The sequence below is a fragment of the Acinetobacter sp. ANC 3832 genome (genome assembly GCF_002135415.1).
Classification (GTDB): Bacteria; Pseudomonadota; Gammaproteobacteria; order Pseudomonadales; family Moraxellaceae; genus Acinetobacter.
This window is the reverse complement of sequence record NZ_NEGJ01000003.1, coordinates 346,030-446,567: the sequence shown is the minus strand read 5'-3', so window position 1 is coordinate 446,567 and position 100,538 is coordinate 346,030. Positions and strand designations below refer to the sequence as shown.

General features: G+C 36.5%; 110 protein-coding genes and 2 tRNA genes (1 of these 112 running past the window's edge). 77 read left to right on the top strand and 35 right to left on the bottom strand.

The features are described 5' to 3' along the window. Positions 1 to 2 precede the first annotated feature (2 nt). From B9T35_RS18385 to B9T35_RS06545, 8 genes are all read left to right on the top strand, one after another. Positions 3 to 263, top strand: a complete 261-nt coding sequence (locus tag B9T35_RS18385; RefSeq protein ID WP_086190310.1) for a hypothetical protein — start codon at positions 3 to 5, stop codon at positions 261 to 263. Next, entirely contained in the window at positions 260 to 562 is a 303-nt protein-coding gene (locus B9T35_RS06575; RefSeq protein WP_086190309.1) for a hypothetical protein, read from the top strand. Before B9T35_RS18385 ends, B9T35_RS06575 begins: the two co-directional genes overlap by 4 nt. Beyond that, positions 559 to 1,512, top strand: coding sequence for a helix-turn-helix domain-containing protein (locus B9T35_RS06570; RefSeq protein WP_086190308.1), 954 nt, complete (start codon positions 559 to 561; stop codon positions 1,510 to 1,512). The genes B9T35_RS06575 and B9T35_RS06570 overlap by 4 nt, the downstream gene beginning before the upstream one ends. Continuing rightward, positions 1,509 to 1,754, top strand: coding sequence for a hypothetical protein (locus B9T35_RS06565; protein ID WP_086190307.1), 246 nt, complete (start codon positions 1,509 to 1,511; stop codon positions 1,752 to 1,754). The genes B9T35_RS06570 and B9T35_RS06565 overlap by 4 nt, the downstream gene beginning before the upstream one ends. Continuing rightward, on the top strand, positions 1,751 to 2,620 hold the full coding sequence (locus tag B9T35_RS06560; RefSeq protein WP_086190306.1) for a phosphoadenosine phosphosulfate reductase family protein: 870 nt from the start codon (positions 1,751 to 1,753) through the stop codon (positions 2,618 to 2,620). The genes B9T35_RS06565 and B9T35_RS06560 overlap by 4 nt, the downstream gene beginning before the upstream one ends. Further along, positions 2,617 to 3,021, top strand: coding sequence for a DUF559 domain-containing protein (locus tag B9T35_RS06555; RefSeq protein ID WP_086190305.1), 405 nt, complete (start codon positions 2,617 to 2,619; stop codon positions 3,019 to 3,021). Before B9T35_RS06560 ends, B9T35_RS06555 begins: the two co-directional genes overlap by 4 nt. Before the next feature lie 2 nt (positions 3,022 to 3,023). Beyond that, positions 3,024 to 3,521: a hypothetical protein gene (locus tag B9T35_RS06550; protein ID WP_086190304.1), complete on the top strand. Its 498-nt coding sequence runs from the start codon at positions 3,024 to 3,026 to the stop codon at positions 3,519 to 3,521. A 140-nt stretch (positions 3,522 to 3,661) separates the two neighbouring features. Next, on the top strand, positions 3,662 to 5,068 hold the full coding sequence (locus B9T35_RS06545; RefSeq protein WP_086190303.1) for a hypothetical protein: 1,407 nt from the start codon (positions 3,662 to 3,664) through the stop codon (positions 5,066 to 5,068). A 6-nt stretch (positions 5,069 to 5,074) separates the two neighbouring features. Here B9T35_RS06545 and xseB read toward each other — a convergent pair whose 3' ends face one another. Both xseB and xseA read right to left on the bottom strand, forming a co-directional pair. After that, positions 5,075 to 5,269, bottom strand: coding sequence for an exodeoxyribonuclease VII small subunit (gene xseB / locus B9T35_RS06540; protein ID WP_086190302.1), 195 nt, complete (start codon positions 5,267 to 5,269; stop codon positions 5,075 to 5,077). Beyond that, the gene (gene xseA / locus B9T35_RS06535; RefSeq protein ID WP_086190301.1) at positions 5,262 to 6,524 is read right to left on the bottom strand and encodes an exodeoxyribonuclease VII large subunit; all 1,263 of its coding nucleotides are present in this window, start codon (positions 6,522 to 6,524) and stop codon (positions 5,262 to 5,264) included. Before xseA ends, xseB begins: the two co-directional genes overlap by 8 nt. A gap of 568 nt (positions 6,525 to 7,092) precedes the next feature. Between xseA and B9T35_RS06530 the strand changes: the two genes are divergently transcribed. The 31 genes from B9T35_RS06530 to B9T35_RS06380 all read left to right on the top strand — a co-directional run bounded on the left by B9T35_RS06530 (position 7,093) and on the right by B9T35_RS06380 (position 33,875). Continuing rightward, positions 7,093 to 7,449, top strand: a complete 357-nt coding sequence (locus B9T35_RS06530) for a hypothetical protein (RefSeq protein ID WP_086190300.1) — start codon at positions 7,093 to 7,095, stop codon at positions 7,447 to 7,449. A 164-nt stretch (positions 7,450 to 7,613) separates the two neighbouring features. Next, positions 7,614 to 7,970, top strand: a complete 357-nt coding sequence (locus tag B9T35_RS06525; protein WP_086190299.1) for a hypothetical protein — start codon at positions 7,614 to 7,616, stop codon at positions 7,968 to 7,970. 179 nt (positions 7,971 to 8,149) lie between these two features. After that, positions 8,150 to 8,467: a DUF1889 family protein gene (locus B9T35_RS06520; protein WP_086190298.1), complete on the top strand. Its 318-nt coding sequence runs from the start codon at positions 8,150 to 8,152 to the stop codon at positions 8,465 to 8,467. A 43-nt stretch (positions 8,468 to 8,510) separates the two neighbouring features. Next, entirely contained in the window at positions 8,511 to 8,939 is a 429-nt protein-coding gene (locus B9T35_RS06515) for a hypothetical protein (protein WP_086190297.1), read from the top strand. Further along, a complete protein-coding gene (locus B9T35_RS06510) occupies positions 8,908 to 9,549 on the top strand; it encodes a putative metallopeptidase (protein ID WP_086190296.1) in 642 nt (213 codons plus the stop codon). The genes B9T35_RS06515 and B9T35_RS06510 overlap by 32 nt, the downstream gene beginning before the upstream one ends. A gap of 45 nt (positions 9,550 to 9,594) precedes the next feature. Then, positions 9,595 to 10,071 (top strand): DUF2280 domain-containing protein, encoded by a 477-nt coding sequence (locus tag B9T35_RS06505; RefSeq protein WP_086190295.1) that lies wholly within the window; start codon positions 9,595 to 9,597, stop codon positions 10,069 to 10,071. Then, positions 10,049 to 11,575 (top strand): phage terminase large subunit, encoded by a 1,527-nt coding sequence (terL, locus tag B9T35_RS06500; protein ID WP_086190294.1) that lies wholly within the window; start codon positions 10,049 to 10,051, stop codon positions 11,573 to 11,575. Before B9T35_RS06505 ends, terL begins: the two co-directional genes overlap by 23 nt. 8 nt (positions 11,576 to 11,583) lie before the next feature. Then, complete coding sequence (locus tag B9T35_RS06495; RefSeq protein ID WP_086190293.1) at positions 11,584 to 12,924, top strand: DUF1073 domain-containing protein; 1,341 nt, start codon at positions 11,584 to 11,586, stop codon at positions 12,922 to 12,924. Next, positions 12,869 to 13,678 carry a minor capsid protein gene (locus B9T35_RS06490; RefSeq protein WP_086190292.1) on the top strand — a complete coding sequence of 270 codons (810 nt, stop codon included), beginning with the start codon at positions 12,869 to 12,871 and terminating at the stop codon, positions 13,676 to 13,678. Before B9T35_RS06495 ends, B9T35_RS06490 begins: the two co-directional genes overlap by 56 nt. 64 nt (positions 13,679 to 13,742) lie before the next feature. Further along, positions 13,743 to 14,105 (top strand): hypothetical protein, encoded by a 363-nt coding sequence (locus tag B9T35_RS06485; RefSeq protein WP_086190291.1) that lies wholly within the window; start codon positions 13,743 to 13,745, stop codon positions 14,103 to 14,105. A gap of 202 nt (positions 14,106 to 14,307) precedes the next feature. Continuing rightward, the gene (locus B9T35_RS06480; protein WP_086190290.1) at positions 14,308 to 15,498 is read left to right on the top strand and encodes a DUF2213 domain-containing protein; all 1,191 of its coding nucleotides are present in this window, start codon (positions 14,308 to 14,310) and stop codon (positions 15,496 to 15,498) included. A 17-nt stretch (positions 15,499 to 15,515) separates the two neighbouring features. Continuing rightward, complete coding sequence (locus B9T35_RS06475) at positions 15,516 to 15,986, top strand: hypothetical protein (RefSeq protein WP_086190289.1); 471 nt, start codon at positions 15,516 to 15,518, stop codon at positions 15,984 to 15,986. Positions 15,987 to 15,989: 3 nt separating this feature from the next. Beyond that, on the top strand, positions 15,990 to 16,970 hold the full coding sequence (locus tag B9T35_RS06470) for a major capsid family protein (RefSeq protein WP_086190288.1): 981 nt from the start codon (positions 15,990 to 15,992) through the stop codon (positions 16,968 to 16,970). Positions 16,971 to 16,982: 12 nt separating this feature from the next. Then, positions 16,983 to 17,312, top strand: a complete 330-nt coding sequence (locus B9T35_RS06465) for a hypothetical protein (protein WP_086190287.1) — start codon at positions 16,983 to 16,985, stop codon at positions 17,310 to 17,312. 7 nt (positions 17,313 to 17,319) lie between these two features. Continuing rightward, entirely contained in the window at positions 17,320 to 17,703 is a 384-nt protein-coding gene (locus B9T35_RS06460; protein WP_086190286.1) for a DUF4054 domain-containing protein, read from the top strand. Between the two features lie 9 nt (positions 17,704 to 17,712). Further along, positions 17,713 to 17,904, top strand: coding sequence for a hypothetical protein (locus B9T35_RS06455; RefSeq protein ID WP_086190285.1), 192 nt, complete (start codon positions 17,713 to 17,715; stop codon positions 17,902 to 17,904). Positions 17,905 to 17,911: 7 nt separating this feature from the next. Further along, on the top strand, positions 17,912 to 18,388 hold the full coding sequence (locus B9T35_RS06450; protein WP_086190284.1) for a hypothetical protein: 477 nt from the start codon (positions 17,912 to 17,914) through the stop codon (positions 18,386 to 18,388). Continuing rightward, positions 18,381 to 18,821 carry a hypothetical protein gene (locus B9T35_RS06445; RefSeq protein WP_086190283.1) on the top strand — a complete coding sequence of 147 codons (441 nt, stop codon included), beginning with the start codon at positions 18,381 to 18,383 and terminating at the stop codon, positions 18,819 to 18,821. The genes B9T35_RS06450 and B9T35_RS06445 overlap by 8 nt, the downstream gene beginning before the upstream one ends. Positions 18,822 to 18,886: 65 nt before the next feature. Further along, positions 18,887 to 19,654, top strand: a complete 768-nt coding sequence (locus B9T35_RS06440) for a hypothetical protein (protein ID WP_086190282.1) — start codon at positions 18,887 to 18,889, stop codon at positions 19,652 to 19,654. A 6-nt stretch (positions 19,655 to 19,660) separates the two neighbouring features. Beyond that, positions 19,661 to 19,972: a hypothetical protein gene (locus B9T35_RS06435; RefSeq protein ID WP_086190281.1), complete on the top strand. Its 312-nt coding sequence runs from the start codon at positions 19,661 to 19,663 to the stop codon at positions 19,970 to 19,972. Positions 19,973 to 19,998: 26 nt separating this feature from the next. Next, complete coding sequence (locus tag B9T35_RS06430; protein WP_171264227.1) at positions 19,999 to 20,223, top strand: hypothetical protein; 225 nt, start codon at positions 19,999 to 20,001, stop codon at positions 20,221 to 20,223. Positions 20,224 to 20,285: 62 nt separating this feature from the next. Continuing rightward, positions 20,286 to 20,903: a hypothetical protein gene (locus B9T35_RS06425; protein ID WP_086190280.1), complete on the top strand. Its 618-nt coding sequence runs from the start codon at positions 20,286 to 20,288 to the stop codon at positions 20,901 to 20,903. Positions 20,904 to 20,960: 57 nt separating this feature from the next. Further along, complete coding sequence (locus B9T35_RS06420; protein ID WP_086190279.1) at positions 20,961 to 24,947, top strand: phage tail protein; 3,987 nt, start codon at positions 20,961 to 20,963, stop codon at positions 24,945 to 24,947. Positions 24,948 to 24,956: 9 nt separating this feature from the next. After that, the gene (locus B9T35_RS06415; RefSeq protein WP_086190278.1) at positions 24,957 to 25,748 is read left to right on the top strand and encodes a DUF2460 domain-containing protein; all 792 of its coding nucleotides are present in this window, start codon (positions 24,957 to 24,959) and stop codon (positions 25,746 to 25,748) included. Then, positions 25,745 to 26,602 (top strand): DUF2163 domain-containing protein, encoded by an 858-nt coding sequence (locus B9T35_RS06410; RefSeq protein WP_086190277.1) that lies wholly within the window; start codon positions 25,745 to 25,747, stop codon positions 26,600 to 26,602. The genes B9T35_RS06415 and B9T35_RS06410 overlap by 4 nt, the downstream gene beginning before the upstream one ends. A gap of 54 nt (positions 26,603 to 26,656) precedes the next feature. After that, positions 26,657 to 29,695 (top strand): CotH kinase family protein, encoded by a 3,039-nt coding sequence (locus B9T35_RS06405; RefSeq protein ID WP_086190276.1) that lies wholly within the window; start codon positions 26,657 to 26,659, stop codon positions 29,693 to 29,695. A gap of 150 nt (positions 29,696 to 29,845) precedes the next feature. Then, on the top strand, positions 29,846 to 30,289 hold the full coding sequence (locus B9T35_RS06400; RefSeq protein ID WP_416202420.1) for an NlpC/P60 family protein: 444 nt from the start codon (positions 29,846 to 29,848) through the stop codon (positions 30,287 to 30,289). Between the two features lies 1 nt (position 30,290). Next, positions 30,291 to 32,780, top strand: coding sequence for a phage tail protein (locus B9T35_RS06395; RefSeq protein WP_086190275.1), 2,490 nt, complete (start codon positions 30,291 to 30,293; stop codon positions 32,778 to 32,780). A 60-nt stretch (positions 32,781 to 32,840) separates the two neighbouring features. Then, positions 32,841 to 33,119 carry a holin gene (locus B9T35_RS06390; protein ID WP_086190274.1) on the top strand — a complete coding sequence of 93 codons (279 nt, stop codon included), beginning with the start codon at positions 32,841 to 32,843 and terminating at the stop codon, positions 33,117 to 33,119. Next, positions 33,100 to 33,309: a hypothetical protein gene (locus B9T35_RS06385; protein WP_086190273.1), complete on the top strand. Its 210-nt coding sequence runs from the start codon at positions 33,100 to 33,102 to the stop codon at positions 33,307 to 33,309. The genes B9T35_RS06390 and B9T35_RS06385 overlap by 20 nt, the downstream gene beginning before the upstream one ends. Further along, positions 33,309 to 33,875, top strand: a complete 567-nt coding sequence (locus tag B9T35_RS06380) for a lysozyme (protein WP_086190272.1) — start codon at positions 33,309 to 33,311, stop codon at positions 33,873 to 33,875. The genes B9T35_RS06385 and B9T35_RS06380 overlap by 1 nt, the downstream gene beginning before the upstream one ends. Before the next feature lie 85 nt (positions 33,876 to 33,960). Here the strand turns inward: B9T35_RS06380 and B9T35_RS06375 are convergent, their stop codons facing one another. From B9T35_RS06375 to B9T35_RS06365, 3 genes are all read right to left on the bottom strand, one after another. Continuing rightward, positions 33,961 to 34,317 carry a YciI family protein gene (locus tag B9T35_RS06375; RefSeq protein ID WP_086190271.1) on the bottom strand — a complete coding sequence of 119 codons (357 nt, stop codon included), beginning with the start codon at positions 34,315 to 34,317 and terminating at the stop codon, positions 33,961 to 33,963. A gap of 115 nt (positions 34,318 to 34,432) precedes the next feature. Further along, positions 34,433 to 35,065 carry a nitroreductase family protein gene (locus B9T35_RS06370; RefSeq protein ID WP_086190270.1) on the bottom strand — a complete coding sequence of 211 codons (633 nt, stop codon included), beginning with the start codon at positions 35,063 to 35,065 and terminating at the stop codon, positions 34,433 to 34,435. Positions 35,066 to 35,082: 17 nt separating this feature from the next. After that, on the bottom strand, positions 35,083 to 35,940 hold the full coding sequence (locus tag B9T35_RS06365; RefSeq protein ID WP_086190269.1) for an SDR family oxidoreductase: 858 nt from the start codon (positions 35,938 to 35,940) through the stop codon (positions 35,083 to 35,085). A 95-nt stretch (positions 35,941 to 36,035) separates the two neighbouring features. On the opposite strand from B9T35_RS06365, the gene B9T35_RS06360 reads away from it, so the two are divergent. From B9T35_RS06360 to B9T35_RS06345, 4 genes are all read left to right on the top strand, one after another. Beyond that, a complete protein-coding gene (locus B9T35_RS06360; protein WP_213033355.1) occupies positions 36,036 to 36,419 on the top strand; it encodes a winged helix-turn-helix transcriptional regulator in 384 nt (127 codons plus the stop codon). A gap of 93 nt (positions 36,420 to 36,512) precedes the next feature. Then, positions 36,513 to 36,917: a nuclear transport factor 2 family protein gene (locus B9T35_RS06355; protein ID WP_086190267.1), complete on the top strand. Its 405-nt coding sequence runs from the start codon at positions 36,513 to 36,515 to the stop codon at positions 36,915 to 36,917. Positions 36,918 to 38,664: 1,747 nt separating this feature from the next. Next, positions 38,665 to 38,741: transfer RNA gene (locus tag B9T35_RS06350), tRNA-Met, on the top strand. 243 nt (positions 38,742 to 38,984) lie between these two features. Further along, complete coding sequence (locus B9T35_RS06345) at positions 38,985 to 39,272, top strand: hypothetical protein (RefSeq protein ID WP_086190266.1); 288 nt, start codon at positions 38,985 to 38,987, stop codon at positions 39,270 to 39,272. 102 nt (positions 39,273 to 39,374) lie between these two features. Here B9T35_RS06345 and ruvB read toward each other — a convergent pair whose 3' ends face one another. The 3 genes from ruvB to B9T35_RS06330 form a co-directional block, all read right to left on the bottom strand. Next, complete coding sequence (ruvB, locus tag B9T35_RS06340) at positions 39,375 to 40,379, bottom strand: Holliday junction branch migration DNA helicase RuvB (RefSeq protein WP_086190265.1); 1,005 nt, start codon at positions 40,377 to 40,379, stop codon at positions 39,375 to 39,377. A gap of 307 nt (positions 40,380 to 40,686) precedes the next feature. Then, positions 40,687 to 41,283 carry a Holliday junction branch migration protein RuvA gene (gene ruvA, locus B9T35_RS06335; protein WP_086190264.1) on the bottom strand — a complete coding sequence of 199 codons (597 nt, stop codon included), beginning with the start codon at positions 41,281 to 41,283 and terminating at the stop codon, positions 40,687 to 40,689. A 344-nt stretch (positions 41,284 to 41,627) separates the two neighbouring features. After that, complete coding sequence (locus tag B9T35_RS06330; RefSeq protein ID WP_086190263.1) at positions 41,628 to 42,968, bottom strand: deoxyguanosinetriphosphate triphosphohydrolase; 1,341 nt, start codon at positions 42,966 to 42,968, stop codon at positions 41,628 to 41,630. 212 nt (positions 42,969 to 43,180) lie between these two features. Here B9T35_RS06330 and B9T35_RS06325 point away from each other — a divergent pair, with 212 nt between their 5' ends. From B9T35_RS06325 to B9T35_RS18760, 4 genes are all read left to right on the top strand, one after another. Further along, positions 43,181 to 43,708, top strand: a complete 528-nt coding sequence (locus B9T35_RS06325) for a hypothetical protein (protein WP_086190262.1) — start codon at positions 43,181 to 43,183, stop codon at positions 43,706 to 43,708. A gap of 21 nt (positions 43,709 to 43,729) precedes the next feature. Further along, positions 43,730 to 43,924 (top strand): hypothetical protein, encoded by a 195-nt coding sequence (locus tag B9T35_RS06320; RefSeq protein WP_139842010.1) that lies wholly within the window; start codon positions 43,730 to 43,732, stop codon positions 43,922 to 43,924. A gap of 187 nt (positions 43,925 to 44,111) precedes the next feature. Next, a complete protein-coding gene (gene purL, locus B9T35_RS06315; RefSeq protein WP_086190260.1) occupies positions 44,112 to 47,945 on the top strand; it encodes a phosphoribosylformylglycinamidine synthase in 3,834 nt (1,277 codons plus the stop codon). A 246-nt stretch (positions 47,946 to 48,191) separates the two neighbouring features. Further along, positions 48,192 to 48,320, top strand: coding sequence for a KGW motif small protein (locus B9T35_RS18760; protein ID WP_265733435.1), 129 nt, complete (start codon positions 48,192 to 48,194; stop codon positions 48,318 to 48,320). 122 nt (positions 48,321 to 48,442) lie between these two features. Here the strand turns inward: B9T35_RS18760 and B9T35_RS06310 are convergent, their stop codons facing one another. Further along, positions 48,443 to 49,075, bottom strand: a complete 633-nt coding sequence (locus B9T35_RS06310) for a hypothetical protein (protein ID WP_086190259.1) — start codon at positions 49,073 to 49,075, stop codon at positions 48,443 to 48,445. Positions 49,076 to 49,132: 57 nt separating this feature from the next. Here B9T35_RS06310 and B9T35_RS06305 point away from each other — a divergent pair, with 57 nt between their 5' ends. Beyond that, positions 49,133 to 49,450 carry an NGG1p interacting factor NIF3 gene (locus B9T35_RS06305; RefSeq protein WP_086190258.1) on the top strand — a complete coding sequence of 106 codons (318 nt, stop codon included), beginning with the start codon at positions 49,133 to 49,135 and terminating at the stop codon, positions 49,448 to 49,450. Here B9T35_RS06305 and B9T35_RS06300 read toward each other — a convergent pair. Both B9T35_RS06300 and B9T35_RS06295 read right to left on the bottom strand, forming a co-directional pair. Beyond that, positions 49,447 to 50,223, bottom strand: coding sequence for a nitroreductase family protein (locus tag B9T35_RS06300; protein ID WP_086190257.1), 777 nt, complete (start codon positions 50,221 to 50,223; stop codon positions 49,447 to 49,449). The genes B9T35_RS06305 and B9T35_RS06300 overlap by 4 nt on opposite strands. A 113-nt stretch (positions 50,224 to 50,336) precedes the next feature. Next, entirely contained in the window at positions 50,337 to 51,137 is an 801-nt protein-coding gene (locus B9T35_RS06295; RefSeq protein WP_086190256.1) for an enoyl-CoA hydratase, read from the bottom strand. Between the two features lie 104 nt (positions 51,138 to 51,241). On the opposite strand from B9T35_RS06295, the gene B9T35_RS06290 reads away from it, so the two are divergent. Further along, positions 51,242 to 51,832 carry a nicotinate-nicotinamide nucleotide adenylyltransferase gene (locus B9T35_RS06290; protein WP_086190255.1) on the top strand — a complete coding sequence of 197 codons (591 nt, stop codon included), beginning with the start codon at positions 51,242 to 51,244 and terminating at the stop codon, positions 51,830 to 51,832. 127 nt (positions 51,833 to 51,959) lie between these two features. On the opposite strand, the gene B9T35_RS06285 is transcribed toward B9T35_RS06290, so the two are convergent. Next, positions 51,960 to 52,850, bottom strand: a complete 891-nt coding sequence (locus B9T35_RS06285; RefSeq protein WP_086190254.1) for a LysR family transcriptional regulator ArgP — start codon at positions 52,848 to 52,850, stop codon at positions 51,960 to 51,962. Positions 52,851 to 53,045: 195 nt separating this feature from the next. Between B9T35_RS06285 and B9T35_RS06280 the strand changes: the two genes are divergently transcribed. Continuing rightward, entirely contained in the window at positions 53,046 to 53,648 is a 603-nt protein-coding gene (locus tag B9T35_RS06280; RefSeq protein ID WP_086190328.1) for a LysE/ArgO family amino acid transporter, read from the top strand. Between the two features lie 94 nt (positions 53,649 to 53,742). Here the strand turns inward: B9T35_RS06280 and B9T35_RS06275 are convergent, their stop codons facing one another. The 6 genes from B9T35_RS06275 to dapD form a co-directional block, all read right to left on the bottom strand. After that, positions 53,743 to 54,204 (bottom strand): peroxiredoxin, encoded by a 462-nt coding sequence (locus B9T35_RS06275; RefSeq protein WP_086190253.1) that lies wholly within the window; start codon positions 54,202 to 54,204, stop codon positions 53,743 to 53,745. Positions 54,205 to 54,218: 14 nt separating this feature from the next. Continuing rightward, positions 54,219 to 54,911, bottom strand: coding sequence for a diphthine--ammonia ligase (locus tag B9T35_RS06270; RefSeq protein WP_086190252.1), 693 nt, complete (start codon positions 54,909 to 54,911; stop codon positions 54,219 to 54,221). A 62-nt stretch (positions 54,912 to 54,973) separates the two neighbouring features. Further along, positions 54,974 to 55,384: a hypothetical protein gene (locus tag B9T35_RS06265; protein ID WP_086190251.1), complete on the bottom strand. Its 411-nt coding sequence runs from the start codon at positions 55,382 to 55,384 to the stop codon at positions 54,974 to 54,976. Between the two features lie 15 nt (positions 55,385 to 55,399). Next, positions 55,400 to 56,068: a 7-cyano-7-deazaguanine synthase QueC gene (queC, locus tag B9T35_RS06260; RefSeq protein ID WP_086190250.1), complete on the bottom strand. Its 669-nt coding sequence runs from the start codon at positions 56,066 to 56,068 to the stop codon at positions 55,400 to 55,402. A gap of 32 nt (positions 56,069 to 56,100) precedes the next feature. After that, on the bottom strand, positions 56,101 to 56,811 hold the full coding sequence (gene queE, locus B9T35_RS06255; RefSeq protein ID WP_086190249.1) for a 7-carboxy-7-deazaguanine synthase QueE: 711 nt from the start codon (positions 56,809 to 56,811) through the stop codon (positions 56,101 to 56,103). 77 nt (positions 56,812 to 56,888) lie between these two features. Then, positions 56,889 to 57,710, bottom strand: a complete 822-nt coding sequence (dapD, locus tag B9T35_RS06250) for a 2,3,4,5-tetrahydropyridine-2,6-dicarboxylate N-succinyltransferase (RefSeq protein ID WP_086190248.1) — start codon at positions 57,708 to 57,710, stop codon at positions 56,889 to 56,891. Between the two features lie 303 nt (positions 57,711 to 58,013). On the opposite strand from dapD, the gene carO reads away from it, so the two are divergent. Beyond that, a complete protein-coding gene (gene carO, locus B9T35_RS06245; RefSeq protein WP_086190247.1) occupies positions 58,014 to 58,754 on the top strand; it encodes an ornithine uptake porin CarO in 741 nt (246 codons plus the stop codon). Between the two features lie 105 nt (positions 58,755 to 58,859). On the opposite strand, the gene B9T35_RS06240 is transcribed toward carO, so the two are convergent. The 6 genes from B9T35_RS06240 to B9T35_RS06215 all read right to left on the bottom strand — a co-directional run bounded on the left by B9T35_RS06240 (position 58,860) and on the right by B9T35_RS06215 (position 64,364). Next, entirely contained in the window at positions 58,860 to 59,789 is a 930-nt protein-coding gene (locus tag B9T35_RS06240) for a CysB family HTH-type transcriptional regulator (protein WP_086190246.1), read from the bottom strand. 51 nt (positions 59,790 to 59,840) lie between these two features. Next, positions 59,841 to 60,902, bottom strand: coding sequence for a sulfate/molybdate ABC transporter ATP-binding protein (locus B9T35_RS06235; RefSeq protein ID WP_086190245.1), 1,062 nt, complete (start codon positions 60,900 to 60,902; stop codon positions 59,841 to 59,843). 11 nt (positions 60,903 to 60,913) lie between these two features. Beyond that, positions 60,914 to 61,804, bottom strand: coding sequence for a sulfate ABC transporter permease subunit CysW (gene cysW, locus B9T35_RS06230; RefSeq protein WP_086190244.1), 891 nt, complete (start codon positions 61,802 to 61,804; stop codon positions 60,914 to 60,916). Beyond that, the gene (cysT, locus tag B9T35_RS06225; RefSeq protein ID WP_086190243.1) at positions 61,801 to 62,634 is read right to left on the bottom strand and encodes a sulfate ABC transporter permease subunit CysT; all 834 of its coding nucleotides are present in this window, start codon (positions 62,632 to 62,634) and stop codon (positions 61,801 to 61,803) included. The genes cysW and cysT overlap by 4 nt, the downstream gene beginning before the upstream one ends. An 87-nt stretch (positions 62,635 to 62,721) precedes the next feature. Next, complete coding sequence (locus B9T35_RS06220; RefSeq protein ID WP_086190242.1) at positions 62,722 to 63,327, bottom strand: RBBP9/YdeN family alpha/beta hydrolase; 606 nt, start codon at positions 63,325 to 63,327, stop codon at positions 62,722 to 62,724. Between the two features lie 29 nt (positions 63,328 to 63,356). Next, positions 63,357 to 64,364 carry a sulfate ABC transporter substrate-binding protein gene (locus B9T35_RS06215; protein WP_086190241.1) on the bottom strand — a complete coding sequence of 336 codons (1,008 nt, stop codon included), beginning with the start codon at positions 64,362 to 64,364 and terminating at the stop codon, positions 63,357 to 63,359. A 166-nt stretch (positions 64,365 to 64,530) separates the two neighbouring features. Between B9T35_RS06215 and pabC the strand changes: the two genes are divergently transcribed. The 4 genes from pabC (at position 64,531) to B9T35_RS06195 (ending at position 67,546) form a co-directional block, all read left to right on the top strand. After that, positions 64,531 to 65,343 (top strand): aminodeoxychorismate lyase, encoded by an 813-nt coding sequence (gene pabC / locus B9T35_RS06210; RefSeq protein WP_086190240.1) that lies wholly within the window; start codon positions 64,531 to 64,533, stop codon positions 65,341 to 65,343. 58 nt (positions 65,344 to 65,401) lie between these two features. Beyond that, the gene (gene mltG / locus B9T35_RS06205; RefSeq protein ID WP_416202425.1) at positions 65,402 to 66,400 is read left to right on the top strand and encodes an endolytic transglycosylase MltG; all 999 of its coding nucleotides are present in this window, start codon (positions 65,402 to 65,404) and stop codon (positions 66,398 to 66,400) included. 9 nt (positions 66,401 to 66,409) lie between these two features. Beyond that, entirely contained in the window at positions 66,410 to 67,015 is a 606-nt protein-coding gene (gene tmk / locus B9T35_RS06200) for a dTMP kinase (protein ID WP_086190238.1), read from the top strand. A gap of 99 nt (positions 67,016 to 67,114) precedes the next feature. Further along, the gene (locus B9T35_RS06195) at positions 67,115 to 67,546 is read left to right on the top strand and encodes a PaaI family thioesterase (RefSeq protein WP_086190237.1); all 432 of its coding nucleotides are present in this window, start codon (positions 67,115 to 67,117) and stop codon (positions 67,544 to 67,546) included. An 87-nt stretch (positions 67,547 to 67,633) separates the two neighbouring features. On the opposite strand, the gene nadB is transcribed toward B9T35_RS06195, so the two are convergent. After that, positions 67,634 to 69,271 carry an L-aspartate oxidase gene (gene nadB, locus B9T35_RS06190; RefSeq protein WP_086190236.1) on the bottom strand — a complete coding sequence of 546 codons (1,638 nt, stop codon included), beginning with the start codon at positions 69,269 to 69,271 and terminating at the stop codon, positions 67,634 to 67,636. Positions 69,272 to 69,495: 224 nt separating this feature from the next. Between nadB and B9T35_RS06185 the strand changes: the two genes are divergently transcribed. Together B9T35_RS06185 and B9T35_RS06180 are read left to right on the top strand one after the other, a co-directional pair. After that, on the top strand, positions 69,496 to 70,887 hold the full coding sequence (locus B9T35_RS06185) for a Do family serine endopeptidase (RefSeq protein WP_086190235.1): 1,392 nt from the start codon (positions 69,496 to 69,498) through the stop codon (positions 70,885 to 70,887). 171 nt (positions 70,888 to 71,058) lie between these two features. After that, complete coding sequence (locus B9T35_RS06180; protein ID WP_086190327.1) at positions 71,059 to 71,472, top strand: acyl-CoA thioesterase; 414 nt, start codon at positions 71,059 to 71,061, stop codon at positions 71,470 to 71,472. A 216-nt stretch (positions 71,473 to 71,688) separates the two neighbouring features. On the opposite strand, the gene B9T35_RS06175 is transcribed toward B9T35_RS06180, so the two are convergent. Then, entirely contained in the window at positions 71,689 to 71,904 is a 216-nt protein-coding gene (locus B9T35_RS06175; protein ID WP_086190234.1) for a DUF1090 family protein, read from the bottom strand. 610 nt (positions 71,905 to 72,514) lie between these two features. Between B9T35_RS06175 and lepA the strand changes: the two genes are divergently transcribed. Genes lepA through B9T35_RS06130 form a run of 9 tightly spaced genes read left to right on the top strand, consistent with a single transcriptional unit; the run spans position 72,515 to position 79,674 of the window. Next, on the top strand, positions 72,515 to 74,332 hold the full coding sequence (gene lepA / locus B9T35_RS06170; protein ID WP_086190233.1) for a translation elongation factor 4: 1,818 nt from the start codon (positions 72,515 to 72,517) through the stop codon (positions 74,330 to 74,332). 22 nt (positions 74,333 to 74,354) lie between these two features. Next, a complete protein-coding gene (lepB, locus tag B9T35_RS06165; protein WP_086190232.1) occupies positions 74,355 to 75,209 on the top strand; it encodes a signal peptidase I in 855 nt (284 codons plus the stop codon). A gap of 33 nt (positions 75,210 to 75,242) precedes the next feature. Next, positions 75,243 to 75,617 (top strand): DUF4845 domain-containing protein, encoded by a 375-nt coding sequence (locus B9T35_RS06160; RefSeq protein ID WP_086190231.1) that lies wholly within the window; start codon positions 75,243 to 75,245, stop codon positions 75,615 to 75,617. Beyond that, on the top strand, positions 75,589 to 76,281 hold the full coding sequence (gene rnc / locus B9T35_RS06155) for a ribonuclease III (RefSeq protein ID WP_086190230.1): 693 nt from the start codon (positions 75,589 to 75,591) through the stop codon (positions 76,279 to 76,281). Before B9T35_RS06160 ends, rnc begins: the two co-directional genes overlap by 29 nt. Positions 76,282 to 76,286: 5 nt before the next feature. Further along, on the top strand, positions 76,287 to 77,315 hold the full coding sequence (gene era / locus B9T35_RS06150) for a GTPase Era (protein ID WP_086190229.1): 1,029 nt from the start codon (positions 76,287 to 76,289) through the stop codon (positions 77,313 to 77,315). A gap of 30 nt (positions 77,316 to 77,345) precedes the next feature. Continuing rightward, positions 77,346 to 77,540, top strand: coding sequence for an NF038104 family lipoprotein (locus B9T35_RS06145; RefSeq protein ID WP_086190228.1), 195 nt, complete (start codon positions 77,346 to 77,348; stop codon positions 77,538 to 77,540). Between the two features lie 11 nt (positions 77,541 to 77,551). Beyond that, positions 77,552 to 78,280, top strand: a complete 729-nt coding sequence (recO, locus tag B9T35_RS06140) for a DNA repair protein RecO (RefSeq protein ID WP_086190227.1) — start codon at positions 77,552 to 77,554, stop codon at positions 78,278 to 78,280. Between the two features lie 9 nt (positions 78,281 to 78,289). Continuing rightward, complete coding sequence (gene pdxJ / locus B9T35_RS06135) at positions 78,290 to 79,015, top strand: pyridoxine 5'-phosphate synthase (protein WP_086190226.1); 726 nt, start codon at positions 78,290 to 78,292, stop codon at positions 79,013 to 79,015. A 14-nt stretch (positions 79,016 to 79,029) separates the two neighbouring features. Next, a complete protein-coding gene (locus tag B9T35_RS06130; RefSeq protein WP_086190225.1) occupies positions 79,030 to 79,674 on the top strand; it encodes a tRNA-(ms[2]io[6]A)-hydroxylase in 645 nt (214 codons plus the stop codon). Positions 79,675 to 79,882: 208 nt separating this feature from the next. Here B9T35_RS06130 and B9T35_RS06125 read toward each other — a convergent pair. Beyond that, a tRNA-Asn gene (locus tag B9T35_RS06125) sits at positions 79,883 to 79,958 on the bottom strand. A 249-nt stretch (positions 79,959 to 80,207) separates the two neighbouring features. Here B9T35_RS06125 and B9T35_RS06120 point away from each other — a divergent pair. Next, positions 80,208 to 80,675: a hypothetical protein gene (locus B9T35_RS06120; protein ID WP_086190224.1), complete on the top strand. Its 468-nt coding sequence runs from the start codon at positions 80,208 to 80,210 to the stop codon at positions 80,673 to 80,675. A 146-nt stretch (positions 80,676 to 80,821) separates the two neighbouring features. On the opposite strand, the gene B9T35_RS06115 is transcribed toward B9T35_RS06120, so the two are convergent. The 3 genes from B9T35_RS06115 to B9T35_RS06105 form a co-directional block, all read right to left on the bottom strand. Next, complete coding sequence (locus B9T35_RS06115; RefSeq protein WP_086190223.1) at positions 80,822 to 81,352, bottom strand: hypothetical protein; 531 nt, start codon at positions 81,350 to 81,352, stop codon at positions 80,822 to 80,824. Between the two features lie 180 nt (positions 81,353 to 81,532). Beyond that, complete coding sequence (locus tag B9T35_RS06110) at positions 81,533 to 81,970, bottom strand: PaaI family thioesterase (protein WP_086190222.1); 438 nt, start codon at positions 81,968 to 81,970, stop codon at positions 81,533 to 81,535. A gap of 91 nt (positions 81,971 to 82,061) precedes the next feature. Beyond that, positions 82,062 to 82,307 (bottom strand): hypothetical protein, encoded by a 246-nt coding sequence (locus B9T35_RS06105; protein WP_086190221.1) that lies wholly within the window; start codon positions 82,305 to 82,307, stop codon positions 82,062 to 82,064. A 461-nt stretch (positions 82,308 to 82,768) separates the two neighbouring features. Here B9T35_RS06105 and B9T35_RS06100 point away from each other — a divergent pair, with 461 nt between their 5' ends. Next, positions 82,769 to 83,602 (top strand): DMT family transporter, encoded by an 834-nt coding sequence (locus tag B9T35_RS06100; protein WP_086190220.1) that lies wholly within the window; start codon positions 82,769 to 82,771, stop codon positions 83,600 to 83,602. A gap of 70 nt (positions 83,603 to 83,672) precedes the next feature. On the opposite strand, the gene B9T35_RS06095 is transcribed toward B9T35_RS06100, so the two are convergent. Further along, positions 83,673 to 84,899: a pyridoxal phosphate-dependent aminotransferase gene (locus B9T35_RS06095; RefSeq protein ID WP_086190219.1), complete on the bottom strand. Its 1,227-nt coding sequence runs from the start codon at positions 84,897 to 84,899 to the stop codon at positions 83,673 to 83,675. Between the two features lie 219 nt (positions 84,900 to 85,118). Here B9T35_RS06095 and B9T35_RS06090 point away from each other — a divergent pair, with 219 nt between their 5' ends. Further along, positions 85,119 to 85,301 carry a hypothetical protein gene (locus B9T35_RS06090; protein WP_086190218.1) on the top strand — a complete coding sequence of 61 codons (183 nt, stop codon included), beginning with the start codon at positions 85,119 to 85,121 and terminating at the stop codon, positions 85,299 to 85,301. Positions 85,302 to 85,580: 279 nt separating this feature from the next. Here B9T35_RS06090 and B9T35_RS06085 read toward each other — a convergent pair whose 3' ends face one another. From B9T35_RS06085 to B9T35_RS06075, 3 genes are all read right to left on the bottom strand, one after another. Then, on the bottom strand, positions 85,581 to 87,026 hold the full coding sequence (locus tag B9T35_RS06085) for a GGDEF domain-containing protein (RefSeq protein ID WP_086190217.1): 1,446 nt from the start codon (positions 87,024 to 87,026) through the stop codon (positions 85,581 to 85,583). A 358-nt stretch (positions 87,027 to 87,384) separates the two neighbouring features. Then, positions 87,385 to 88,797 carry a GGDEF domain-containing protein gene (locus B9T35_RS06080; RefSeq protein ID WP_086190216.1) on the bottom strand — a complete coding sequence of 471 codons (1,413 nt, stop codon included), beginning with the start codon at positions 88,795 to 88,797 and terminating at the stop codon, positions 87,385 to 87,387. Between the two features lie 249 nt (positions 88,798 to 89,046). Next, positions 89,047 to 89,826, bottom strand: a complete 780-nt coding sequence (locus tag B9T35_RS06075; protein WP_086190215.1) for a hypothetical protein — start codon at positions 89,824 to 89,826, stop codon at positions 89,047 to 89,049. A gap of 171 nt (positions 89,827 to 89,997) precedes the next feature. Here B9T35_RS06075 and uvrB point away from each other — a divergent pair, with 171 nt between their 5' ends. The 3 genes from uvrB to rarD all read left to right on the top strand — a co-directional run bounded on the left by uvrB (position 89,998) and on the right by rarD (position 93,972). Next, positions 89,998 to 92,019, top strand: coding sequence for an excinuclease ABC subunit UvrB (gene uvrB, locus B9T35_RS06070; protein ID WP_086190214.1), 2,022 nt, complete (start codon positions 89,998 to 90,000; stop codon positions 92,017 to 92,019). Between the two features lie 114 nt (positions 92,020 to 92,133). Then, complete coding sequence (locus B9T35_RS06065) at positions 92,134 to 92,727, top strand: lipocalin family protein (protein WP_416202424.1); 594 nt, start codon at positions 92,134 to 92,136, stop codon at positions 92,725 to 92,727. A gap of 318 nt (positions 92,728 to 93,045) precedes the next feature. Beyond that, positions 93,046 to 93,972, top strand: a complete 927-nt coding sequence (rarD, locus tag B9T35_RS06060) for an EamA family transporter RarD (RefSeq protein ID WP_416202419.1) — start codon at positions 93,046 to 93,048, stop codon at positions 93,970 to 93,972. A gap of 185 nt (positions 93,973 to 94,157) precedes the next feature. Here rarD and B9T35_RS06055 read toward each other — a convergent pair whose 3' ends face one another. Continuing rightward, complete coding sequence (locus B9T35_RS06055) at positions 94,158 to 94,910, bottom strand: glucose 1-dehydrogenase (RefSeq protein WP_086190211.1); 753 nt, start codon at positions 94,908 to 94,910, stop codon at positions 94,158 to 94,160. A gap of 280 nt (positions 94,911 to 95,190) precedes the next feature. Between B9T35_RS06055 and B9T35_RS06050 the strand changes: the two genes are divergently transcribed. From B9T35_RS06050 to B9T35_RS06030, 5 genes are all read left to right on the top strand, one after another. Beyond that, positions 95,191 to 96,921, top strand: coding sequence for a hypothetical protein (locus B9T35_RS06050; RefSeq protein WP_086190210.1), 1,731 nt, complete (start codon positions 95,191 to 95,193; stop codon positions 96,919 to 96,921). Positions 96,922 to 97,328: 407 nt separating this feature from the next. Then, positions 97,329 to 98,786 carry a glyceraldehyde-3-phosphate dehydrogenase gene (locus B9T35_RS06045; RefSeq protein WP_086190209.1) on the top strand — a complete coding sequence of 486 codons (1,458 nt, stop codon included), beginning with the start codon at positions 97,329 to 97,331 and terminating at the stop codon, positions 98,784 to 98,786. A gap of 305 nt (positions 98,787 to 99,091) precedes the next feature. Further along, entirely contained in the window at positions 99,092 to 99,280 is a 189-nt protein-coding gene (locus B9T35_RS06040; protein WP_086190208.1) for a hypothetical protein, read from the top strand. 326 nt (positions 99,281 to 99,606) lie between these two features. Continuing rightward, positions 99,607 to 100,338 (top strand): MFS transporter, encoded by a 732-nt coding sequence (locus B9T35_RS06035; protein ID WP_086190207.1) that lies wholly within the window; start codon positions 99,607 to 99,609, stop codon positions 100,336 to 100,338. Between the two features lie 11 nt (positions 100,339 to 100,349). Then, on the top strand, positions 100,350 to 100,538 hold the start of the coding sequence (locus B9T35_RS06030; protein ID WP_086190206.1) for a hypothetical protein. Its footprint extends 492 nt past the window's final position; the window shows 189 of its 681 coding nt (coding positions 1-189); its start codon is at positions 100,350 to 100,352; the stop codon falls past the right edge of the window.

The window sequence follows — 100,538 nt, the reverse complement described above, 5'->3', positions numbered from 1 at the left end:
ATATGAAATCAAATTTAGCACAAGCAGCCACACCTTACAACGACAGTAACTTTATAGCTGAGGATGTTGTGGTTTTAAAAAAACTAGATCTGTTATGTGTAAAGGAACTCATCACCCTTAAAAGCTTCGATGGCCAATATTGGGAAACAGATCACCACATTGGACGTGTCTCTGAAAAAGTGATTCGTTCAGCAACACCATCAGAACTATTTCACAAACGACGTTTGGATGAAATTGAACTTTCAATCGCGGAGGTTTCATGAATAGTCAATTTAAGAAACAGCCTGAATTCAGGCAACAGCAAAGTGTGCAGTCATTCTATGAACCTGCATTGCGTGTGTTGAACGAAGTTTATGAAATCAAAAGGGCAAACTTAAAACGTCGTGGTTATAACCAAGACAATGCGGCAGTAACCAAAGAAGAGTTATCTCAAAAGATGGCATACAGATTCAAAATCACGATCTGGTTGGCTCATGAGATTATTACAAGTCTGATTAAAGCAGACAAAGTTAAAACATTCGGTGGCTATGTTCAGCCCAAAATAGATGAGGCCCCAGAATGAGTTTAGATGCAACAAACTGGGCATGGCGAACTGTGGTAGATGGAGCGAGTCAAAAGCTCGTTCTGCTATCCCTTGCCGATCGTGCAGGTGAAGATCACAAATGCTTTCCGAGTCTGAAAAGATTAGCCAAGGATACGACCTTAAACCGTAAAACAATTATTAAAGTACTTGATGAACTTGAGCATAAAAAGCTGATTAAATTTACAGGTGAAATTCGTGGAAATGGCGTAAAAGTTTATCAATTGATTGGCGTGTTTGGTCGTGAAGAAGATCGAATATCCTGTACCAAAAAAGGAACTGGTTCCGAAAGTGGTACTGCTACAAATGAAGCAAGCAATACCAATTTAGGTACGGGTTCCAATAGTGGTACTAGTACCACTATTGGAACGGGGAGTAGTACCAATAACGGTACCGAGACCAGTACCAATTTTGGGACACAGAATCTCCCAATGAATCTTTCAATTGAATCTAAAAATATAAAAGCGTGGCTTTGTTTTAAAAAACTTCGAGAAGAAATGCATTTGGCTGATGAGAGCATCGACTTCGAAACCATCATGAAATCAAATTGGGCAAATCGAGAAAAACGGGCATTCGAAATTTACAACGCTGAAAAAAATCTTTGTGATGACCTGATGATTTACCACTTTGCAGATTGGCTGATCAACGCATACCGAAACAAATATTCAAATACACATCATTCAAATGCTGCTAAACCAAACGGATCAAGCGCACAAGCCAGACACCTGAGCGAAAAACAGATTCAGATGTTTGCTCAAAAACTTTCTCATCACTCTGATTTCATCAGCCGTTTCTCAGAACCAGGTGAATCCTACGACAAACTTGCAACGCGTATCGCTGTGAAACTTGAAGATCCAGCTCAAGCGAAGAAGTGGGAGTCTTATTTGAAACAGGTTGGTTTTGAGGGTGTGATATTGGGAGATATTGCATGAGAAATGGCTCAATACAAATGTTCGAAGATTATTTAGATATTTTGATTTACGTGGCACATGCAGATCATGAAGTTGGTGCTAAAGAACTAGAGGAAGAAGTTACAGAGTTTTCACGAGGTCAATTAAATGTGCATCTGAAGCGCCTAGCAAAAGCTGATTATCTTGTATCAAACAACAAGAAAAATAGCAGAGCTTATACGGCTACTGATAAAACCAAGCAATTATTTGGGGTGAAGGCATGAAAACTCAAGTTATTAGTTTTTCAGGTGGAAGAACTTCTGCGTATTTAGTCAATCTATTTAAATCAGATCCAAATGCACATTTTGTATTCATGGACACAGGTGCCGAACACCCCGCAACTTACCAATTCATCAAAGATATTGTAAAGCACTGGGCCATTGATCTTGTTTGTTTGCGTGTAGTAGTTAATCCAAAAATGAATGAGGGTGGGACCTACAAGATTATTGGTCTTAATGAGTTAAAACAGGATTTTGAGCCCTGGATCGAAATGGTTAAAAAGTATGGCAGTCCTTACTACGACTTGCCATTCTGTACTGCTCGCATGAAGACAGAGCTATTTGAAAAATACTGTAACAATAAGTTCGGTAAAGGGAATTTTGAGAGATGGATCGGCATTCGATATGACGAACCAAAGCGACTGCCGATTGAAATTTTAAAAGCACTTAGTTTACCAGTACACAAAAAAGCAGTTAAACAAAAACAAGGGTTTCGCTATTTAGCAGAAATCACTGAGTTTGAAAAAGATGATGTTTTGGATTGGTGGGAAAAACAGCCATTCGATTTAGCTATTACTGAACACCTGGGTAATTGTGTTTTTTGCATCAAAAAGGGGTTAAACAAAGTTGCTTTAGCTGTAAAAGATGAACCTGAGCAGTTTGTTAAATGGGTAGAAGTCACTGAAGGTGACCAAGTCCGATCAGAAGGTCGCAAGTACAACCATCATCGTATGTATCGTGAACGTCTACATGGAAGTGATGTTGCTGAGATTTACAAAGAGCATTCGCGTGATGAACTTTATAACTCATTGAGAAGTAGTAAACGTTACGAATCTGGCTCATGTTCAGAGTCATGTGAGGCAATGGTTTGACCAGTATTTCTCTCGCTGAATATCATAAGCAATACGGTGGTCGTAAGACTGCTGTTAAGCGTAAGAAAAAAACACAGGGTGTAAAAGTTGAAAGCATTGGTGAGATTACATTGGCCAACCAATTGCGATTACTGAAAATCAGCTTTGAACAAGAATTTAAGTTTCATCCAAAACGAAAATGGCGAGCTGATTTCCACCTGGTAGAAAAAATGATTTTAGTTGAAGTTGAGGGAGGGATTTGGAGCAATGGAAGACACACTAGAGGGAAAGGTTATTTAGGTGATTTGGAAAAGTATAACGCGGCAACAATGCTGGGTTATCAGGTATTACGGTTTAGTACAGAGCAAGTGAAGTCAGGTTTAGCAGTTCAGCAGATTGAGAAGATGGTAGGGGATATATAACGATGAATACTGCAGTAGTAAAGCAACATATTTTACAATCAGTTGATTGGTCACGGTTTGATTTAGAAGGATGGTTACAGCAATTTGGGGCATGGTTATATACCAACACTGGTTCAAGCGGTCGTACGGTGAATCCTATTGCAGTTGCGATGGATAATGCAGTGAAAGCCAAGAAAAGTAAAAAGCTTAATGCTGATCAACAACTGCAGGTAATTACCGATTTTTTAACAGGGGACTATGAGTCACCTAAACCCCGTAAAACAAAAATGACATGTGAAATCGATGATAATGAGGCCCGCGCCGTACAGCGTCTAGTTTTGGATATTAAAGGACAATCGGAAGTATTAGATGATTGGATGGATGCCATCATTAGTCGCTATTTCTATACAAATTCATGGTCTGAAATGGTAAGACAAGATCGTACACAGAATGATGCACGATCTGATGTGAAGTGTGGATTGGCAGTGTTGCATAGTCGATATGGGTTTATTGGATATTAATATTTAATTCGATTTGTTTAAAAAGTATTTTATTTATGTAATAAAGTAAATAAATCAAAAATTATTGAAATAAAAGTACTTTTTAATGCATAGTTCTTTAGATTTTATCAATAAATATTTTATAAAGAAGGGGTGTGGTAGTGTGTAAATTTGTTGGTAGATCTGATAGCGTAAATGAACTAATAAAAATTATTGAAGAAGACTTTGATAGGGTTAAACTTAAGATTCAGAGCATAGAGGGACCCGCTGGAATAGGGAAGTCTACATTATTTGATCATTGTATAAAGCAAGAACAATTAGATGAAAAATCTTTCCTAGTCTTAAGAATTGATGGAAATTCATCACAGTCAAAAGACCCAGTAGATATAATATGTGATTTACTACTATCCGCAAAGGCTTACCCTATACAAAATAAGCAAGCTGGTCAAATCTTCCCATATACAACCAATATGATTAAATATTATAAAGATTTTCAAAGTGAATTATTGAAGGAATATGAGAAAAAAAATCCGAATGAAGATTCAGAAAAATTTATTAATAGTATTAATAGGTTGGTAAGTATTGGTAAAGGTATCAATAGTATTTTTCCAAAAACAGCTGAATACATAAATGCTGAAAATATGGAAACACAGTTTAGTGACTTAAAAACGCCAATACAAGATCTAACGATTCTAGCAATGGAAACCGTGGGTTTTATTCAGAAGCTTACTTTAACGTCAGATAAATTAAGTATGAGAAATCAATTTAGACTGAATCCTTTAATTCCATTGTCTCAATCATTATTTAATGATTTATCAGCAATACTAGATAAGCCAATTGAAAAATCAAAACCATCACCAAGTAAAATAAAAGGAATAGATCGTTTATTACTTGTTATAGATGATTATGAAGCACTACAACCAATAATTAGTGATTTTTTAACTCAAAATTTTTTAAAATCGTTAAAAAATGCAGGATTTTTATCTACGGTAGTAATTATTGGGCGTGACTCATTAACAGCAACTTCAGTGGATTGGAATCAATATTTTGATAATAATATGTGTGATCCTATTGTTTTACAAAATTTGAGTAAAAAAGAAGTATTAGAATTGTCCTCGAAATTTGGAATATTAGAGGTAGATCAACAAGAAAAAATTTGGAACGAAACTAATGGTTACCCTTATTATATTCAATTGTGGAAAGAGGAAGCTCAGTCAGGGGGACTAAGTTCTGTAAAACTTAAGCAGTTTTATAATAGAACGACCCGCTGGATGACTAAAATTCAAAAAGAATGGCTAGAAAGCATAGTGTTTTTGGATACGATTGATGTTCAAACAATAGGTGATATGGGGCTTAAAAACCCACAAGAAGTTAAAAACTGGTTTCAAGATGAGGGTTCAATAAGGGATCCAAATGCAAATCCATTTAAATTTCGAGCTTTTGTTAAAAGCCGAATTTTGGAGCATATAAAAAATTCAGATCCGACACTTTATAAAAATAATTTAAAGCAAGCTAAGTTTGCTATATCTAAATCAAATGAATTAAATGAAGAACTGAGTTCATTGTAAATATTGTTACTCTTTAAAAGTCTCATTCAAAGCCTGTTGCACAGCATCCACACGTGACTTACAGGCTTTGTATGCAGTCATCGACTCTTCTACAATCTTCATCAAATTATCAATATCAGGATCTTCTTGAGATTCTAGCAAATCAGCATTCTTTTTAAGAACTTCATAGCCTTCTTTAAATGTTAATTCTTTCTTAGTCATTGCTTGATACCTGTGTCACATGAGCGTCGATAATACCATCCTGTAATTCTACTTGGATGCTATCGCCTGTGATTTGTTTAATTGAGCGTATTGCCTTACCTTGATTGCGAATAATACCGTAACCTTTGGCCATAACGTTTTTTGGGTTCTGAAGTAGAGTTTCACGCATCAATGATTCAACTTGGGTAGATGCTGATTTTATTTGCTGTTGAGCTAAATATTGAGTTGTGCTTTTCATTAAATCTAGGTTTTTATTGGCTTGATTTATTTGCCCTTGAGCAAGTGTCTTGATAAGTTTGATGTATTGATCATTTTTACTTTGATATGCAGTAATTTGGTGTTGAGATAAAAGCTTAATCGTTTGTAAAGACTCGAGTACTTCTTGAGTACGCTCCACAATCAAATTACGAATCCCACCAATCACTTTACTGGGTGTATCAAAAGAACGGTTTGCCACTTCATCTAAAATAGTTCGGTCCTTTTCATGGCCAATACCGACCCAGATAGGTACTGAGCGTTTACAGAGTAGGGCAGCTAAGTCATAGTCATTTAAATAAGCCAAATCATTTACAGCACCACCGCCTCGAATAATGACAATCAGATCTGGTGCGCTATTAAAATCCTTAGCCCACTGTCTTAATGCAGTGCTGAGTGATTCAGTAATACTGGTTGCAGCTGTATTACCTTGAAAAGTTGCTGTGTGATAAATGAAATGGCAAACACCGGCTTTATCTAAGGCATCGGCATCTTTTTTGAAGTCACCAAGACCTGCAGCATTCTCTGGAGCGATTACCAGGATATTTTGAAGATCAAAAGGTGTTGATAGTGATTTATTCTTGTTAATTAGACCTTCCGACGTTAGGCGTTCAACTATCTGCATATAACGCCGTGCAATATCGCCAATGGTGTAACTTGAGTCTATATCTTCTATGTTGACTGAAAAACCATATTGAGGATCAAACTTAGCTTTTACTTTAATGAGGACATTAAGGTCCTTCGAGAGCTCAATACCGCTTTCACGTTCAAATTTTAGAACCATTTTTGTTGCGGAGAATTTCCAGATGGTTGCCTTACAACTTGCGATAACTTTATCTGTACTTTCTTCTTTTTCAGCCAACTCTAAATAATAGTGACCACCCTTAATGCTTAGATTTCGAATCTCGGCCTTTATCCATACAGGTTCTTCAAAAGTTATACGGATAACTTCTTGTACAGTGGCAAGGTATTCACTTAATGAAAGTTGAAATTCAGACATAAAAGATGTGAGCTAAACTGATTAATGAAAATATTATAGAACCAATGGGTTAAAGGCAATGTGATTCTATTGACCTTGCGCAAGGGATATGGCATATTTCAGTTATAGTGTGCGAAGTATGTAAATTGCACAGTAAGAAGCTCATCGAAAGGTGGGCTTTTTTGTTGTTAATTATGCATGTGAAGTTTTTCTAATTAAAAGGCTTGATTAAAAAGAAAAAATTTAAAATTGGCATTTTATGCCAATTGTATTGATTGTCTTTGAATATAAAATGCACGACAGAAATTGCTGCTGTAGTTTCTAACTTCCCCTCTGGAAGTTGTTGTTTAAGCCCACACTTCCAATCGTGTGGGCTTTTTTTTAATTTTTAAATATTTTATTAGAATTTATACAAAAATAGGTGATAAACGAGATAACTTAAATTTACTAAAATAGGTAATTGTATTGTTTTATACATAGATCTTTTTGAATTTACCATTTTTATAAAGTTTAAATTAATATATCATTTCATTTTTCTTAAATACTATTAAGTTATTTTTTATAATTGTAAAAATATTGGAACTTTATAATGAGTAAATTATCTTTAGCATTTTTAGCTGAAATTGATGGATTTGTTGCTGCTGCACTAGTAGATAGTGAAAGTGGTTTATCTTTGGGTACGATTGGTTCAGGAATCGATTTAGAATTAGCTGCAGCTGGTAATACGGAAGTGCTTCGAGCTAACCGTAAAGCAACTAAATCTTTAGGTTTAAAAGATCAGATTGATGATATTTTAATTACATTAGGTAAGCAATATCATTTAATAAGACCATTAGAAAGTAATGATGCTTTATTTTTATATGTAGTCTTAGATCGATCAAAGTCAAATTTAGCAATGGCACGCCATGAATTACGAGGCTTTGAGAAAGGACTAGATTTTTCTTAATTAAATACTGTAAATATTAGAGCCCATTGAAATATGGGCTTTTTTGTCATTTAAAATAGTTTATTTTTCATGTAATTTGGTTATGTACATTGTAATGTTTAAATATATATCAAATATATAGTTTAAATTTTTGTTCAATTAAAAAATTATGTTGGGGATAAACTATGTCTAGAATTACTTTAGAGTCTTTAATTGATATTGATGGTTTTATTGCTGCTGCACTTGTAGATAGTGAAAGTGGTTTATCATTAGCAACTGCAGGTTCTGGAATTGACTTAGAGCTTGCTGCTGCAGGTAACACTGAAGTTATTCGCGCTAAACGCAGAACTGCTAAGGTCTTAGATTTAAAAGATCAAATTGAAGATATTTTAATAACTTTAGGTAAGCAATATCACATTATCCGTCCATTGGAATCGAATGAAAATTTATTTTTGTATGTGGTGTTAGATCGATCAAAGTCAAATTTAGCAATGGCACGCCATGAGCTAAGAGGCTTTGAGAAAGGACTAGATTTCTCTTAATTAATAATTATACATGTCAGGGCTCATTGAAAGATGGGCTTTTATACTCTTAACTATATGATGATTTGATTATAAAAATTAAATATAATTTAAGTATTCAATTTTATTTAAATAATTAACAGTTGAAATTATCTGATTTGACTTAATTATTATTTAAATAGGATAATGAGAATTATAAAATGACACCTTTGGTTGAAGTTGTTTTAAAAAAAATAGATATTCGGAAGAATACTTCAAATTTCGCAGGGCACCCATCTGATGAGTCATTTGCGAAGTATCTTTTAAAATGGTTGCATCAACATAACGAAGTATTAAATGCCGAAGAGATTATTCAATGGGCGATTAAACATAATTGGTCAGAGAAACAAGCAAAAGACATCGGAGATTGGACTAGAGATATTGATGAGGAGCATCAAGTTGTAATACAGTTTATACCTTATTTTCCAGATAACTACTTTACAGATCTATTAGCAGAAGCAAAAAAGAATCAATTATAATTTTATCAACCACCTGAAGGTGGTTTTTTAATGGGTGCTATTTATGGATGCAAAAGATTATTTCTGGAAAACCAAGATGCGCCCACATAAAAATAAACCTCGCACCAAACCCTTGCCTAAGGCTAAAGAAAAATACTTAGAAGCAGAAGAAACACTTTTTCAAGAATTAGAAGAATATCGATTTGGTTATCGCCGTAAGTTTCAATTTGAATCAACCAAAAATTGGCGGTTTGATTTTTATATTGTGAAGTTGAATCTTCTTATAGAAATTGCAGGCAGCCCATGGTCAGTTGGTCGTGGTGGCAAAAAGATAGCAAATGCATTTAATAAATATGATTTAGCTGAAGATCTGGGTTATAGAGTTGTACGTCTTGAACCTCATCAAATTGAGTCGGGATATGCAATTGATTGGGTTCAAGCTCAATTAGAGAGGTTAGAAGATGGAACAGATCAGACCATTTCCCCCGACTGACTTGATTGATAGAGCTGAAGAACAAGAAGCTATTCTGCTTGCACCCGGCATAGACTTAAGAGAATGGGTTATAAATAACTTTTTAACATTAGGTGGTGTTCTTCATAACCCTGATCATGACCACATTGCTGAGCTAATTCACGATGATGAAACATTCTTAGCATTCGCTTGGGCTTCATCTGCCGCCGTTTCTAAGAAGCGTATGGTCTTAGGTCAATGTGAAAAAGTGATGTTTAATCAGGGCGGCTGGAAGAAAGCACGTCAGGAACAGCAGATGCGAGATTGGTTCGGATATGTACCAATTTACTTAATTACGATTGATGCGAGTTATTGCGAGAATATAACTGATCTTAAATTCTGCCGGTTGATTGAGCATGAGCTATATCACATTGGTGTAGAGCGTGATGAATATGGTGAGCCAATCTATAGCGATACGACTGGTCTGCCTAAACACTATTTGGCTGGTCACGACGTAGAAGTGTTCTTCGGTGAGACAAAACGATGGGGAATGGATGAGTCAGTCAAACGACTTTTAGAAATAGCAAAGAATGCACCATTCGTATCAGAAACAAGTATTGCTGCGTGCTGTGGAACATGTGTGATTGGTTAATTTTTTTGCCCGTCTTCTTGGACGCTCTTGGACGGAAGTGAAATTATGGCAAGACTTAAAAAAGAGGTTCAAGTCTTTATAGTGCGGTCACTTGCACAGTTCAATACCCCCCAAGAAACAGCGAACCTTGTCCAAGAAGAATTTCAGTTACAGATCACTCGACAGAAGTGCGAAGCATATGATCCCACCAAGCGATCAGGACAAGATTTAAGTGAAGAGCTTAAGACCGAATTTGAAGCTACCCGCAAAGATTTTCTGGACGCACCTCAAAATATCCCAATTGCCAACCTGTCAGTGCGTTTACAGCGTTTAGAGAATCAGTACATCAAACATGGTAAAAACAGAGTTGCAGCACAAAGCCTTTTAAAGCAGGCTGCTGAAGATATGGGTGGTAAATATACCAACAAGACTGAATTAACTGGGGCAAGTGGTGGACCATTACAAACTGAGGCTTCAACTTATGTGACTGCTACTAAAGAGCAAGTAAGGCAGGCTATGGATGAACTCGAAAGTAAATACTAGCTTGCTAGAAATGCAGATTGAACAGGAGCGCTGTGAAAAGGAACATTTATTCTTTACACGCCGTTTTTTTTTACCACGCATGGGTTTTAAGTTCTCAGTTAATTGGCATCATGAATATATTGCTTGGGCAATTGATGAGGTTATTGCGGGGCGAATAGAAAACCTTGTTATAAACGTCCCTCCCGGTTCGGGTAAGACAGAATTACTGACGAACCTAATTGCACGTGGCATAGCAAAAAATCAACGCTCTAGATTTCTGTATTTATCGTTTTCCCAGTCATTGGTTGAAGATGTATCAAGCACAGCGCGAAACATTGTTAAGTCGGACGACTTTCAGGGCTTATGGCCAGTCAAGATATCAACCAGTACCGATGCAAAAGCGAGTTGGAAAACAACAGTAGATGGATATGAAGCTGGGCATGTGTATTCAGCTTCAATGGGTGGTCAGGTTACGGGTCGCCGTGCAGGTACGTTAGCAAGCGATGGATTTACTGGTGCAATCATCTTGGATGATCCACTTAAGCCAGAGGATGCATTTAGTAAGACGGCACGTAACAAGGCTAATCGCAAACTTCTAAATACGGTCAACTCACGTAAAGCTAAGTCATCAACCCCGATTATTCTGATCATGCAGCGATTGCATGTAGAAGATCCGACTAACTTTGTCATGACTGGGAATGTGCCAGGTAAGTGGCATCAAATTTCTATACCAGCACTGATTGATGATGATTACATCAGAAAGCTGCCAGAGCATATTAGGGTCAAAGTCCCACTCAATATTGAGCGTGATAACAAAGGTCGCCAAAGTTATTGGCCATTAAAAGAATCGTTGCTTTCATTACTACAGTTGGAAAAAGGCGGGCAGGACAAAGATGGTGCAACAGTCTCACGCTATACGTTCAGCAGTCAGTATCAGCAGCAACCTAAAAAGCTTGGTGGTGATTTGGTCAAGGCTGAGTGGTTTGGTCGATATCTTAAATTGCCTGTTCTTAAGTGGCGGGCTATTTGGGCTGATACTGCGCAAAAAACCAAAGAGCATAATGACTGGTCTGTGTTTCTGTGTGGTGGTCTTGGGTATGACGGCAAGCTTTATATCATTGATGTGAAACGAGCAAAATGGGAAGCACCCGAGCTGATTAAGGAAGCAAAGCTTTTTATTAATAAGCACAAAGATGCTAACACCGAAATTGGCAAGCTTCGATACATGGCGATTGAAGATAAGGCATCAGGCACAACGTTAATTCAAACCATATCACGGCAGACAACTTTACCGATCAGAGCTATTCAACGAAGCACAGATAAACTCACACGTACTATGGATGTGGTTTTCTATGTTGAGGATGGCATGGTGATGTTACCAGCATCAGCACCGTGGTTATTAAATTACATTGAAGAGATCGAAGGGCTCACAGCAGATATGACACATGATCATGATGATCAGTGGGATCCAACGATTGATGCAATAAATGACACTGTTGCAAGTAAGCCAACTGTATTTGACTAGGAAAAATTATGGCTAAAAATAAAAAGCCTGACGCTATTGGCGATGCAGGAGCTTACACCAATTTTGTCTCTAATATCGGCACTGGGCGTGACAAGGCATCACACGGTCATTTTGTACGAAAAGATATACCAGATGAACAGCTTGAAGCTGTGTATCAAGATTGGTTAGCGCGCCGTATTGTGAACCGACCTGCATCAGATATGCTACGTGCTGGTTGGTTTTATGAAGGCATTCAAGATAGCGATCTAGAATCACTGAAGGAGACATGTAAAAAGTTCAATCTGAATAAAATACTGCTTTCATGTTTAGTTTTATCCCGTCTCTATGGTGTTGTTTACGTCTTATTGGGTACAGCAGATGGAAAAGCTTTAGATCTGCCATTTGAGCTTAATAAGCTTGGTACTGGGCGTTTAGAATTCTTCACTGTGATTAAGAAGAAGTACTTAAAAGAGGATAAGACTAAGTACTTATCACCACAAGAATGTGGTGGATTGCTGAAACAACCTGAGTTTTATAAATTGCGCTTTGATGATGGTAAGCCTGAACAAAGAATTCATCACAGTCGATTGATTAAAATCTGTCATGCAGATGTTGTGAATGAAGAACCTCAAAGTATTTTACAAGAGGTCTATAACGACTTACTTGATCATGCAAGTGTGAAGCGTGGCGCGGCTAGCCTTATACATGAAGCAAAAATTGATATTATTCGTACCCCAAGTTTGGTTGAAAAAATTAAAGAGGATATCAAAGCAGTCACTGAGCGGTTTTTAAGTGTTGGTTTGCTTAAAAGTATTAACGGCATGTTGGTTTTAGATAAAGAAGAAGAGTATGAATCTAAAACGTATAACTTTTCTGGTCTGCCTGACATGTTGCGTGAATACTCAATTCAGACAGCAGGTTCTGCAGATATTCCATATACACTTTTATTTGGTCAATCACCTGGGGGTTTAAATGCAACAGGTGAGCACGATACCCGTAATTATTATGACGGTATTGCAACCAAGCAAGAGTGGGATGTTAAGCCTGTACTTATGCAATTCTTAGCTGTCATTTGTCAGTCTACGTTTGGTCGTCAGATTGCAGGTCTAAGTGTGGTTTTTAATCCATTGTGGCAATTGGATGCAAAAATACGTTCTGAAGTTGAGAAAAACAATAAAGAACGTGATCAGGGTTATCTTGATATGGGTATTTTGACTGAACCTCAAATTGCACGACAGTTGCTTATTGATGGTGTTTATTCTGTGATTGATGAAAAGCACATTAAAGAATTGGAAATGATGGCGGTGAATACAGATGATGACGATAATCCAGCTGCTAAAGCCCCAATTCCAACAAATCAAGAAGAGTAAAAAGGGTCGTAAAGCTAAACCTAAACCAGTAGTTGTTAACCGCCGTATTGAGTTGTACTACACTCGGCAATTGCTTGCTATTGCGCAATTCTGCCAAGATCAAACCAAAGAAATTGTTCTACCCACGATTGGTGAAAACATTGGGGATGGTTGGTTTAGCGATATGTTTAACAAGGTTCGAGAAAAGCTTGTTAAATATGTTGTGGAAGTTGCAAAACCATTAGCCACAAAGGTTGTTGTAGATAGCCAAAAAGAAGTGGATAAGCAGATTGCTGAGCATACCAAATCTCAAATCGGTATTGATTTAACGCCTTTCTATCAAGCTTCTGATATACAAAGCACTGTTGAAATGAATATTGCTACAAATGTGGCGCTTATAAAATCCATACCTCAACAGTATTTTGACAAGTTAGAAGCATTGGTAATGAATGCTTTGCAGACTGGTTTGACCAATGAGGAATTGGCACAAGAAATTCATAAATTGGGGCAATCTACAGAATACCGAGCACGCTTAATCGCAGCAGATCAAATGGGCAAGATTAATGCTGATATTAATGAAAAGCGTCAACGGTCACTGGGTGTTGAGAGCTATGATTATTTGACATCAAAGGATGAAAAAGTACGCCCATTATGTAGAAGTCATCACGGTAAAACTTTCAAATGGGATTCACCGCCTGCGGGTGGCCATCCTGGTAAGAAGGTTAGATGTCGCTGTACGGCTGTACCAAATTATGAAGATATATTAATTGATTAGGGTTGAAAAAAATAATTTCAACAGCACTATATTTTTTCAACTTATATTTCTTGAGAAAAAACTAATGACAGAAGAACACATTAACTCATATCGCCATGCTGTGATTAAACCAAATAACAATCAACATGTTTTAGATGCCCTTAAGGAGAATCTTCCAGAAGGCTATGAGCTTTTAATTGAAAAACCAACTATAAATATTGGTGTTGAGAAATATATTCATATTAAAACACCTACTGATGACATACAGCTATATGTTTCTGATGATGGTAAGTATGCAGAAACGCTTCATGTTTTTGGACAAGATAAGCTTTCTGTTCAACCAAGTTTACCTAATGATGAGTTAGCTAAATTAGCGGTAAAACTTAATGCTACAGAAAACGTTGATATGCAGGTTGTTGCCTCGAGAAATGATTTAGAAGGTAAATAATTCATATTTTTAAATTCTTTAGTTAATAAAAAAACCCACCTCTTGGTGGGTTTTTTTATGAGCAAAATTTATGGAAACAAATAATCAATGTAATTGTCAAAATTGTACATTTACTAGGAAATTTGGCGGATATATGCCTTGTAAAAATTTCATCTCAAAAAATCGAAATAAAATACCCCTACAGAAGTCATAGTGATAATCAATGAAAATCCTATACCAACTCAAAATTGGTGACTTTGCCCCAAGTGAATCATCACGCTCATTTACCAAAGAAGGTTATTTGAAATGCGTGAATGTTCGTTTGGCAAAGGCACCCCAAGTACGGCAGTACTACGCCTATGAATTCCCATCATTAGAGGGATTCACAGCAGACCAAATCATTAATGTCTACACACCTGCAGATGAACTTTTCAAGCCTGAATCGGTTGCAAGTTTTTCTGGTGTGGATGCAACGGACTACCATCCCCCCAAGAACGAGATCAATGCATCAAATTGGAAGGAATATCACACAGGTTATTGTGAAAATGTTCGTCAAGAAGGTGATTTTTTGGTGGGTGATCTTCTGATTAAAGATAAAAACAGTATCGATTTAATTCAAAGCAATGAGCGCATTGAGATGTCGCTCGGCTATGCAGCAGTTCTTGTTTTAGAAAATGGTACAGCACCTGATAGTACGCCGTATCAAGCGAAGTTTATTAATTTTATTGGCAATCATGTGGCACTAGTGAAATACGGTCGCTGTGGTGGTGATTGTCGTATCGGTGACGAAAAACCAAGCCCAAAGGGGAAAAAGATGGAAGTTAAAGTTAACGGTATTCGCTTTGAAATTGGTGACAACCAAGCACTAGCAGATGCCTTAAAGCAGCAAGAGGATCAACTTACAAACATAAAGGCTGCAAAGCTAAAAGTTGGTGATAAACAATTTACGGTAGGTGATGAACTCACAGCAGTTCAAGCAGTAGTTGATACTTTACATACTGAAAATACAGATTTAAAGCAAAAGGTTGGTGATCTTGAAAAGAACCAAATCACTCCTGAAAAATTAGATCAAGTCGTGGCTGAGCGTACATCAGTCGTTGCAGATGCTACAGCACTTGTGCCGGGCATTAAAACGAATGGTTGTTCATGTGAGCAAATCAAACGTGATGTTATTACTGCAAAAGCAGGAGATAGCTTAGTTGTAGCTGTATTGGGTGGTATTGCTATTGGAGATGCTAAACCTGAGCAAGTGGACACTGTTTTCCGCGCGTTATCAGCAGTTAAGAGTGTCAGCCCAAGCAATGCAGTGGGTGATGCATTAAATCAGTTTCAGCAGCAACAGGTTAATGTTGCTAAGCAGGCTGAACAACCAAAACCAAGTACCAAAAAAGAAGCTTGGAAACAATCATTTTAATTTAAAGGGGAATGAGTATGTCATTAACACCTCAAGCGGTACCTGGTATGCGTGCGCGTTTACACATGCCAGAAGAAATTCTATCTTTGCCTGTCTCTGGCACTAGTGTTCTTAGCGATGGTGAAGTCGCAGTTCAAACGACGGATGGTAAAACGGTAACAACAGTTACTAATGCCGCTAATACTAAATTCGGTGTAGTCGTTTTCCAGCATATCGGTAAATCAGGTAAAAACTCCAAAGGTCTTGAAGCGTATCAAAAGCATGATTGCGCACCGATCATGCAAATTGGATCTGCTTGGGTAAAACCTACAGCACCTGTGACGGATATTAATGCCAAGGTCTATGTAAAGACTTCAAATGGCACTGCTGATGCGCCATTGGGTTCTTTGTCATCCGTTGCGCTTGATTCAACTTTGTTTCCGAATGCCACTTGGGAAACCATTACAGGCCCTGATGGATTGGCAATTCTTCGTTTACGTGGAGCGTAATATATGTCTAAAGAATTAAATCAAATGAAAATTCGCTTATCTGCAGTAGCACATGGTGTGCAAGTTGCTACAGGTGATGCATTTAATTTGGATACATTTGCTAAATTACTGATCAATTTGGAATCAGTAGATGAAATGTCTCCTCAATTGGCTGAAGCTCAAGCTTACGCAAAATACCTACCAATCGAAGGTCTGGCTGGAGCTGTTGTTGGTTCTGCAAGTGTCTTACAGCGTAAACATGGTGTAGGTCGTGGTAAGCGTCATTCTGGACTTGGTAATGACGTGCCGTTGGCAGAAGTGATGTATGACGAAGTTAAATTAACTGTTCAGGTTGGTGTGATTGGTTATGAAACTTCAATCTTTGAAACTGCTGCGGCATTAAAAGCAGGAATTTCATTGGCTACAGACAAAATCACAGCAGCACGCTTAGCATTTGAAAACCATATGAGCGATGTTGCTTGGTTTGGTGAAAGTGATACGGGTTTGAATGGCTTCTACAACCAGACAGGAGTTGAGGTCATTGCTTCAACGGTTGATTACGCCACAGCTACAATTGAAGTGATTTTGGCTGATATCAATAAAGCAATTAAAGGTGCAACCAATGCATCTAAATTTGATAGCAGTGTACAGCCTGATACTTTTGTAATGCCAGAGAATAAATTTACGATTATTGCGAGTCGTATCGTTCCTGATTCTGCGGGTAAAACTTTCCTTGAATACATTAAGGAAAAGAACACCTTTGCTATGCAGAATAAAACGCTTAATTTTGCATCTGAAAGCTATTTAGAAGGCAAAGGTGTTGGTGGAACAGATCGAAGTATTGTTTATCGCCGTGATCCAAGTTGCATTACGTTTCGATGCAACGATTTGGAATTCTTGGCAGCTCAGCCTGTCAATTATGTGATTCGCACACCTGGTCATTACATGTATGAAGGTGTTTATCTGAAACGTGTCGACTCCCTTCGCTACTACGATGTTGAATAAGGATAAATAAACATGCCAAAAATTAATTACAGCGGCTCTCAAGCCGCTTTTTCTTTTGATGGGGTTCAGATCGGTAAGGGTCAGACCATTGATGTATCTGTGGCTGACTTAAAACGTATCTCCAAAGGTAAGGCTTTTAGTGCATTGCTTGAGAGTGGGGATATCACTATAGGTGAAGAGGCTAAGCAAAAGTCTAGTGCGGGAGGCAAAGGAAGTAATGAAAACAAACTAGACGATGCTTTAGCCAATGTTAAAGCCGAACTTACTGAGATGGGCATTACCTTTGCTGATGATGAGGCAATAGAGCAACTTCAAGCTAAGTTAGTTCAAGCAAAAGAATAGGTGGTATATGGACCTGCAAGCATTTCGAGAACGATTTAAATCAGATTCTCAACTTTACAATTCAAATGAATCTGAAATAAAGGATGCTTTGGAAGAAGCTGAATTAGTTGTTTCGGTTATTGAATTTGGAAAATTAAAAGAACGTGCTGTAGGTCTGTATGCGGCACATATTATTAAAGTTCAAAAAGCAAATCCAAATGGTACTGCTATATCAAATGCATCCAGTTTGTCTATTGCTGGCCAGAGTGCAAGTTTCTCTCGATCATCAAAAGATACATTTTACGATCAAAGTATTTATGGCCAACGCTATTTGGCTTTAAAAAATTCCATTCCAATCGATGACAAAGGAACGAATCCCAATAGTTTGGGAATCGGTGCTTTTGTTATTTAGGAGAAATAGATGTTATTTAAATATCAAGCACCTGATTCATATAAATCAACCCATATTGTAATTTCAGGGCAATCCTATGAAGTAAAGGATGGGATTGTTTCCTCTAATGAGGATATCTATTTTGCACTTCAACCAATGCAATTTACTCGTTATGTGGATGAGCCTAAAAAATCTACGGTAGTCGCAACAACTAAAAGCTAGGTGACCCATGGTTGATTCTGTCGATGTTCATATTCAAATGAATGAAGATAACAACCGGATAAAGATTGAAATACGACGAACAATCACAGCATTAACTTTAAAACTCCAACGCATGATTCAAGAAGACATGTTAAGTGGGCAACGATTGAATGTTCAATCTGGTCGTTTACGTGGCTCACTAGTCTCAAGAGTAGAAGAGGTTGGTGGTGTAATTGAAGGCATTGTGTCAGCAGGTGGTACACACGTTAAGTATGCATTTATCCATGAGTTTGGTTTATCTGCTGCGATTAGCATTAAAGAGCACTTGAGGCATATCAAACAGGCTTTTGGGAGGCCAATTACGCCACGTGATGTTTTGGTTAAGGCTCATAGTCGCAATGTTAAATTTAAAGAGCGTCGCTTTATGCGTGATTCATTAGATGAGATTGCTAAAATTGTGCCCAAGAATATTGATAAAGCGATTGAGCGAGGTTTGAATGGATAGCGAAAGTATTTATCAAGCTTTATTTTTTCGGTTTTCAAATATAAAAGGCATTGTTTCAGTTAGTAGACGTTTAAAACATTTCAATCTTGTTGGTGATGACCAGCGTCCTGCGTTGTTCGTAACGCAAGGCAATCAAGCTGAAAATCCTGTAAAGGGTTTGAACGCTAAGATCATTATGAGCGCAGATTTGTATTTGTATATCCATGAATCTGATCCGATTAAGGCAATCTCAACTCAAATCAATTCATTTGTCGATTCTATTCGTGAAGCTATCAAACCAGAGTTTCCTGAAATTTGTGAATACCAGACCTTGGGTGGTTTGGTTGAACATTGTTGGATTGATGGCACGATTGAAATTTATGAAGGTGTTGATGGAATGCTTGATGGACAAGGTATTGCAATCATTCCGATTCAAATTTTAACAACCAATTAAACAATTCACACTAATTTATGACCGCCTTAAATGGCGGTTTTGTCATTCTTAAGAGGTCAAAATCAATGGCTCAATATTTATTTGGTGCAGGCAAAATCTTTGCAACACCTATTTTAGACGTATTTGGCAAACCTATTAGCAATCCAACACCTGTTGAGGTGGGGGTTATGCAGAGTACATCTGTAGATATCTCATATGACTTAAAAGAATTATACGGTCGTGGACAGTTTGCAGTAGATGCTGCGCGTGGTAAAGGTTCGATTAAGTGTAAAGCAACGATTGGTCGTATTAGTGGTGCATTACTGAATTCGATTTTTTTCGGTGGTGTAGTTGCTGATGGTGGTTTGGAGATTGTAACTCAAACAATCAACGGTGAAAAAATTCTAACAGGTGGTAACGTAACCCCAGTTGTACCAAACTCTGGGACTTATGTTAAAAACTTGGGTGTCACTGACTCTAAAGCTATTCCGCTGACACGTGTGACTTCTGCACCAACGGCAGGTCAATACAGTGTCGATGAAGCAACTGGCGCATATACTTTTGCCACGCTTGATGTAGGCAAAGTGGTATTTATCAGCTTTAAATATTCGGCAACAGTGGCAGGTGCAAAGTCAGGCTTAGTCAATAACCTTGATATGGGTTACACACCTGAATTTTCAGTGAACCTGCAGCGTGAATATAAAGGTAAGTTCATGGGCATGGAATTTTTCCGCTGTACCAGTAACAAACTTGGGTTTAGCTCTAAACAGGATGATTACGATCTTCCAGAATTCGAATTTCAGCCGATGGCTGATGATTTAAACCGCGTTTTTTCTTGGAATACTTCGGAGTAATAACCTATGCAATTTAAAGAAATTGAAAATCCACGCGGCACTACAATCAAAATTGATGGCCAAGCATTTGTATTTGCGCCGTTGTCACTTGGTGCAGTTGAAAAGCTTTTACCAGCATTGCAAGGCTTTCAGCCAAATGATGTTGGTACAGTGATTGATGTCGCGCATAAATCATTGAAGCGTAATTATCCGGAAATCAGTCGTGATGATGTTGCAGATATGATTTACATGGATCAGCTGGAAGAGGTGATGGGTGCTGTTATGGCAGTATCAGGACTAAAAAATAATAAAGCTGATGCAGGTGAATCGGGGGAATAGACTGGGAGGAGCTTTATACTCATTTAATGATGACGACTGGTAAGGATTATGACTATATCCGTGATCAAATGGATTTACCAAGAATCAGCGCATTAAATGAGTATCAAACAAAGTTTCCTCCCGCAGATGTTGGCATTCAGCGACTTTGTCGAATTTTAGAAGCATTTATGGGGATTGAAGATAATTCACAGCCTCAGGATAATGATGACGATGATTTAGAAGAAATGTTGAGTGCATTTCCGCAAGGGTGACTTCGGTCGCCCTGATCAAATATACTGCTATAACAATTAAGTATCATTTATTAGAAGCGCGTATGGAATTTTCAATAGAAGTATTTGCAAATTGGGCAATAGCAATATCATATCCAGTATTAGTTATTTTTGCTTTTACAATTTTTGGGATAGATAAATTTAAGAAAAGAAAAAATTGTTTATATTTTAAACAAATTATTGAGCGTAAAATCGGGAAAAATTTATCTATCAATTCAGAAGATTGCTCTAGGATTTTAAGAGCTTCAGGTCTAAGTACACAGCAGGCAATTCAGCTTATATATGAGATGATGTATGCGAGTGATGATGAGTCAAAGTTTAAAGGTTATACTGAAGTACTTATATCTTTAGAAAAGTTAGAACCATTTGGAAATCTTCCTACAGATTTAAAACAAGTAATTCACAGATTAGTGCAAATTACAGAAAACACTGGCTCTGACTCAGATAAATACCTTTTAATACCATTACAAAAAGCGCTTGAAAATTCAAAAATTGTAGAGGAAAAACAAAATAGATCTAAGGTTATGAATAATTTTGTTATTTGTATGGGTGTTGGTAGTTTAGTGATTAGTATTGCCAGTTATTACATTTCTACTAAAAGTCCTTCAAAAGCAGAAATGGTTGAAATAGTTGAACAAGGGATTAAAAATTCTAAAAATTGATTTGTAATCAAATTCATGCCGCCAATAAGGCGGTTTTTTAATGCCTAAGGAAAAGTTATGGCCAATGAAGTTGAAGTAAAAATCACAGCCTCTACGGATGCACTTTCCGATGGTATGAATGAGGCAACCAATAAAGTTCAATCTGCTGCGGCTGATATCAATCGTATTGCAGATACGATTAAGAATGCATTTGATGGTGTACGTGATTCACTTAAAAATATTGATGTTAGCTTAAACATTGATATGAGCGATGTTCAACAAAAATTGAGCAATGCAGCCAATACAATTAAATCACGTATTAATAGCATTGTTGATGAAGCTTCAATCAAATTAAAAATTGATACAACAGCATTGGACTCCGAAATTGGCCATGCAGAAAACTTGATCAGATCTCGTTTGTCTTCACTTCCTATTCAAAATGTTAGATTAGACATTGATATTCATGAGATTCAACGCCGTTTGAATCAAATCAATAATCAACAGATTAAAGTCAAATTAGGCATCGATCTAAGCCAATTACGCTCAGAGTTACAACAAGCAAAGCAAACTGTATCAACAACATTACAATCTGTATTTTCTAATGCAATTCGAATTACAGTTAATTTGCCTTTATTGTCAGCACAGCTAAATCAAGCCCGCACTATGATTCAAAGTGCAATTAGCCGTCTACAACACACCAATATCAACTTGAATACAGTTATTAATGTTGATGCCACAAGTACGATGTTGCGCGGATCCTTGGACCGTTTAAAAACGAGCATTGATCATTTAAGGACTCGAATAAATTCTGGTGGTGGAGGTGGTGGCGGCTCAGGCGGTGGGGGTTCAGGGAGAGATGGTAGTGGGTCTGGTGGTGGTAGTGGTTCTGGAATAGGCACTAGTCTGGTAGGTAACTTTCTTGCAAATATGGCAAGTCAGCTAGTATCCCAGATAGGGGCACTAACAGGTGAAGTCATACGCAATGCACGTGAAATAGAGAACATGTCACGTCTTGCTAATGCCACAACTAAAGAATTTCAAGAATGGGGTTTTGCATCAAAATCAGTAGGTATAAGTCAAGAAAAGCTTGGCGACATCATGAAAGATGTGAACGATAAGTTCGGTGATTTCATGCAAACTGGTGGCGGGGAGATGGCGGACTTCTTTGAAAAGATAGCACCTAAGGTTGGTATAACAGCGAAAGAGTTTCAAGGTTTATCGGGACCACAGATTTTAGGTAAATATTACGAGACATTAAAGAAGGCTAATGTTTCACAAGCTGAAATGACTTTCTATATGGAGTCTATCGCCAATGATGCAATGTTACTTTCACCACTTCTAGATGATAACGCAAAGAAATTAAAGGAATACTCGAAACAAGCCCATGACCTTGGTGTAATTCTAGATGATGAAGCAATCCAAGCAACCAAAGACTTTGATTCATCTTTAGGATTAATAGGTGCAACTATTAAAGGGTTGTTGGGTAGATTGGTTGCAGAGTTGGCACCCGGTCTTAAAAACATGGCGAACAATTTCTTGTCATCCGCCACTAAGTCAAAAGAAGCAATCGATGGTTCAATTACTGCAATAATTACGATTTTTGAAAATTTGCTTGATAGCACAACGGGGGTAATGCAACTAATTTCCGATATCTGGGGTGACCTAACTAAAGATATTGGTGATGGGTCTGTACAGCAAGTTGGATTCATGGATATGGTTACTAGTGCATTAAGAGTATTTGCAGCATTAACTATTGGATTGAGAGTAGCTATCCAATCTGCATTTGCTGTTATCCGTGCAGTAGTAACAACAGTCTGTCAGGCGCTTTCATTTGCGATTAGTACTGTTATGAATGTGTTCGGTGGCTTTAGAGATACAATTCAGTATGGCTTAGATGTTCTAGGTGTGAAGTTTAAGACTTTTGGAAATGTAGTGAGTAGCGTCTTAAGTTTTGATTTTTCGGGTGCTAAGGCTGCTTATGAGCAGGGTTTTACTGAATTAGGATCCATCACTGATCGCTACACTTCTAAAATGAGTACGCGTTTAGATTGGATGAAGAGCGACTGGCAGAAATCTACTGTTGGAATTACTACAGCAGTTAACTTGATGGGGCAGACGATTGTTGATTCTGCTACAAAAGGCGGTCAGCAATTATCAGATACTTTTTTGGGTAAACTAAAAGAGAATAAACCATCCCCTGCAACTTCAACGACATTCGATCCTAATAAAGGTGTTGGGACTGGTAAAAAGGATGAAAAAAAATCAGGGAGTCATAAAGAGTCTAAATATGAACCCACCTCCTATTCAGATTTAAGAATCAAGAGTACTGAAGCATATGCAGGAGGTAAGGCACATCAAGGTGTTTTAGATTTGGCAGGACTTATTCAAGATAAGTTTCAGATTACGCGCTTTACAGCATTCAATGATAAATATCATCAAGGCACATCAAGCAAGCACGCTCAGGGTCTAGCTGTAGATTTTGGTTTGCAGGATAAGTCGAAAAGTGGGCAAGTCGCTTCTGATTTAAAAGCGATGCTTGGGAAGAATGGTGTAAATGCTCAAGTTCTTGATGAATATAAAAATCCATCTAAACGTGCAACAGGTGGGCATATTCACGTCAGCTTTAATTCTCAAGCGGATGCGGATAAGTATCTAGCCTTGGTTAAAAATGACAAGGTAAAAGGAAGTAAGAAATCCAGTTCAGATTCCCGGTATGAACGTTACCTTGAAGAGCAGACAAGAAATGCGGAAAAGGCTGAAAAAGAGCGCCTTGATCTGAAATATAAATATGCTTCAGAGCAGGAAAAGGTTCAGCTTGAATTAACCAAAGAGTTGGATCGAATCGAAAAATCAACACTAAATAGTGCAGATAAAAAAACCTTCAAAGAAAAAGCCGAAAAAGAATCGCAAGATAAAATCGTTGCTTTGAATTTAGAAGCTTTTGAAAAAATCAAAGCTATTTATGAACAAGAAATTCAATTCAAACAAGATCAGGCGCAGCGGATTTATGAGCTAGAAAAGGCTGGTATTCAAGCAGCTTTGGATGCTGGTCGTATTTCTAATGTTGAAAAAGTTCAACTTGACAAACAATTAGAAGATCAGCTTTACCAAATTAAACGTGATGGGTTACTGGCTCGATTGGATTTGGAGAATCAACAATCATCAATATCAGGCAAGGGAGCAGGCCAAGCGACAATCAGCAATAATATTGCTGAGTTGGATAGCCAGAAAAAGGTCAGTGACACAGGTGCACCTAAGAAACTAGATGAAGCTCAGTTAGCAGACTTTGAGAAGAAGTTTGGTGGCTTGACTTCAAGGATGTCAAATCTTTGGGATCAAGGCATGCAAGCCATGATGAATGGTACCTTGACATGGAAAAATGCAACAAATGCTATTTTTTCTGAAGTTGCCATGGAGTTTGTTCAAAAAATGGTGACTAAACCCATTCAGGATTATATGTCGGGTTTAGCCAGAAGACTCGCAGTAAAAATGGGATTCATCAAAGCTGAAACAGCTGCGGAAGTTATGGGACAAACTGCTCAAACTACAGCTGTCGTTGCTGGTGAAGGGATGAAAACCGCTGCGACTTCAGCAGGTGTATTTGCTCGATTAGGCTTAAAACTCATGGAGGTTATTAAATCCATCATGATGTCGGCATGGGAAGCAATGGCAGCAGCTTGGGCGGCACTTTCAGCAATTCCATTTGTTGGTCCTGCATTGGGTGTTGCTGCAGGTATTGCCGCATTCGCTGGTGTATCGGCGATTGTTGGTAAGGTTGCATCTGCTCGAGGAGGATACGATATTCCTTCAGGTGTAAATCCAATGACCCAACTACATGAAGAAGAAATGGTATTACCTAAACAGCATGCCAATACCATTCGTGCTTTGGGTAAGTCAATGGCAGGCGGCGAGTTGAGTCAACCAACAATACCGGGTGATGCAGGCGGAATGACTACGCTTAATATCCAAGCATGGGATTCTAAAGATGTAAAACGCTTTATGAAGAAACATGGCCGTGAATTGGCAGGCGGATTGAAAGGGTATAACCGTAATTTCGGTAAATAAGGAATTTATATGTCAGATGAATTATTTCCTGAATTACCAGGACTAGAATGGGAGCTTACAAAGACTCCCATTTTTAATACCAAAATTATGACTTCAGTTAATGGTCGTGAGCTTCGTGCGAGTTACCAAGGAGTTCCCAAATATGAAATAAGTATGTCTTATGCATTTTTAAGGGAGTCGAAAAATAGAGGTGAACTGCAAGCCCTTGAAGGTTTCTTTCTAGAACGCCGTGGTGCTTTTGATTCATTTTTTTTGAAAATGCCTGAAGATAACCAATATAAATGCCAATTTTTAGGGGATGGTTTAACGAGCAAGTTTCAAATTTATAAAGAATTAAAGTCACATAAACCAGTTAATACAATTCCACATTATGTAAATCCTAATATGTGGAATTATTTTTCAAAAAATATGTGGTCTAAAAACGATCAAAGTCAGATATGGAATGCGGATTACTTAGGATGGTGGGAATCTGAATTTGTAATGAATCAGATTCCTTTAAGCCATGTTGAACCACAATATATTGTGCTAAATCCTAATATGTGGAACAGAAATTCAAATTTTTCGATGTGGTTAAGTGATTCAGAAAACTTCATGTGGAACAAAGGCATAGTTTCTTTAACCAAAGATGGAATTATTGAACTGTCCGAGCCATTGGCATTAGGTCAAGATTTGGTCATTTCAGGTACGTTTTATTATCGATGTCGGTTTAAAGATGATGAGCAACAATATACTAATTTTATGACCAAACTTTGGAAAGCACAAAAGGTTGAAATGGTAGGGTCATTAGGAAAGAAAATATGAGAGCAGCTTCAGCACAGTTAATCGCTTTGTTAGATGCAGATCAGTTTTTGATGGCTGATTTGTACACTATCACTACAGTTCAGAATCAAGTGCATCGATACACAAATTATGATTACGACCTGATTGTTGGTGGTAATACCCATTTGACTGATGGTCCTATTATTAGCAGAGAGGGATTTAATCTATCATTGGGTGTTGAAGTTGATAATTTATTTGTTTCAATTGAATCAACAGATGAAAATGACTTCAATTTAATTTCTATCGCCCAAGCATTTCATAACGGTCAAATGGATGGTGCGCGTTTTAAATTAGAACGCATTTTTATGGATATCAATACGCCAACTGATACAAGTGCGGGGGCATTACTATTATTTGAGGGTCGAATAATTGAGCCTGAACTGGATAGAAACGTAATCCATTTTAATGTTGCTTCTGATCTCGATGATTTAAGCGTGCAGATGCCAAGGAATTTATATCAACCAGGTTGTTCAAACACCTTATTTGATAGCGCGTGTGGCTTGAACCGCCTCAATTACATGGCTGAAAGAGTAATTGAATCAGGAAGCACATCAGCACGAATTATTTGCAATATTACACAGCCACAGGGCTGGTTTACACAAGGTGTGGTTGAATTTTTGGATGGTGGTAATGCAGGATTAAAACGTACTGTGCGCCTACATGAATCAGGTGTTTTATTATTGACTTTGCCACTTTTAGAAGATCCACAGGTAGGTCAGCGAATAAGAGTTTATCCGGGTTGTGATAAACGTCTTGAGACCTGTATTAATCGCTTTAACAACAAGCCCATGTTTCGTGGATCACCATTTATCCCAGTTCCTGAAACTTCTGTCTAAGTATAAATTTTATGAAACCCGCTAATTTAGCGGGTTTTTTTATGGAAATTAAATATGAAATTATTGCCAACTGTTGCTGAATTTATCGATTCGTCTGTCACCGAAAATGGTTTTAAAGATGCCCTTAGACGTTTAATTGAGTACATTGAAGAGCTTGAATCAAAAGAAAATATTGATAAAGCATACACTTCGGTGAATAAAGATATGCTCAATGAAATCAGTGCCTTGAAAGCATTGACTAGCATGTATTTGGATCGTCAGAATACTTATCCTTTCAATGTCACAGGTCGATACTTTAAAAATGGTGTATCTGATCGCTCTTTAAATTTTGATGTACATTCAAATAATTACTTAAATACAGGTTTAATTTATTTAGATAAAGGGGCAAAATTTAAAGCAATAATTTTACAACAAAATAAAAATAATCAAGCTGATGTAGCTTCTCTATTAGTTTTTGACATGAATCTTAAACTTTTAGCTAATCTTTCTAAGCCCAATATTACTGCTGAAGATGCTGAAGAAATCGAATATGCATATACAGCTACGGATAATTGTTATTGTGTGGCATCTACAATTCAATGGGCAGGATCTATTTACCCTGCGCGGTTTGCTACAGTGACTAATAATCATAATACATTAACGGTATTGGATCGAAGTTCGTATTTTGATAGATATGTAGTGCGCATGATTGCTAATTTACGTTTAGCAAATGCGAAAATGCTAAGCGAAGGTAAGAACATAACTATAGAGTTTAATGAGTTAGGTCGATACAATTTAAGCGGCGCTCATGATTTGCATGGTGGTGGTGATATTTATACCTCTGCATACCGTAATACAGGCCTTATTCCATTAGAAATTGGGGATCAAATTTCTGCAACAGTACTTAATCCTGATAGTGATATTGCAGCGATGGTAGTTTTTGATAAGGATCTTAGATTTGTAGAGTCTTTCAAAAATACAGATCAACCTGGTGATTCTTACCCATTTGACTATTTTTATACGGCAGATAAACGCTGCTACATTGTTTTTTGCTCAATCGCCCCAGCAAATAGAGCTTATATCAGTGGATTGAGTCTTAAAGCGGTATTGAAACCTTCTGGGACTGATCCAAATATTTCGTCGAATCGCCCACAGGAAAATGTTTTTGTACGAGATGATAGTCTTGCAAGATTGACTGCAGATAAAATTGAAGAAATTATTCCATTTTTAGTACCTGGCACTGGTTATACCGCAGATGGTATTGAATTCAATCAAATGGTTTCACCTGAATATTGGAATGCTTATAAAAGTACTGGGAAGATCGCTGTCAAGCATGGGGATACTTTTGAAGCCGTAGTAGATACGGATGAGCCTTCTGGATTGATGAGTGTGCTTAATTTATATGACTACAACGGAAATTTAATTAAATGTGTTCACACTATTCCTGAGTTTGGTTCACAGGGTATTAGAGCAGCTAAGATTAACTATACTTGTGAACATGAAGGATTTATAAGTATTACAAGTATTCACCGATCAGATCCTTTTTGGTCTAAATTATCCAATCCATATGTGGTAAAAAATCGAAAAAATAAATTAAGCACAAAGGTGAAACTGGTTAATGCAAATGTTGTAAAAAACACAATGTTTACATTGCCAAAACCTACGAGCCTTATTCAGATCGATATTTATGCTGATACAGTTTTTCCACCAGAGTCAAAAGCTCAGGGATTAATAAATTGTCGCTTAATTTTGAATGTAGATGGCGTTGTAACCGAAAGTGCAGTTCAGTATGGGGTTCAAGGAAGTAGCTCTGCTGTATATCCTAAAAAGAATTTTAGTTTTAGTTTTTTTACGGATGATACCTTCTCTACTGAGCGCACAATTAAGTTAGGGGATTTAATTCCACAACAAGAACTTGTTTGGAAAGCAAACTATATTGATGCAACTCATAGCCGTAATATTTTATGTAACCGCTTATGGGAGCAAATAGTTCAAACGCGAATTGGTTTCCCTAAGCGCGAAGTTGACCGTACCTATGTAAACCAATCAGGTACAAAATCAAATGATACTGGTGCAATAGGACATGTAGACGGTTATCCAGCTGTAGTTCGATTAAATGGTGTTTTTTATGGTATTGGTACTTTAAATATCGGAAAAAAACGTGACAATTACAATCTAAGCAAAGATAACAAAAAACATGTGCAATTTGAGCTGTTGGGTGGAGGTGTAGATTTCACTGCTGCAACTCCTCCTTATGCGAATTTAGGATTGCGTAATCCTAAGTTGAGTAGTTATGAAGAGGGTGCAACGATCACAGATCCAACGGTCGTTGCCTCAATGCAAGCCTTATGGGATTTCCATCGTTTACCTATAGACCAGCGTACAGCCCAATTTGATAAATACTATGATCGAGTAAATGTAGTTGATTGGTATTTATTGGTTGAATTCACTGCAGCTGCAGATTTGTTAGATAAAAACTCAATCTTAACCACATGGGATGGCACAAAGTATTGTTGGATGCCATATGATTTAGATACAACATTTGGAATTCATTGGGCTGGCACAGGTCTTGGATATGATACAAATTGGAATTGGGATGCAAACAACATTATTCCAATTGTAAGACCAATAATTTTAAACGATGTAATCAAGCGATACGCTCAATTACGTAACAATGGAGTTTTTACAACTGAATCTATATATAAGCTAAATCGTGATATTGAATCTAAGTTTAGCCTTGATTTGTTTAAACAAGAACAAGAAAAATGGACTGATATTCCATCAAAGGATTTTGGTGGCATATATCAGATCATGTCTTGGTTGAATGCAAGAATCAAATATCTTGATGCCAAATATGGATATTTAGCACCAGGTGTCTTGGCTCAAAAACTATGGAATCCTCCATCTCTGGTAAATGGAACAAGCCAAACAACATCATTGAATTTGGCTGGATCTACAGTCGGAACAAAGTACACAGTAGACTTCCAAATGCCATTACAAGGAACAACAATGGCTGCCGAATGTTTGGCTGCGGGCTTAGTAACGATTACTCACACGAATAATTCAGGTGTAATGGTTAATCTTGATGAATGTGCTGTAAGGATTATGCCGTAAGTATAAATCGTTTATTTGCAGTACAAGGTTTACATGTCTGTTATTTCAAACTATTTAGTTATTCATCGTAGATTCTTCTTTTAGATTAGGAGTCTAGAACACCATAAAAAACCTCAGTTTAACTCTGAGGTTTTTTTATGGTTGATTTATATGGAAGGCATAAAAGTGAATAAAAATACTTTAGAGATTATTGATGAAGCGAAAACATGGTTAGGCACACCTTATCACCATCAAGGTCGCATTAAGGGTGTTGGAGTCGACTGTGGTACATTAATTTGTGAGGTTTACGAAAAAGTAGGATTGATGGATTATCTGGATCCACGACCCTATCCGCCTGATTGGCACATGCATCAGATGGGTGAACGCTATTTAGAACACATCAAAAGTGTGTGTTTTGAAGTAGAAGAACCGCAACCGGGTGACATAGTGCTTTATAAAATTGGAAAATGTGTGAGTCATGGCGCAATTGTGATTGAATGGCCAACAATAATTCATTCATATCTTGGAATTGGTGTCGTCATTCAAGATGGTACAAAAGGAAGTCTAGCCCGCCGTGTTGTGGGCTTTTATCGTATGAAGAGGCTAAAAGAATAATATGGGTGGATTATTTGGTGGTTCTACCATGAGTACTTCTGATACACGTATTAATTCAATGCGCGTTCAGCAGTCTGCTTATGGTTTATGTCAGCCTTTGGTTTACGGTAAGAATCGCATGGCTGCCAATATGTTTTGGTACGGTGATTTTCATTCAATTGCTAAGACAACCACAACTAAATCTGGTGGTAAAGGTGGTAGCTCTAAAACAAAGAATACTACATATACATATTACACATCTTTAATGCTTGGATTGTGTGAGAACAGAATCAGAGATATCGGGATTATTTGGCGAGACAAAGAGCAAATCGTCACAAAAACTGAAAATAATGTTCAAATGAAGCCAATCGACCAGATTGGCTTTGAACTTTTTCATGGTGATGGAAATCCTATATGGGGCTATTTGCAAACTAAACATCCCGACAAAGCTATTAATTATCCTTACCTTGGATATGTCGCATGTGCCAACTATGAATTAGGCGGTAGTGCAAGCCTTGCGAATCATAACTTTGAAGTCATTAGCGATATTACATTCTCGGATACGATTCATGATGCAAACCCAGCAGATGTAATTGAAGATTTGATTACAAATCAACGTTACGGTGCATCACCATATTTGAACATGCATGATTTATCTGAGTTCAGGACCTACTGTGCTGCAGCAAATTTATTGATTAGCCCTGCATTAACTGAACAACGTGAGGCGCATGAAATTATTAATGAAATCGTTGTAGCTGTGAATTGTGCAGTGGTACCGAGTCCAGATGGCTTAAAAATTCGATCTTTTGGTGATTCAGCTATTTCAGGCAATGGTTACACATTCACTCCTAATTTAGAGCCAGTTTATCATTTAACTGATGATGATTTTATTGGTGAAGATGAACCAGTACGTGTTCGTCGTAGCCGTGATACTGATGCGTTTAATCATACTCAGATCGAGTATGTAAACCGCTTCAATCAATACAATACTGAAACAGTCGAAGCCAAAGATCAGGCAAACATTGAAATGTACGGTCTACGCACGGAAGATCCAGTTAAATTAGAAATGTTTTGTGAACCAAAAATCGCACGGCATGCAGTTCAGTTACGTTTGCAACGACTTTTATATGTTCGAAATGAATATGAATTTAATCTTGGCTGGAAGTACTGCCGTTTAGAACCGATGGATATTGTAACAATTACAGATGAATCACTAGGTTTAGATGAATTCTTAGTGCGTATTACACGTGTTGAAGAAGATGAAGACGGCATGCTGACAATTACTGCAGAGGAGTTGGCAATAGGTTCAAGATCAGCAGTCGAATATGATCAGCAGTCATCTAATGGGTATCAAGGTGGTAATGAAGAACCAGGTAATGTGAATGCGCCTGTAATTTTTGAACCTCCTTTAGATTTAACTAATGGCGTAAATCAAATTTGGGTAGCTGCTTCAGGTGGCAGCAATTGGGGCGGTTGTAATGTTTGGGTAAGTCTAGACAATACCACTTATGAACGCATTGGTACCATATATGGTTCAGCTCGATATGGAGCATTAACAACAGGCATTAATGAAATTGATACTGCTCTACAAGTCCAGTTGAATACTTCGAGCCAAATATTTAGTGGTACTGTTGAGGAAGCACAGGTAGATGCAACACTTTGTAAGATTGGTGATGAGTTTGTCAATTATGTGGGTGCAACGTTAAATGGATCTGGGCTTTACACATTAAGTGGAATGCTTCGCGGGCGTTATTATGAAGCGAATTCACATAATGTGGGTGAGCCTTTTGTTCGTATAGATAGAGCAATATTTGAGTATGATTTTAATCAGAATTTAATTGGTAAACAGGTCTATTTAAAATTTACTAGCTTCAATGGCTTGGAGCAAAAAGAACAATCTTTAAATGAGGTAACAGCATATAGTCATACGATTAGTGGCGGTATTCCATCAAGCGTTAAAGGCTTATCTTTACAATCATCATTTGTTGGAACAAGTTTTAAAGTTCAATGGCAAAATACTGCAGGCGCATCTGGTTATATTGTTCAAATCTTATCAGGTGGAACATTATTAAGAACTGTAGATACGACAAACACTGATTATAGCTACTCGATGGAAGAAGCTAAAATTGATGGTGTACAGCGCTCATATACAATTCGTGTAGCGAGTAAAAATGGAGAGGTTATAAGCTCTTATGCTGAACTAAATATCAGTAACCTAGTGCCACCACAATTATTAAATGTTTATACATCAGCAACCAAGGATTCTATCACAGTTACATGGATTCCAAGTGAAGCACCAGATCTTAAAGATTATCAGGTCTGGGTGAGTACAAATGCTAATTTTGATCCTGAAATTGTGGCAGCGAGTTGGACCGGTACTGAAAATGCTTGCACGATCGATAAGCTTCAATCAACAACTACATATTACGTAAGGGTTGCAGCAAGTGATGTTTGGAAAGAAACAGCTTGGAATTATTCGGCACGTATAACACAAGCAACAACTGAAACTTAAATTAATTAATTTCAAGGCACCCAATCGGGTGCTTTTTTATTGCCAAAATTTGGAGGGAATATGTCTGAAACACAGGCAGTCATTGAAGCAAGTGCAGTGGCAATTACTCAGAAAATTACAGTAGCAAGTGGAGCAACATCTTTTTTTGCATTCTTAACAAAAGTTGATGTGATTGCTTGGGGTGGTTTAGGAATTGCATTCATAGGTCTTTTTATTCAGTTGTATTTTGCTGTTGCAAAAAATAAACGGGAAAAAGTAGAGCATGAAATGCGGAAAATCGAACACAAAATAAGGGTTCAAAAAGTGAAAGAGGTAATCAATGAACAGCGAACAGACTAAAACCGCTATTGCTTTTGTAGCGCTCGGTATTGCAGTACTTGCAATTATCGGGCTTTTTTTTATTGATATTCCTGAAAAAAACCGTGACTTGGTAAATATCGCACTCGGTTCAATCATTGGATGGGGTGGTGCCGTCGTGAGCTTTTATTTCGGTAACTCAGATCAAAACAGTAAAAGTGGTGATAAATAATGAGCAGAGAAGCATTTTTCGGTATTGCTAGAACGTTAGCAGGCGGTAGTCTCACTCAAGAACAAGTCAACAAATTGAATGATGTACTGACATTCATTGTAAAAGATGGTGGTAATAACAAAACGGTCAGTAAATCAGGAGTTGATATCATTTGTGGCTTTGAAGGAAAAGAACTCAAAGCCTATGATGATGGCGTGGGCGTTTGGACGATTGGCTTTGGTACCACTATTTATCCAGATGGCATTAAAGTGAAAAAGGGTGATGTGTGCACTTTAGAGCAAGCTAAAAGCTATATGGCACATGACTTAAAGAAATTTGAGCAGACAGTAAATACTGCAGTTGTTGTGCCATTAAATCAGAATCAATTTGATGCGCTGGTATCGCTGACTTATAACATTGGACAAACCGCATTTAAGGATTCTACATTGCTTAAAAAGCTGAATGCTGGTGATTATTTAGGTGCAGCTGCTCAGTTTAATGTATGGAATAAAGTGAAAGGTAAGATTGTGCAAGGGTTGGTGAACCGTCGTGCTAAAGAACGAAAGTTGTTTGAGAAAGCCCTTTAGAGGGCTTTGGGCTGTTGATACTGTTGCGAAATAAAAAGAAGCTAATATTTGAAGGGCATGAGAATTAAAGAGTCATAATTTTAAATTAAGATTCTTTAATTCTGGTAATTATCTCTCTAAGTTCAATACTACCACCTGCTACCAAAATAGGATTATCTTTTGCAAGTTCTAAAGCATTTTCTAAGCTTTCTGCCTGTAGCACCAAATATCCAGTTAAAAAGTGAGAAACCTCTTTAAAAGCACCAGAGATTATTGAGCCATCAGCAAAAATAGTCGCTCCCATCAATGGTGTTGGTGGCAATGTTCCACCTAAATCAACTACAGTACCTGAATTTTTAATTTTTTCTAACCAAGATAATCGGCTTTCGATTTCTTTAGGATCAGTAAAAGCTTCAGGTTTCATTTCGATATTGGCTCTTAAAAGTAAAAGAAAATGTTTCATAAGATTTATAGACCCGTAAGATAAAATTAAAGTGTTCCCCTTTGCAAATAATAAGTGTTCACAAAGAGGGGGAGTTTTATCTAAAAAATAAAAATCAATAATATGATTAAATACTTTATTTGATTTCTGTAATAAATGTTGCTTTCGGTTGACGGACTTTCTTTAATTTTATAAGCCAATCATTCTCAGGTGCACGACGTCCCAAGGCGAGTAATGTTGTTGATTTTAGTCCCTTCGATTTTAAATCTAAAAACTCATCAAGCTGTTCTTTATCAAATCCTTCCATCGGCGTAGCATCTATGCCTAATTCTGCAGCAGCTGCAATTGCGAGGCCAAATGCAATATGTGCTTGTTTGGAAGCATGATGATGTTGTTGTTCTTCAGTAAAAGTCGAAAACATTTGTTTAAGTCCACTTACTACATCTGCTGTTGTATCTAAAGGAAGTCCACGTTCTGTATTTGTATAGTCATAAACATCTTGAATACGTTGATCAGCCATATTATCCCAAGCCGTAAAAACTAATAAATGCGATGACTCTGTAATCTGTGGTTGATTGAGTGCGATCGGAGAAATTTTCTCTTTAACTTCTTTATTTGTGATCGAAAAAATATGAATCGGTTGCACACCTGCAGATGTAGGTGCAAGACGAGCAGCTTCTAAAATCTGATCAACTAGTGCTTGGTCTATTTTCTCACCAGTCATGCGCTTAGTTGCATATCGCCAGCTTAATGCGTCTAATAATTTCATAGAGTTCTACCTTTTAATTATTGATAAAATTGAGTTAAATAATTTTTTAATGATGCTGTTTTACGACCTAGTAATTTTTCTAAATCTGAACTTTCAATCTCATATTGATCATTTTTAATATCTAAGACCGTACCTGATGTGAGAAAAATCAAAAATTTAGGTAGACCAAGATTTTCTAATAAAGTTACGTATTCATCATTTTCTAAAGCATGGTAATTTACTTTTTTACCCGAAATATCACTGAGCATTTCAGCAATATCTTGATAATTATAAAATGTACTACCTGTAATATTATAAATTTTATTTTTATGTCCTGATTGTACTAGTAAATTTGCGATCGCTTCACCCATTTCATCACGTAAAGCATATGGTACTTTACCTAAGCCTCCAGATAGCAATATACCTGTATCTAGGGCTTGTTCCCCAATAATCTGAGGAATAGCTTCGGCATAGATTGTATTGCGAAGAATTGTGAAATTTAAACCACTACTTTTTAGATAATTTTCTGTTTCAAAATGGCTTTCCATCAGCTCTTTGACTGCAGAGGTATTGATGTCTTGTATTGCCAAACTTGTATAGATAACATGCTTTACACCAGCTTGCTTTGCTACATCAATCACTGTTTTATGTTGAGCTAAACGATTCATCTCCATGGTGGAAATTAAAACAAGTTTTTCTATACCAATAAATGCATTTTGTAGCGAGTTAATATCATTAAAATCACCATACCGAACTTTAATGTTATTTTCAGAAAATATTTTAGCTTTTTCTAGGTTGCGCGCTAAGACAGCAAACTCATTATGTGAAATTAAGCTTTCTAAATAATGGACAACACTGGATCCTAAATTACCTGTTGCACCAGTAATTAATATCATATTTAATTTACTCTTAATGTTCTAAAAATTATTTTTTCATTTATAAGTTTTTAAATAAATGAAATCACTATACCCTAGGATAGTTAAATTAAAATTTGAAAAATAAAGTAAATATGACAAAAAATTATACAATTGAAGATGAATGCAACATGCAGTTTATATCTGCTCTAAAAAATGCATTAAACGTAGTCAATGGTAAGTGGAAGCTTGCAATTGTAGCTACATTACTCAAACAGCAACGCAGATTTAATGACATTGAGCGTTTACTACCCGGTATTACACCTAAAATGATTTCTAAAGAATTAAAAGAGTTAGAACTCAATAATGTCGTTACAAAAGTAAAAATATGTGATGAGACTACTGGTAAGTCTATTTTTTTATATGATCTTACTGAGTCAGGCCGTGGGTTAGAAAAATTGATGGTTCAAATGGCAACATGGGGACAACATCATAAGGAATTAAGTTTAATATCGGAATAAAATGAAAAAGTAACTATATAAAAGTATATTGTTCTAAATTTTTTTTAAATTCATTCTTAACGCTTACACATTAATATAAAGAAGACCTAAGCAATGACAACTAAATCCCTAGAGAAAACAATAGTAGATAAAATGTTTTTAGCCTTTTCAGCACAAAATCTTGATGCTGCAGTTGCAACAGTTTCTGACGATACAGTGTGGATTCATCATGGGACTCAAAAATTACCTTCTTTACGATTTGAAGGTAAATCTGGTGTAAGAGAATTTTTTAACACCAACTTCACAACTATGCATGCAGAATATTTTGATATTTTGAAAACTATTCAGCAGGATGACACGGTTGTTGTATTGGGACAGGAGAAGTTTTTTATTGATGGTCAAGAAGGTTATGCTGCTCAAAAATGGGTACAAGTCTATACAGTTAAAGATGGGCTGATTACACGCATGGAAGAGTTTGCTACATCAAGAGAAGATAGCGAATATATCATCGTTAAATAGACAGTTTTGATACATTGTACGGTTGATTTAGAAAGGAAAAAGCACCATAAGGTGCTTTTTTTATATACTAATGATGACAAAGTTTTTAAGAATTTTGATTATGTAACTTGTGCAGGGTAGGGAAAGCTAATAGCAATTTTATACAGCACAAGAGGGATAGAGCATTTTTCAATAGCCTCAAATGCGCGGATATTTTAAAAATCAGGAGCATTAATTGATTTCTTTTTGTATTATCAATAGCTTTTGAGTTTTTCAAGTGATCTAATGACACTTCATGAAGCTTCAATAGTTTATCTTTTGAAGACCTATCATCTAATTTTATATTTATAAAAACACGACTTGATTGTATTACGTTTTCAAGATTTTAACTTGAATGGGTTTAAATTTAAAAAATGTGGATAAACAATGTTGCCTAAAATATTTAACATTTGACGTAAAATTAAGTTTGATTGGTTCAGCCTTTAGTAATTTATGTGAATATAGATATTTTCATTATCACTAAATATCAGATAGATAAGATTTAAGCTTAACTTAGACAGCCTTGCTTAAAACCTTTTAAAAAGTTGCGTATCATGTATATAAAATCGATTTTTACTTAAAGTTTTAAAACCTTGTTACAACCTCAGTCACTTTAACTTTGTCGGAAAAACAGCATAAAATCTTTAACTGTGGGTATGCCCAAAACTGGACACACCTTCTTTTATAGCGATTTATGCAGACTTGCGCATTTCTGCAAGTTCAATGGGTTTATCTAAAAGTAGACTGATTGTAGACTTTAGGTCTATTGTTTATTGGTGTCAGTTATTGCGATTTATTGCTTAATTAAAATAAAATTATTATTTATCAGTGTTGTGTTCTGTTTGTTATTGTCGGTTATTGCGAGTTATTGTGAAATATTAGTGATACTGTAGAATTTGGAATTCAAATTTGTTCGCCATTTTTTAGTACCATCTTTAAAAATAAATAATATATTTCAGCTTGTGTGGTGATATTTACTTGTCTAAGTAAAGAGCTCATGCAAATGTATAAACGTGAGTAATATAGAAGATGACTTCATTAAATTTTACACTGACCAAGTACAAGAATAAGTCACAAATTATAGGAAAATAATTTGAGTGAATTGTTCACTTGATATAATTACTTTAAAAGTCAAATGAACATCGCTTGAATTTATCTAGATCCAAAAAATCGAGCTTGGTCTATGATTACTCTATACAGATCTTTAGCATTTACTCAGGCGCGAATTTTAGCACAGGGCGTATTTTCACAAATGGCGCAAGATTACAATTCTAAGCAAAAGATTGAGGGACTCATAGAATTTAAAGCCAAGATTTAGAACAGCAATTAAACTGATTTGGGGAGTGTTACACATAAGATATGCACAATTGTTTTAGATTTAATTTAATAATGCTCTTAAGCGATTTAATGATGTATCTTATATAACGATTTATAAGTTTTTTATTTTATATGATAATGAAAAATGTAAAGGTGTTATAAAAGAAGTCTAATTCACCATAAGTAAATGTGTTAATAAATAATCAAATTTAAATTTTACAATTTACTTTAATCTAGATAATTAAAAAATATGAGGTTTAAAAGATAATCACTGATTTTAACGATATGACTGAATTATGAAAGATAACGAGTGATATTTAGCCATACAGTTGAGTTTCGAGTATTTAATTCAATATATATTCAATAACGTTTGTATTTCTTATCTTTTAGGCGTATAAAGTCACTTCGTTGATGCGGGATGGAGCAGTCTGGTAGCTCGTCGGGCTCATAACCCGAAGGTCGTTGGTTCAAATCCAGCTCCCGCTACCAACGAGAAAGATTTAAAGTTTCATAGCCTAATCTACATAGATTAGGCTTTTTTTATGATTAAAATTTAAATACTCGATATTTTATATATTGATTAACGACTTCTTTATTTTTGAAAGTATGAATATTCTTCTTGTGAGAATTTATTTAAAATAAGCTTATTAAAAAATATTAAATGTTTCATTATTGCTGTCATAGTGTGCGTTATTTACTGTTATAGTGAGAACTAGATAGGAAGATTTTACGATGCACGCTAATTATAAATATTTATATACTTGTTTTAATATATTCGGTTCTTTACCGACGCATAAAGTTTTTATGAGTGATACAAGTAACCAATCAAAATTAATCTTTGCTGATAATTCTTTTATATACGGCTCTGTTTCTGATTGGGTTTTACGTAACTCCGGTTTGGATAGTCGTAAAGCGACATGGGAAGAAGAATCAAAATTATTTCTAAATAAAGAAAGAGAAAAGCTAATTTCTTATCGATCTACCCATCCGTTGTTCCAAACTGAGTCCACAAGTTATTAGATGTTGAATAACTGTAAGTAGAGCTTTTTATTTCTCCACATAAGGAAAAATAAAAAGCTTTATACAAGTGATTTATTTAAAAATTAAGCACGACATTAATGACTAATTTTTTGGTTCGGGTGGTGTCATTCCAAACTGTATATAGGCTTGATTGGTTGCGATACGACCACGAGCTGTACGCATGGCATAACCTTGCTGAATTAAATAAGGTTCAATCACATCTTCCAGTGTTCCAGAATCCTCAGCCATAGCCGCAGCCAAAGCTTCTACACCCGCAGGACCACCATCAAAACGCTCAAGCAACATACTTAAATAACGGCGATCTAGGGTATCCAGTCCATCTTTATCGACATTCAACATATCTAAAGCACGTTGTGCCATTTCCTTGGTGATTTCACCTGTACCTTTGACTTGGGCATAGTCACGAACACGACGTAATAGACGATTGGCAATACGTGGCGTACCGCGTGCACGACGTGCAATTTCTACAGCGCCATCGGGTGTCGTTGGTAAATCCATCAACGAAGCTGAGCGAGATACAATATGGGTTAGGTCTTCGACTGAATAGAATTCTAAGCGTTGCACGATACCAAAGCGATCACGTAACGGAGAGGTGAGTAGACCTGCACGCGTGGTTGCTGCAACTAAGGTAAAAGGCGGTAAATCAAGTTTAATTGAACGAGCGGCTGGGCCTTCACCAATCATAATATCGAGTTGGTAATCTTCCATTGCAGGGTAGAGAATTTCTTCAATCACAGGTGAAAGGCGATGGATTTCATCAATAAATAAAACATCACCCTCTTCAAGATTGGTCAGCATTGCAGCTAAATCTCCCGCACGTTCCAAAACAGGGCCTGAGGTTGATTTTAAATTGCCACCCATTTCACGGGCAATAATATTGGCTAATGTGGTTTTACCTAAACCTGGTGGACCAAAAATAAGGGTGTGATCGAGCGCTTCGCCACGACCACGTGCCGCACCAATAAAGATTTCCATCTGTTCACGAACCACAGGCTGACCAATGTAGTCATCCAGTGAGGTGGGGCGAATGGCACGATCAAAATGATCTTCAGGTTTTTCAGAACCACTGATTAAACGGTCTTGCATAATTGATTTGATCTAAAGTAAAGCGAATTTATTTTGAAGTAATTTCATCATTCATTTAACAATGATTTATTACAGCGGAGTCTTACTCTTTAATGTTTAAATTTCAGGATATACCTACGGTTAGCCTTACTTTTGTTTTTACAACAGTAAGCAAAACCATTGTCATTCGCAAAACTCGTCAAATATAATTTTTTATCGAATAATTCGCAGAAACTTTATATTACATAAAGAATTCTGCCTCGAACAGTTGCGAATGACACTAACGTGTATCAAAGTTATAGCATTTATTTTGCTGATAAACTTTATACTATTTATTCAAAGATTTAAGTGCAGCACGAATGATATCACCAGCTTCAGTAAAGTCAGCTTTAACGGCTTGAATTAACTTCTGTGCTTCAAGTGGTTTATAACCCAATGATTGTAAGGCAGCTTCTGCTTCAGCAACAGCAGAGTTTCCAGTAAATTGCATTTGCGTTGAATTGTTTGAAACTGTATTGGTCGTAAATGCTTTAAAACGGTCGCGCAGTTCAATCATTAAGCGCTCAGCAGTTTTAGCACCAACACCTGGTACTTTAACCAATGTTTTTACATCACCATTTTCTACGGTGTGGATGAGCATATCGATACTTAATGTCGAAAGAATACCCAAAGCCATTTTAGGACCAACGCCATTTACTTTGAGTAAGGTACGGAAAATGATTTTTTCTTGTGCGTTGGAAAATCCATATAACAGTTGTGCATCTTCACGGACGGTTAAATGTGTCCATAAAGTGACTTTTTGACCTTTTTGTAATTGGCAAAATGTAGAAAGCGGTGTATCAATTTCATAACCTACACCATTTACATTGAGTAGAACTGTAGGTGCTTCCAAAGCTAAGACTTCACCAATAAGACATCCGATCATTGCATTTGTTCACTTCTTTGTTAATGGTTGAATAGTAGATGCCATTTGCTCTAAACGCAAAATAACATTTATACACTTATATGTGATAGATCAAAGATTATCAAACCTCTTGCATCAGCCAGCTCTTAATCAGCTTTTGTTTCACAATGGATTTCTCCTCTTTTTTAAGGAGAGGATTGGAGGTAGGACTATCTTTAGGATTCACTCTCATCCTAACCTTCTCCTAGAAGGAGAAGGAACACTCAATATTAATCAAATATTATTTCCACTTATAAAGTTTTGTTCATTTTTAAACTTTTGCATGAGATCTATCAATTTAAGCTTAAAGAGAGATGAGTGTGAGATTAGAAAAACCCAACTTTATTGCCTTGTAATTCCTGAGCAAGATTATAGGCTTGATGGTCTGAAAATTTACTCACAATATCTAAAACTTGCATAATATTGTCATAATGACTTTCATTAAATCGTGCACCAAAACGATCTAGAATTGACATCAAGCGACCATCTTTAAAACTCAATATTTTATTCGGTGTCGTTAAAGGAATAAAAGCATCTAAAATATGCTGTAAGCTTTGATGTGCAATAATTTCTAAACCTGATTTTTGTGGATGTTCAAAGATTTTTTCACGAGCCAAATTCTTTGCTTTATCAATACCTATTTCAATATCAGGCGAGCAATATTGCAATAAACTACCTTTTAATTGTCCTGAGATAATCTGAAAATGATGTTTGGCAAAAGCTGTCGTTACTTCGTCCACAAGTCGTTTCATGACCCGACCGCGTAGCGCAGCAATCTTCTGTTGCCAAGTGGTATAAGGCATGCTGAGTTCAGCAGGTTTACCATATTCACCAATTAAGTCTAGGAAAATGAGTTCAACTTCTTCATAAGACAACATATTTAAGATAATGCCATCTTCAAGGTCAATCAGTGCATAACAAATATCATCCGCAGCTTCTAAAAGGTAGGTCAGTGGATGACGACAATAATGATATTCACCAAGTTGAATTAAACCCAATTGTTCAGCAATTTGTTGAAGAATATCCTTTTCAGCTTGATAACAACCAAACTTTGCACGAGCACTGGCAGGAGTATTCCCTTGAGATTCAATGGTCTTAGATAACCAAGGGTACTTTAAGTAAGCCCCTAACGTTGCATAAGTTAAACGCATTCCACCATCATTGGGATGATAGTCAATTTTGGTGAGTAGACGTAAGCCCTGCGCATTACCTTCAAACTGACGTACATCTGCTTGTTGTTCTGGGCTTAAATCTTGTAAGAAATCTGTATGAGATGCATCATCAAACCATTCACGAATGGCATATTCACCTGCATGTCCAAAAGGTGGATTCCCAATATCATGTGCAAGACAGGCGGCTTGAATAATTGCCCCCACATCGGCAGGGGAAATCCATACAGGCAATTCTTTTTGAATTTTTTCAGCTGCTAACATACCCAATGAACGCCCTATACAAGACACTTCAAGAGAATGAGTCAAACGGGTATGAATGCCATCATGCTGGGTTAATGGGTGAACTTGTGTTTTTCTATTGAGCTGTCGAAAGCTTTGCGAAAATATAATGCGATCATAATCTTTATGAAAAGGGCTACGAGCTTGCTCTGAACTTTGTTTTTTACTGCCCATACGAATTGTTGAAAGCAGTTCTAACCAACGCATTTGAGTCATTTATCATTATTCAATTATTACGTATTTGCATCATGCCAAATTTATTGAAAATGTACTAGAGCTCGGCGACATAAGTTGTCTTTATCATTTATATTAGGCATCTTATCTACAAGTGTGAAAAACTTTTTTATTAGCCTCTGTGATGAGAAATGAACGGCTTTATACAAGATATCGATTAATGATATTTTTTTAAAAAATAAGAGTGGATAAAGATGTATAAAATAATTTTAATATTCAGCCTAAGTAGTATTTTAATCGCCTGTGACTCCAAAAAATTAGAACAAGCAAAAGAACAGGCAACAAATCAAATCCAAGAGGGTGATTCATCTGTAAAGAAGGCACAATCTAAAATTCCTGCTCAACAAATGCCAAAAAAAGTTTCAGATCAACCTTTGGCAATATTTGCATATCAACAAACACCAGATCAAAAGCTATCAAAATATTGTATTTGGACGGATGATGCTAAAGCTGAAGGGAAAACTTATTGGAGTATTATTCCAGGCAGTGATTTGAACGGTAAATCCATATTTTCAAAAGATGATTTAAATATTGTACAAGTTGAAATTGGCAAATCTATCCAAAATTGTTCTGAGGATGAACGAACAGGAAATCTGAAATATGCGTATGCGATTAATCACGAAAAAGACTGGATAAATTCAGCTGCGCTAAAAATAGATTGTTTAAAAGTTAATTCAGACCATACATATAGTTTTGATTTGAATAAAAACAATGTTCCATAACAGATTTTTGTCTGTTACAACATGGAAAGTATGGAGGTGTTTTTTAAAGAAGCTACTTCTAGCCGTGAATTTGAACATACCCATATTCCACTTTCTTATGGCATAGATGGAGAGATTGATGAGGATATTTCCTGTGGCGAAAAATTCTTTGGTAAAATTGGAATTGTTGCAAAAGAAGATGCTCAAACAGGTGATCTTATTTTTTCATCTCAATAAAATATTTGTTAACAATTACTTCTAAAATAAGATAATTGTTATAAATAGAGCAAGTTCCATTGATAAATCTCTCACTTTTAAAGTGGATATGACTAGCTGAAAATATGCTTTCGCAGTAGAATGTGCGCTCTCTTCAAGTCACATTGTGGCAAGGTTCTTAAGACCTGCCCGTGGAGCCAAAATCAGCATGTTTATCGTGGCCGGTGCCCCAGCACACTCTTCTTTTAAGAAAACTCAACTCTTAAACCGTTTAACGTCAATGAGTTCTGTTCAATCAATAGAAAGCCAATGGGTCTATTTGTTTGACCAAGCGCTCACCGAGCAACAACAGCAATCTGCATTACAGCTTTTAAATGATGGTGCGTCTTTCGAAGTACGCCAAGCTGCAAGTGATGAAGTCCAGATATTGGTGACACCACGTCTAGGAACAATTTCTCCGTGGTCATCTAAGGCAACAGATATTTTTGCCAATTGTAATACGCCAATACACCGCCTTGAACGCGGTGTTTTGTTTACTTTAAAGGGTATTTCTGAAATATCCAATGAAGTAAAACTTGCGTTACATGACCGTATGACAGAAAGCGTATTTAATCAAATAGATGATGCTGCTGCATTATTTTTAGAAACAGCGCCAAAACCTTTGAACTCAATTGATATTTTGGGTCAAGGTAAAGATGCATTGGTGAAAGCCAATAATGAATTCGGTTTTGCGTTATCAATGGAAGAAATTGATTACTTAACCGAAGCATTCAATAAAATGGGTCGCAACCCAAATGACATCGAATTGATGATGTTTGCTCAAGCAAACTCTGAACATTGCCGTCATAAAATCTTTGGTTCGGAATGGACAGTTGATGGTGAAAAACAACCATTGTCATTGTTCCAAATGATTAAAAACACCTATAAAGAATCGCCTACAGACGTATTGTCAGCATATAAAGACAATGCTTCGGTGATTGTGGGTTATGACACGCAACGTTTTTATCCGAAAGCGGATGAAAATGGTCGTCATGTCTATAAATATAAGAGTCAAGCGGCACACATTCTCATGAAAGTGGAAACGCATAACCATCCTACAGCGATTGCGCCTTTTGCAGGTGCAGCGACAGGTTCTGGTGGTGAAATTCGTGATGAGGGTGCAACGGGTCGTGGTGGTAAACCAAAAGCAGGTTTAACAGCATTCACTGTTTCTAACTTGAATATTCCGGGTTTTGAACAGCCTTGGGAAGACAATTACGGCAAACCATCTCGTATGGCATCTCCACTTCAGATCATGATTGAAGGTCCTTTAGGTGGTGCTGCATTTAACAACGAGTTTGGTCGTCCTGCTTTAAATGGTTATTTCCGTACTTTTGAACAAAATGTGAATGGCGATGTAAAAGGCTTCCATAAGCCGATTATGATTGCTGGCGGTTACGGTAATATTCGTCCTGACCATGTTGAAAAAGATGCAATCCAACCGGGTGATTTACTCATCGTGTTGGGTGGTCCTGCAATGCTGATTGGTTTAGGTGGTGGTGCAGCATCTTCTGTAGATAGTGGTAAACTCGGTGAAAATTTAGATTTTGCTTCTGTTCAACGCGAAAATCCAGAAATGGAACGCCGTTGCCAAGAAGTCATTGATACCTGCTGGCGTATGGAAGATTTCAACCCAATCGTATCTGTACATGATGTCGGTGCGGGCGGTGTATCTAATGCGATGCCTGAGCTTGTGAATGATCACGAGTTAGGTGCTGTGCTTGATCTTCGTAAGATTCCATCATTAGAGCCAGGTATGTCTCCAATGGAAATCTGGTCAAACGAAGCACAAGAGCGCTATGTCTTGGCGATTCGTCCAAGTTCTTTAGAATTGTTTGAGTCGATTTGTGCACGTGAGCGTTGTCCGTTTGCGGTATTGGGTGAGGCAACTGAAGCACGTCATTTAACGGTTGAAGATCCGTTATTTGGTAATAAAGCAGTTGATATGCCAATGCAAGTGATGCTGGGTGGTACACCTCGCATGCAACGTTCATACGAAACAATTGAACGTAAAGGTGATGACTTTAATGCAGCTAAAGTTGTCGATTTAAAAGATGCGATTTATCGTGTTCTTAAAAATCCAACGGTTGCATCTAAATCATTCCTGATCACCATTGGTGACCGTTCCATTACAGGTATGGTTGCACGTGACCAAATGGTTGGTCCTTGGCAAGTTCCTGTTGCAGATGCAGCAGTAACAACCACAAGTTTGCAAGGCTTTACAGGTGAAGCGATGGCAATGGGTGAACGTCCACCTGTGGCATTGTTAAATCCTGCTGCATCTGCTCGTTTGGCTGTTGCAGAATCAATTTCAAACATCATGTGTGCCAATATTGAACAGATCAGCGACATTAAATTATCTGCGAACTGGATGGCAGCAGCGGGTCAGCAAGGTGAAGATCAAGCCTTGTTTGAAGGTGTAAAAGCCATTGGTATGGAAATGTGTCCTGCTTTGGGTATCGCTATTCCAGTAGGTAAAGATTCACTTTCAATGCGTACTACTTGGAATGATGAGGGTGTAGAAAAATCCGTTACTTCACCCATGACAGGTGTAATCACTGCATTTGCACCAGTATTGGATGTACGTAAAACATTAACACCTGAATTGAAAAATATCGAATCTGTACTTGTTCGTATAGATTTGTCTAAAGGCCAGTTCCGTTTAGGTGGTTCGATTCTTGCGCAAGTTTATAAAGCGATTGGTTCTGTAACACCAGATGTAGATAGTTTTGATGACTTCAAAGCATTCTTTACATTGGTTCAGGACTGGAACAACCGTGGCTTAATCAAAGCGTATCATGACATTGGTGATGGTGGCTTATTGGCAACTGTTGCAGAAATGATGTTTGCTGCACGTTTAGGTGTCGCACTTGAAGACCAGTCTATAGAAAGTTTATTTGCTGAAGAAATTGGTGCAGTGGTTCAAATCAGTGCATCTGACTGGGCTACATTAGAAACAGAAGTTGCTGCATCAATATTAAAAGATGCAATTGCTGTTGTGGGTACAGTCAACAATACGGATACTTTGACCATTAATGGTTTGAGTTTAAGTCGTGTTGATTTACAACAAGTGTGGACTGAAGTGTCTTATCAAATACAGCGTTTACGTGACAACGTTGAAACCGCAGATCAAGAATATAGCTTGATTGCGAACAAAGAACACAAAGGTTTAATCGCATTACCAACGTTCGATTTGAATGAGCCTGTTGAAGCGCCATATATTAATTCACGTCGTCCAAACATGGTGATTTTACGTGAACAAGGCGTAAATGGTCATGTTGAAATGGCAGCTGCATTTGACAAGGTTGGTTTCAATACTGTCGATGTACATATGAGTGACTTACTTGCAGGTCGTATCGATTTAGACGACTTTGAAGGCTTGGTTGCATGTGGTGGTTTCTCTTACGGTGATGTGATGGGCGCAGGCGGTGGTTGGGCAAAATCAGTTTTATTTAACCCGAAACTTCGTGACCAATTTGAAAAATTCTTTAACCGTGATGAAACCTTCTCTTTAGGTATTTGTAATGGTTGTCAAATGTTGTCACAACTTGCACCACTCATTCCAGGTACTGAGAACTGGCCTCGTTTCTATCGTAATACCTCTGAAATGTTTGAAGCACGTGCAGTGAACGTTCGTATTGAAAAATCGAACTCTGTATTGTTAGAAGGTATGGATGGTTCAATTTTACCAATCGCTGTTGCGCATGGTGAAGGTCGTGTTGTTGCACCTGACGCGAGCATTGCTGCATTAAATGCAGGCAATCAAGTCATTTTACGTTATGTAGATAGCTTGGGTAATGCAACACAGCAATATCCAATGAATCCGAATGGTTCACCTGAAGCGATTTCTGGTGTGACATCGAAAGATGGTCGTGCAACGATTATGATGCCTCACCCTGAACGTAACTTCCGTGCAATTCAACATTCTTGGAAGCCTGAAGAATGGACTGAAGATGGTGCATGGTTACGTATGTTCCGTAATGCACGTAAATTTATTGGTTAATTTTAAACTAATTCATTAAAGATGTTTGCGTTAGAAAAGCCACCGAAAGGTGGCTTTTCTATTGTTAGTAAAATTTAAGATTTATTTGAAATTGCGATTTGTTGTTATGACGAAGTTAGAGAACATAAAATAGTTGGTTACAGATAAAAACTTGGTTTATTTTTTGCATCAGTTAGATTGTCTATATAAGGATAAATGTTTTGCCCACATGTGTTCATTGATGAATCAAAAAAATGAGGTGAAAAAATGATAAGAATTGAAAAGTATACAAGTGTTGATCGGGTTGCATTACGCCAAAAAGGTTGGATTTTGTTTGGTGCGGTGGTTGGGTTGCAAATACTATTTGTGATCTTGGGATATATGTTGAGTATTTAATAGAGAAGCCACCGAGAGGTGGTTTTTTAATTTTAAAATTGATTTCATAGTTTTATTGGGTGGAGGATGTTTTCTTTTATCCTCTACCCAACGAGTGACATGTATTTCACTTCTTATTTTATTTAGTCTTTGAATATATTTTTATAAAAATAATAGAAGTTATCAGTCCTTTTAAATTTAGTAACGGGAATAGATCCAGGATAAAGCGGTGAGGGAACTTCTTTTAAAAATTCAAAGCTAATAAATTCCATATTGGGATTTTCAATATCAAACTCATATTTAGGAACATTTGAATTTGTTTTTATAAGATAAAGTTCTTTTAGAAGGGTGGTGAGATGGCTATTTAATTTGGTAATAATGTAAGTATATTTATCAAATTCTTGTTTGGTAACTTGGCTGTCTTTAAATAGTTTGGTAGCACGAAAAATCATTCGAGCTTGTCTTTCTAAGTAGGTTTGATCAAGAATTCCCAAAATTTCGAATCCTAATTCAATATTAGATTTATCACTAAAGAATTTCTCAATGAATTCATGGTCTGTATTATTGGCCTCTTGGATGAAAGCTAATAGTTGTTTTTGTTCTTTGAAAGTACGAAATCTAGCATAACTTTGAATTGAACTCGTTATTAGTGATGCAAAAGGAATAGATTTAATTGCATCGTCTAAAAATGTATTTGCTGTTTTAAATAGAATTTCATCAACTAAATTTTCAGTCGTGGTTAAAGTAAGTTCGCTGATAATTTTTTTATTAGACATAATTTTGATCTATCAATATGATGAGTTTTATATTAATGAAATACACATCAAATAGAAATGCTAAAACTCATCTACTACGTTCCAGAATCACATCTTGAATCTACCAAACTTGCAATTTATGAAGCAGGTGCGGGCGGTATAGGTAATTACGAACATTGTGCATGGCAAGTATTAGGAACAGGGCAGTTTAAGCCGATAAAAGGCGCAAATCCCTTTATTGGCGAACTTGATATTTTAGAGAAAATTCCAGAATGGCGAGTAGAAACGATTGTTTCAGAAGATAAAGCTCCACAAGTTGCCAAAGCATTAAAGGCAAGCCATCCTTATGAAGAGCCTGCCTTTGAATTTATACAAATCGTGGATATTCGGTTCTAAACTTTTTGAATGAATAAATCACGATTAAAACGATATTGTGGATAAAACACACCATCTTCAGCACGTTCGCCTGCACCAATTACCATGATAGGGTGTTGCTGATCACCTAAATTTAAGATTTTACGAACCATAGGTTCATCAAAACCTTCCATCATACAACTGTCAAAACCATAAGCACGTAAAGATAAAACCAAATTTTCACATGCTAAAGCAGTGGTTTTACTTGCCCAAAGAATTGAATCAGCAGGTTTAAATGCTGTAACAGGTAAAACTTGTTTGGCTGTACGTGCTATTTTGAAAGTAACTTTCTTAAAGTTACCTAAAGCATTTAAATAACCTGTTTTATAATTGTATGGAATAAAACGATAGTATTTTTGAATGATCGCAGGGACTTCCGCAAGTGATAATTTAATCAACGGAAATTCATCTACATTTCGCTTTGCCATTTCATCTAAACGGTCTGTTCTTGCCACACAGACAATCAATTCAGCTGCAGTACGTGCCGCAAATTGGCTCATACAGGCTTTAATGAGTTGCTTTTTCTTGGCAGGATTTTGTACCACGTAAAACGTCCATGGCTGTAAATTAGATGAGTTTGGTGCAAGTAATGCTAAATCTAAACAATCATCTAAAATTTCAGCAGGAATTGGCTTATCTGTAAAATTACGGACTGAACGACGGCTTTGAATTACCTTTTTAAAATTTTCAACATTAATATCTTGTGGAGCAGGTTCAAAATAACGCTTTTTTTCAGTTTTTGTTGGCTTAGTCATAAGGAAGATCACAATAGGTTTAGGAAAAATTTAGACAAATCATATAAAAGATAAAACCACTGAATCGTAGTCATTCAGTGGTTATTGTTCATGATTTTAAATCATGTTTTGAATTAGTTAAATTGTGTAAAATCAGGTTTACGCTTTTGCATAAATGCAGCAACAGCCTCAGCCATTTCAGGTGATTTCACACGTTGCATAAAGACCACAGCTTCATCATCAACACATTGAATAATTTCTTCAAGATTATGCTTCATCAGTGCTTTGGTTTGTACCAATGATGCAAGGGGTAATGCAGCCAAAGTTTGTGCTTGGCGTAAAGCATGACCATATACATCTTCTTCAATACTATTGACTAAGCCTGCATTCAAAGCCTTTTCGCTATTGAACTTTTGTGCAGTTAGTAATAATTCAGCCGCTTTATGATAGCCTGCTTGTTGAATCAATAATTTACTTGAAGCACCTTCAGGAGAAAGTCCAAGGCTAACAAATGGAATTTGGAATAGGGCAGTATTGTCGCTATACACAAGGTCAGCATGTAGTAATACAGTTACACCAATGCCAATTGCGACACCACGCACAGCGCAGATCAGGGGTTTAGACAAACGAGCTGCAGATTTCAATAATACAAATGGAGGGCCATCACCTTCTTTACCTTCAGGCGCATTTTGAATGAAAGCCATAAAATCTTTCATGTCATTACCTGCACTGAAGTCAGCGTCAGCACCACGTAAAATTACCACACGAACATCACGATCCTGATCAGCTTCATCAAGTGCTTTGGCAATCCATAAGTAAAGTTCACCATATAAAGCATTCTTTGCTTCAGGGCGATTTATCGCTAATGTGAGAATACCATTTTCAAGATTTGCATTTAAATGCTGATGAGGTTGTTGAATACAACTGAGTGTCATCGTACTATCCTTGCTTTAAACTGAATATTATTTTATACCCTCATTATGTCGCATATTTAAAAGCGTGTTGCAACTGATGAGTTCATAAAAAAGTTTGATCTACTATGAAATATACATTTGATTATCTGGTTTACATTGGTCGTTTTCAGCCTTTTCACTTGGCACATTTGCAAACGGTTAAAATTGCGTTAGAACAAAGTCAGAATGTGATTTTGGCACTGGGTTCTGCCCAAAATGAGCGCAATATAAAAAATCCATTTAGCGCACAAGAACGCGAACAGATGATTCTATCTAATTTTTCTGAGTCTGATCAAAAACGAATTATTTTTGTACATGTGGTTGATGTTTATAATGATGTGAAGTGGGTCAAATTGGTAAAGTCACTTGTTGCAAGTGTTGTGAAACCTGAAGATAAAGTCGGTTTAATTGGTCATTTTAAAGATGATTCTTCTTATTATTTGCAGCTTTTCCCTGAGTGGCAGATGGTGGAGTTGGATAGTCTAAAAGATTCAATTTCGGCAACACCAATGCGTGAAGCGTATTATCGTGGTGAAATTCAGGAACAGTATTTCCCTCAGGGAACGATTGAATTTTTACAGCATTTTCAAAACACAGAAATTTTTAAGAAATTACAAGACAAATATCAAAAGCAAGATAAGTCGAACTTGAATGAATCAAATTCAAAATTAGAGTGATGAAGGGTTTGCTCTTTTGAATCGTGATTGATCATCGGAATTTTTATTCTATACATTAGGAATATTGGAGATGGCAGTCTTTATGTTCAATGTGAAAGAGTGATAGAAAGCATCAATAATCACTAAGCTATTTTAAAACTCGTTGTGCATTCACTAAAATATCAGACGTAAGCTGTGCCAATTGAGCAGATTGTTGTTTCCAATGATGCCAATACAATAGAATCTCTGTTTGAGCTTCGGGCATGATTTCAATCAGTTCGCCTGTAATTAAACGATTTTCGATTTGAAATTCAGGCACCATCCCAAAACCCAATCCTAATAAAATTGCCTCTACAAAAGCGGTGGATGATGGAATGTAATGACATGGATAAGTTGTGGGCATTAAGCCAAATAATTTTAAGATTATATCGCGATGTACATGATCTTTTTGATTGAAAATAATCGCAGGAGTGGCTTTTAAAGTTTCTCTATCCATTCCATCTTTAAACCATTTTTGACAAAATTCTGCTGTCGCTACCATTTTATAAATCATTTTTCCTAATGGTTGAGCAATACAACCTTTCATGGCTTGGGCTTCTGTTGAGATGCACACATTGACCAAACCTGTTTCAAGTAAAGTATAGGTTTGAGATTGATCTTCAATTTTTAATTCAAGTACAATTTTTTCACGAGAAAGCGTATCTTGTAGAGCGGGTAATAACCATGTTGCGAGTGAATCTGCATTAGTCGCAAGGCTAACTTTATAAAAATCTGAGTGAATGGATTTACCTGTGAATTGTTGAATTAAATTTTGTTCCATCAAGCGTGTGTGTTGTAAATATTCTAATAAGGCTTGTCCTGCTTGTGTGACTTTACAAGGACGTTCACGAATAATAAGGAGTTGCCCCAAAGATTTTTCTAAACTTTGAATGCGTAAAGTCACTGCTGATGCTGTGATATTGAGTTTCTCAGCGGCGAGTTCAAAACTTCCTGTTTCAGCAACAAAAAGGAAAGTTTCGCTTTGTTTGCTCTGTAACATTGAATAATCATCCTTTGAATGAGCTAAATTATAGTTTTCCATTTTTAAGGAAAATTCAAAATTGGATACGAAAAGTGTTATAAAGAGTTTAAATTCAAGCTTAGAAAAACTGAGTTATACTAATATTTTCTTAACTATACTTATTTTAAAATAAAAACAAAGATAATGGCATCATCATTTTATCGCAGTCATGTCATGCTCAATACATATTTACAAGGCTTTGGTATTGGCTTAGGGCTCATTTTAGCCATTGGTGCTCAAAATGCTTTTGTTTTAAAGCAAGGTCTTAAAAAACAACACGTATTTTGGCTATGCCTGGTTTGTGCATTGTCCGATTCGATGCTTATTTTATTTGGCGTACTTGGGTTTTCAAAATTAATTTTGCTGTATCCAAACTTAGTGGTCATTGCAAAATACTTAGGTGCGTTATTTCTTCTGTTTTATGGTGCTCAACATTTTTATCAGGCTTTTAAAGTACAACAATGTTTACAGCTGAGTGAAAATCAAGAAACCAAGCTTTTACCCATGATCATGATTTGCTTGGCTTTAACATGGCTAAATCCACATGTATATTTGGATACCGTGGTTTTAATTGGGACTGTTTCGACTCAATTTCCTACAACTCAAATTTATTTTGCTTTAGGTGCAATGACTGCGTCATGGATTTTCTTTTACAGTTTAGGCTATGGAGCACGCTTACTGTTGCCATTATTTCAGCAGACGAGGTCATGGCAAATCTTAGATTTTTTGATTGCTTGTATGATGTGGGGAATCGCAATCTCATTACTGCTATCTTAAAATCTATAATAAAAAACAGCGACTAAGTGATAGCTTGGGTCGCTGTTTACGTCATCAAAAAAATATTGAATTTGATGACGTTTAACAAAATAAATTAGTTGGCTTGTAATGCTTTTAGATCTTCTAGAACTTGTTCAGCATGTCCCGCAGCTTTAACTTTACGGTATTCTTTTACTAATTGACCTTTATGGAAAATAAAAGTAGAGCGTTCGATGCCCATAACTTTTTTACCATACATATTTTTTTCTTTAATCACATCAAAGTGTTGACATAAAACTTCTTCTTTATCACTAATCAAGTTGATGGTAAGCGATTGTTTTTCAGTGAAGTTTTGATGCGCTTTGACAGAATCACGTGATACACCAACAATGGTGGTGTTTAATGTATCAAATTGATCTTTTAAGCAGGAAAAACCGACAGCTTGCGTTGTACAGCCTGGCGTAGAATCTTTTGGATAAAAATAGAGAATTAACCAATCTGTCGCTAATTCTGTCAGGTTGATTTCACCTGTCGTTGTTGGGAATATTTGATTTGGAAGCTTAATATTTTCAGTCATGCTTTAATCCTTAATTAAAATGAATGGCTTTCTAATTCGAGTGGTAAAAAGGCATAATTTTCGTGATAAAGAATATCACCTTTACGCACTGAAATCGCAGTTTTAAAGATAGGGCCATCAAGTACGGTAGTATGAAATTCACCACCTTCACCACATGGGTCAATATTACGACTTTCAAGTTCTTGGATATATTTAAGTGTTAAAATTTGACCTAAATCTTCTATTTTCATGCCTAAGTCTAAATTCACAGTCACGATCATGGTTTGAAAACCCAGCTGTATGAATTCTTCAATAACGTCTCGATGTGGTCTTTGCCATAATGGCATACTTAATTTGAGTTTAGCTTGTTGAGTGATACGATCATGCCAACAACCATGCTCAGGCATATCTAAATCACCTGTAACTAAAACTTCAGCACCTTGATTTTTTGCTTGAGCCAATAAATCGAGGAATTGAGCTTCATAATTATTCCAACTTGAAGATGCCATTAAAACAGGTAAATCAAGTGCATTGGCTTGAGCATGAATAATCTCAAGCGGCATTGCATGTGAGCGAGAGCGCTGTCCTTGCTCTTCTAACATCATGATTAAGCCAATCACTTCCCCAACTTGCAAGGCATGATATAACGCTAAAGTACTGTCTTTACCACCACTATAGGAAACGACAAGTTTTTTGTCATTTGCATTGGTATTCCATTGATGTTGCATTACTTTTCAACTTATAAATAGACAAAAAGCCTGCGAATGCAGGCTTTGTTGTAATACGAAAATTATTTCTTCGCTTGAGCAGCTTTCATCGCAGCTTCAGTTAAAGTCTGTAATTTAGTCGTTAACTGTGGACCAAAACATGCTTGAAGTGCTTTATTTTGCTGTTGTACAAAAGTTAAAGTTGCAGGGCTTTTCTTTTGGTTAATGGCACTTTGAATTTGCCATTTTTGATCATTGGTTAATTTACCATCAGACTCAACAGCGCAACTACAATATTTACTGACTTCAGCAGTGGTTAGTTTACCGCTTTTCGCTGTTTCTGTTTTACATACGTTAATTAAAGCAGATTTAACATTGCTGCTTTTATATGCATCTTGAATCGCATTTGATTCAGCAGCTTGAGTCGTTGCACCGAATAAAGCTGTAACAGAAAATAAAGTAGAAAGAATAAGACCCGATTTTAAATTTTTCATAACTGTACCTGATTATTAGGGTATATAGCGTGTAGGATCTGCAACACCTGCATCAATAAAACCTTGCTTACGCAAACGACAGCTATCACATTTACCACATGCACGTCCTTGGTCATCTGCCTGATAGCATGAGACTGTTTGACTATAGTCTACGCCATGTTCTATGCCTAAGCGTATTATATTCGCTTTGGATAAATGTAACAAAGGTGTTTCAAATGTAAGAGGTTTTCCTTCTACACCGACTTTGGTTGCTAAACGTGCCATATTGGCAAAGGCATCTATAAATTCAGGCCGGCAATCAGGATATCCTGAATAATCAACAGCATTAATCCCAATCACAATAGCTTCAGCATCAAAAACCTCTGCTGCTGCAAGTGCATAAGACAGAAATATCGTATTTCGTGCTGGAACATAAGTGACAGGAATGCCTTCTTGTTCTTGCTCAGGAATGTCAATGCTTAGATCTGTGAGCGCAGAACCACCTAAATTACCCAAATCAATATTAATGACGCGATGCTCAACGCCTGCACGTTGCGTGAGTGCTCTTGCTGCATCAAGTTCAGTGGTTGAACGCTGACCGTACATAAAGCTAATTGCGATACATTCATAATTTGCTTGAGCCCAAGCTAAACATGTTGTTGAATCTAATCCGCCTGACAATAAAACAATGGCACGAGGGTGCATATCAATATCTCCAAATTAATTTGATTATAGGATTAACGACCTGTTTCATCATTCCAAAGCAATTTATGTAATTGTAATTGAAAACGAACGGGGAGTTGGTCGTCTAAAATCCATTGCGCTAAATCACGCGCTAAAGCAGGGAGTCGAGCCGTATTTTTTTCAACTGCAAATGCAGGAGAAAACCAGACAGTACTGACTTTTTTCTGTAACTCATGTTTTTCAAGTTGTAGCTTAGACCATTCATAATCTTCACGATTACAAATGACGAATTTAATCTGATCATGCTGAGTTAAATAGTCTAAATTACTGAGAAGATTACGCTTCTCTTCACCTGATGTTGGTGTTTTTAAGTCTAAAACTTTAGAAACACGCGGGTCAACTTTAGAAACGTCTAAAGCACCACTGGTCTCTAAAGAAACATCACAACCTAAATCGCATAATTGTTGTAATAAGGGTAAGCAATTGGGCTGTGCAAGGGGTTCACCACCAGTCACACAAATATATGGAGTCTTAAAATCTTGAGCTGTTTGAATAATATGCTCTAATGATTGGCGTTCGCCACCTTCAAAAGAATAGGTCGTATCACAATACGTACAGCGTAAAGGGCAACCTGTTAAACGAATGAAAACGGTAGGTAAACCTGCTGCATTTGCTTCTCCTTGCAAAGAATAAAAAATTTCCGTGATACGTAAGCCAGAAGATGGATCGGAAACAGGGATTGCACTTGAGCGCAGAGAATTCATAACAAAATACCACAGATTATAAAAACAAAATCTCCACGATCATGACTGACCGTAGAGACCTATGAATATACGAGAAATTAGTCTTCGCGTAATAAATCGTTCAAACTTGTTTTAGAACGAGTTTGAGCATCTACTTTCTTCACGATAATAGCAGCATAAAGGCTGTATGTACCGCATTTAGAAGGCAGACTACCAGCAACAACAACGGAACCCGCAGGTACACGTCCGTAATAGATTTCACCTGTTGCACGGTCGAAAATTTTGGTTGATTGACCAATGAATACACCCATTGAAATCACTGAACCTTCTTCAACAATCACGCCTTCAACGATTTCAGAACGTGCGCCGATGAAGCAGTTATCTTCAATAATGGTTGGATTTGCTTGTAAAGGTTCTAAAACACCACCAATACCCACACCACCAGAAAGGTGAACATTTTTACCAATTTGAGCACAAGAGCCTACAGTTGCCCATGTATCAACCATTGTGCCTTCATCTACATAAGCACCAATGTTGACATATGATGGCATCAATACAACATTTTTCGCTTGGAAACTACCTTTACGAGCAACAGCAGGTGGTACTACACGTACACCAGCAACTTTAAACTGTTCCGCTGTCCAACCTGTAAATTTAGTATCAACTTTGTCATAAAACTGAAGATCACATGACTCAATCGGTTTATTGTCATTTAATTTAAAAGATAATAATACGGCTTTCTTTAACCATTGGTGAACAATCCATTCACCTTCGATTTTTTCAGCAACACGCAATGTACCATTATCTAAACCAGCAATTGCTTGTTCAACTGCTTGACGAACTTCTGCAGGGCAATCCGTTGCAGAAAAGTTAGCACGGTTTTCAAACGCTTCTTCAATAATCGTTGAAAGCTGAGACATGATCTTTCTTCCCAAAAAATTTTTAAAGATTCTACACCAGAATGCCCACAATTTAGATAAAAAAACGCAAGTTCATAGAAAAATCTAATATATGCATATTAAATGCGAAAAATAATATAAATATAGGTTATTTTGTAATCAGTAAAGTGATAAAAAACAACAAATAACACTTATTTGTATCAAAAAATAACAAAAAATAATCAATAACTGTATTAAATGTGTCCTAGTTTTCAACTAGTATGCATCATGAGTCTGAACACATTAAAGATTAAAGAACAAACTCGATTTTGAGGAGAGATATAAATGAAAGTGTTAAAAGTACTTGCAGTAGCTGCAGCATTGTCGGCATCTGGTTTAGCAATGGCTGATAGTCAAGTTGTCCGTAGTGGTAGCACATTTGATGCAAATCAATTGATTCCTACAGGTGTTCGTGCAGAAGTTGGCACAACGGGTTATGGTGGCGCTTTACTATGGACAGCAAATCCATATGTAGGTTTGGCATTGGGTTATAATGGCGGTGACATTTCTTGGACTGATGATGTATCTGTAAATGGTACTAAGTATGATGCTGATATGGATAATGACTTAGTCTATTTAAATGCTGAATTACGTCCTTGGGGTGCGAGCCAAAATAGATGGGCTCAAGGTTTGTATGTAGCAGCTGGTGTAGCATATGTTGATTCTAATTATGATTTGAATAAACGTAATAGTAATGCTAATGGCAGTATTAATGTAAATGATGTTGCTTATACTGGCATCGGTGGCGTAAAAGGTAATTTGTCATACGACAATAATATTGCTCCATATGTCGGTTTAGGTTTTGCACCAAAAATTACTAAAAATATTGGTGTTTTTGGTGAAGTAGGTGCTTATTATACAGGTAATCCATCAGTAAATTTACATGATTACGGAACACTTGTGAATGGCGTTCCAGGTGCTCCGACTATTGGACAGTCTGTAGCTGCTGAAGAACAAAAAATTGCGAATGATGATAAATATAAATGGTTACCAGTCGGTAAAGTTGGCGTAAGCTACAATTGGTAAGTATTTATTCTTAACAAAAAACGAGCTTCGGCTCGTTTTTTTATTGATTGTTTTAATTTTAAAGGTTGAAAAGAGGAGATAACCCCTCTTTTCAATAGTCATATTTTATCCTTCAGGATAAGCGACTTTTTTTAATGCTTTAATATCTGCTTCAGGTGAACAGAGTGAAATAAATTCATAACCATAGCCACGCAGCAAATGACCTTTTCTTACCGCAATCCAAGTGGTATTTAAGCCAAAAATATCAGTCGGAATTTGTTTAAGACGATGATCACGCTCAGTATCATAAGCAACATCATTGACAATACCGACACCCATGCCGAGTTCTACATAAGTTTTAATCACATCGGCATCCAATGCTGACATGACGATATCAACATCTAAACCCGCATCTTCAAAGGCTTTATCAATTTTTGAACGACCTGTAAAACCACCGTGATAGGTAATAATCGGATATTCAGCCATACGCTCGAGGGTGATGTCTTTTGGGTCTAATAAAGTCAAAGGATGCCCTTGAGGAGTAATGATACTATGCTTCCAATTATAAAACGGTACGCTACCTAGGTTATCTTCAGTGGTTAAAGACTCAGTTGCGATACCAATGTCAGCGACACCTAAAAGTAGCATTTCTGCAATTTCAACAGGGCTGGCTTGTTGTAAAATCAAATGGACTTTAGGAAATAGTTTTTTAAAGGCATTCACAATCGGTGGTAATACATAACGTGCTTGGGTATGCGTTGTCGCAATCGTTAATGTTCCTTCATCCACTTTATTAAAGTCATCCGCAAGACGTTTAATATTGTCGGCATCAATCAGCATTCGTTCCACAATACTCAATAAAGCTTGTCCAGGTTCGGTTAATCCAAGCAGTCTTTTGCCTTTACGAACAAAAAGTTGTACACCCAATTCATCTTCTAAATCTTTAATGTGTTTACTCACACCCGATTGTGATGTGTAAAGTGCGGCAGAAGCTTCCGTTAAATTATAATTTTGTCGAACTGTTTCGCGAATAATGCGTAATTGCTGAAAGTTCATTTTAATTCATACCTCAATGGCGGATGCATCATCCAATGCATCCTAATGTCGTTATGCGACTTGATTTGCAAACAAGTGTAATGTTGATGCACTAATCCAAACAGTTTGATTCGGTCTAAATTGGTGTAATTTTGTTTCTTCAGGGCTGAGCGTAATCTCAATCAAATTCCCTTCACGATCTTGTAATTCAGCCATGACTTTACCTGCAATCCAAATTTCACGTAGGAAGGTAGCCTGAATCGCATTATCCGTTGGTTGCGCATGAATGCGTAATTCATTTGGACGCGCAAAAGCAATGACTTTACCTTGTGGTGCATTTTGTGACTGTGGTAATTGAATGCGATCTTCACCGATTTGGATAATGCCTTGATGGTTTTCACCTTCAAAACGATTAGCTTGACCTAAAAAGTCAAAGACAAATGGTGTCGCGGGTTGTTCGTAAACTTCACGCGGTGAGCCAATTTGTTCAATATCACCTTTGTTCATTACCACAATTTGATCTGCAACTTCCAAAGCTTCTTCTTGGTCATGTGTCACAAAAATAGAGGTGATATGAAGTTCGTCATGCAGTGTGCGTAACCAACGACGTAATTCTTTACGTACTTTAGCATCCAAAGCACCAAAAGGTTCATCAAGCAACAATACACGTGGTTCAACAGCCAATGCACGAGCCAGTGCAATACGCTGACGCTGACCACCTGACAGTTGAGCAGGGTAACGGTCTGCTAAAAAGCCAAGTTGTACCAAATCAAGCAAACGCGTTACACGTTTTTTAATTTCCGCCTCATTTGGACGTGTTGCACGTGGTCGAACACGTAAACCAAATGCAATATTCTCAAATACAGTCATGTGGCGGAATAAAGCATAGTGTTGGAATACGAAACCCACTTGACGCTCGCGAACATGTACATCGGTTGCATCAGTGCCTTCTAGAATGACCTGACCTTTATCTGCAGATTCTAAACCTGCAATAATACGTAAAAGTGTGGTTTTCCCACAGCCAGAGGGTCCCAGTAATGCAACCAATTGACCTTCTGGAAAGTCTAAAGAGATATTTTTAAGTGCATGGAATGCACCAAAGTTTTTTTCAATATTTTTAACTTGAATACTCATGAGGTCATTCCTTAAGTTGCTGAATCTTCATTGCGACGATCTTGCTTTTCTTGACGTATTTCGACCCAAGTTTTTAAAATGAGGGTGACAATTGCAAGTAAAGCCAACAGTGAAGACACTGCAAAAGCGGCACTAAAAGTATATTCGTTATATAAAATTTCAACATGTAATGGCAAAGTATTGGTTTCACCACGAATGTGCCCTGATACCACAGAGACAGCACCAAATTCACCCATTGCACGGGCATTACATAGAATCACGCCGTAGATTAGACCCCATTTAATATTGGGTAAGGTGACTTTCCAAAAGGTTTGCCAACCTGAAGCACCCAATACAATTGCGGCTTCTTCTTCTTCTGTACCTTGCGCTTCCATCAGTGGAATCAATTCACGAGCAACGAAGGGTACGGTAATAAAAATTGTTGCTAAAACAATGGCAGGTGTTGCATAGAGGATTTTAATATCATGATCCATTAACCAACCACCAATCCAACCTTGAGAACCAAAGATCAGTACAATCATTAAACCTGCAATGACTGGTGAGACCGAAAATGGCATATCAATAATTGTGGTTAGAATAGATTTACCACGGAAATTAAATTTAGCCACACACCATGCTGCCGCAACACCAAATACGACATTAAGCGGTACAGCGATGGCTGCTGTAATTAAGGTCAGTTTGACTGCGGATAATGTATCGGGATTGATTAATGCTTGGAAGTAAACATGAACGCCTTGTTTAAAGGCTTCAACAAAAACCAAGATTAAAGGTAAAATTAAGCAACTCAAAAAGAAGATCAGTGCAATCGTAATGAGGGTGTAACGCACCCACGTTGGTTCACGCGTCGCATCTCTCGATTGTAATTTTATTGCCAGAGCATTGCTGTTGTTATTTAAGCTCATCGTGCAGTTCTCCCTGTACGGCGGCTAGCCCAAGCTTGCACTAAATTGATTAGAAATAGAATTGCGAATGAAATCACAAGCATCACTACAGCAATTGTTGTTGCACCTGCATAGTCGTATTCCTCTAAACGAGAAATAATCATTAAAGGTGCAATTTCTGTTTCAAAAGGCTGATTCCCTGCAATAAAAATTACAGAACCATATTCACCTACACCGCGCGCGAATGCGAGTGCAAAACCTGTTAATAAAGCAGGAAATAAAATCGGTAAAATAATTTTAGTCGCAATTTGAAAGCGATTGGCACCAAGTGCAGAGGCAGCTTCTTCTAGCTCAGTTTCTAAATCACTGAGTACAGGTTGTACTGTACGCACAACAAAAGGAATACCGATGAAGATTAAAGCCAGTGTAATCCCGATAGGTGTATAGGCAACATGAATACCGAGAGGCTCTAAATATCGTCCAATCCAACCTGTTGGTGCATATAAAGAGGTGAGTGCAATACCTGCAACAGCTGTAGGTAAGGCAAAAGGTAAATCAACTAAAGCATCGACAATACGTTTACCCGGGAAGGTATATCGCACTAAACACCAAGCCAATAATAAACCAAAAACAACATTGATTAATGCGGCTAATAATGCGGAACTAAAGCTTAATTGCAAAGATTTTAAGATACGTTCAGAAGTAACAATATCAATAAATCCATCCCAACCGATGCCGAAAGATTTGATAAAAACTGCGGACAATGGAATAAGAACAATTAAAGATAAATACGCTAGGGTGAAGCCTAGAGAAAGACCAAATCCTGGCAGCACTCGGGATCGCTGCGACATGACTACTCCTCAAAGAGAGAATACCGACTGAATTTCAGTAGGTGAATAAATTTAAAAACAATTTTCGCCAAGAATAGAGTGCATCATTCAAATTGCAAATTTAAAAAACAACTTGGTATCATCAGTATTGCTGATATATGAGCTTTTCTTTTCTAAAATAAGATGATCATATATTTCAGGAAAAGGGCCGAAGCCTGAATCCACATTAATATGCCCGACTTTTCCTAAATTTCGTGGCTTGATTCCCCAAGCTTGAGCAAGGGCTTGCGCATCGCTAAAACTTAACCAAGGATCATTTTCACTGATGATCATTTCATTCGGAAGCGTGACCTTTAAAGAGTGAAAATAAGCTGCATAATTTCCAATACTGTCACGTGCAAAACCTTGCTCACCAAAACGAGCAGGATTTGCAGGAGCGACTAAAATCAATTTCTTAATTTTTTTTGCAAGTTCAGGATACTGATTCAAAGCTGCAAGACTGGTCAAGCATCCAAAACTATGTGCTACAACTTGAATTGGTTCATCAATTTTAGCAACACTGTGTACAAAGTTTTCAACCCAGTTTGCTAAAATAGGCAAGTTCCAATCTTGCTGTTGAACACGTGAGCTAGACATGAGTTGGCGTTGCAACCAAGATTGCCAATGCTGATACTGACTACCACCGACACCTGGAACAATGAGGGTATGAATCATGTCTATGCTCCCGTTCTTATTCAATTGAATTATTTTGTATTGTTGGCTTTAACGATTTGATCAAACACACCATTATTTTCAAAATGTTGCTTCTGAACTTTTGTCCATCCACCAAACTCTTGATCAATTGTGACCAATTTTAAAGGTTTAAATACAGTGCTGTATTTTTTCAACACGGCTGCATTGCGAGGACGATAATAGTTTTTCGCTGCAATGTCCTGTCCTAAAGGTGAATAAAGGAAGTTGAGATATGCTTTTGCTACATTGGCATTCCCATCTTTTTGTACATTTTTTTCAACGATCGCAACTGGTGGCTCAGCTAAAATTGACAGAGATGGGGTAATGATTTCAAATTTACCCGGCTGTTCACGAACAGCTAAATAAGCTTCGTTTTCCCAAGCCAATAACACATCGCCAATCCCACGTTCAGCAAATGTTGTGGTTGCACCACGTGCGCCTGAATCTAATACTTTGGTTTGTTTATAAATTTGGCGAACAAAATCTTGTGCTTTAGCCTCTGTACCATATTTGTGCTTTGCCCAAGCCCATCCTGCTAAGTAGTTCCAACGTGCACCACCTGATGTTTTTGGATTTGGTGTAATAATTTCCACACCAGGTTTAACCAAATCACCCCAATCTTTAATTTGCTTTGGATTATCTTTACGGACTAAAAAGACAATGGTAGAGGTATATGGCGTAGAATTTTGAGGGAATTTTTTTTGCCAGTCTTTTGGTAGTAAATTGGTTTTTTCAGCAATCGCATCGATATCTGCAGCAAGTGCTAAAGTTACGACATCGGCATCTAAACCATCAATGACAGCACGGGCTTGTTTACCAGAGCCACCGTGAGATTGTTTGAAATTAAGATCTTGTCCTGTGCTTTTTTTCCAGTAAGCCCCAAATTGTTTATTAAAATCTTCATATAATTCACGAGTTGGATCGTATGAGACATTTAAAAAGTCTTTAGCTGCATAAGAAAAAGATGAAACTGAAACAAGTGCTGTGACAATACTCAATTTTAATTTTGAAAAGCGCATGGTTATAATCCCCAAGTATTTCGAAAGTTCGTTAATATGGATGGAGCATACCGCCAGTCTTTATTCATAAAAAATAATAAAAAATGAATTTTATATGAATAAATGTGAAATAGTTTTTGGTGATATGTTTAGCTAGTTTTACGAAATTGAGAAGGTGTAATTTGCAATGATATGTTTTAAAAATGGTCAACAAATTGATTCAATTCCACTTTTAGATCGAGCATTTCATTATGGAGATGGTTGTTTTAGTACGGCACGTTTTCATCAGCAAAATTTTGAGTTGAAAGATTTACATTGGGCGAGGTTAAAACTTTCTGCTGAACGGTTATTTTTGAATGTTGATTTCGCTGTACTCGATCAGACGATTGAATTACTGAATCAACTTTTTTCAAATTTAAGTGGTACTTTAAAAATAATTTTAAGCCGTGGAGAGGGGGATCGTGGTTATGCGATGCCTGATCATCCAGCAGATGTTTATGTGATTTTTTATCCAAAAGAAACCTTAGATCATCAACCTGAAGTGATTTCAAGTGGTGTACTTATGCAAGCTATTGGCCTGAGTATGCCAAATCTGGTTGGTTTAAAAACTTTAAACCGATTAGAACAAGTCATGTTAAAAAAGGAAGCCCAAGAACATGGCTGGTTAGAGGCTTTGGTGACTGATGTACAAGGTGCAGTTGTTGAAGGAGTAAGCAGTAATTGCTTTATTAGAATAAACGATGAGTGGATTAGCCCTGAACTTCGTTATAATGGCGTTCATGGTGTGATGCGTGCGGAAATTTTAGCGCGTATGCAACAACATCATGTTCCTTGTATATCGCGTTTCATTGATATGGATGAAATCCAACACATACAAAGCTTATTTTTCTGTAATGCTTTGAGTCCGATGAAAGCTGTACAAAAATTTGATACCCGTACTTTAGATGTTCAACCTTGTGTTGAGCTATTTCAAACTTTGCAATTGAATCAGTTTAATTAATATGCCGACAACTCAAGCTAAACCGAAAAAGAAAGCACCCAAGCCTGCTTCGAATAAAATGTATAAAGGTATCCTCATTGGCTTCATGGCATTGTGTGTCGTGGTTGCGATTGTCTTAAAATTAAACTTATTTAAAGATTATCCTGTCGAAGGAAAAAAACAAAAATTATCAATTACCAATGGTGAAACATATACTGGTTTTATCGATCAACTGGCAGAAGATAAGAAAGTTAGTTTTCCAATCATTTTAAAGTTATACCGTAAGGTTTTTATTCATGACACCATGAAAGCTGGAGTCTACGAAGTGACTCAAGGTATGAGTGTTCGTGAAGTTTTGGACATGGTATCCAATGCTGATAATGCTCAAATGAGTCGTTTATTGGTGATTGAAGGCACGACTGCAAAACAATTGATTCAAGCACTGCGTCAAGACAATTTGATTCAAAAATCAGTGGTCAATTTACCGACTGCACAGCTTTTGAAAGAACTAAATATCCCTTATGAACATCCTGAAGGATTATTCGCACCCGATACTTATTTCTTTGATAAAGGTGAGTCAGATAAAAAGATTTTGACTGATTTATATCAACGTCAAATGAAAATTTTGAATGAAGCATGGGAAAAACGTGCCCCAGATTTACCCTATAAGAATAAGTATGAAGCCTTGATTATGGCTTCCATTATTGAAAAAGAGACCAGTGTAGATCGTGAATTAGAGCAAGTTTCAGGTGTTTTCGCACGCCGTTTAAAAATGGGGATGCGTTTACAAACTGATCCAACCGTTATTTATGGCATGGGTGATCGATATCAAGGGAAAATCTCGAAACAAGATCTTCGTACACCGACAGCATATAACACATATACTATCAATGGATTACCGCCAACACCGATTGCTTTGCCAAGTAAGAAAGCCATTGAAGCAACCATGCATCCAGATGATTCAGAAAATATCTATTTTGTTGCCACAGGTAATGGTGGGCATACATTTACCAGCAATCTCGCAGATCACAACCGTGCTGTGCAGGAATATATTTCAGTTATGCGATCTAAGAAGTAAGGAATGAGCATGTTTATTAGTTTTGAAGGCACTGAAGGTGTAGGAAAAACCACGCTTATTCGTAAATTGTATGAACATTTTCAAGCTGAAGCTCAAGATGTTGTTTTAACTCGTGAGCCGGGTGGCACACCTTTGGCAGAACAGATTCGCTCTTTATTGCTTTCTGTAAATCATGATGAGCAAATGAGTCATGATACTGAACTTTTGCTGATGTATGCGGCTCGAGCGCAGCATCTTGAACGAGTTATTTTACCTGCCTTAGCACAAGGTCAGATTGTTTTATGTGACCGTTTTAGTGATTCAAGTTTTGCTTATCAATGTGCCGGACGTGGTTTAAGTCGTGAAAAGCTACAATTGTTAAATGATAACTTTGTGGTAAAAATGCCAGATATTACCTTTTGGTTAGATGCACCCATTGAATTGGGCATGACACGTGCTCGTGAACGTGGTGCTTTAGATCGCTTTGAACAAGAAAAAGTGAGCTTTTTTGAAAAAGTTCGTTCTGGTTTTGAAGAGCTTCATGCAAAGAATCCAGTGAGGATGAAACGTTTGGATGCGACGCAAATGCCTGAACAAGTCTTTGAAGCTGCGCTTGGTTATGTAAAAGAATTTTAATCATTTTTTAAAAGTGAACGCTCGGGTTACCTGACTAGATAAAGTTGAGAAAGTCTTTATATTGATAAGTGATACATATGGATATGAAGATAAAACTTTATGAAAAGTAATAAAACAGAAATCGTTGCATTTTTAGAAAAGCACTTTCCACCGAGTTTAAAAAAGTGTGAGATTGAAGAGGTTGTTGAAAAAGGCGCAACTTTAACGTGGCATGTAAGTGGAAATGATATTCGTCCGGGTGGCACAATATCAGGACCGACCATGATGACCCTTGCTGATTTTGCCTTATATGTTGCGATTTTAGGTGAAATTGGGATTGTTGGTTTAGCTGTAACCACGAATATGAATATTAATTTCCTGCGTAAACCAACAGGTGGAACAGATCTTCGTGGTGTGTGTAAACTAATGAAAGTTGGTAAAGCTTTAATTGTGGGTGAAGTTTGGATTTATTCAATTGATTCAGATGAGCCCGTCGCACATGTAACAGGAACTTATTCTATTCCTCCGCAAAGATTGAGCAATATAATTTAATTTGGCTAGGAAGCTTATTTTTGGTTGAATCGAATAGTGCATCAAGAACAGGAGATACCATTATTGAAATGATATCTCCTTCTAAATTTATGCATTGACCAATGGTGTTTCCACTTGGAAGTTGGGTGGTGTTAAAACCGTTTTACGCAATTCAGGTGATAATTCAGGATAATCCAAGGTGTAGTGTAAGCCACGAGATTCCTTGCGTTGCATTGCACAACGAACAATCATTTCTGAAACTAAAACTAAGTTACGTAATTCAATTAAATTTTTGCTGACGTGATAATCCTGATAATACTCAGTAATTTCTTTTTTCAGCATTTCAATACGATGTAGTGCACGTTCTAAACGTTTAGTAGTGCGAACGATACCGACATAGTTCCACATGGTGGCACGCAGCTCATCCCAGTTTTGCAGAATAACAACATCTTCATCAGGATTGTCGACTTGGGTTGCATCCCACCCAGCAACTTTCGGGAAATGAAAGTTTGGACTATATTTCTGTTCTATATCTTTTGCAGCACTCATTCCATAGACGAAGCATTCTAAAAGTGAGTTACTTGCCATACGGTTAGCACCATGTAAGCCAGTATACGAAGTTTCACCAATCGCATATAAACCTTCAATATCCGTTTGGCTATTTTCATCAACAACCACACCACCACAAGTGTAATGCGCTGCTGGAACGACTGGAATCATCTCTTTGGTAATGTCGATTCCAAGTTCAAGCAGTCGTGCATATAACGTCGGAAAATGCTCTTTTACAAAAGCTTCAGGCTTATGTGTGATATCGAGCCAAACATGTCGAATCCCGAGGCGCTTGATTTCGTAGTCGATTGCTCGTGCAACAATATCTCGAGGTGCAAGTTCTGCACGCTCATCAAAGCGAAGCATGAAGCGTTCACCATCAGGTAAGCGCAAATATGCACCTTCACCACGCATGGCTTCTGTGATTAAAAATGAGCGCGCTTGAGGATGATACAAGCAGGTCGGATGAAATTGATTGAATTCCATATTGGCAACACGGCAACCCGCACGATATGCCATTGCAATGCCATCACCTGTCGCAATATCAGGGTTAGAGGTATATAAATAAGCTTTCATTGCACCCCCACAGGCGAGGGCAGTAAACGGTGCTAAGAAGGTATGTACCTTTTCATTTTTTTCGTCCAAGGCATATAAACCTACAGCCCGATTTTCTTCATCAGTTTCACCGAGTTTATGTTTTGTAATTAAATCAATCGCAATATAATTTTCAAAAATATCAATATTTTGTTTTTGTTTGGCTTTTTCAATTAAAGTGGTTGAAATCGCTTTACCCGTGGCATCTGCATTATGAATAATACGGCGCTGAGAATGCCCACCTTCACGAGTCAAATGTAGCTGTTGTTTCTCGTCTAAAGTAAATTCAACACCTTGCTTCAACAGGAAATCAACCGAAGGTTTGCCACCTTCAACTGTATGTTGTACAGCATCTCTTTCACATAACTGAGCGCCTGCAATCATCGTGTCATCAATATGCTGTTCTAGAGAATCTGTTTCATCAAGAACTGCGGCAACACCACCTTGTGCAAAATAGGTGCTTGCATCAGTTAGGAATGATTTCGCTAAAACTGCAATTTTAAAATGATCAGGTAGCGATAAGGCTAAACTTAAGCCAGCACCGCCACTTCCCACAATAATCACATCAAATTGATGTGTTGTGCTTAAATTAGACATGTCTATCAGCTAATTTGAAAAAAGTTTGTTAATGACACTCTTTTTTGTATAAAAATACAATAGTTATAGTTCACACTTTTTAAATAAAGCAGTGATTTTTTGACAATTTAAGAAAAAATTAAGTAAGACTTTGTTTTATAGATATAAAGCAACATATATTTACGCAAATATGCCGATTAATATGTTACAAACAATTTTTAGTAAAATCATCATTTGTGGGTTCATATTTCATGAATAGTCGCTCTATACAAAAAGGAATGTACGCTGCGGTCTTTACAATGACAGCAGTGCAAACGCAGGCATCAGCACCCGTTGATTTTTCTAATCTGGTTGAGCAAGTCAGCCCTGCGGTGGTGAGTGTCAATGTTGTTAAAAAGATGACTCAGGAAGAGATTCTTCAGCAACAAGTTCCTGAAATATTGAAACGTTTTTTTGGTAATCAAGTCATTATTCCACAACAAAGAGTACCACAAGAAAAAACCGCATACGGCAGTGCATTTTTTATTAGTAAGGATGGCTACCTTCTGACCAATCACCATGTGGTTGAAGATGCCTCTAAAGTCACGATTATGTTGAATGATCGCCGTGAAATTGATGCAAAAATCGTGGGAAGTGATGAGCGTACTGATGTTGCATTATTGAAAGTAGAAGGGAATAACTATCCTGCTTTAACCACAGGGAATGTAGATCAGCTTAAAGTTGGACAGCCTGTACTTGCAATTGGTTCGCCGTTTGGTTTTGATTATTCAGCATCTGCAGGAATTGTCAGTGCAAAATCTCGTAATATGATGGGTGAAACATCAGTTCCATTTATCCAAACAGATGTTGCTTTAAACCCAGGTAATTCGGGTGGTCCATTGTTTAATCAACAAGGACAAGTTGTTGGTGTGAACTCACGTATCTTTAGTGGGACAGGTGGATACATGGGCTTATCATTCTCGATTCCAATTGATGTCGCGATGGATGTTGTTGATCAATTAAAGAAGAATGGGAAAGTGACACGCTCATATTTAGGCGTAATGTTACAGGATATTGACCGTAATCTTGCTGAAGCCTACAAATTATCAAAACCGGAAGGTTCATTGATTACGCAAGTTGCTCCGGATTCTCCTGCGGCTAAAGCAGGCTTTCGATCTGGGGATGTGATTATGAAATATAACAGCACGCCTATTTCAAGAACATCTGATTTATTAAATTATTTGAACCGTACCACACCGAATCAAACTGTTCAGCTTGAAGTTTTACGTGATGATAAAGCCAAAGTGATTTCAGCAACGTTAACGACTGCGCCAGATGATACACCTGCAAAAGATGATGCAACGACAGCCACCAAACCACAAAAAGGACCTGTATTAGGTGTTGCGATTCGTGGTTTAACTGAAGCAGAAAAAAATAAAATCGGTGTTAAAGGTGGTGTATTTATTCAAGATGTGACCCGTGGCGGTTTAGCAGCAGAATCTCGTATTATCGCGGGAGATGTGATTACGCAAATTAATAACAGAAAAATTAACACACCAAATGATTTTGTTGAAGCAGTATCTGAATTGCAAAAAAATACTGTAGCGCGTGTTGCCATTATTCGTGATGGTCAACATGCGATGATTGGTCTTCGGATTCAATAAATGAAAAAGTTTGATTGAATAAACTTAATCACCATAAAAAACCACTCATTTTGAGTGGTTTTTTATTACTGAAGATTCCATCCGCTGTCATGCTTTGTTAGATTGTTCAGGACTAAAAGGAACTTTCGTAGGATAAAATAAGTGAGTACATGTTTTTTTGATTTAAAATTAATGGTTCAGCCTGAGCATATTGATATCTTAGGACATGTGAATAATGTAGTTTATGTAGCATGGATGCAGGATGTTGCCACTGCACATATCGAAGCTTTAGGTTTGGGTTTAAAAGAATATATAGAATTAAAGCATGCGATGGTTGCGGTAGAGCATCAAGTGCAATATCGCAAAGCTGCAATGTTAGATGATGAGGTGATTCTAAGAACATGGTTTTATGACATTAATGCATTATATTCTTTTCGGCAGTATGCCTTTTATCGGGCGAAAGACAGCGCTCTACTATTTACTGGAAGTACAAAATGGGCGTGTATTGAAATTGCGACAGGTCGCCCAAAACGTATGTCGCCCACTTTTATTCAGGCTTATCAGCCAATTGATTCAACTTTAAATCCTTTCGATTTTTCCAAATAAACTCTGAAACTAGAATGTATCTTGTTTGGGAGTTTTTGATTGTCCCAAATTGAAAATAAGACCTTTCATGCTCTTCTAAATAGAAAAGAATGAAAGGTCTTATTGGTTATGCTGCAATTAAGCCTAATGTGATCAGCGAAAGAAAGCGCTTTAAATGGTGATGTTAAATTGATACTTATTTTGTAATTTTAGTCTTAGTTGCTTAATTTAATATGTTTAAACGGATTTTTTCATTTGTTTTGAACAGACTTTATTGACACGGTCTAGGGCTTTTTCTAAACCTTGTAAGCGACGTTGGTTGTTGTAACGTTTAGCATCTACAATTTGCTTTTCGATACTTTGTCTTTGATTTTTACAAACTTCATTATCATAAGCAAAGCTATGAACAGACATAAAAGCAATAGAGATTGCGAGTAGTGTTTTTTTAATCATGGTTAAACCTAATTGAGTTATTTTTAGATATTATTAAGAATAATAGTTATTTTTTAATCACTTTTGTGTAAAACTTTGTGAAATATATCACTAAACTAATATTGAGTGTGATTTCAAGTTAAGCTGATCTGGCTTGAAAATAAGCAGAAACGTTGTTTTTACCATTGCTATTAAATCCTATTTTTTAGGGAGCTAGATTATTGATTAATAACAGCATTGAATATTTGGGATAAAGGTTGAGATTAAGAAGGTTTGTATAGTTTTGCTGAAATGGATTTTTTTAATAAATTGAGGAGTTAAAGATCTTACATAAGTATAAATAAATTTTTATTTTTCTCATTGAAAGGGGAGTAAAAAGATTTTATATAAGAAATCCCATCTTAATTTAAAAAAGAATAAAGAAAATCGGCTTGGTTGATGTAAAAACCTTCATTGGTGTTTAACGCTTGAAAAGCATCTATACGAATTTCAAGATTATTTCTTAAGGACGCCACATTAATATGAATACTTTGAAAAGACCATCTGCTATAATCCGATCCAATTTCTTAAACTGCTTTTGCTATGTAGTTTGAATTTTATACATAGCGCAATTTATCGTTCAAGGTAACCCATGGCGCAAGCTAAAAAATCTGTTGATATCAAAAATATACGTAACTTCAGTATTATCGCTCACATTGATCACGGTAAGTCGACTTTGGCCGACCGTTTTATTCAGACTTGTGGCGGTTTGCAAGATCGTGAAATGCAAGCTCAAGTTCTGGACTCTATGGAGTTGGAACGTGAGCGTGGGATTACCATTAAAGCGACTTCAGTTACTCTATATTATACCCATCCGAATGGACAAGAGTACCAACTCAACTTCATTGATACTCCTGGACACGTCGACTTTTCATATGAAGTTTCGCGCTCTTTAGCAGCTTGCGAAGGTGCATTGTTGGTTGTCGATGCGGCTCAAGGCGTTGAAGCTCAGTCTGTTGCAAATTGCTATACGGCAATTGAGCAAGGGCTAGAAGTCCTCCCAGTTCTCAATAAAATTGATTTACCTCAGGCTGAGCCTGAGCGTGTTATTCATGAAATTGAAGAAATTATTGGGATTGAAGCGACCGATGCACCAACGTGTTCTGCAAAAACAGGCTTGGGTGTTGCTGGTGTACTTGAAACCTTGGTGGGTGTTATTCCTCCGCCTGAAGGTGATCGAGAAGCACCTTTACAAGCTTTAATTGTTGACTCTTGGTTTGACAATTATTTAGGCGTGGTGTCTTTGGTTCGAATTAAGCATGGTCGCGTAAAAAAAGGCGACAAGATGCTCATCAAATCAACAGGTCAAACGCATATTATTACTTCTGTGGGTATTTTTAACCCTAAACATACTGAAACAGGTATGTTGGAAGCCGGTGAAGTTGGTTTTGTGATTGCAGGGATTAAAGATATTTTTGGTGCGCCAGTGGGCGATACCATGACATTGGCGACCACACCTGATGTTGCAATATTACCTGGTTTCAAAAAGGTTAAACCACAGGTTTATGCAGGTTTATTCCCGATTGATGCAAGTGATTTTGAACCATTCCGTGAAGCATTACATAAATTGCAAATTAATGACTCAGCATTGTTCTTTGAACCTGAAAGTTCAGATGCTTTAGGTTTTGGTTTCCGTTGTGGTTTCTTAGGCATGCTCCATATGGAGATTGTGCAAGAGCGATTAGAACGTGAATATGATCTAGACATCATCACTTCAGCACCAACGGTCATTTATGAATCGTTGATGAAAACGGGTGAAACGATTTATATCGATAGTCCATCTAAAATGCCAGATGGTTCAACTGTTGAAGATTTACGTGAGCCAATTGCAGAATGCCATATTCTTGTTCCTCAAGAATACTTAGGTAATGTCATGACTTTATGTATTGAACGCCGTGGTGTTCAAAAAGACATGAAATTCCTAGGCAATCAGGTTTCTGTGACTTTTGAAATTCCAATGGCTGAAGTGGTTATGGACTTCTTTGACCGTTTGAAATCGTGTTCACGTGGTTTTGCATCACTTGATTATGGATTTGTACGTTTTGAAAGTTCATCTTTGGTTAAGGTTGATGTGTTAATTAATGGTGAGAAAGTCGATGCGTTGGCAATGATTTGTCATCGTAATGATGCACGTCATCGTGGTATTGCACTGGTAGAAAAAATGAAAGATCTGATTCCACGTCAGATGTTTGATGTTGCCATTCAGGCAGCCATTGGTGCTCAAATTATTGCGCGCTCTACAGTAAAAGCAATGCGTAAAAACGTATTGGCTAAATGTTATGGTGGTGACGTTTCACGTAAGAAGAAACTGTTATCGAAACAGAAAGAAGGTAAGAAACGCATGAAGCAAGTGGGTAGTGTTGAAATCCCACAAGAAGCGTTCTTAGCTGTCTTGAAAGTAGATAGATAATAAATTGAGGATATAATAGCCCATGGATTTTGATTTTAATTTAATTCTTGTACCTGCCACATTAATCTTTTTTGGCTTGTGGTTGCTTGATCAGTTTGTGTTTAAACAACGTAAAACGAAAGGCAAGGGGAATGAGCATTTTATTATCTCATGGGCTTATGATTTTTGGCCTGTTTTGGCAGTGGTTTTAGTCTTACGTTCATTCTTCTTTGAACCATTTAATATTCCATCTGACTCTATGGTTCCAACCTTAGAAACGGGTGATTATATCTTAGTGAATAAGTTTCAGTATGGTGTGCGATTACCAATTACCAATACTAAAATTTTAGATATTGGCGAACCACAACGTGGTGATGTTGCTGTATTTCGTTATCCAGAAAATCCAAAAATCAGTTATATCAAACGTATTATTGGTTTACCAGGTGACCATATTATCTATGATAAAGGTCAGTTGAATATCAATGGTCAAAATGTCGAGCAAATTCCAACTGAATTTAGCCGTCAGAAAGATATTTTAGATACACCGAAATCAATTTATTATACTGAGACAATGGGGACTCATAAGCATTTAATTCGTCTACTTGAAGGTCAGAACACTTTAGTGGCTGCATTTAATTATGCACAAAGTAAAAAGGATCTACCTTTTGTTGCAACCGCAAATGATCGTTTTGTAAAATCGAATGGTCAAAGCTGGGAAGTAACAGTGCCAAAAGGACATTACTTTGCTATGGGTGATAATCGTGATCAAAGTGCTGATAGTCGCTTTTGGGGTTTCGTACCTGAAGAGAATTTAACGGGTCATGCAATTTATGTATGGATGCATAAAGAACCTGGTTTGAATTTCCCTTCATTTGCTCGTAATGGTGCGATTGATTAATCAGTATTTTAAGATTTATGTTGGATAATAAAAATGCGTAAAAATCAACAAGGTACATCTTATATTGGAATTTTATTAGGGGTAGTGGCTTTTGCATTTATTGTGAAAATAATAGTTGCGATATGGCCGAGCTACTGGGATGATCGTGTGATAAACAATCAGATTGCTGAACTTGTTAAAAACAGCCCTGCAGATATCACACCTTCAACATTTATAAGCAAAATGGGCCAAAACTTAGAAATGAACAATATTCGTGATATCAAATTTCAAGATATTGCGACTGTATCAACTAAGGATGGTCTAGAAGTGACTAAGAAGTATGAAGTAAGAAAGAATTTCTTAATGAATATTGATTTAGTCCTAACATTCGAGAAGAGTTTTGATCAAAGGTCAGTTCAAAGTAAGTGATCCACGCTTACCTAGTCGCATCGGTTATCAGTTTAAAAAATCTGAGCTACTTCATCTGGCACTGACACACCGATCGGTGAGCCACAAATATAATTATGAGCGCCTAGAGTTTCTAGGCGATTCATTGTTAGGGATGATCATTGCAAATTATCTTTACTGCGCTTATCCTCAAGAAAATGAGGGTCGCTTAACGCGTATGCGAGCAACTTTAGTTCGTCAGGAAGCGCTTGGTAAAATTGCAAACGATTTGAAACTAAGTCATAGTTTAATATTAAGTACGGGCGAATTAAAATCAGGTGGTCATCATCGTGAATCCATTCTCGCAGATACAGTTGAAGCGATTATTGGTGCAATTTATGTTGATTGTAATGATTTAAAAATTTTAGAACCTATTGTTCTGAAATGGTATGAACCTTATTTTGAAAATATTGAACCTACAGATCAACTGAAAGATCCTAAATCCCGATTACAAGAATATCTGCAAGGACGTAAAAAACCTCTCCCTATTTACGAGGTTGTGGATATTCAGGGCGATGCGCCAAACCAACATTTCAAAGTGGAATGTGTGGTTGCTGGTCTGCCAGCAATGCTGGGTGAAGGATCAAGTCGTCGTTTCGCTGAACAAGCGGTAGCGGCCGAATTTTTAAAGCTATTGGAGCAATAACCTTCATGTCGATTCAAAATGATCAGAATGAAACAGATCAAACTGCTGAAACAGCGAATACTGATCTGTTAGATCAGTTTTTTAGTTCACAAGGTATGACAATTCCTGCCGATTATAAAAGCGGATTTGTGGCGATTGTTGGACGCCCAAATGTAGGTAAATCTACATTAATGAATCACTTGTTGGGTCAAAAGCTTTCAATTACTTCACGTAAACCACAAACGACTCGCCATAAAATCATTGGTATTGATAGCCGTGAGAAATCACAAGCGGTATTCGTAGATACGCCAGGAATGCATAAAAAAGAAGTTCGCGCCATCAATAAAATGATGAACCGTGCTGCATCTTCTGCTTTACGTGATGTAAATTTGGTTTTATTTGTAGTTGATGCACAAAAGTGGACTCAAAACGATGAATTGGTTTTGGAAAAGCTTAAAAATGCTGAAATGCCTGTGATTCTAGTCATTAATAAATTGGATACGCTTGATAATAAAAATGCAGCTTTGCCTTTAATTCAAGAACGTGCCAAATTAATGAATTTTGCTGAGATTGTTCCTGTATCAGCATTACAAGGTTCAAATTTAGATCATTTACGTAATGTGATTGAGCAATATTTGCCATTTCAACCACCACTTTATTCAATGGATCAAGTGACAGACCGTTCAGAGCGCTTTCTTGCATCTGAAGTGATTCGTGAAAAAATCATGCGTCAGTTGGGTGAAGAGTTGCCTTATGATTTAACGGTGCAAATTGAGTCTTTTAAGACTGAAGAAGCAACAGTGAATGAAAAAACAGGTCGACCAAAACCAGCATGTACTTATATTGATGCGACTATTTTTGTTGATCGTCAAGGGCAAAAAGCCATTGTAATTGGTGAAAAAGGTGCAAAACTGAAGAAGATTGGTATGGATGCGCGTGCGGACATGGAAAAAATGTTCGAACAAAAAATCATGCTTACGCTTTGGGTGAAAGTGAAAGGTGGATGGTCAGATGATGAGCGTGCACTCAAAAGTTTAGGTTATAGTGATATTTAATTACTAATTGCATTCAAGGACAGAACCGTAATGATCAGAGTTGTCGTAGTTTTATCCTGCATTTTTATGTTGCAAGGCTGTGTATATAAACTCGTTACGGTTCCTGTCAAAGTTGCCTACAAAACCACCAAAGGTGTGGTAAAAGGGACTGCGGCAGTCGTGGGTGCAGTCATCCCAGATGGTGATGATGACGAGGATGATCAGAAAAAGGATAAAAAAGATTAAGCGATTGCAAGATGCGTAATGAAGTCCTGCATGGTTATTTAATTCATCATCGAAAATATCGTGAACGTAGTCATATCGTGCATTTGTTCACTGAGGAATATGGTCGTATGGACGGTATTCTTAGACAAACACCCCCACCACAATATCAGCCGATTACTTTGCAAGCGACAGGTAAATCTGAGCTGAAAAATTTTACAAAGTTGGAAATTTTGAATCAACCGATTTTCTTTTATGGTGATGCTTTTTTTTCAGGTTTTTATTTAAATGAAATTATTCTACGTTTATGCCCTTTAGAAGAGGGAATGCCTGAAACTTTTCAGCAGTATCATACCACTTTAGAAAATTTACAGCATTTGGGTCAGCATCCTGAAGCGAATGCATTTCTCAAGCAAGTTTTGCGTCAATTTGAACATGTCTTACTTGAAGAATTAGGTTATGCCATCGATTTTAGTTGTGATTCGCAACATCACAATATTCTACCGAATCAAAGATATCAATTTCAATTAAACGAAGGCTTCATCCCTGTTTCACATACTTCTTCTGCAACTTTACAAGGTATGCAAATTCTCAGTATGTTGAATTATGAAAAGGGTGGGGATTTTAATACAGAACAGTTACAATTACTCAGCAAGCTTTATCGTCAAATGATTACATCATTATTGGGTGATCGACCTTTAAAAAGTCGTCAGCTGTGGATTCAAAATTCTCAATCGAACACGTCAAATCATAAATCTAGTTAGGAAAATGTTATGGCTGCATTGCTGGGTGTAAATATTGATCATGTTGCGACTTTAAGACAAGCGCGTGGTACAAATTATCCTGATCCTGTAAAAGCAGCATTGCTCTGCGAACAAGCAGGTGCGGAAGGGATTACTTTACATTTGCGTGAAGACCGTCGTCATATTCAAGATGATGATGTACGACGTATGCGTCCAGTTTTAACAACACGTATGAATTTAGAATTGGCTGTCACCGATGAAATGGTTGCTTTTGCTCAAGAAATTAAGCCTCACTTTGTGTGTTTTGTGCCTGAAAAGCGTGAAGAAGTTACGACTGAAGGTGGTTTGGATGTCGTTGGGCATTTTCAAGATGTAAAAGCTGCGACACAGGCGTTAATGTCTGTAGGTAGTCAAGTTTCTTTGTTTATTGACCCAGACTTTGCACAAATTGATGCTGCGTTCGAATGTGGGGCGTCAACCATTGAATTACATACTGGGGCTTATGCCAATGCTGAAACAGCAGAAGCACAGTTAGCTGAGTTAGAGCGAATTGTTCAAGGTACAGCTTATGCAGCCAATAAAGGTTTGGTTGTGAATGCGGGGCATGGTTTGAATTTGGAAAATGTGGCGGCAATTGCTGCGATTCCTCAAATAAATGAATTGAATATTGGACATTCAATTATTGCAGAAAGTGTATTCGTTGGTTTAGAGCAAGCAGTGAAGGATATGAAGGCTGCGATTCAAGCCGCTCGTTAATTTAAGTGTGATCAATGTCAAATATGAATTATGATGAACTTATGCAGCCTGTGATTGGTTTTTTGGGTTGTGAAACACCGCAAGCATGGTTGGATGAAGCCTTAAATAATCTCCCATTATTAATGCAAGATCATGCAAATTGTGAAAAGAAAGCGGCAGGTACAGCCATGAACCTGATGTTTCGCTATAGTTTTTTTACAGATTTGCAGATCAAATTGGCACAACTGGTTCGTGAAGAAATGCTTCATTATGAACAGGTACTTGAGTTTATGACCAAACGTGGTCAGGAATGGAAGGCCTTAAGTGCAGGGCGTTATGCAGGTGTGCTACGTAAAGAAATACGGACTTATGAGCCAGAAGCGCTAATAGATGTCCTTGTGATCGGTGCTTTTGTTGAAGCACGCTCTTGTGAGCGTTTCTATGCGCTTGCACCGCTTGTCGATGAAGAGCTGGGACGTTATTATCGTTATTTACTTAAATCTGAATCACGACATTTTGAAGACTATTTGGCTTTGGCACGAGATATTGCAAAGACGTCTAAATTGAAAGATTCTGAAGAAGATATTCAACAACGTATTGACCATATTCGCGAAGTGGAAAAAAACTTGATTCTTTCAGAAGATAATACTTTCCGTTTTCATAGCGGTGTACCAGCTTAACGTGTATCACATCGATTGATATGAGAAATTTAAGAATAGCGAGTTTGAAATCCTCTACATGTTAGGGGATTTTTTATGTCGATTCATTTAATTTTTATTTTGCATGGAATTTGAATTAACCTTTATTTCATAGGTCATTTTAGATTTTTATTTCTTTAAATTTAGTCCATAAAAAAAGCCTATTTCATTAAAATAGGCTTTTATAATTTGGCTCTCCAACCTGGGCTCGAACCAGGGACCTGCGGATTAACAGTCCGTCGCTCTACCGACTGAGCTATTGGAGAATCTGAATGCGATTATAAGGAGATTTAAAAAGTGGTCAAGCTAAAAATGTCATGAATCCTTCATTTTTCAATCGTATGCTTCTTATTTGATCGGAAAGTAAAGAAGTAAGCAAAAATATAAATTCAGTCTTGCATCTGTTGAATTTGCTTGCTAGATTAAATCCATAACAGAACGTTTAAATGTTTATTTAAACAGTGTGGATTTAACCAACTTGCCAGCACTAAAATGGCTAAAACAGGAGACAGCGAATGAATACGCTTACTATCCCCGAAGTTTTTTCAAATATTGATTTTTATAAAGAAAATTATCTTTCTATCCTCTCTGATTCAGCACAGTATTATACTGAAGTTGAGAATGCTCATATCCACGTTTGGCCTATTGGTGAAATTAAATTACATCTTGGTGATTTATTACAACTCTGGTTTAGTGAAAAGTGGTTGATCAATTCACCTTGTCAATTATTCCTTGAAGATGCGACTAGAGAATTGTATAGAGAGGCTAAGCAATCGCTTCAACGTGATCATGATTTATATCTGTATCAACTTGAAGGCAGTGCTTTATCAGGTTCAAATCGTTCAAAAGTGTGGTCTGAGTCAGAGCAAAAATCCTTAGTGGTTTCTTTAGACAGTGTCTTTAAATATTATTGTATTTATAAAGGAACTGATCAGCCGATTTTTTCAGCTCAGCAGATCCTGCCTTTTAAATCGGCTGTTTAAATCTCTAGATATTAAGCATTTTGCATCAGTTTTGAACGAACTCTTTATTTTGAGTAAGGTAAGCATAAGAAAAAGGCTGATGTAAAAAGCTCATTACATCAAACATTGAGTTTGATGTAATGAAATTGTTCTAGTGTATTTAAGAATTAACTTGCTGATTTTTTGTGCGGTAGTTTTGCTTTAAAAGCAGCCCATTTTTCTTGACGTTTTACTTTGTTTTCTTCTTTTTTCTGTTCTTTTAACACTTTGTTGGCTTGTCTATTTGCTTTTTTTATTGCTTCCACTGAAGCTTCAATTTCAGCTTCAACTTCGTCATAATCCCAACGATAAACAACAGCATGTGCATCCTTAAAGTATGTATCAGCTGCTTTGTCATCCGTTTCATCAAAGTCATCAGCATCGAATAATGTACCGACTAAAGCATCTGTAGAAAAACCCAGAAGTACGCCTAGTGGACCGCCTAGAATACCTAAAAGTGAGCCAAGCGCTCCGCCGCTTAAAGTATTGATGCCATCTGAACTGTTATTTTCATCATGAATTTTAATTTTACCATCGCTTAGACGTTCAACAATGGATGCTTGGTTAATGTTACCAATAGAAGAATTTGTTAGTTTTGTGAAATAATCATAAGCTTTTGTTGAATCATCCCAACTTGCCAAAAGAATGTGAATTGTCATATATAAATCCTCAATAAATAATATATTTGTTCATTATATGTACTTGATATTGAGTGATATGAGTGTAACGAGCGTAGGCGTTTGATTGGTTTTATAAGGAGTATTTGTTATTTTTTCTTAATAATAATTTTTCAGTAAACTATTCGAATAAAGAATCCGAATAGTTTGAAGGATTGCGTTTTATTTTCTAATGATCATACAGGTCGCAGTTGCATGTGCATAAAGTTTACCATCTTCATCCACGATTTTTCCTTCAGAAATACCCAAATTTTTGCTCATATTAATGACTTGTCCAATTGCTAAAAGTTCTTTATCTAGCGGGATAGGGCGACACATTTTAATATTCAGGTCTATAGTTCCATAACCAACACCTGCTTCAAGTAGTGTATGTACCGCACAGCCTGTGACTGAGTCTAAGACTGTGGCAGCAAAACCACCGTGTACGCCACCAAGAGGGTTCAAGTGGCGCTTATCCGCTTTAACATTAAAGCTTGCAGTACCTTCTGAAATTTGGTGTAGATCCATAGGAATTGTTTCGCTGATACTGGCTCTAGGAATATGCCCATCCACCATTGCTTTTAAGAATTCAAGACCTGTCATTTCTTTTGGATGTTTCATTTTTAATCCTTCAATATATTTAGTTCTAAAAAGGAACTTATTAGATAAATTAGTGCCAAATTCTTAGAATAGCAATATCATCTTGTGAATCTTAAGTATCTAATTCATAAATTTTCTCGATGCTATCAGAGCTTTTTAAAATTTTAAGCGCAATTTTTTCACCTGTTGCCCATGTCGTTATCATTGAGCCATGTTCCACATCAATAATATCGATTTCTTTACATAAGGTGCGATCACTTTCAATAACAATAAACTGTGGTGATTGTTGTTTTAAACATTTCGCTATATATCGTTTTAAATTTTGTTGTTGATAAACATCTATAATTTTGTAGCGCATATTCATCATTATATTTAAGTCATTGTAAGTATTCAGTCTAAATTTTTTTAGTTGAAAATTCTACTTTTTAATTGTTTCTAATTTTTGTAAACGTTGGAAATTCATACATTTAAGCTACCACTCACACAGCATATAATCCGTGAGTATTTCTAAGTTGGCATGTAAAAATAAAATATTTTTTAGAGATTTTATATAGGTATTCACGATTTCTTTATTTCTTTATTTCTTTATTTCTTTATTTCTTTATTTCTTTATTTTGAGGAGAAATCAAGGTACTTGATTCAATGCATTTATTGATAAGAAAGACCTGTCATCGCTTTATTTAAAAAGTGCTGAGAGGGAATAAAAAATAGATAACAAATTTATTGATTTAGAGCATCAGAGATAAGGATTGGATATCTCAAATAAAATCAGATATCTATGATCATAATAGCAATATCGTTGAAAATGGATGCTCAGCAATGTTCTTCAAAATTTCACTGGCAATGATCGCTTTTGCTGCAAACTCTGTACTTTGTCGTTTAGCACTGTCAGATCGACTGATTGATCCAATGAGTTTTAGTTTGATTCGAGTCAGTTCAGGGGCAATGGTTTTATTGATCCTGTGGCTATTGAGTACGCAACGAGTCAAAATTGAATGGAATATCAAAAATGCGATATTCCTTTTTGTGTATATTTTGGCTTTTTCCTATGCTTATATCAAAATTGATGCAGGTGTGGGGGCACTTTTATTATTTGGTACAGTGCAATTGACCATGATTTTTTACGGTATTTTTCATGGTGAAAAACTAACTTTAAAACGTGGGTTAGGTGTTTGTGTGGCTTTGCTTGGCATTATTATATTGTTGCTGCCAGGTGCGAGTACACCAAGTTTATTTTACAGTGTGATAATGGCAATTTCTGGTTTGGCTTGGGCGGCTTATAGTATTTCAGGTAAAACGATGAGTCATCCTTTATCCAGTACATTCGCCAATTTTTTGCTTGCTGTACCCATCATTTTAATTGCAAGTTTTCTCTTTCAGCAAGATGTCGTAATGAATGCCAAAGGAATCATACTCGCTCTCATTTCAGGAGGATTAACCTCAAGTGGTGCATATGTTTTGTGGTATTCGATTGTTAAACATATAGATCGAATTACAGCAAGTACAGTGCAGTTGAGCGTTCCTTGCTTAGCAATACTCGGTGGTTCTTTCTTTATTGGAGAACCCATTGGACTGAGAATCATATTTTCGACAGTTGTTGTATTGTTTGGCATTGCTTTGGTGATTTTTTCAGTGAAGCAGAAAAGTAGTTAAATCTATGCTATTAAAAAAACCCGCATTAAATGCGGGTTTTTAAAAAATTTAAAGAAAGTATTCTTTAAAATTATTTTTCAGCAGTAATTGAAGCAATCGCAGCATCAACGCCTTCAATTGAATCAGCCGCTTTTTTGATACGAGCAAGTGCATCAACAAGAACTTCATCAGCAGTTGCATAAGAAATACGCATGAAACCGCCTAAACCGAATGCATCACCTGGAACAACAGCAACGCCAGTTTCTTCCAATAACCATTCAGAAAACTCTGTGCAAGATTTTAAACCTTTAGCACGAATTAACGGTTTGATATTGGCATATGCATAGAATGCACCATCAGCAGGCAGACAAGAAATACCGTTGATGTCATTTAAGCCAGCCATAACTAAGTCATGACGACGTTTGAATGCTTCAATCATTGGCTCAAGAACGTCTTGAGGACCATTCAATGCAGCTTCAGCAGCAACTTGCGAAATTGAAGTTGGGTTTGACGTTGATTGTGATTGGATTTTTTTCATTGCGCCAATCAATTTAGCAGGACCCGCTGCATAGCCGATGCGCCAACCAGTCATTGCATAGGCTTTAGATACACCATTTAATACAATAACGCGGTCATAAAGATCAGGTGCAACAGTCGCGATGTTGTAGAACTCGTCATCCCAACGGATTGGTTCATACATGTCATCAGATGCAACAAATACTTCTGGATGTTTACGAAGAACGTCCGCTAAAGCTTCTAATTCTGCTTTAGTGTAGATCATACCTGTTGGGTTAGAAGGGCTGTTTAATACCACTAAACGAGTTTTGTCAGTGATTGCAGCTTCTAATTGTGCAGGTGTAATTTTGAAACGTTGTTCTTCACCACATTTCACAACAACAGGGACGCCTTCAGCAATAATCACCATATCTGGGTAGCTTACCCAGTAAGGTGCAGGGATGATGACTTCATCACCTTTGTTTAACAAAGCAAGCGCTAAGTTAAAGAATGATTGCTTACCACCACAAGAAACCAAAATTTGATTTGCAGCGTAATCTAAATTGTTGTCGCGTTTAAATTTAGCAATAATTGCCTTTTTAAGACTTGGCGTACCGTCAACAGCTGTATATTTAGTAAAACCGTTGTTAATCGCTGCAATTGCTGCATCTTTGATGTGTTGTGGGGTATCAAAATCAGGTTCACCTGCGCCCAAACCAATGACATTTTTACCAGCAGCTTTTAATTCAGCAGCCTTGTTTGTCACAGCAAGTGTAGGGGACGGTTTGATGGCATTGACACGATCAGAGAGACGTACGTCCACGGCAATATTCCTTCTTATAGGGATAAAAAATAAAAGCAGGTTATCTTAGCTTAAAATGTAGAGTTTCGTCGTCCAATAAGCGAACAAATTAATAAAAAAACACGAAAAATTATAAATTATTGTTTCAATTAAATTGTTCTATTAAAATTAGTCAGTATGAAACTCGCACTCGATTTAAAATTTACGTACAATATGCTCAGATTAAGTTGAGTGAATCACATGAGCACCCAAAATTCTCCTAAGAAAAAACCTTTGGTTAATTTACCTTTTCCGATTAAACAAGCAAATGATGCAAAAAGTGCGGATGAAGATGTTGAAGATCTACGTCCAAAACCACAGCCATATGCTGATCGTACTTGGATGCCTCCACGAGGTACACGACGCTCTTTTGGTAAGCGTTAATCAGGTTGAGATATAAAAAATAGGTGCGCATGCATCTATTTTTTTGTCTGTTGATTAGACCTATTCATTCTTTATCATTATGTATTTTAGCGTTTAACTTATTTTAGTTTTGCTACATCTTTTCAAAAAAATTCACCAAAGATATTTTACATAAGAGTGATCCACCTCTTTATTTTTCTCATGAATAGATACATTAAAGGGCTTTGCCCTAAAAATCCTATTTTAAAGCTTAAAATTGTTCTAATACGTTGTTAAGAAAGTCTTATTCTTAAAGCATAATTAGCCTTCTGCTTTTTCCATAATATAGTCATAGTAATCTTTTTTCTTTTGATACATCACTTGATCTGCACGTTTAAGCATACATTCAACATTTTCACCCTCAAATGTTGTGGCATGACCCATGGCAATACGAATGGGGTGAGAAGAGTAATATTGATTATCAATATTTAAAAGTTCTTCAATGGTCATCATCATTGAGTCTAAAGTTTGGGCATCCGCTCCGGGCATGAGAACCACAAATTCATCACCTCCAATACGAGAAGCGGTGTAGTTCGAGTGGCTGACGGTACGACTGAGAATATTGCCCATACGACGTAATAAGTCATCACCAACATCATGCCCACGTGTATCATTAATTTCTTTTAGGCCATTCATATCAATAAAAATAGCTGAAACAGGGCGGACAATACCACGCTCTAAACGATTTAATTCTTCGGTATAGAATGAGCGATTAAACAGTTTAGTAAGCACATCATGCTTACCTAAATATTCTAAATAACTTTCTGCTTTTTTACGTGCTGTAATATCCGTCAGTGCAACTTGGACTAAGCCCCAATCTTCTTCATAACCTGGAAATACTGTGAATTGAAGAAGAACATTCCGCATTGAACCATCCAAAGCATAATTAATGGCTTCACGTTGATGGTGGATTTTACCATTCCATAATTCAATCAGTTGTTCTCTAAATGTTTGATGCATTTCTTTGGCAAAGACTTTATTTAAATTTTTAAATAAAGTGTCTTTATCAGGCGCTTTAAGTAAATCAAGTGTGGCTTGGTTCACATCTAATAATAAAATATCTTCTACACATTGATGGACAAAGTCAGCATGTACATCTAAAAAAGTCCGAAAATCTTCAATACCAATGTGACGTAATTGATCCATACGCATTTTCACACGACTAAAATCTTCAACCCATAATGATGTTGGAGAATAAATAAATCGAGCTTCAGCTAAACGTCGATTTTTTTCTTCAAGACGGCTGGCATTTTGATAATCCGTAATATCTTCAGTGGTCAGTAATATTTGTTTAAAAGTATGTTCTGATCCAGGCAATATCACGCCACGTAACTTAATATCGAGTGGTTTACCTGAAATGGTATAGTTAATGGTCGTACTCGAAAATTCAGTTTTTCCTTCCCATAATGAAACGAGCTCTAAAATGTGGGAATGAAACATATCACCCTGAAATATCGTATTTAAATTTTGACACAAATGATTAATATTATTGGCCTCGAAAACATCGAGTGTCTTTTTATTTACTTTTATAATTTTAATTTTATGTGCGCATTCTGTGACTCGTGAAATATCATCTTGTAAGAATTTTTTAAGGTCAGTAATGCCTTGATCTTTCCATACATCAAATTGTTTTTTTATTTCACTATAATCTTCTAACCACATTGGAATAGGTGATAAGTCAAAAATAGATGACTCCAATATTTCCATTTCAGTATTCCTATTATTCTAGTCGGTTAAGTTTATAGGCAAAATATACCACCAATATTGTGATTTAAAAACTATATTTAATTTAAAATGTGATACAAATATCTTTAAATTACATTAATTTAAGTTTTGCTTCATTGTCTTTATGATTTGTTAATTTATTTTAAACAGTTATGGTTAAATATAGTTAAAAGTGAAATAACATATTTAAATAGTGTATTTTTTATTATTGGTTTTATTTAATACAAATAGACTTCTTACATCTTAATATTTATTTACACTTATACAAAATTTTGACTGTATCAGATCATACAAAAAACTATCGCTTAATCAAAATAAAAACTTGATCATAAATATCTGATCAGTTCATGCGCAATTGATAATACTCATTTTTCTTTTTATACATTTTTTGATCAGCACGTTTGAGTAATTCTTCAATGGTTTCATTATTACGAGTTGTGGAATAACCCATTGCAACGCTAATCGATAAATCCTGATTTCGTTGGTTATCTTGATCCAATAAATTTTGAATAATATCAAGCATTGACTGTACATTTTGACTGCCCGCATTTGGCATCAGTATGACAAACTCATCCCCACCAATACGAGACACTGTGTAAAGGGTATCTGCAATGGCTTGATTTAAAATTTGTCCGATACGTTTTAATAATTGATCACCAATATCATGCCCATAAGTATCATTAACGGTTTTTAATCCATTGATATCTAAATAAATACAGGATACTGGATAAATTGAATTCTCTTCAAGTCGACTGATTTCTTCTGTATAAAAGGTACGATTATAGAGTTTGGTTAAAATATCATGTTTACCTAGATATTTAAGATGGTTCTCAAGTTTTTTACGCTCTCGAATATCTGTGAGAGCAACCTGAATCACGCCCCAATCATGTTCATTTTGTGGGAAAATATTAAACTGTTCAAGCACATGAATGATTTGCCCATCTGTTGAATAATAGGTGCATTCCCGTTGTTGATAATAATTTCCTTCCCAAAGTTGCAACAATTGTTCCGCAAATGATTGGTGAATATGAATAGAAAAAATTCGAGGGGTATTGTTCAGAAAATCAGTTTTATCTTTAGCTGCAAATAAATTTAAAGAGGCTTGATTAATATCTATAAATTTAATTTCATTAAAACATTGTTGAAGAAACTCAGGATGATCTTTTAAATGTTGTTTAAGATTGCTGATCTGATTTTGTCGAAGTTCTGCAAAAAGAGACTTTATTTTGCTGTAGTCTTTAATCCACAACGGAGTTGGACTGTATGTAAAGATAGATTCGGCAAAACGTCGTGCATTCTGATAATCAGAAATATCCTCGGTCGTTAACAATAAGCTTTCCCAACTGTCTTCATTACCAGGCAGAACATTGGCACGTAACTGAATGTCAATTTGCTTACCTTTACAAGTGTAGTTGACCGCAGGAATTGTACAATTTGCCTCTTTGTTCCATAAGGCAACAAAAAAATGAACTTTAAATTGACTGACTTTTTCAAAATGCAATTTAGAAAAACTTTGTATAATTTCTTCTAAATTTTCAGCCTCATATAACCTTAAAGCACTTTTATTAATATGAGTGGTTCGAATGGTTGCAAGACAAGGCTGTAAACGTTCAGGATCTTCCAGTAAATATTGTTTAAGATCTTGAACACCTTCAGCTTTCCATTGTTCAAATATTTTTTTAACACCGCTAAAATCTTGTAACCACATTGCGAGAGGAGACAAATCAAATACGGTGAGATCCAATTGCTCCATACTTTCGTACCATTTTATTTAAAGTGATTAAAATTAGACATTTCGCATGAGTGTAAAAAGTTTTAGATAAGTAGTTTATTAATATCATCGAGTTGCTTACATGGTAATGTCTAAAGTGGGTAAGATTTTATTTCTCTTTTAGATGATCAACCTTAGGCTTTACTCAGCATAGCTAAATCTAAAAATGTCTAATAAGTGTACTATAAGTACCTGAGTTATATCAAATCAGTTCAGAAACTCAGTGCATTGTTACTTTTTGGCTTTATGAACGGCTTTAGGTGGGGAAATTTCTCTCTCACCGTTCCACACATCAATAAAATCATTTTCATTCAAATGATATAATTCTAATAATGCCAAAATGACACCACCAAAGATCAGAGAACCTTCTGAATTGGTTTCGAATTGGAAAATTTTGTTATGTAAAGTATTTAAAATATCACGAATTTCAAAGGTACGGTCACGCCCATTGCTGTCTTCAGGATACATTGGCGTATTGACTACAATCGTTGCTAAGCTTTTTTCAGCATCTGTTAATTCTAAATTTTGAATCGCTTGAGATGGGTCATCACTAAAAATCACAGCATCTGTAATAAAGGTTTTGACCAATTGTTGAGTGAGCTTCGGTAACGTTTTTTCTACAAAAGGGCGGAATGAACTTGGGAAAATTACATTGTGTGAAATACCTTTAAACATTGGTGCAATTTCTTCCACTGTATAGCCTGCTACACCACAACCGACTGAAGTAATAAAATATTTGGTCTTAGGATGATTCTTGGTATAAATTTTAAAATCATCAACATAGTGTTGAATCTGTGAGAGTGGCATTTGTTGCAAATGCTCATTCATGGTTGGAATTGCAAAGCTTTGACCAGACCATCCACGTCCAGCACCTTTCATCGCCCCAAAATGTAAGAGCGCAGTCTTTGCCGCACCACCTTGATGTGTTCCTGCCATATTGCTACCAAACACAAAAACAGTATCTTCTGGCAAGCTTTTAATAATATTTTCATCATGATAGTGATAGGTCATGGCATTTCACTTCTTTTATCGGCGTGTTTTCCATGTTGCAATTGAATTGCAATGGGGTCAAGTTATATTACTTGAATAAAATGATTTATCCCCAATATCTAGAAACTTAACAGCTTGTCCAAATCTGCATCTGATAAGCTACGCCTTTTAGAATACATAGAGAAATTATCTGTGAATGAGAACCAACCTTTTGAACTTGTCACGCCTTATCAACCTGCGGGTGATCAACCTCAAGCGATTGAAAAACTTGTACAAGGAGTAAAAAAGGGTTATCACGATCAGTTATTACTAGGGGTAACAGGTTCTGGTAAGACCTATACAATGGCGAATGTTATTTCACAATTACAACGTCCAACCATTGTGATGGCACACAATAAAACCCTTGCGGCACAATTGTATGGTGAATTTAAGTCCTTTTTTCCAAACAATGCGGTTGAATATTTTGTAAGTTATTACGACTACTACCAACCCGAAGCTTATGTTCCATCTTCCGATACATTTATAGAAAAAGATTCAGCCATTAATGATCATATTGATCAGATGAGACTTTCGGCAACACGTTCTTTATTAGAGCGTAAAGATGCCATTATTGTTGCTTCTGTTTCAGCCATTTATGGTTTGGGTGATCCGAATGCTTACATGAGTATGCTGTTACATATTGTACAGGGTGACCGAATTAGTCGTGACGATATTATTCGCCGTTTGGTGGAAATGCAATATACCCGTAATGAATTGGAATTTTTACGAGGAACTTATCGAATTCGGGGTGAAATTATCGATATTTTTCCTGCGGAATCTGATCAGAATGCAATTCGTATTGAATTGTTTGATGATGAAGTGGATTCGATTCGCTGGTTTGATCCGCTTACTGGAAAGCTCGTCCGTAAAGCACCACGAGTGACGATTTATCCTAAAAGTCATTATGTCACGCCAAAAGATAATCTATATCGTGCAATTGGAACAATTCGTGAGGAACTGGGAGAGCGTTTAGCTTTTTTCAAAGAACACGATAAATTAGTCGAAGCGCAACGTATTGAACAGCGTACTCGTTATGATTTAGAAATGATGCAGCAGTTGGGATATACCAACGGTATTGAAAACTATTCACGTCATCTTTCAGGTCGTCCATCGGGTGAAGCGCCACCGACTTTATTTGATTATTTACCTGATGATGCCTTGCTGATTATTGATGAGTCACATGTGACTGTTCCACAAATTGGAGCAATGTATAAGGGTGACCGTTCACGAAAAGAAAATTTAGTGAATTATGGTTTCCGCTTACCGAGTGCTTTAGATAATCGTCCGATGCAATTTGAAGAGTGGCAGCGCATTGTGCCAACAACGATTTATGTTAGTGCAACACCTGCAAAATATGAGTTAGAACGATCAGAACAAGTGGCTGAGCAAGTCGTGCGTCCAACAGGACTTGTCGATCCGACCATTGAGATACGTCCTGTGTTAACTCAAGTTGATGATGTTTTATCTGAGATTAATATTCGGACAGCATTAGATGAACGGGTTTTGGTGACGACGTTAACCAAACGGATGGCAGAAGATTTAACATCGTATTTAAAAGAATATGGTGTCAAAGTTGCGTATCTACACTCAGATATTGATACCGTTGAACGCGTTAAAATTATCCATGACTTACGCACGGGTGTACATGATGTTTTAATCGGCATTAACTTGTTGCGTGAAGGTTTGGATATGCCAGAAGTATCACTGGTCGCCATTCTTGATGCAGATAAAGAAGGTTTTTTACGTTCTGAACGCTCGTTGATTCAGACCATTGGACGTGCTGCACGTAATGTAAATGGTAAAGCGATTCTTTATGCAGACCGTGTTACTGATTCAATGCGCAAAGCAATAGATGAAACGGATCGTCGTCGTACTAAACAAATGCAATTTAATGAAGAGCATGGGATTATTCCGCGGAGTACAGTTCGTCAAAAAGTGAAAGAAATTGACAGTGGTGAAATACTTGAAGATGATCAAATTGAAGCGAATATTTCAGATCAGGCAAAAGCGTTAACTGCGGATGAGCGCCATATTTTGTCTGATCCTAAACTTTTCACTAAGCATCTGACCAAACTTGAAAAAGAAATGTTGAAAGCTTCTAAAGAATTGCAATTTGAGCAGGCTGCTCGTTTGCGTGATGAAATTTTGCGTTTAAAAGCTCAATTGTTGCAATGAGTTAAAATCTATTGATGTCATTGAAAGCGACCTAAGATACATATTTATACAATGGTTAATGTAAAACCTTATATCTTTGAATGGAGTAAAAGATAAAAGAATAAGGTACCTGAAATTATTATGAATAATAATTCATCACAAATAAGGTTGCATTGGACCAAAGTTATTCTGAGTGGAACACTTGCTTGGGGCGTCGCGATTGGGACAACAACCTATGCTCAAAGCAAGAGTTTGCCTACAGTAGAAAAGGTTGAATTAGATAAGTATTTAGGGGTGTGGTACGAAGTTGCTCGTAAACCCATGTCTTTTCAAAAACAGTGTGCTCGAGATGTTTTAGCGATATATACGGTGAATGAGAATGGCAATATTGCTGTAGATAATCGTTGTTATGATCGTGAAGGGAATTTACAGCAAAGTTTTGGCGAAGCTTTTGTGATTAATGAGCCTTACAATAGTAAATTTAAAGTGAGTTTCGTACCAGAAGCTGTACGTTGGATTCCTGTTGGTCGTGGTGATTATTGGATTTTAAAATTAGATGAACATTATCAAATGGCTTTGGTCGGAGAGCCCACACGCAAATATTTATGGGTGTTGTCTAGAGATCCGCATCCAGATGAAGCGATGGTTAATGAATATCTAAAATATGCAAAATCGCTAGGCTATAACATCAAAAATATCATTCAAATACCACAAACTAAAGCTAAATAAATAAAAATCCACATAGTATTTGCTCAAAATTAAGCTCAGTTTTAATTTCACCCTTGAAATGCTAAAGGTGAGACATCTTCATATTAATTAGCTGTTTTATCATCACTGTGAATAGTCTATTTATTTCTTAATCTATTGCAATGAAGCTTATTCAACATGGACTGTAAAAACTCATTATTATAAAAGATGGATGGTTTATGTTGAAGTACTTTAAATTTCTCTTGTACTTTGATGGGTATATGTTTCAATCTCACTCAGGAAAATGAAAAAATTGAATGAAGACATTTGTCTTTTGGGATGTTTAGTTTGAGGTGATTGATGTTTAAGGGCGTAATGCTATCAGTATTGGCATCTATTACTTTCGGTATTTTATATTTTTACACCCAATTATTAGGTGATTTAGACGGTCAACAAACTTTCGGCTGGCGCATTGTTGCAACGTTACCTTTTTTAAGTCTTTTTATGTATTTCAGTGGTGATCTTCGTTACGTCAAAGAAATTTATCAAAGAATAGTGCAAAAACCTGCCTTATTATTAATGCTCATCGTCACGTCATTTTTGAGCTGTGTGCAGTTATGGCTTTTTTTATGGGGGCCAATGAATGGGCGAGGTTTACAAGTCTCATTGGGATATTTCCTTTTACCCTTGGTTTTGGTTCTTGTGGGTAGTGTTTTTTATAAAGAAAAATTATCTAAATTTCAAATGGTTGCTGTATTTTTTGCAGTTGTGGGTGTTGGACATGAATTGTGGCGTTTAGGCAGTATTGCTTGGGAAACCATGCTAGTTGCTATCGGCTATTCTCTTTATTTTTTCATTCGTAAGAAAATGAGTACAGATAATTTAGGTGGCTTTTGGTGGGATATTGTATTGTGCCTTCCAATTGCTATTTATTTTACTCAAACAGGATTAAGCCCTTATCTTAAATTTGCTGAATCACCTTCATTATTTTTAATTGTCGCAGGTTTAGGTATTTTAAGTGCAATTGGGTTAGGGAGTTATATACTTGCAAGCCGCTATTTACCCATGGTTTTATTTGGATTATTGAGTTATTTAGAGCCTGTATTATTGGCACTGGTTTCTTTAGTTTTGGGTGAAAGTATTGGTGCAGGTGAATGGTTTACTTATATTCCAATTTGGTGTGCAGTCGGTATTTTGGTGATTGAAGGAATTTGGCATCTATATACACAACAACAAAAGTCTAAAAACTTAAAGCGAAATATTGAAAAGCAGAATGGTAGAGCATGAGATTGTTGTTTTGAATGAGATATCTGATATCAATAAGCTGCTTATTGTCACTTCTAGAAAGTTGTTCACAAGTTTTATAAAATATTTAATATTATAGACATTGCTAAAGTGTCTAGACGAACATCAGCACTTTGTTCGTCTAGACATGCTTTATTAATAAGACTTAATTTGATGCAATTAAAATTTTAAATAGTACGTCCACCATCTACAGGGAATTCAACACCTGTAATAAAAGCTGCTTCATCAGATGCTAAATACAATGCAGCATTTGCAATGTCTGATGGTTCTGCTAAACGGCCTAAAGGGACTGTTGCAATAAATTTTGCACGATTCTCAGGCGTATCAGGAAGACCCATCGCAGTCTCCAATATTCCTGTTGCTCCCATTACTGGACAAATTGCATTCACACGAATATTACTGGATGCTAGTTCTACAGCCATTGATTTTGAAAGCATATTTACAGCACCTTTTGAACCGCTATACCAAGTTAAACCTGGGCGAGGACGAATTCCTGAGGTCGAGCCTACATTTAAGATTACACCACCACCATTTTCACGCATGGCAGGAACAAGTGCATGCGCGAAATTATAAATCGACTTTACATTTACACGGAAAACCAGATCAAAAGTATCTTCATCGACCTCTAACATGGGCATATTTTTATGTGTTGTCCCTGCGTTGTTCACTAGAATATCGGGGATACCTAATTTTTGCATAATCTCTTGAGTCGCGAGTTGTACAGCTTGGAAATTACCCACATCCACTTGAATGGCGATGGCACAATCCCCAATTTCTTTTGCAACTCGTATAGCAGAATCTAAATTTAGATCTAAAACAGCAACTTTAGCGCCTTCGTGTGCATAAATTTTTGCAATTGCCTCACCAAAACCTGAACCACCACCAGTCACAACTGCTATTTTATTATTTAAACGCGACATAATTCTTATCCTTTTCAATCAACTATTCCATGAATGAATATTGATATCAATTTTTTTTATTATGCGCAACGTTAATTATTAAATTTATTGATGTTATTGGTAGTTTAGAATTTGACTCATTGTTTTATGATGAGGTTTAATCTAATATTTTGAATTGTTGTAAGTTATGATAAAAATTAAAATAAGACTTACGATAATTGTTGAACAATAATTAAAAAAAGTGTTAAATAGTTAACATAATTAATGCTAATGATAGATAATAAAAAAAGATGTGAGTATTATGAATACGACAATGATTCCTTACCAGATTCGAGCAACTTTGTTGCAATTAGAGCCAAGCACTGATTTGAATTGGAAGGAAATCGTGTCTCATATTTTTGATGAAGAAAACATTGAAATACGTGAAGAAATAGATCGTCAAATTTTAAAACCAAAAGATATTCAATGGAATAGAATCGCCAATAGTTTTGAATATAAAATTAACAATTCCTTAGATATTCTAAAACACAGTTTTTCTAATGAAAGAATGCGTTCTATTGCAGCAAAACTGGGGAAGTCTACAGATTGGTTGAAAAAAACCAGTGATAGTATGCAAATTGCAGATTATTTGGAAAATGCACTTAAACAAATAGACTTAATTCCAGTCAATGATGATCTGATTATACAACGTGAAAAGTTATTAATCCGACGTGTGTTTTTACAAGATGTGGCTAATATCATTCGTAGTCTAAAATTAGACCGACCGAAGGGTATACGCCAACTGACAGCTGAACAAATCAAATGCTTTATTATTGAAGTGTATATTAAGCAACAATTATTGGGTTATTGGTTTAAACCGTTACTGCCGAAGTATTCACAAACGATGCAACATCCTTTTTTTAAATACTTTGTTTTGAGAGAACAGGGCTTTCGAAAATTTGATATCGTTCAAACCTCAGAGTTCATTTTTTTAATCGCACCTATTCCAAATTTTGAGCAAAACCCATATTCAATTCGCCGTTTTTTAGTTGAAGATCATCTTGAATATGAAGATAAAGATCAGATTTATTTGAATGGTGTAGTTGTTGATTTAAAGCGCGTAAAAGAAAATTCATATATTGATGAAGTTTCTGATCATTTACAGAAGATGATCACGATTCAGCACCAAGTACACAAGGATGTACTCGAAATTGTTTCAGACTTTGAAAGTTTTACAGAGAAAAAATTCATTCCTTATTTGATGCAACCTTTAGGTGCTGTAGGAAAAAATAGCGATACTGTTGCACAGGATTATATTAAAAATATTGAAAATATGTTGGTAAACCATATCCTAGTACCACTTAGAAATGCTGTGAAAAATGATTTATCTCATATTGAAGAATTTGAATATTTATTTATGAGCGTGCACCGAATCTTATCGGAAATACTCTCCCACTACCGTGATTTTAAAGAACAACCCGCTTTGTTTTTTAATGCACAAGTACAGTTATTCGAATATCGTTTATTGGCTTATTTAAAACTCATTGAAAAAAGAAAGGATGAGGCTTTTATTCCTTTGCATGGTCATGAGTGGAACATTATGGATGAGCGTTCACAACAACCACTCAAGCAAGTTCAAGAAGTATTGGCTCATCATATGCAGGATTATCGTGATCTAAAAACCTATATGTCACAATTAAAAGTAGAACAAACTGCCGTAAAAGGGTCTTTTCTAAAACGCATGATGAAAGGTGAGAAAGTAGAAAAAGATATTACTCAAGCAAATTTGGCTTCAATTCGAATTAAGAAACAAGCATATTTAGACATGTTGGCAGTACCAAAAAGCTTACCTAAATATAGTGTGTTTATTGAATTTGAAAGCTTAACATCGATGAGTGAGTTAGAGCGTCATTATGCTTTTCCAAACGGTGATAATGGACTGACACGCTTACCTTTGCTGATGAAATTGCCTGAAAATTTAGTCGATTTCAATTTTGATGATTTTAATGCTTCAATTATGAGCTACGATTTACGTTTTTCTCCGAATAAATAAGTGAAATGGTACTCATGATATTTTTATGATGAATAGCATCTTGGGCAAGGATAATAACTTCTTTATTTTTCTCTTTGATGGGTAAATAAAAAGGCTTTATATGCGAAGTCTAATACATTGAATAATAAGTTTTTTATGAATATTTGTTTTCTCTATAAGGAAAATGAATTTTTATGAACAAGCCAATGTGAATTGTTATAAAGCACTGTATGTTTTTTGTCTGATAGAAATATTAGGGAAATAAATAAAATACAAATAAAATCATTCACTAAGTTTAAAATGAATGGCAAATATTTTATTTCATAATAAAAATATACGTCGTTTCGATTTCAACTATTTGAGAATTCCATTACAATTATGGGGTTTTAAAAATCAAGTTTAGATATACATAAATAGAGGACGTATCTGTGAGCAAAGACACTATCATCGCCCTACATGCAGAGCACCAAGGTCGCTGGAAAAACCGTGAAGAAATCGCGGAACGTATGATTGCATTAATCGGTCAATTATACCGTGAGAAAAATATTGTCACTTCAGTTTACGGACGTTCTTTAGTTAACCGTTCAGTAATTCAGATTTTAAAAGCACACCGTCGTACACGTATGATGGATGTTGAACTTTCTGTTGTTCATACTTTCCCTATTCTTGAAGCTTTGGCGAAACTAGAAAATATTGGTTCTGCTGAAGTTGATTTAGGTAAACTTGCAGTTGAATACAAAGAAAAAGGTGGTGATGTTGATGCATTTGTTGCAACAGCAGTAAAATCACTTGAAGGTAATCCTGCAATTGTTGAACCTAAAGATGTTGTTCTTTACGGTTTTGGTCGTATTGGTCGTATTCTTGCACGTTTGATCATTGGTCAATCAGGTTTAGGTCGTGGCTTAAACTTAAAAGCAATTGTTGTTCGTAAATCATCTGATGGTGATTTAGAAAAACGTGCTTCTTTACTTCGTCGTGATTCTATTCATGGTCCATTTGCAGGCACAATTTCTGTAGATGAAGCCAATGAAGCAATCATTGCCAATGGTAACTTTATTAAAGTGATTTATGCTTCTAGCCCTGCAGAAGTAGATTACACAGCTTATGGCATTAACAATGCACTTGTGATTGATAACACAGGTAAATGGCGTGATGCTGAAGGTCTTGCTCAACACTTGAAATGCCCAGGCGTTGCTCGTGTTGTATTGACTGCACCAAGCAAAGGCGAAATGAAAAATGTTGTTTATGGCGTAAACCATACTGATATTTTAGATGAAGATAAAATCATTTCTGCTGCAAGCTGTACGACGAATGCAATTACACCTGTACTTAAAGTATTGCATGACAAATATAAAGTACTGAATGGTCACGTTGAAACAGTTCACTCATTTACAAATGACCAGAACTTGATTGATAACTACCATAAAGCGGATCGTCGTGGTCGTGCTGCAACGTTGAACATGGTGATTACTGAAACTGGTGCGGCTAAAGCTGTTGCTAAAGCATTACCAGAGTTACAAGGTAAATTAACAGGTAATTCAGTACGAGTTCCTACACCAAACGTATCTTTAGCTATTCTGAACTTAACACTTGAGAAAGAAGTTGATCGTGAAGAAGTGAACGAATATATTCGTCAAATTTCAATCAATTCTAGCCTTCAAGGTCAAATTGGTTATACCAATTCGACTGAAGTTGTATCTTCGGACTTTATCGGTTCACGTACAGCGGGTGTATTTGATGCTCAAGCAACGATTACTTCAGGGACTCGTTTAACTGCTTATGTTTGGTATGACAACGAAGTCGGTTATAGCTGCCAAGTTTTACGTATTGCTGAACAAATGTGTGGCGTAAGCTATCCAAAAGTTCCTGCTGAAACAAATGCATAATTTGTAAAGCAAGTATTGTAAATAAATTGAAAAAGAGCTTCATTTGAAGCTCTTTTTTTGTGTCTATATTTCATGTTAATTTTATTCAGATCTATAATTCTTGTATAACAAGCTATAATTTTTCTTTCAGGATAAAAATAAAGAGGCTATTCATCGTTATATAAGATGTTTATTCAGCATCCTAAATAAATATAAAAAGAGAAATGATAATGTATAAGAGAAGCATACGAATCATATTGATGAGTTTAGGATTTGTATTAATCAATTCGTAACTGAATGCTCAATCTTTAGATTTAATACCAACTATGAAAGATCGTTATGAGAGTGATTGTTCAATTCGTGAAGGCTATGATTTATATGATTCTGAATCGGGTTTAGATAAAAAATTGCAACCATTTACAGGTAAAGCAAAATATATTGAACAACCAGTCTATAGTAGTACTCTATTTCCTTTGAAAAATGTAACTTATAGGGGTGTTCCAATCATAAAATAAAATATTCCTACGGAAATATTGCCAAGCAAATCAATTAGACCTTATATTTTAATATATCAACAATGCAAGCTAGAAAGAATTTCTCTAAGATTAAATTTAAGATAAAGCAAGATGCTGCAATGGCAGGTTTAAGTATAAATAAAGAGGGGGAATTGATGCGAGTACAATGTTATTGGCCAGATTCTTATTTTAAATATTAATCAAATTTAACAACAAATTGCATCGCCTTTGATACATAAAATCGCAAACTATTTCGCATAAACTTATAAAATCATAGATTGATAAAAACAAAATGTATTAAGGAAGATCATTTGCAAATTAAATCAATGATTGCTGGGCTGAGTTTTATTGTGGTGGCTGCTGTATGTGGTGTGCTCATCGCAATTTGGATATTTAAGCATTTCAATATTTATATTCCACTTGAAAATCAAGCGGTCAGTATTGATTTGAAAGAACCACTACAAGCCAAAGTTCAAATTCATGATGCCTTAAATGTTGATGTAACAGGGCAGGTCAATGCAGAAATCCCAATTCATGAAAAACTCAGCATTCCGCTTACTCAAACGCTGACGCCACGGGTTTATTTTGATAATCAAGTTCCGATTCAAACCATCATTCCTGTTAATGAGATTTTAAAAGTCAATCAGAATATGCCTATTGATACTCAGGTGCAGATTCGCGTTCTAGGAAAAGATATTACTTTACCATTGAAAGGAACCATTCCAATTCAAATGAATGTTCCTATTCAATTACAAGTTCCGTTAAATCAAAATGTTCATTTAAAATTTGATGCACCTGTTAAAACGGTTTTAAAAGAAAATTTACATATTCCATTGGATACAACATTAAAAGCCAAGATTCCAATTCAAGGGCATTTAAATGTTCCGATTAAATCGGCATTACAAGCAACAGTAGATGTACAAAATACATTGCCAGTCAAAATTGAAAAGGGTCAGTTAAAAATTCCTTTAAGTAGTTTAAGACTGTCGCGAGATGTAGAAGAAAAACCAACGCTACCTGTTGAAAAGACCAATTCTTCAACAGCTCAAACAGAATAAGGGTAATCACGATGTGGATATTCAATTCTGCTAAAAACTTAATATTAAGCTTTATCGTCGTAGTCATCTTAATTGCTGTTTTGTTTTGGTTATATTTGAATGTACAAGCTTCCATGCAGGTTTCAGCACTGAATGCACAAATTCAACTTTCACATTCCCTGCCGACTAAAATTCATGTCGGAAATTATTTAGAAACACAT

Coding starts and splice junctions, on each gene's coding strand:
- B9T35_RS06185 (WP_086190235.1), top strand. CDS start 69,496: ATGAATAGTCGCTCTATACAAAAAGGAATGTACGCTGCGGTCTTTACA.
- tmk (WP_086190238.1), top strand. CDS start 66,410: ATGTTTATTAGTTTTGAAGGCACTGAAGGTGTAGGAAAAACCACGCTT.
- B9T35_RS06520 (WP_086190298.1), top strand. CDS start 8,150: ATGACACCTTTGGTTGAAGTTGTTTTAAAAAAAATAGATATTCGGAAG.
- B9T35_RS06090 (WP_086190218.1), top strand. CDS start 85,119: ATGAGCACCCAAAATTCTCCTAAGAAAAAACCTTTGGTTAATTTACCT.
- B9T35_RS06240 (WP_086190246.1), bottom strand. CDS start 59,789: ATGAACTTTCAGCAATTACGCATTATTCGCGAAACAGTTCGACAAAAT.
- rarD (WP_416202419.1), top strand. CDS start 93,046: ATGTTTAAGGGCGTAATGCTATCAGTATTGGCATCTATTACTTTCGGT.
- B9T35_RS06295 (WP_086190256.1), bottom strand. CDS start 51,137: ATGACACTCAGTTGTATTCAACAACCTCATCAGCATTTAAATGCAAAT.
- B9T35_RS06220 (WP_086190242.1), bottom strand. CDS start 63,327: ATGATTCATACCCTCATTGTTCCAGGTGTCGGTGGTAGTCAGTATCAG.
- era (WP_086190229.1), top strand. CDS start 76,287: ATGTCGATTCAAAATGATCAGAATGAAACAGATCAAACTGCTGAAACA.
- B9T35_RS06120 (WP_086190224.1), top strand. CDS start 80,208: ATGAATACGCTTACTATCCCCGAAGTTTTTTCAAATATTGATTTTTAT.
- B9T35_RS06395 (WP_086190275.1), top strand. CDS start 30,291: ATGGGTGGATTATTTGGTGGTTCTACCATGAGTACTTCTGATACACGT.
- B9T35_RS06525 (WP_086190299.1), top strand. CDS start 7,614: ATGTCTAGAATTACTTTAGAGTCTTTAATTGATATTGATGGTTTTATT.
- B9T35_RS06505 (WP_086190295.1), top strand. CDS start 9,595: ATGGCAAGACTTAAAAAAGAGGTTCAAGTCTTTATAGTGCGGTCACTT.
- B9T35_RS06175 (WP_086190234.1), bottom strand. CDS start 71,904: ATGATTAAAAAAACACTACTCGCAATCTCTATTGCTTTTATGTCTGTT.
- B9T35_RS06415 (WP_086190278.1), top strand. CDS start 24,957: ATGTCAGATGAATTATTTCCTGAATTACCAGGACTAGAATGGGAGCTT.
- B9T35_RS06495 (WP_086190293.1), top strand. CDS start 11,584: ATGGCTAAAAATAAAAAGCCTGACGCTATTGGCGATGCAGGAGCTTAC.
- B9T35_RS06290 (WP_086190255.1), top strand. CDS start 51,242: ATGAAATATACATTTGATTATCTGGTTTACATTGGTCGTTTTCAGCCT.
- B9T35_RS06075 (WP_086190215.1), bottom strand. CDS start 89,826: ATGACCTATCACTATCATGATGAAAATATTATTAAAAGCTTGCCAGAA.
- B9T35_RS06235 (WP_086190245.1), bottom strand. CDS start 60,902: ATGAGTATTCAAGTTAAAAATATTGAAAAAAACTTTGGTGCATTCCAT.
- B9T35_RS06385 (WP_086190273.1), top strand. CDS start 33,100: ATGAACAGCGAACAGACTAAAACCGCTATTGCTTTTGTAGCGCTCGGT.
- B9T35_RS06425 (WP_086190280.1), top strand. CDS start 20,286: ATGGAATTTTCAATAGAAGTATTTGCAAATTGGGCAATAGCAATATCA.
- B9T35_RS06565 (WP_086190307.1), top strand. CDS start 1,509: ATGAGAAATGGCTCAATACAAATGTTCGAAGATTATTTAGATATTTTG.
- B9T35_RS06570 (WP_086190308.1), top strand. CDS start 559: ATGAGTTTAGATGCAACAAACTGGGCATGGCGAACTGTGGTAGATGGA.
- B9T35_RS06160 (WP_086190231.1), top strand. CDS start 75,243: ATGCGTAAAAATCAACAAGGTACATCTTATATTGGAATTTTATTAGGG.
- recO (WP_086190227.1), top strand. CDS start 77,552: ATGCGTAATGAAGTCCTGCATGGTTATTTAATTCATCATCGAAAATAT.
- B9T35_RS06560 (WP_086190306.1), top strand. CDS start 1,751: ATGAAAACTCAAGTTATTAGTTTTTCAGGTGGAAGAACTTCTGCGTAT.
- B9T35_RS06300 (WP_086190257.1), bottom strand. CDS start 50,223: ATGACTAAGCCAACAAAAACTGAAAAAAAGCGTTATTTTGAACCTGCT.
- cysW (WP_086190244.1), bottom strand. CDS start 61,804: ATGAGCTTAAATAACAACAGCAATGCTCTGGCAATAAAATTACAATCG.
- B9T35_RS06035 (WP_086190207.1), top strand. CDS start 99,607: ATGATTGCTGGGCTGAGTTTTATTGTGGTGGCTGCTGTATGTGGTGTG.
- B9T35_RS06435 (WP_086190281.1), top strand. CDS start 19,661: ATGCAATTTAAAGAAATTGAAAATCCACGCGGCACTACAATCAAAATT.
- B9T35_RS06080 (WP_086190216.1), bottom strand. CDS start 88,797: ATGGAGCAATTGGATCTCACCGTATTTGATTTGTCTCCTCTCGCAATG.
- B9T35_RS06330 (WP_086190263.1), bottom strand. CDS start 42,968: ATGACTCAAATGCGTTGGTTAGAACTGCTTTCAACAATTCGTATGGGC.
- terL (WP_086190294.1), top strand. CDS start 10,049: ATGAACTCGAAAGTAAATACTAGCTTGCTAGAAATGCAGATTGAACAG.
- cysT (WP_086190243.1), bottom strand. CDS start 62,634: ATGTCGCAGCGATCCCGAGTGCTGCCAGGATTTGGTCTTTCTCTAGGC.
- B9T35_RS06420 (WP_086190279.1), top strand. CDS start 20,961: ATGGCCAATGAAGTTGAAGTAAAAATCACAGCCTCTACGGATGCACTT.
- B9T35_RS06320 (WP_139842010.1), top strand. CDS start 43,730: ATGGAAAGTATGGAGGTGTTTTTTAAAGAAGCTACTTCTAGCCGTGAA.
- B9T35_RS06285 (WP_086190254.1), bottom strand. CDS start 52,850: ATGTTACAGAGCAAACAAAGCGAAACTTTCCTTTTTGTTGCTGAAACA.
- B9T35_RS06370 (WP_086190270.1), bottom strand. CDS start 35,065: ATGAAATTATTAGACGCATTAAGCTGGCGATATGCAACTAAGCGCATG.
- B9T35_RS06055 (WP_086190211.1), bottom strand. CDS start 94,910: ATGTCGCGTTTAAATAATAAAATAGCAGTTGTGACTGGTGGTGGTTCA.
- B9T35_RS06475 (WP_086190289.1), top strand. CDS start 15,516: ATGTCATTAACACCTCAAGCGGTACCTGGTATGCGTGCGCGTTTACAC.
- B9T35_RS06405 (WP_086190276.1), top strand. CDS start 26,657: ATGAAATTATTGCCAACTGTTGCTGAATTTATCGATTCGTCTGTCACC.
- B9T35_RS06105 (WP_086190221.1), bottom strand. CDS start 82,307: ATGCGCTACAAAATTATAGATGTTTATCAACAACAAAATTTAAAACGA.
- pabC (WP_086190240.1), top strand. CDS start 64,531: ATGATATGTTTTAAAAATGGTCAACAAATTGATTCAATTCCACTTTTA.
- B9T35_RS06265 (WP_086190251.1), bottom strand. CDS start 55,384: ATGAAAAATTTAAAATCGGGTCTTATTCTTTCTACTTTATTTTCTGTT.
- B9T35_RS06510 (WP_086190296.1), top strand. CDS start 8,908: ATGGAACAGATCAGACCATTTCCCCCGACTGACTTGATTGATAGAGCT.
- B9T35_RS06355 (WP_086190267.1), top strand. CDS start 36,513: ATGACAACTAAATCCCTAGAGAAAACAATAGTAGATAAAATGTTTTTA.
- B9T35_RS06310 (WP_086190259.1), bottom strand. CDS start 49,075: ATGTCTAATAAAAAAATTATCAGCGAACTTACTTTAACCACGACTGAA.
- B9T35_RS06195 (WP_086190237.1), top strand. CDS start 67,115: ATGAAAAGTAATAAAACAGAAATCGTTGCATTTTTAGAAAAGCACTTT.
- purL (WP_086190260.1), top strand. CDS start 44,112: ATGTTTATCGTGGCCGGTGCCCCAGCACACTCTTCTTTTAAGAAAACT.
- B9T35_RS06445 (WP_086190283.1), top strand. CDS start 18,381: ATGGATAGCGAAAGTATTTATCAAGCTTTATTTTTTCGGTTTTCAAAT.
- B9T35_RS06400 (WP_416202420.1), top strand. CDS start 29,846: ATGGAAGGCATAAAAGTGAATAAAAATACTTTAGAGATTATTGATGAA.
- B9T35_RS06365 (WP_086190269.1), bottom strand. CDS start 35,940: ATGATATTAATTACTGGTGCAACAGGTAATTTAGGATCCAGTGTTGTC.
- ruvB (WP_086190265.1), bottom strand. CDS start 40,379: ATGCAAGACCGTTTAATCAGTGGTTCTGAAAAACCTGAAGATCATTTT.
- carO (WP_086190247.1), top strand. CDS start 58,014: ATGAAAGTGTTAAAAGTACTTGCAGTAGCTGCAGCATTGTCGGCATCT.
- B9T35_RS06440 (WP_086190282.1), top strand. CDS start 18,887: ATGGCTCAATATTTATTTGGTGCAGGCAAAATCTTTGCAACACCTATT.
- B9T35_RS06375 (WP_086190271.1), bottom strand. CDS start 34,317: ATGAAACATTTTCTTTTACTTTTAAGAGCCAATATCGAAATGAAACCT.
- B9T35_RS06115 (WP_086190223.1), bottom strand. CDS start 81,352: ATGACAATTCACATTCTTTTGGCAAGTTGGGATGATTCAACAAAAGCT.
- B9T35_RS06180 (WP_086190327.1), top strand. CDS start 71,059: ATGGTTCAGCCTGAGCATATTGATATCTTAGGACATGTGAATAATGTA.
- queC (WP_086190250.1), bottom strand. CDS start 56,068: ATGCACCCTCGTGCCATTGTTTTATTGTCAGGCGGATTAGATTCAACA.
- lepA (WP_086190233.1), top strand. CDS start 72,515: ATGGCGCAAGCTAAAAAATCTGTTGATATCAAAAATATACGTAACTTC.
- B9T35_RS06380 (WP_086190272.1), top strand. CDS start 33,309: ATGAGCAGAGAAGCATTTTTCGGTATTGCTAGAACGTTAGCAGGCGGT.
- B9T35_RS06085 (WP_086190217.1), bottom strand. CDS start 87,026: ATGGAAATATTGGAGTCATCTATTTTTGACTTATCACCTATTCCAATG.
- B9T35_RS06530 (WP_086190300.1), top strand. CDS start 7,093: ATGAGTAAATTATCTTTAGCATTTTTAGCTGAAATTGATGGATTTGTT.
- xseA (WP_086190301.1), bottom strand. CDS start 6,524: ATGTCTGAATTTCAACTTTCATTAAGTGAATACCTTGCCACTGTACAA.
- B9T35_RS06145 (WP_086190228.1), top strand. CDS start 77,346: ATGATCAGAGTTGTCGTAGTTTTATCCTGCATTTTTATGTTGCAAGGC.
- ruvA (WP_086190264.1), bottom strand. CDS start 41,283: ATGATCGGATGTCTTATTGGTGAAGTCTTAGCTTTGGAAGCACCTACA.
- B9T35_RS18760 (WP_265733435.1), top strand. CDS start 48,192: ATGATAAGAATTGAAAAGTATACAAGTGTTGATCGGGTTGCATTACGC.
- B9T35_RS06575 (WP_086190309.1), top strand. CDS start 260: ATGAATAGTCAATTTAAGAAACAGCCTGAATTCAGGCAACAGCAAAGT.
- B9T35_RS06470 (WP_086190288.1), top strand. CDS start 15,990: ATGTCTAAAGAATTAAATCAAATGAAAATTCGCTTATCTGCAGTAGCA.
- dapD (WP_086190248.1), bottom strand. CDS start 57,710: ATGTCTCAGCTTTCAACGATTATTGAAGAAGCGTTTGAAAACCGTGCT.
- lepB (WP_086190232.1), top strand. CDS start 74,355: ATGGATTTTGATTTTAATTTAATTCTTGTACCTGCCACATTAATCTTT.
- B9T35_RS06100 (WP_086190220.1), top strand. CDS start 82,769: ATGTTCTTCAAAATTTCACTGGCAATGATCGCTTTTGCTGCAAACTCT.
- B9T35_RS06280 (WP_086190328.1), top strand. CDS start 53,046: ATGCTCAATACATATTTACAAGGCTTTGGTATTGGCTTAGGGCTCATT.
- B9T35_RS06390 (WP_086190274.1), top strand. CDS start 32,841: ATGTCTGAAACACAGGCAGTCATTGAAGCAAGTGCAGTGGCAATTACT.
- B9T35_RS06345 (WP_086190266.1), top strand. CDS start 38,985: ATGCACGCTAATTATAAATATTTATATACTTGTTTTAATATATTCGGT.
- B9T35_RS06305 (WP_086190258.1), top strand. CDS start 49,133: ATGCTAAAACTCATCTACTACGTTCCAGAATCACATCTTGAATCTACC.
- B9T35_RS06040 (WP_086190208.1), top strand. CDS start 99,092: ATGAAAGATCGTTATGAGAGTGATTGTTCAATTCGTGAAGGCTATGAT.
- B9T35_RS06270 (WP_086190252.1), bottom strand. CDS start 54,911: ATGCAACATCAATGGAATACCAATGCAAATGACAAAAAACTTGTCGTT.
- mltG (WP_416202425.1), top strand. CDS start 65,402: ATGTATAAAGGTATCCTCATTGGCTTCATGGCATTGTGTGTCGTGGTT.
- B9T35_RS06515 (WP_086190297.1), top strand. CDS start 8,511: ATGGATGCAAAAGATTATTTCTGGAAAACCAAGATGCGCCCACATAAA.
- B9T35_RS06275 (WP_086190253.1), bottom strand. CDS start 54,204: ATGACTGAAAATATTAAGCTTCCAAATCAAATATTCCCAACAACGACA.
- B9T35_RS06455 (WP_086190285.1), top strand. CDS start 17,713: ATGTTATTTAAATATCAAGCACCTGATTCATATAAATCAACCCATATT.
- xseB (WP_086190302.1), bottom strand. CDS start 5,269: ATGACTAAGAAAGAATTAACATTTAAAGAAGGCTATGAAGTTCTTAAA.
- B9T35_RS06410 (WP_086190277.1), top strand. CDS start 25,745: ATGAGAGCAGCTTCAGCACAGTTAATCGCTTTGTTAGATGCAGATCAG.
- B9T35_RS06450 (WP_086190284.1), top strand. CDS start 17,912: ATGGTTGATTCTGTCGATGTTCATATTCAAATGAATGAAGATAACAAC.
- B9T35_RS06130 (WP_086190225.1), top strand. CDS start 79,030: ATGTCAAATATGAATTATGATGAACTTATGCAGCCTGTGATTGGTTTT.
- B9T35_RS06480 (WP_086190290.1), top strand. CDS start 14,308: ATGAAAATCCTATACCAACTCAAAATTGGTGACTTTGCCCCAAGTGAA.
- B9T35_RS06215 (WP_086190241.1), bottom strand. CDS start 64,364: ATGCGCTTTTCAAAATTAAAATTGAGTATTGTCACAGCACTTGTTTCA.
- B9T35_RS06110 (WP_086190222.1), bottom strand. CDS start 81,970: ATGAAACATCCAAAAGAAATGACAGGTCTTGAATTCTTAAAAGCAATG.
- B9T35_RS18385 (WP_086190310.1), top strand. CDS start 3: ATGAAATCAAATTTAGCACAAGCAGCCACACCTTACAACGACAGTAAC.
- B9T35_RS06485 (WP_086190291.1), top strand. CDS start 13,743: ATGACAGAAGAACACATTAACTCATATCGCCATGCTGTGATTAAACCA.
- pdxJ (WP_086190226.1), top strand. CDS start 78,290: ATGGCTGCATTGCTGGGTGTAAATATTGATCATGTTGCGACTTTAAGA.
- B9T35_RS06460 (WP_086190286.1), top strand. CDS start 17,320: ATGGACCTGCAAGCATTTCGAGAACGATTTAAATCAGATTCTCAACTT.
- B9T35_RS06430 (WP_171264227.1), top strand. CDS start 19,999: ATGATGACGACTGGTAAGGATTATGACTATATCCGTGATCAAATGGAT.
- B9T35_RS06465 (WP_086190287.1), top strand. CDS start 16,983: ATGCCAAAAATTAATTACAGCGGCTCTCAAGCCGCTTTTTCTTTTGAT.
- B9T35_RS06325 (WP_086190262.1), top strand. CDS start 43,181: ATGTATAAAATAATTTTAATATTCAGCCTAAGTAGTATTTTAATCGCC.
- B9T35_RS06550 (WP_086190304.1), top strand. CDS start 3,024: ATGAATACTGCAGTAGTAAAGCAACATATTTTACAATCAGTTGATTGG.
- queE (WP_086190249.1), bottom strand. CDS start 56,811: ATGAATTCTCTGCGCTCAAGTGCAATCCCTGTTTCCGATCCATCTTCT.
- B9T35_RS06490 (WP_086190292.1), top strand. CDS start 12,869: ATGATGACGATAATCCAGCTGCTAAAGCCCCAATTCCAACAAATCAAG.
- B9T35_RS06050 (WP_086190210.1), top strand. CDS start 95,191: ATGAATACGACAATGATTCCTTACCAGATTCGAGCAACTTTGTTGCAA.